Below are 100533 nucleotides of genomic sequence, written 5' to 3' on the forward strand. Positions count from 1 at the left end.
CGCCACATGAGAGCACATAAGGGCTGCAATATAAACCAGTACCGCAGCCACTGCCAAAATAACTGCCATCCATCCATAATGTGTCAGTCCTTCTGCCTGCCCAAAATCAGGTGCTGCCCAAAGTACCTCTCTTATAATTTTCCAGATATACCAAAAGGGTATAAGGGCCAGTATTGCACTGGCCGCTGATAATATCCATGACAAATATGCCAGATATTTATGATGCCCTGCATACCCAAGCAGACGCGATAAATTTGATTGTTTCTTCACCTAGATACCTCCTTTTCATTTTAGATTCGCTTTTTTCTTTATAATATCCTCCTTATTGTTAGTCATAACTAACCTTCATATAAAAACAGATCGTACAATCAGGCGGCGGGCGCAGATACCTCCGGGCTAATCATTAGTATCCCAGCACCGCCTGCCATCCTGCCGTATAAAATTGTCTGAGCTCTTTGACATATTCTACCGCCTGGGCTTTTGGCATATCGTGCACAACCATTTCAAAAAAACCATTAAACATACCCGTAATCAGAATGTGCTCCAGCTGAGGATCTATTTCCTTTAAATTCTGCCCAAGGCTGTGCATAGACTGGATAAACTTATGTGTCCCCTTTACTTCGCTTTCCACCATTTTATGAACAAAATGCTCGTACTTTGTACCCTCCGAGCACAAAATCAGCAGTTTAAAAACTTCCAGATGCTGGTATACATAATCCAGCATCCAGTCCATGCACGCTCCGGAAATCTTTCCCATTTCCTCTTTCTGCAGTCTGGGAGGAAGCATAGCAAATTCTCTCTGGGCTCCCTCAAATCTCTCCAGCATAACCTCAGCCTGCTCTCCCACCAGTGCTTCAAACAGTTTTTCTTTGCTTCTGTAATATCCGTAAAAGGCTCCGGTAGTTACCCCGGCATCCTTTACAATGCTCCTTAAAGAAGCCGACTTAAATCCCTTCTTTAAAAATTCCTTTTTTCCTGCACGATGTATACTCTGTAATGTAGTTAATTCATCCACCAGTAGTTTTCTCCCCTTTTCCTGTTATAACAGTGTTATATAACAATGTTATGTTATCACCACTTTTATAATTCTGTCAACAAAGCGGCCCCCTGAATCAGCGAGTTTTTTTCTCAATACTGCGTTTTTTCAGATAGAAAAAACGCCAGCCCCAAAACCACTGTTTTTCAATTCCTGTTACATTGTGTGGTTTCCGTCAGCTGACGTTTTTTGATCTGCCCTGTTATGGGCCGCCGGCAATTTATCTGCCTGTTTGGCGTTTTACTTATTGCTTATTTATTATTTATGTATGGCAAATGCCTCAAACAGCTCCTGAAAAATTATGAAATCTCTGCATTTGCAGAGCTTCCTTTTTCACGCTCTTCTTTCTCAAGCTCTTCCCGTACACGTCTTTCTATTTCTCTTATTTTTGCTTCTGTCCGGGCGCGTACTTCCTGTTCCTTTTTGAAATCCTGATTATATTTATGTTCATTAATCAGCGCCACAAGAATGATATTTACTCCTGCAACACAGGCAAATACAACATAAGCATACCGCAGACTTCCTGTAATATTTAATACAATACCGTTCACAGCAAAACACAGAGAGGTAAACAATCCCTGAATGGGGAATAAAACGCTGTTTACCTTGCTGAATCCCTGCCGGCCAAATACGGATGTCGGCAGTGAAGTTGTAAAGTTTGCAGAGCCTCCGATGGCCATACCAATCATGAAAATAGAAATATATACACCGAATGTAGTTTCAGATACATTGCAAAGCAGCGCCACAATATACCATACACCAAAGAAAATCATTGTTCTCTTTGTACCAAATTTATCATCGAACATACCGATAATAAAAGAACCAAACACACCGATGCAGGCAAGTACTGTCATAATTGCAACTGCGTGAGCCTGGGAAAAGCCAAGCTGCTGATTTCTAACTACCAGCTGGCTCATAACTCCAACAGAACAGATCTGGAAAAATCCTGTAGTAATCGCAGTCAGCCACAAAGAACCATTGGTCAGCAATTTTTTTGTGGTCCAGCCGCCGTCATCATTTTCATCTGTCTGAGCGTCCGCATAATCCGCAGCGTATTCATCATCCGAAACATTATCCGGATTCATTCCGCGCTCTCTAGGTGTGTTACGAATAAATAATGCACCTAATACTGCCAGCACAATTACTGCAACTGCCGGGATTACTACTGCCATTCTGACCCCAAGCTGATTTACCAGAGCTGTAATCATCGGCACATAAAAGGCAGAAGCCAGATTGTGTCCCATTGTGGTATATCCCATGATAATTCCCTTTTTCTTGGGGAACCACTGCGCCACCAGGGCTCCTCCGGCAATATATCCCGCCGACATAATGCCTCCGGCAACAAAGCACATGGCAATTGTATAAACTGCTAAATTCGGAGCATTACCGATTACAATATAGCAGGCCGCAGCTACAACCATGCAGACTGCAGAAGTCTTTCTGGCTCCCCATTTCCGGTTCAGCTGTCCTACCAGCACAAACAAAAGCACACCAACAACTCCGGCAATAGAGTTACAATTTAAAACAGTTCCCGACAAAACGCCAAGACGTTCGGCAATGGCCGGAGCAGTAATATTGGATCCGTCATTTACAAAGCCAACGTAAAACCAGAACATCGCCATACAATAAAAAATAATTCCCCATCCGGCTTTTCCGAAATTTACCACCGAATGATTTTCCTTATTTTCCGGTTCAAGATCAATTACTATTTTACCTTTCATTCCAAAACCTCCATTTTTTATGATAATTTTATTTTATCAAAGAGGTTTTTTAAGAAATATATAAGAAAATTACGATTTTATTTATTTTTTTACGGATTTTATGAAAAATTTAAATATTTTTTCGATTCCTTCATAAATGTGTCGATATCTATGTCTCTGCCAAGAAGTTTCTTAGTGAGATTGCGCCAGTTATCACCGTCTTCTTTTTCCAGCACCGCATACCACAGCGGGGTGAAATGTTCTGCATTGTCAATCATCTGGTGAAACTGCTGCACAGGTCCCGGGAGCTGTTCCGGCATCTTAAGATAATCCTGATTCAAAATATTCAGATAACCGTATTCCGTAACATTTCTTTCATTTACCTGTCTGGAAAACGTAAGACAGAGCTTGGCTGCAAGCTTGGGATCCTCCGTATCCGAACTGATACATAGTCCTGGAGTCAATGTATGATTGATATCCACCATGTAGTTCCCGGCGTCCGCATTCTTTTCGTCTCCACAATAGGGAAATGCCTCCATGGAAACAGCATCTTCTCCCATGGTGTCCATAAGATAATACATAATCGTTGACTGGTGAGGGAAAAATACAGCCTCTCCGTTTATGAAATTCTCAATGGCCTCCACTTCCCCGGTCTCCAGAAAGTCATCAGGAAACGCTCCTGCTTCTGTGAGTTTTACAAGCTTTCGGGCAGCCTCTGTAAATACCCCATCAGAAAATTCCATGGTGCCGGCCGAAAGTTTCTCCTGGGCATATGGATCCAGCTGATTTACCATAACCGTATACAAAAGCTCCCCCAGCCAGCTGTCCTTATCCCCAAGCTCAAAAGCTGAATATGCTGTTCCGTTCTCCTGATTATATTCACGGACTTTTTCCACGGTCTGCAGCAGTTCCTTCCAGTTCTCAGGCATTGTGATTCCAATTTCATCCATTAATTGCCGGTTACAGTATGTGACTGCATAGGCTTCCACAAGACAGGGGATAATGTAGTTATTTCCGTCCTCATAGGGAACCGTATAAGATTCCTTAAAATCCATTCCGGAATCATTCAGATATTCCTGTACCGGAAGACATGCCCCCGCATCAAAGAGAAAATCGGGGTAGGTTCCGCCCCATACGGCAAAAATATCCGGCAGTTCCCTGCAGGCCAGGGCAATTTTTAGCTTGTCCTTAATCTGCTCCGTAGAATAGGTTTTCAAATTGATGCTGCAGTTCATCTGCTCTCCCAGCTCTTCCCATAAATCTACATAATAGGTCCCCGGTGTATTTTCATCAAAAAAAATCCAAACATCCAAAGACGCTTTCGCTTCCGTCTCCTTACTGCTATCTGCAATAGAACCCGAATCATCCGCTTTTCCTGAACAGCCCTCTGTCCACAGACACATCAGCAATAGCACTGCCGCCAGTATATATGCAGCAGCCTTTCTAACGCCAGATACACAACCATCACATTTTCTTTTACTCGTTCTGCATATCATCATATTCTCCCTTAGTCTTAACACGTTTCTTTTCCAGTCTGCTGTTAACCAATTTATCAACACTGTCCTCATTTTACAAATAATCAAATGTATTGTAAGATACAAACGGAGGATTTGCAACAACATGAAATGGACAACAAACAGGAAACAATTCCCCGGACATCTGTCCGCTCCTCATACTTTTAAAGCTCAGCTTCTGATATCTATTTTAAAAATTGCTGTGCCGGTGATCATTATTATCTGCACCGGTTCTTTTCTTGTGCTCTCAAAAAGTTCTGAGCAGACAATCCTTAAGGCCCAGACTACAGCCATGGGAAAAATTGAAAATGATCTGATATTTATTACTGAAAATACAGAAAACCTTTCTCGGGATATGATCTTTAACAATGAAATCCAGCAGCTCCTTTTAGATTTTGCCCGGGGTGAACAGTATCCGGAGAGCAGTGCCGCCGCTTATTATATCAATAATTTTATCGCCAACCGTGATTTCATAGATTGTGTTGTTTTAACCGGAAATGACAAAACTTTATATTCCACTGAACGGGCTTTTACCAATTTTTCTGATTTTCAATCTATTCGTCAAAAATGGTGGTTCTCTGAAATGACTGCGGAAAAACAGCCCTATCAATGGTATTCCGCTTCTGATGAAATTAAAAAACCATCCATGTCAGAATCCGGTGATGCAGCCGCCCCGCACCTGATGCTTGCCCGTTCCATTTACAGTCTGAAAGACTACACAACCCGGCTTGGATATCTGATGATTTATCTGGATGATGCATATTTGAAAAACATCTGGGACAGCTGCCAGTTCGGGGATACTACCAACCTCTGGATTCTGAACGCTTCCGGCGAAGTACTGTTAACAAATGTTCCACAAAATGACTACTCCGCACTGCTGTCCGATATCCCCTCAGACAGTCAGCAGGTGGTCCGCTATCAGGGCAGAAAATTTGTAACAGGCTCCCAGACGCTTTCCGAAAACGGCTGGACTTTGTGCATGGCAACCCCTCACCAAGAAGTAAATACCAGCGCCGCCATCTTTACGATTCAGCTTTTGCTGCTGATTACCGCCATTTTACTGATCCTTATTTTTCTTTCTATCCACACAGCATCCGCCATCTCAAAGCCCATTATCTATCTATCTGAAATTATGGATTCCTTTCATGGAAAAGAAAAAAAGGAAATCACTGAAATATCAGCGGATATGTACAACGCAAGACAGGATGAAATCGGACAGATCTATCAGTCCTACCAGCAGATGGTGAAACGTATGGATACTCTGATTCAGGAGATTTACATTAAAAATCTGGAAAAAAAGGATGCAGAACTGGCGCTTTTGCAAAGCCAGATCAATCCGCATTTTCTGTACAATACGCTGGATTCCATCAACTGGATGGCCCTTGCCGAAGGACAGGATGAAATCAGCGAAATGGTAACCGCATTGTCTGATACCTTCCGCTTAAGCCTTACAAAAAGCGGCAGCTCCTATGTTCAAATTTCACAGGAAGCTGCCTACGTAAAAAGTTATCTTGTTCTGCAGAAATTCCGATATGCAGAACGGCTTACTTATTCATTTTATATTGAACCCAATACCCAGGATCTGTATATTCCAAAATTCATCCTGCAGCCCATTGTAGAAAATGCCTTAAAACATGGCATCAATCTGCTGGAAGCAGGCGGGACTCTTCACATTTCCATCACCCGCACTGCTTCCGGCCTGAGCATTTGCGTGCGAAATGACGGCTCAAACATCGACCTTGATCAGATGAACGAACTGCTGGAATTTGATCCGGAACACATGGAGCTTCTGGCTTTCAACCCAAAAGGATATGGCGTACAGAATATCCACCGCAGAATCCGGATTCTATGCGGCATTCAATATGGTTTAAGCTACCGCATCCATAGGAACACCACAATCTGTGAAATACTTCTGCCCCAAAAACACACCGACAGCTGATGAAAGATAACACAAAAACCATGATGCGGCAAAGGCTACTGCTGCCTGTAAGTCTGAAGAAAACCCGAAAGCTTTTCCATTGCCTCTGAAAGGACTTCTATTCTGGGCAGATAGACGATTCTGAAATGATCCGGCTCTTTCCAGTTAAAGCCGCCGCCGTGTACAATTAAAACTTTTTTCTCTTTCAGAAAATCCAGGGCAAACTTTTCATCATTGATTATATTGAACTTTTTAGTATCAATTTTCGGGAAGGCGTAAAAAGCGGCTTTAGGCTTCACCACGCTGATTCCCGGAATATCATTCAGGGCATTGTAAACAAATTCCCGCTGTTCATAAACTCTTCCCCCTGGCACCACATAACTGTTGACACTCTGGTGTCCCCCAAGAGCAGTCTGCACAATTGACTGAGCCGGCACATTGGAACAAAGCCGCATATTAGACAGCATATTCAAGCCTTCTATATAATCTCCGGCATGTTCCTTAGGACCGCTGAGGGCCATCCAGCCAATCCGGTAACCGGCAATCATATGAGACTTTGACAGCCCGCTGAAAGTAACACAAAACAGATCCGGTGCTAAGGATGCAATAGAAATATGCTCTTCGCCGTCCATAACCAGTCTGTCATAAATTTCATCTGAAAAAATAATCAGCTGGTGTTCTCTTGCCACAGTAACAATCTCTTCCAGGATTTCTCTGGGATATAGAGCTCCTGTTGGATTGTTGGGATTAATAATTACAATGGCTTTGGTTCTGTCCGTAATTTTCTTTCGAATATCATCAAGGTCCGGATACCAGTCTGCTTTTTCATCACAAATATAATGAACTGCCTTCCCCCCTGCCAGTGTAGCGGTAGCCGTCCACAGCGGATAATCCGGGGATGGAATTAAAATCTCATCTCCATCATTCAACAACGCCTGCATACATAAGTTTATCAGTTCACTGACTCCGTTTCCTGTATAAACATCTTCAATATTTACATTGGGAAGATGCTTCTGCTGATAGTACTGCATAATTGCTTTTCTTGCAGAAAAAAGTCCTTTAGAATCTGAATACCCCTCGCAGTCAGCCAGCTGCCGGCGCATATCATAAATCACTTCCTCCGGTGTCCGAAAACCAAAGGGAGCCGGGTTGCCGATATTCAGCTTTAAAATCTGCATCCCCTGCTCTTCCATTCTCCTGGCCTCATCTACAACCGGTCCCCGCACATCGTATAACACATCATTAAGCTTTGATGACTTTTTATAAACTCTCATTCCCATCTCTCCTGTTTCCTGCTTTCCGGATACTTTTTTCCTGTTTTCTTCCTGCTCCAAAACATCTTCGCCCTGGAGCCACAGCTGACTGACACCTAGTGTCTCTGCCAGCACTTTTAATACATCTGTTCTTGGTATTGTTTTTCCGCTTAAATATTGACTGATATGGCTCTTTCCAATTCGTATTCCATATATTTCTCCAATGGGTTCAGCCATTCTGATAACATCTACCTGTTTTAAGCCCCGCTTTTGCATTATTTCCTTTAAACGCTCAGCCACTGACGCCATAACACTCATCTTCTTTCTTCATTTTTTCCAATTATAGCAGAAGTTCAATTTTAGTTCAACGCTTTTGTTCAAAAAATTCAATATATTGAACTTTTTTTCGCTGGCATTACTAAAAAAATTCTGCCGGTTTTTAAACTACTTCCGGCAGAATTTCATATTTAATGTTTAATATTTAATTATTTAATGTTTTCTTCTATATGCTGACAGCGTGGTTCCCGTATGTCGCTTAAATATCTGGGAAAAATACGCATAATCGTTATAACCCACTGTAGCGGAAATCTCATACATTTTCATATCTGTAGATGTCAAAAGCTCTTTGGCCTTTTCAATCCTCAGATTCATAACATAATTAATAAATGTAACATTCAGCTCCTTTTTAAAAATATCGCAGAGATAATTCTTGCTGATACTGATATGCTCTGCCACATCCGTCAGCGTAATATTTTCATTGTAATGCTCCCGGATAAAATTTAACGCATCCCGCACAATCTTTTTTGGAGATGCAACCTCTTTCTTTGCAATCAAATCTGCCAGTACAAATGCTGTATTTGCCACAAGCTCTTTTTGCTGTACAATTCCGGGATACTCCCGTCTCAGAACTTTCATATCAAGCAGTTCTCTGGGAATCAAATCCTGATTCTGGTCATAACAGTTCAGCAGATGACTTAAGCGCAGTACAATCATAAACGTCAGACTGCAGGAAAAATCCTTATACAGTATATGTGCCGGCTGCTGATAAATCCGCTCAATGCTGTCACGCATCTGTTCCGCACTGTTGACAGAAATCCCGGTAAACAATGCTTCGATATCCTGATATGGTATGGTTATATCCCCATCAGACAATAAAATACTGCCCGGTTCATGCTTCTGATCACCGGACTGTGTTACCAGGATCTGATCATCACATTCATTTCTTGCCACCAGCAGATGACTCAGCCCATGAGCTGCCCTGCTGATACCTGCCGCCAGATACAGCTTCTTCTGAACAAGCCCCTCTGTAAATGCTTCTGTGGTCTGAACAATCTCATCCCGCAGAATCCCGCATTCCGCCCCATAGATCAGGAAATAAATTTCCTCATCGGACACAAACATTTCTGTCTCTCCAAAGTCTTCCACCAAAACTTCAAACTCTTCTACCAGCCGCCCAACCGCCGACATATAATCCCAGTCACGCTGCATATCCTGAATCACAAATTTTACCAGGACAAAGTTTTGGTCCGGCAGGTTCAAATCCATTTTCTCACAAAACGTTCGGATATAGCGATCATCAAAACTGTTTCGTTCAGCCAGTTCCAGAAAGAAATGATTTTTTAACTCCCTTACATTGCTGCTGGCATACTCCTGCAGGGACTCAAAATAAGCAGCCTGTCCCAGTTTTTCTTCAATTCTGTCATGCATCCGCTCCAGCATTGCCACAAAATCAGCCTTTTTTATAGGCTTCAGCAGATAATCACTAACCCCTAGCTTTAAAGCATGCTGCGCATTGGAAAACTCATCATATCCCGACAATATAACAATTTCCGTTTCCGGAAGAATCTCTTTTACTTTCGCTGAAAATTCAAGACCATCCATCTGCGGCATCTTCACATCTGTAATTATCAGATTCGGTTTCAGATCCGGCAGTTCCTCTAAAGCTTTCATTGGACTGCTGAAAACTCCGGTGATCTCAAAACCATAATCCTCCATATGGAACACTTTCTGGATTCCCTGCAGAACAATTTTTTCATCATCCAGCAAAATCATTGAATACATACTACTTACACGCTTTCTCTATATGCTTCAAAAAGGCTTCACACCCCTCTTTAATATCATCATAAGTAATATCAAAATCACCTGTATACCAGGGATCTGCAATATCTCTGGGCCGGTCTGAAAAATCCAAAAGCCGTACCATCTTTCCCGCAGGATCATCCCCTGCAATTCGTTTCATATTCCGGATGTTCTGCTGTTCCATGCCCACCAGATAGTCATAATACCTGTAATCCCCGGCAGTCATCTGTCTGGCATACTTTCCCTCTGTAGAAATGCCAAACTCCTTCAGTTTGTTCCTTGTCCCATAATGAACAGGGTTTCCGATCTCTTCCCGGCTGGTAGCCGCAGAAGCAATCTCAAAACAGTGGGAAAGACCGGATTTTTCCACCAGGTCTTTCATAACGAATTCTGCCATGGGGGAACGGCAGATGTTGCCGTGGCAGATGAATAAGATTTTTATCATCTTGAATCTATCCTTTCCTTATATTTGCGCTACTTTTAAGCGCATCAGGGATACCCGAAGGGTATTTCATAAGCCTTCAAATGCCTGTAATTACTGGCTTTCTGGCGTTTTCTTAATTTTTTGTTTTTGCTCCTCTCTACGCATATCTACATAAATCTGCGTAAATTACCGGGCAAATGGTGTAGTAAGTGATGCAGTAAACTGGTGTACAATCAACCTGATTTTCTCCTCTGCTCCGGCTTGTCAACCTGCTTGAAGTCTATGATTTTCGCCATCTGCTCGGCGGCTCGGTCATAGCTTGCATGGGTATAAATGTTCAGTGTAACTCCCACATCTAAATGTCCCATCAGATATTGCAGTGTTTTCACATCCATACCGGCATTCGCCATATTCGTGCAGAACGTATGTCGGAAAACGTGAGGATTGGTGTTCAGTAAAGGCTGGTCTATATGCAGCGCAACCCTTGGATGCTCGTCTTTATCAATCAGAATGAAATTGCTATACCCATCCACAATCATTTCCGTTTTCACTTTTCTGCAGTTTGCAAGAATGTTTAACAAGCTCTGGTACACTTTAGGCATAAGAAAGTTCAATTGCTTATTACTTGTAGGAAATGTAAAGTCATCACTAGTAGCATGCTCGCCTCCTTTTTTGTACCAAAAGATGGATTAGTCAATACTACATCCTAACCTTTCATTAACATACCTACACTGGACAAAGTATCCCCAAAAGTAATTTTACTATCAATATCATGACGCATTGTGTTCATCAATGCCAAACGATGCGTATCATGTACCAGCTCGCATCCAGTAAAGGTTTCTTCTCTCTCAAATTTTTCCAAATCTGCATCTAAAACGAACAATTGGTCTGTCTACGAGCGAATACTGGCCTGCAGAAATCATAAAGCCAAATGTACCACAAGTAGGGGCATTACAGCGTTCGCCCGGCTGAGGTTTTATAAGCTTGGTCATAACAACCATCAATACACGAGGTGTAAAATGCTGACCCGCACCGTTTTTTCTCACTCACATTCTTTTCCAGCAATCCTTCGTAAAGATTTCCTAAACCTTCTTCACGAGCGTAGAACCAGTCCAGCCCGTCAATCGTTATGATTATTTTTTCTAAGTTTTTCGTCTCATCTATATTTGTAGCCGCCCCCTGATAAACTTCACGTACACGTCCAGTACAATTTTTGCAAGGTGAGCGAGTAATTCCTTATAGATTTTTCAATTCCACTTCTTGCCATAAGCTGATCCCAACGGTATGTTTCCAGAATCTGGTTTTCTGCACCAGTTTCCTTTGCCATTTTCAAAATAAAATATAAGTTAATTCGGTTACATATTGGCGATATATAATACCATCGTCTCTTAACACATTACAGAGATTCTAAAGTTTAGAAACAATTTCTTGTGTTGTCATTGTTATTCCTTTCTATCGTACTACAGAATCCATTATTACAATTAATTCTAATGCATCTGTATAATATTGTTGAATATCCTTAAATGTAGCGGTTGGCGTTTTCCCATGAGCAAATTGATGCCTATTATTTACTAATGAATTAGCTGAACTTCTTATTCTTTTACTATTTGGGTGCTGCGCTACAGCATTTTTAAAATCTCTTTTCCAATTATCATCAAATTTGCCTAATAATCCACTCATATTATCATAAGTAGCACTCATTGAGCCATTTCTAACTGTCTTCTCGATATATGTAGGAACTTGTGTTAAATCACTTTGATCAAAAAAGTCTGCCACAAGAGATCTATATACAAATTCTATTGTTCCACATGATTTTATTAAGGCATATTTTGTTAAATATGCCCTTAATTTATCTAAAGGAGGCAATGTATTTATTTTGGCGGAAATGTCTGTCAATTCTGTAGTACATTCATTTATCAAATCCTTTAATTCAACTTTCATTTCCATCACCATCGATCAAAATTTCTTTTGCCAAATTCACACGCCTTTTAATATTTTCAATATCTGTTGTTCGAATACTACAGACTATTTTAAACTCTTCATTTTCAAGCAATTTGATATGGTTTTCTGATTTCATTTCCAAAGAAAAGTTACCACTTTTGATTTCAGAATAAACAGCAACGGAAATAGCATCGAAAATTGCTGGATGAAACTTCTTTGTATATTTATCTTTAGAGTAATTTCGGAAAGCATTCTTTCCTAAACAATCGTATATGCGATGCATTGTATTTATAAATTCACTACGAAATTCATCAATTATTTTCTCCGGTGCATTTACAAACTCACCCATAAATTCATTCAAAACCTTTTTCAAAGATATCTGTTTAGAAACATTGTCTTTAACAATTTTAGATTTCATTACAAAAAATCTTAAAATACATTCGATATCCCTCATCCTTATGTCAGACTTTACACTTCCAAACAATTCTCTCCATTTTTGGTCTTCATTTAGTTCAAATAATAACGAATTAAACGTTCCTTGATATACACAATTTCTTATCTCTTGTGGTGTCAGTGTTCTTCCGCTTGTATTTATTCTTTCAAAGATTTGATATAAACTTGTATCATCATTTTCCGGTCTTTTCTGTTCAAATATAATAGCATGTATAGTAGTACTTCTAATTTTTCTTTGTTCTTCTACCGACAACTCTGAAAAAGCCTTATTTCTCCATCTTAAATTAATTCTCTCCGAATTGGAAAGACGAAAAATCTTTCCATCCGTTGAAAAAATACCTCTTACATAATCGTATACGGTCATTATTCTTTGATATCCATCAACAATAAGTTTTTGGCTTCCTGATTGTGCAAAGAAAACGCTTGGAACAGGTAAACCCATTAAAATAGACTCAATAAATCGACTAGCCTCAACTTTATCCCAAACATACTTTCTCTGTAATTCTGGTTTTACAAGTTCATCTTCTTCGTACATCGAAACAATCTCTCTAAACGACAAATCTGCTCCCCAAGAAGAAATATTGAATAATGAATCATCAGAATAGTCATCATTTTGTTCATTTTTGATCTGTTCAATTATATTATTATCTTTCATACTTTTGTATCTCTCCTTTAAAATCTTGATATTTTCATAATGGTCATCTCCAAATATAACTCTTGTATATTGAGTTTTTAGGAAATCATTGATAATTCTACCATAGACACATTCGTATCCTTCAATTCCTTTGACCAAGAATACCTCATAATAAACAGTAATATCTGTAGGACCAAAACGCTTCACATCAACAAACGAATACATATTTAACCTCCCAATGTGTTATTACTAAATAATATACTCATCTGTTGAACTTATATTCAATTACGCTCCCCTACCTCTATCATCATACAGATACTCATTTAATTCTAAAACAATACTTTCCCATTTGCTCAGGAACACTTTATTGATTTAGGCGAAGCCTCCGTTACTCTTAAAGCGACCATCTCCATCAAAAACCTGAACATTCAGCACAGATTCTTCCATAAGATATTTTTCCATACGTCCAATCCAGCTTAGTTCCTGTTTTGAGAAATTATATGCTTTTTTCAGTTTATCAACAGCTCTGCAGATGCGTGCTTCATGACTAAGCAAAGCAGAACCAATAGCGTATCTACAAATCAAACTGATAATATCAGCAACTATTTCCTCATTTGTCAATTCTGTAATAGCCGTATTCAATTGTTGTGTTGTAAGATATTCACGATCAAGAGTCAATCGCAATGTTTTCAATGCATCTCTTGTCAAATCTTTAGGTCTTGTATAAGCAATATTTAACGCTACAATTTCATTCATATGAGTTCTGATGTATTCAGAAAAAGCATCCAGATAATCTTCCGGTTTTTCGGCTTCTCCATACCCTCTACTACATTCTATAAGTGTATCTTCTTTATCAGAAATCACAACTACATTATTTCCATTCGATTTTGTTTCCTATTATATATTCGAACATGTCTCCATAAGCTAACAGCTTTTTTTTTCGCATCTTCCGGATTATATTTTTCAATTTCAATAATAAACCGCGTTGGATCGGATCCATTCCATAAGTCATACTAATGAATATCTTTATGTTCAGCTTTGGATTCAATAATACTAACCATCTTATTTCCAACAAACAAAGCATAGTACACATAACCTTTTTTGCTTACCGTAGAAGTAGCAGACCACTCTGCAATCGCAAGATTACGTCCTTTATCAGGCCTAACACCTTCGAAATATCTGATTTCTTGAGTATTGGCTTCCCATCCCACCTGATATAATTGCTCATCAATCATGCAACGAGTTTCAGCCTCTGATTTCTGACGCTGTCTTGCCATCTTAGTTACTTGTTTAATACGTACTTTCTTATCTATAACTCCAGCTTTTCCACCTGTTCAATTACCGTCTTTATTAAAACTTCTTCTTTTTCTGTATCAAGAACTATATATACCGAAGCAGAAGATTCTTTTACAGGCATAACAAAATTTTGATGCTGATAATTCCAGTCACCCTATGTCTGCATAAACCATTCTAACAAACTATATGCCATCACTAAGAATGTAGGACATTCTGATTCCTTTAAATAATTTTCATGAACCGCTTTATTTCTCACTTTACGGAGAACATGCAAAATATCTATTAAATCTCTCATAAGCAATATGTGTCCAGTTAAGATTGTAAACGCATGCGTTCATAATTTACTCATCAGGAAAACACCGATAAAATTTGATATAACATTGCAGATTTCTACCATACACTGCACGTTCACTACCGTCCAATTCCTGCTCTACAATTCGTTTTCCGATATTCCAATAGGTAAGCAGCATTGCTTTACCAGCAGCGCTATAGGCTGCTTCTTGTCCAGAAGAAATAATACTTTTAATTTCTGTAATAACTGATTGATATGGCATCAAATGATTTTACGTCGTGTCACCTCAATTTCCCATAATAATTATATTTTAACTTACTTTTCCTGTCATATCAAAGCTCTTTCAAAAATGGTGTAGTAAAACCTTTATCTGCCATGAAACCATTGATTTTACTGGGTTTTCTTGTTGTTTATATATAAAGTTTCTCTCTACTCATGGTAAAATATAAGTAACCATACAAACATTCCACACACGAGAGGAGAAGAAATTTATGTCTAATAATTATCATCAGCTTTCACTTAAAAATACTTTTTCAGACTACCAGGACATGTTTATGGATGATGTCCCTTCCTTTTTTCAACTTCTGGAGCAGCATTTTGATATTTCCTTTTTTATTCCGCAAACCTTTTATCAGCACCTCGGCCTCAAAAGAGATTATTCCCTTACCGTTTTCCTTTCAGCCCTGCAAAAAATCTTTTCCATTCCTATAGATTCTCTGCTTATCCTGATTTTGTACCTTTGCAGAGAACTTAGGGATTTCTGTGGTTTTTCTAAAGTCCCGGATGCAAATCCTGTAACCACACAACCACAAAAGTGGATGTTTTTATTGCCGGTATTGCAGGCCAGTATACTGTCATTGTCGCCAACAGCATGAAGTGTCCACCATACATCTGAAGTCTAAAACCTTTAATTGCCTGAAAAAATATTCCATTGTTATAGTTTCTTTAAGGACTTATTAAAGTACACCAAAAATATGATGATTTATGTCAAATCAGAAACTATTCTGAATAATGACCTGTTTTTCTCTCCTTAATCTAGTGTAAGTTATCTATATCCTTTTCCAAATACCTCCGCCTATAGTATTCCATTGTCCGATATTCTAAAATATCTTTCATATGGTTTCGAAAAGCCACATTGTCAATAACATCTTTCAATTCTTCTCTAATAGCCAATGCACAGCCCTCTTTTTCAATGAAGAATCCTTTTCCAGAGGCTTTTAAAAATTTTATCGGCATAGTTTTAGCCTTACTTAAATGCTGTTTATCCGTCATATGCTGATAATCCTTATATGAGATATCCGCCGAAAAGTCTTTCCAATTTACGCCTGTATTAAAAAATTCTTTCCAACTCTCCAACACCTCATGATCTGTTACTTCTAATCTGATTCTTCCGTGATTATAAAAGCTGTACAAAATTGGCATTTTATATACTTTCTGCATATCAGTTGTTTCTATCACACCAAGAAATTCTCTTCCTGTTCCAGAATATAGCAGCTGTTCATCATCAGATAATTCTCCCAGTTCATATAAATATTCCAAATACCTGCGGAATGGATTCTCTTTAGAATGCTTTAAACAATACTGGTAAATATCATCTTCCATTAATGTAAATAATTCCATTCTTGTAGGAACTTTGCCATCCATAACTTCTTTAACCCGATAATATTCCCGATTAATGTATTCCTTCACAGATAATGATTTTTGTTCTAGTTTCTTAAACAAATCAATCAAACGCATATCAAAATCCACAATACAATCATCTGGATAATCTATTTCACTATATTCATAAATTTTCTGTCCTTCTGCTTTTCCGCCATTTAACAAGAATGATGTTTTTCCAGCCTTCTCATAATTTCCAATAAAATCAAGTACATTCAAATATTCTTTATCTTTATACGTGCGCAGACCTCTGCCTAACTGCTGCAAAAATACAATCGGTGATTCCGTGGGACGCAAAAACATTACCATATCTAAGGAAGCAATATCCAATCCTTCATTAAACATATCCACTGAGAAAATGACCTTAATTTCTTTTGCAATCAGCTTCTTAATTGCAGCATCTCTATTCCCGGAGTATTCTCCGTCCGCGTTACTGTAAACTGCCACTGCAGGTATGCCCCTTTTGCAAAAATCTTTAGCCATTTCTTCTGCATGCCGCCTGGAACAGCAAAACCCCAATGCCCTTTGGGAACGATATTTCCGATAATATTTATAAACCAGTTCGTAACGATTCGTACTATATTTTCCTTTGGTATAAATATCTGTCAGTTCATTCTTATCATAACTGCCTTTTACTAAATGCAAGCCTGAATAATCCGTTTCATCATATATTCCGTAATAATGAAATGGTACCAGCATGCCTTTATTTATGGCTTCCCGCAGCGAAATTTCATAGGGTACATTGTAATCACAAAGCTCATAAATATTTTTTCCATCCATTCGCTCCGGTGTCGCAGTAAGTCCAAGCATAAACTTTGGTTTAAAATAACTGGCAATACGTTTATACTGTTCATTTACCGCATGGTGAAACTCATCAATTACAACATAATCAAAATAATCTGCAGAAAAATATTTATCTGTCAGATATTCACTTCTACCCAATGTTGCCACCGATGCAAATATAACGGATTTATCTATATCCTTTTGCTTTCCGTCAAAAAAGCCATAATCATCAGAATGACGTACATTTTTAAAAGATACTGCTGCCTGTTTTAATATTTCCTCCCGATGTGCAACAAAAAGCACTTTTTCATAATCTGCAGAATCAAAAGCAGCCAAATAGGTTTTACCTACCCCCGTTGCCGCTTGCACTAATCCTTTTACTGCTCCTTCATTCCGACTGTCCTGTAAAGCATATAAAGCTTCAATTTGTGCTCCACGTGGCTGAAACAGAACTTCAACTTTAGTATCCAGACTTTCTTCTGTATCATCATACCTTGTCAAGTCTTTAGATACTGCCGGTTTATGCCAATTCTTTGAATATCTGCTCAATTCTTCATCGTCAATTACAATCGAATGATGATAAAATAAATCTTCAAACGTATCATAGAACAAATCAAAATTCTTTTTATCTATCACACTGCTAAATCGATAATTCCACTCAATTCCCGATGTCAACGCACTTCTTGATACATTAGAGGAACCAATATAAATTTCATTCATATTTTCATAATGAAATATGTATGACTTTGGATGAAACGATCTTGACTTATCGCTGTAAAATCGTAAATCAACTCCATTTCCCAATTCCTTTTTTATCAGATATAATGCAGACGGCTGCGTAATTCCCAAATAGTTCCCGGTAAGAATTCTGATTCCAACTCCTCTATCTAATGCAGATTTTAAATCTTTTAAAATCATGCGAACACCAGATTCCATCAAGAATGAAACAATAATATCTATTTGCTTCGCCTGCATCATACTCTTTTTTAATTGATAATATAAAAATCGGCTTTGATTTCTATCCCCGGTCATTACATCAGTTGTTTCTATTGTAATAGGATTCAAAGAAACTTCCTCATTACATTCGTCATCACTTATATTTTCCTCAAAATCAAGTTGAGCCATCGTTCTTCACCTCGTCCCGGACGTACATCTGTTGTAATCCATTTTTCTTCAACTGCTAAACCATCAACACCCTTTAACATATTTTCAAAAGCTTCTTCCGTCATATCAGTAAAATGACGTCCGTTTCTTTCACCTTCAAAAGTTCCATACTTAAATGATGTGTAAATGATTCCATTATTTTTTAGTGCTTGTTTCATCTTATTCAAAACTTGCTCTAATTCCGTTTTTTTCAAGTGCAGGATAGAGGAACATGCCCAGATACCATCATAAAAATTTACGTCATTCAGTTCTTGAAACAACATCTGCTTTACTTCAATACCTGTATATTCGCTGGCCAGCCGGCACAATTCTTCAGAGCCATCTATTGCCGTCACCTTATATCCATGTTCCAGGAAATATTTCGTGTCACGGCCAGAACCGCAGCCGAAATCCAGTATTAAAGCATTATTCTGCAGCTGATCTGTGAAATGCCTCTGCATATCTTCAAATTCAACTTCTGCAGTTCCCCTTACAAAAGCTTTTGCATTTTCGTTGTAATATCTTATTGTTTTATCTAGTTCAGTCATTTTCCGCACCTAAGCCATTTTATTTTTTGTCATTTCATCTGTAATTTAAAGTAATTTTTTGTTTTAATTCCACCACCGATTATGCAATGTGATTTCCCCTCGCACAGTTGATATTTTATGTTACAGCATTCTCCCCTTCTGACCTTAAATGCCCAGTCTTTATATTGAAAAGAGATTCAACTTTCCCTGCCTATTTTTCAACCACTAACCAATTGTAAATACTGCTTATTAACTCAAACGTTGTTTTTGGAACACTGTATGTTGTTTTCGATATTTTATTTATTTCCTTGCTCATCGTATACATCCATTCCGTTTTTTGTTCCTTATTAGACAATCCAACATCTTCTGGCCTTGTTATCAACCCTTCAAAAATTTCGCTCCAATTATGAGAATACCTTACTATTTCTCTGCAATCAGCTAATGTTATACAATCCCATGTATCAATTTCTGCATCTTCGTCATTTGAAAGCAACTCATAGTTTTTATCATCAGCCATTTTTTTAGCTGTTTTATATGTATTCTTCGGCAAGCCTTTAATTATCCAATTATCTCCATAATACGATTCAAGAGCATTTGCAATGATATCCTTTACACGTTCTTCAATAATAGTTAAATATTCTCGAGATTCTGTGTTATATTGTTTTGTTTCATTTTCAATGTATTCATTTAATCCTTCTGGATTAAAATCATCCCTTGCTTCTGATATAACCTTTTGAAAACTTCTCCAGAATTTATTATCTGCACCACCGCCCAAAAATCCTTTTAATTCTTTTCTTTCTGTATCATCCACAGTATTTATGTAATTTATAAGCGGTTCAATATAATACTCCCACTCATCTATAATTATCTCCAAATCTTGCTTTTTAGGATCTATCTTATTTTGGTCTAACAAATGAACAACTATATCATCTATAACTCGGATTACACCTTGGATCCCTCGATTAATGGTTAATATTCCTCGTTCGCCAGCTACCCATTCATTTTCACAATTTGTTTTTACATATTTCAAACACCTTTCTAAAAATGGATAAAATAAATTCAGTGTAGATTGATTATCCCCTAGATCAAAACTGCCATCTGAAACAATTACATTATTTTTTCCATAAGTTGTAAAAAAGTGACTTCTTTTCAATGCCTGTTGTATTGCTTCAATTGTAATACACTTTGTTGGATTTTTTTCATCCTCTCCTATTACAACCCTGCCCAATAATGGAGAAGTCTGCTCTTCTCCACACATCTGTGCAATTTTTGAACGAAGAGCTTCTCTCTTATCATTATAATTTGGAGCATCCCACAACATGTCACTATTCAACGTTACTCTCAGTGTCTTTGATACCGCTTTTTGGTTTTCATTAATATCCATAAATAACTTCAACTGTTCAGAACGATCTAAATCAATAAATGCTACCACTGGTACAGTATTAGTCCGAGCATAATTGGTATCTGAATATCCATATAAACGATGTTGTCCATCTATAATATACGCCGAATGATATCTCTTTGGTAAGTGAAGTACTCCAATTTTTGAAAGAGAACCCTCTACTTTTGTAGAGGATTGATCAAACCTCACTCCTTTTCCTTTTGTATCAATACTAATAATCAATGAATTAGGAAAATAACCACCTTCATTTATAAAAGATTGTACCTCTTTTAGTCTTTTCTTTTTTATTATTCTTTGATACGTTGACATCATATTTTTATTCGCTTCACTTCGATGTAGAACATAACCAATCTTCAACAATTTCTCAGGTTCTATTGAAAACTCGTAATAATCATAACCCCCCATCTTGCCTTTGATTGCAGGAATTTTATTTTGCATATTCTTTATTTCTGTATTTGCCAATAAATTTCCAAGTAATTGATACCTTGCACATGTTCCTAAGTGCCTAACTAGCTCACTATAATATTGTATTATTGAGTCACTGAAAAAAATAATATCCCATTCTTGCATCCTTTGAATATCCTTAGGACTCATTATATAATTATGCGTTGCCCATATAAACTTAACTTTTCTTCCCGGAAATTGCTTAAGTGCAGTTTTTCGAAGCCCATCCATTTGTCCATGCAGTGCCTCTATATCCTTTTTGAATACTCCATCTTTCATACTTTCAGCCGATTTGCATTCAACAATTAATATAGTTTCCTCATCTGCTGCAAAAACATCTATTTGTTGTGTAAAATTGGGATTTTGAAAATCGTACGTCATTTTAAAACTTCTATCTTTATTAAGGAAAGTGAAACCCATTTGAAAAAACAATAACCATACTTTGTCCTCAAATTGCTCATCATATGGTTTTTCTTTTCGTACTTTGACGAATTTGGGATCTGCATAATCTTTTACATATTCCCAACCTTCTTCTTCCAATTCCTGCAATGCAACTTTACGTTGCTTATCTTCGATATATATATTTTTACGCTTGTTCTTTGCAGAAACCAAATCCCTGCCCGATACAACATTTTCCCAATTTGTCATAATAAACACCTTCCTTCAGCATTAGTATTTATAGGCTTATCTATATATTTGCACTCACTATTAATTCTTGATAAGCTCTTCTTCCATCTGCAGTACCAGAAATAAAACACCGGCGCTGCACTGTATCTAATGTGAATCCTCCTATATTTTCATATAATTTTCTTACATCCTTATGCCCTACATTTGTCATTATAATTTTCACATTTCTATTTTTTGCACGTTCTAAAGCATTTGCTAAACGAATTTGATCTTTCCATGAAAAAACATCGGCATTATAACCAACAAAGCGATTTTCTTCATCTATTACTGCATATGGCGGATCGCAAAAAATAAAATCACCTTCTTGAGCCATATCAATTGTTGATTCAAAATCTTGGCACATTATTTGTGCATTTTGAAGAACATTTGATGATTCAATTAAACTCTCATACTCAAAATTAATCTCTTCTCTTGTTCCGTACGGCACATTAAACTTACCTTGCCTATTTACCCTATATATCCCATTAAAACATGACTTATTCAAATAAATCATTCTTGCAGCCGCCGTTGCCAAGGTTCTTGTTCTCCTATCTCTAACTTGATAAAAGTACTCTCTGCAATGACTTCTTGCATGTTTTCTCAAATTTCGATATACGGATTCAACATCATCTCTGACAGCAATATACGCATTGATTAATTCGTTATTTATATCACTTAAAATTGCCTCTTGTGGTTCAAGATAAAAAAATACAGCCCCACTACCAAGAAAAGGTTCTACATATCTGTTATATTCATCTGGAAAACGTTGATTTTCGCGATTAACAAACCACCTCTTTCCACCAGCCCATTTCAAAAAAGTATTACTCATTATTTTTTCCCATTTCTAATATTCTTTGTATAAAATACAATCACTCTTTTTTAATCTAAACTATCTTAATTTATACTGCTGCATTTGCATTTATCTGATCAATAACCGTTCTGATTCCCATCCATACATTAAAATCTGTAAATATCTCTACTATGCTTCCCTTATCAGTAAATGGTGATTCCTGAAGTACGGAAAGGTCTTTCATCATGCCGTTGTGCACTATATACTCAACAATCTGATTCACAAAATAGATTTGTCTGCTGTCAAGATTTATATCATTCAAAAATACAGAGAACGCCTCCTTTGCAGTATTCATATCAAGACCAACAATTTCACGCACGAACTCACCTAATGGCTTGGGGCCATATTCTTTTTCATATTCATCTTTGGAACCGACTTCCTCCCAAAGGATCTGTTCCAAACTTTCTACATCCATCTCAGTCAACGGCTTATTCGTTTTAAGCTTTGCAATTGCAATGGTATCCTGATGCTGACGTACATAGAACTCTGCCTTTGCCTTGTAATTTTTAAGCTCATCATTCTCAAGTTCAGATTCCTTCCATTCTGTAGAAAGTATCTCATCCGTAAAATTTGTATCATACTTGATCACGTCTTTAGACAGATACTTCATCAAATTACGAAGATTTAATCTGATAGATTCAAGCTCATCAATTCCGGCATTTTCTACATAGTCTGTATGCAGAATCTTCTTGATTAATTCTGCCTGCTCCTGTATTTCCGGAATATTACCCACACTGGCAATTGCATTTACTTTTTTAAATAAATCGCCCTTATGCCTTCCATAGCCCTTTCCGGCCAAATAGGCCAATTCCATGCCATACACCAACGCATCAAATCGAACCGCACTTGCCTCATCTTGATCCGGCAAAATAAGTGGTGCTAATTCCTCTCTTATCATCAATGTATCTTCAAATGTAATACCATTATAATTAGCATCCACAGAATATATATCAACATATTTCAGATGTTGCCTTACCGCGAAATTCTCACGATTAAGCTCCTGCACCTTATCAACCATCATCCTTACAAGTTTTTCTCTATATGTAATTAATCTTTCCACTTGATATTCCAAATCCTGGAGCTTATAAGCAATCTCAAATTTTAATGTAAAGATTGCTCCCTGCAAAGCAATTATATTAGCAGTTGCTCTGCCTTGATTCATACGGAAAAATTCAAAATTCCCACAAAAATCAAAAATATAGAACTTGCTCTTATCTTCTTCGTCCATAAGTCCTGGACAAAGTCTCGTTCCACGTCCAATCATCTGCCAGAACTTTGCTTTACTCATAACCTTCTTGAAAAACACCAGATTTAATACCTCCGGCACATCAATTCCGGTATCAAGCATATCTACTGAGATTGCTAATTGCGGCATCTTTTGGGGATCTGAAAACTCATCAATTGCACTCTGAGCATAGGTCATGTAATTATCAATAACCTTGGCAAATGGTTGACCGCATTTGCTTAATTCAGGATATTGCTTATTAAAAACCTCCAGTATCTTCTCGGCATGGTTATGATTCTTTGCAAAAATTATAGTTTTGCCAATTTTTTCACCATAATCAACCTTTAGGCCATCTTTCATTAATATATTTAGAACCTGTTTTATTGTATCTTCGTTAAAAATCCATGTATTTAATGCTGATGAGCTAATTTTTTCCGGAAGCTTACCATCTTCAAATTCGAAGGTTGCTTCGTATGCCTCTTTATCTTCTTCAGATAATTCATCATACGCTATTCCATCTTCAATGAATTTCAGCTTTGTTTCTACCGTTATAAAATCTACAAGATATCCATCCTTTACAGCTTGTGCTAATTCATAACCATAAGTAGGCACGCCATTTTCCAAATCAAAAACACCATACGTATTTTTATCAATCTCATCCTTCGGCGTAGCTGTCAGCCCCACTAATGGAGCATCAAAATAATTGAAGATATCTCTGTACTTATTATAAATTGACCTATGTGCCTCGTCGCATATCACAAGATCAAAATGACCACAAGTATAAATTTTACCTTGATCATCCTGTACAGAATCAATAACATTCATCATTGTCTGATAAGTAGAAAAAATGCAGTGTGCTGTATAATTATTCTTTTCTTCCACTATATTTGAACAGGACAAATCCGGCAAAAGATTTACAAAATTTCTTTTTGCCTGAGTAACCAACGAATTACGATCTGCAAGAAACAGTATATTTTTTACCCAGCCTGCATCTAAAAGCACCTTGCACAACGCAATTACCGTTCTTGTCTTTCCGGATCCGGTTGCCATAACAAGAAGTGCCTTTCTTCGATTTCGCTTATCAAAGCTGTCACACACTGCCTTAATGGCACCTTCCTGATAATAGCGCCCTGCAATCTTTTTATCTATTGAAATATGATTTAAACTTATCTTCATAGTTCGAAGATTAAACAGCTTTTCTAAATCTCTCTTCGAATAAATAACAGATATCTTTCTTTCAGGATACTGATTATCTATAATTCTTGTCTCAAAACCATTTGTAAGAAATACTACCGGTCTTCTGTTGTACTGCGCTTCCATCAAATCTGCATAGAGTTTTGCCTGCTGTCTCCCCTTGGCAACATCCGCACAGGTTCTCTTTGCCTCTACAATAGCCAACGGTCTGTGACTGTCATCATATAAAACATAGTCCGCAAATCCCACTTCTGACTTATTAGGCATTCCAGGCAGCTCTACTTCGTTAAGCCAATCTTTTCCCTCTGTCCATCCTGCATCCAAAAGCATAGAATCAATGTAAATTTTTCTTGTTTTATATTCCGATAAATCTAGTGGTTTCGGCACATAAGTCTGCTGCTGCTCTGCACGCTTTGCCGTCAATTCTTCTTTAAGCGCTTTATTTTCAGCTATGAGAGCTTTCAAATCCACATCGTCATCAGATGACTTTATAATAACCGGCTCCATTTGTGGATCTGTTAATAAGCTCAAATCATATTGTCTTTCCTCATAGATATCAGAATAGCAATATGAAACATAATCCATAAATATAAAAAGATTCTTCAAACATAAAATTGCTTCATCCTCTGTAATTTTTCTGCCATTATGAGCCGCTCTATTTCCTATTTTTCGAATCAAATTCAAGCGTTTCCAAAGTGAATCATCTACTAAATCATGAAAATTTTCTGTACTCATTAAACTGATTAGATTGTCCTGATATGGCATTTCCAAAAAATCATCCACAGAATACATCCACTTAATAGCGAACTCCATAGCACGACGACAGTTGATTACACTGGCTTCCTTGTCAATTTTAAGAATCTTTTCAGCAGCAATAGCCACATCTGAAAAACTATTAAATTTTGGTTCCTGTCTTAAATAATCAAAGTTGGTCATCGCAAACCTCCTCTTACGGTATAATACTTCCTTTGTATAAAAACTTTCCACATCTAAATCTCTTAATATGTAATGTATTTGACTATTGTTAAGTACAATTCTAAATAAATTTTTCTTCCCTTTAAAAAATAAGCAATCATAAGCATCCTGCCATTCACTAATAAAAGTGTCGAAATTCGTGAAATTTTGATTTGTCGACTTGATTGACGAAATCAGAAAAATTATTTTGGAGTTCCAATGGTGGAAGCGCAATCTCAAGCTTACGAATATCACCTAAAGATATAAATTTCTGTGTTCCACCTTTTACTTTACTAAGAACCGCGCTGTCAAAATAATCTGACTGAAGTAATGCTTTTACAAAAATATTGTTTACCAAAGAGTCTTCTACAAATTTGATTAATGCAACATTCTTTATAGCAAATTCTTTATCAACATCAACTATTACTGGATTACCAACTGTTCCTATCATCGGCATAAGGATATCGCCTAAGTCAACCTTTGAACGTGAATTTATCTTATTTAAATCTTCTCTACAGATTAAGCTACAATCGGTAAAGTCAATTTTTCCAGTAGATACATTCTTAGACGTTACTAATGGGTAACCGTCATCCATAACATATTTGGGCGAGTCATGTGTTCCATCTCGAACATCGCAAACTTCTCCTAAGAGTTTCTTTTCCCATCCATTAGTATTACCAGTCATATCCCCAAACATCTCGACAAATCGGCTTTTGATTAATAGGTCTAGTTGTTCTAATTGCACTTTTCTTTTCTTAATGATTTCTTTCAATTTATCAAGCTTTTCACATATCTGAACCTGTTCTATAATATCAATATCTGCCACCTCATAACAAGACACATAATCATCCGTTTTGAGATTATGAAGTCCTGTAGTTTTGTTTTCAAATGGTCTAGTTCCTCCTCTTCGATAATTTCCGTAAAGAGAATAAAACACATATTTGGGAAACCATTGCTTTATATCCTTTACCCTTAATAGTCCTGTAAAATTATTAAATAAATAGGTTTTTTCAGGTCCTTCAAAATAAATCACTCTTCCTACTGGTTGTTTATCAGAACCTCCCGATTTTTCAATTATAATATCTCCCTGACAAAGATACTTTTCATCTATGTTTTTCTTTGTGATACAACGGGTGACTACATTATTATAATCAACACTCCCCTTATTAGTGAAATTAGTTGTCCTAAGTACGGGGGTTCCATCTCCGGTTTCATCATCAGCCCCCCACTCTCCAGAAAGAGCCCTTCCTGTAATATCTATTAACTTAGCCATATCATCCCTACAAACCTCAATTTAGGTCATGTATTTCTGATGAGATGCCTTTACGTTTGTCTGATTTACCATCGCATATTGCATGGTTGTGTCAATTTGAGAATGCCCAAGTATCTTCTGCACTTGCTCGATAGGCATTCCCTTATCAATTGCTCTTGTTGCCATTGTCCTTCTAAATTTGTGTGGATGAACTCTCTCCAAATTTAATAACCTTCCAAGTTGTCTTAATCTAATTTCTACGCCACTTATTTTCAAACGCGAATGTGGCGCATCTAATGTGACAAATAATGCCGTATTTTTATCTTTTCTACTATCTATATAGTTCTTTAGATGTACTTTCGCTTTTGCATCAAAATATACTCGGCGTTCTTTATCCCCTTTCCCATAAACAACACACTCTCGCCCTTCAAGATCAATATCGTCAATATTCAAATTCACTAATTCTCCAACCCTTATTCCTGTAGAATAAAGTAAATCAATTATTGCCAAGTCTCGTATATCTTTACAATTATCACGTAATTTCTCTATACCTTCATCAGAGATGACACTTTTTACAACTGTTTTAGTTTTTATTTTATGGATCCTTTTCATTGGGCTTTTTAAAATGTAATCCTCTTCCTCAAGCCAGGAAAAGAAACTCGAAATATTACGCCGTATATTATCTACTGTAACATTCGTACAATTATTTCTCTTTTGATATGCAGCCAAATACTCCCTGATTTCTTCTGTTGAGACTTTTCTAATTTGCTTGTCCATTTCTGAAATAAAATGTTCTATCGTAGTTCTATAATACTTAATAGTCCTTTCAGAACAACCTTCAATCTTCTTTGCATCCAAAAAAATCTGTAAGAATGCTTCATTGGAAATCTCCGTTTTATCCACGGTATTTTCGGCAAACGCCTCAACTATCACTTCCTGAAGTTTCTTCATTTGGGCAATCGACAAATATTCTGCCATCTCATTTAGTACTTTTACAATCTTTTCTTCCATGTTGGTATACCTCATCTATTGTTTGTGTACCAACATCCTTCATCCACTCTGTCATTCGCAATATTCAATACAACTTATAATCCATTAAATGAATTAGCATAATACGCTCTTTTTAATATATAAGACGGTTCGTAATACACCCCCGTATTATAATCATCTATTTCTTCCGCAATCCATGAATTGTAAACCCGCAGCATTCCCTGAATGTAATCTTCATCGTCATCTAAAGTTTGTAGTATTAATCTACAATAAACCTTTCCCATTTGTGTTTCTGTTGGTATTATGTCAACTAATTCCTTATTAACATCACCAACATCAAAGCTTCCCTTTTCCAACCTATATTCATTAATAAAATCATTCACCACTTGTAACGGATTTTCACAATGTAACACAGATGCCACACTAATTTTTTCTACCAGTGCATCGTACCCAATTGTATTCACCACATAACAATTATGCTGATGCAATGTTCGCGCAATACGTTCCGTAATATAGCACATAAAATACAAGTCATTTTCTGTAACATTTTCATCTGGGAAAAAAATATTTTTCATAACTCTACACTCCCTATAAAACGAATGGTCTTTAATGCCCGCTCCGTGCAAAATACAATTTGATGAGTTGGATATTTAAATTTTGCCAGAGCCCAAAATGCTTCTCTACTTATTTTTGCTTCCATATAGTCTTCCACATAATCCCAAATTGTATCATCTGCCATAGGCCCTTCTACAATATCATATTCATGACCTGCACCATTTCTACATGCAGCAATAAAATCAAGCCATTCATCAGACATGCTGGTAAAATTTAAAATATTTAATTCAGAACTTCCCTGATATTCATATATGTTAACTATATGTTTTGGTTTCTTACTGTTTGCCCATTTAATCGCCTGTTTTTTTAGACTTGTACAATAAAATCCAAAACCAAAATCTTTGTAAAATCCACATTCTATTATTTGAGGGTGTTTTACTGTCACATTACTCCCATGATATATTTCCATATTCTCAACCTTCTTATCCAAAATATTTTTGCATTAATGAATCGAATAGTAACTGTACTTCGTCTAATGATTTTTGCACTGCAATTTTTGATTTGTCGACTTGATTGACGAAATCAGAAAAATTATTTTGTAGCTCTATTGGTGGTAAACAAATAATAAGCTTTCCCAATCTTCCCTTTGAAATGTTTGACATTGATTTTGCTGAACCACTCGCAATACTTTGAATTTCCCCTCTAAACAAATCATGGTTAATTAGGTTGCATAAGTAAACTTTATTACAGTTTTCATTTGTATTTAATCTAAAAATCAAATCGGGCATCATCAGTTTCCCTGGTGTTGAAGAAACATAGGCAGCCATACCTACCAATTCAGGAGTATTTTTCCTTGTAAACAATAAATCTCCTTCTTGCACTTCTGCACTTTCTAAAAAGTCATTCTCATCTATCATAGCTTTATTTTCTTCAGGCTTATATACACCATATGTAACTGCACTTAATTTCAATATAGCTGGATCCGTTCCAACTCTTGCAATACCAGCACAAACAAAACTTTTTCCGTTTTCAATACATTCAAGACAATCATTTATTTCTACTTTATTCCATCCCTTAGGATTAGTAATCGGATCCCCAAACATCTCAACAAATCGGCTTTTGATTAAGAGGTCTAACTGTTCTAATTCCCGCCTTCTAACGGCAATTACATACCATACCTTCTTCAACATATCTACCGACATTTGCTGCTCTTTTTTATCTGGAAGATTGATTTCTATATCTGCCACAATTCCCTTAGAAATCTCCTTGAATGTTGCTCCTCTTCCCAACGAATTAAGATAAACCGTATTTCCACGCAAAAACCAATATAGATACTCTGATAGGACTTCATCTGAACAAATCAAATTCTTAAATCCCTGATTGCAGTACATTTCCTTACCTGCTATTGCAACCTTTCCGATAGGAGCTCTAGAAGACAAAATAACAGTCCCTTTAGGAAATGGTTTCAATCCTGTTTTCTCTACTCCAAGCTGTGTAATCTTCCTTACACTTTCTTCAACAATATACGTATCTTCATTTATTTCAGCCGGAGTGATCCAGTCAATATCACCATCCCAATATTCATTAATACTGGTTTTAGGTGTACTTCCTGATACAATTTCACATATATCTCCAAGTTTTACCTTAGCCATATCATCCCTACAAACCTCAATTTAAGAGGCCCTTTCTTTTTATTTCCCAAGCAATTCTCTAAGCAACGCGGTTTCTTTGTTTATTTCTGCATTCAACCTTTCGATTTCATCAAGAATTTCTTCCGTAGGCGGGTACTCTACAGGAATATACTCCACTTTCTTATATTTATTGATAGATAAGTCGTATCCATTATCAATAATTTCCTGCTTGGGAACCATAAATGACTTTTCTGTTCGTTCTCTATCTGCTTCTTCTTCGATATTTTTAAATCTGGCAATAATGTCCGGAATATCATTTTCTGCTATTTCACTTCTCTTATCATCCAAACTAAAGCCATCCGCCTGCATATCATAAAACCAAACTTCATCTGTTCCGCCATGATTTGTCTTTGTGAAAATAAGTATTGCTGTAGACACTCCTGCATATGGTTTAAAGACACCGGAAGGCATTGAAATAACCGCCTCTAGTCTCTGATTTTCTATAATTTCTTTTCTAATTGCCTTATGTGCTGTAGAAGCCCCAAACAAAACACCATCCGGAACTATACACGCACATCTTCCTCCAATTTTAAGCATCCGGACAAACAAAGCCAGAAATAGTAATTCTGTTTTCTTTGTCTTGCATACTTTGAGCAAGTCTGCAGATACAATATCATAATCGAGACTTCCCTTAAATGGCGGATTTGCAAGTATCAGAGAATACTGCTCATGATCCGGGTTCTGATCAGATAAGCTGTCTCTATATTCGATAACTGGACTTTCTACACCATGTGTCATCATGTTCATCGCACCGATGCGAAGCATTGTTCTATCCATATCAAATCCGTGGAACATATGATTCATAAAATGATTTTTCTTTTCTTTGTTATAAAAGATTTCTTCTTTCTTATAAGTTCTTAAATATTCCCCGGATTCTACAAGAAAGCCTGCTGTTCCACAACTTGGATCACAGATTACATCATCTGCTTTAGGAGCCATAAGTTCTACCATCATCTTAATAATATGACGTGGTGTTCTAAATTGGCCATTAACACCAGCAGTTGCCAATTTGGACAATAAGTACTCGTATACATCGCCTCTGGCATCGGAATCCTTTAATTTTTCCATCTGTGCATACAATTCATCCATTGCATCTACAATTTTAGAAAGCATTAAAGGTGTCGGTAATTTAAAGATCGCATCATCCATGTATTTTGAATATGCACTATCCTTATTAGCATGTAGATTTTTTATAAATGGAAATACCATTTCCTGCATCACAGAATACATTCTGTCAGCTGGATAATCCCTAAACACAGACCATTTAAGCTGACTTCCTTCAATCGTTCTTTCTCCAATTTTCACCTCTTTGGAAAATATGCTTTCATATGGCAGCCCCAGCATAGCGCTTTCTTTTGCATGGGTATTATCAGATTCATCCAAATCATGAATAAACATCAGGTATGTCATTTGCTCAATAACATCCAATGGATTTGTTAAACCGCCTGTCCAAAAAATTTCCCATAAACTATCAATTCTATTTTTTAATTCTCCTGCAATCATTGTTTCATTTTCTCCTTATTCCGGCTCCATTTATATTTTGTATAATGGCCACTGCCTATTTTAATTCTTTTTCTTCTTTTCTTAATCCCTGTACTCTGAAAACTTCATCTCATACAATTCATAACAACACTTACCATCATTTCTTTTTCATTGGGATTAGATTCCGCAATCATAATCGTCAAAGCTACAAGTGTACGGTCATCAATGGTTTTTTTGCCATCTTTAAATAAAGCTCCATTTTTATCCAGAAAGTACAAAAACATGGCTGCCGCTATTCTTTTGTTTCCATCGGAAAAACTGTGGTTCTTTGTTACAAAATATAATAAATTTGCAGCTTTTTCCTCCAGTGCAGGATATAAATCTTCCCCGGCGAAACTCTGATAAATGGCTCCAATGCTTCCTTTAAAGGAGTCATCTTTTTCATTGCCAAACAGGGAACTGTCATCTCCAAATTTCATACTGTCAATTACTTTTCTGCATTCTTCGTAAGTCAGAATATAAGCTGCCCGGCTTCCTTTTGGGCGCATCATATTCTGATGGTCGTATGCGTCCAGCAAATCTAACGCACAGCTGTACTGCTCAATTACATTTAAAACCTGTTTTTCATCAAAACTGTTTTCTGCTTTTTTCATAAACTTAATTTTCCTCATAAAACTCCAATATGTTTTGGAGCTTTGTTTTTATATTTATCAGTTATGTAAACTGCGGTATCCAAGCTCCGTCAGAATATCCTGGATTTCATTTTGTTTCTGAGAGGAATATGCATAAATAACGATATTATCTTTATACATAACAACGCTGTATTTTCCGTCTTCATTGAAGCTGAATATTTTCCCGCCATTTTGAAGATCATTTTCATATGCTTCCCGTTCATCCGGTTCCAGTTCCTTGGAAATGTCATACGAAATACGGTTATAAACACCGTCCGTTGTTTCTCCATTTGAGTATTCATAAAATTCAAAGGCTGTATTTTCCCTGATTCCGGATACCACATACATCAGTTTGCTTTCATCAATGAACCAATATGTTGTGGGCATATCTGCTGTTTCAAATCCTCTTTCAGACAATATCGCATTTACCACCGTGGCATCAACCTTTTCTGATATCATCTTTTCTGTCTGATTTGAAGAGCTGTTTTGCAGGTTAAATCCAATGATGATTACCAAAACAGAAAGCCCCGCCACCATACAGATACGGGCAATTACTTTATGATTAAGAAAGATGCTTTTAATCAATAAAAATCCTCCGCCTATAAAAAGAATTAGCGGAATAATCATAGGGAAAATAAAGGATGTTTTATAAAAATTTACAATTCCCCGGATTGAAAATGCACTGGTTATAAAAAACAAACATCCATATGAGAAAAACATAAACGTCAGCCCCAGAATAACCCCCAGCATATTAAACGACACTTTTTTTGGTCTTCTGCCTTCTTTTTTTCTTTCCGGAAGCAATATCCATATAAAAAACAAAGGTATTGCAATAAAAAATAATCCAAAAAAGATTTTAAATGTATTGCTGCCGGGACCTGATAAAATAGCTTCTCCCGGATTATCCGGATCGTAGTAAATATCTCTGGCAGTACCCCTTTCAGGTACAGCACCTACTCCCATATCTGTTGAAATCTGATATTGTTGTCCGTCCACATAATAATGATAAATCAGCCGATAGGTATCATTCGTACTTCTTCTTTTTGCTGCGCTGTACTCTCCTTTTGAATATATCTCATAATCGTACAAATAACCTTCCGTTATTTCATAATCTCTGGATACAGCGCCGGTTTCCACTGCTCCTTTTATTCCCCAAAATAGGAAAAAAACACCAATTACTAAAGCCGTTATAATCAAACATAATGTTCCGGCAATCTTAACCTTCATTTCTTCATTCCTCGTCAAATTTTAACTCTGCCACTTATAAAGAAATAAAAATAGGCAAATCCTTTTTTCTCTCATATCATCAATACATAATAGATATTTGTAATGTATTCCATCTGATCTTCATATGTAGCTGTACGCTTTACTGTTTTGTTAAAAACAGTCCAGTCTAACAATGAACTTTTGTCATACACAGAGCTTACTGATTAGTTTCACATATTTTAATTCCAAACTACATGTTTTCTTTTATCTTTTCTACCAGCTCTAAATCTGCGGGCAGCCAATCTACACTATCCAATTCTTCTTTAGAAAGCCATTTGGCATCTTCGTGTTCCTTCAAAACCAAATCCCCGGAAATAATTTCGGCCCAGAAGCATTCCATGGATAAATGAAACGTGGGATAATCATATTCAACACAATGCAGTTTTTCTCCTACAGAAATCGTTGTGTCAAGTTCTTCCTGGATTTCTCTGATCAATGCTCTCTTTGGTGTTTCACCAGGCTCTACCTTGCCTCCTGGGAATTCCCAGCCATCTTTAAACTCACCATAACCTCGCTGAGTTGCAAATATTTTGTTATCATTATGTATAATCGCTGCAACCACTTTTACTGTTTTCATTCTTTCTTTTTCCTAACTACTTTTTAACCGATAATGTATTGATAAATATCCTCTCTCACCGGAGTATCTAACATCCACTCAATTTCTACCGCTGTTTTTGTTGTATTTGCCATACAAATTTCTTCTGCTTTTCCGGATGCAGTCATTCTCCCAAGATAATAAAATTCCTTTGAGATCTTGTCATCTTTATTCTTTCGAACAAATAACTGAACATCAATCCCTCTTTCCCTGGCACACAAAAAATTCTGAACATCCTCTGATTCCAATGACCTTCCCGATTTAGAAATAGCAATTAATGTATTCGCATTTACAAAATGGTCCTCATACTTTGTCGTATCGCTAATATCATCAGATTTATCATAATTAATAAATACTGGGAATGTTTTTGTTTTTTTATCATATTTATACCCGCCGATATTTAAAGGCACTTCATTATTTTCCCAGTTGAGAAGACGGCATACATCCTCATACGTATACTTTTGATACAAAACAAAATTTGTATCCTGGTATCTCTTACTATAATTTGCCTTATATCTGGAAATCCCAAATTCGATCAACTCTTTTACTATTGTATAAAATTCCTGATTTTTTAACATCTCTGCAAAACTCTCAGCTATTCCATACTCTTCTCCCTCTTGCTCAATGAAAATACAAGAATCATATGTCTTCTTTCCTGAGCCCGACGGAAATTCATTGGTCATAACATTCACAATATTTTTCTGAGCATTTTCCTCCAGAGCAATATTATAATTTTCCTGCAAAATTTTCTTCAGTATACGAAAAATCCCATGCTGATACGACAATAGACGATTCAACATCTCAAGCTCATGGATTCGTTTTCCAGAAGCCAGTTTCTTAGAAATGAATTCAATCATTTTTTCTTCTTTTGCAGACAATCGAACTGTATATTCCTTCTCATATTTCACAAGAAATTTATAATACGAGCCCAAACTGCTATTATCAAAAATGCGGCATACATCCATCTCTCCATATGTATCAAAATCTTTAAGTTCAGGGATTCTTCCTAATTTATACTTTAAATTACAATAATTCTCTTTCATCAGTTTTATATCATTAAAGTTTGCCGCATCAATTGCCGCAAAAATTCGCTTACGGCTGATCTCATCAAAATGTATTGTTGATACACCTGGAATCACACGATCCCCTTCCATAACATATCTTCGAATATTATCTTTATTGTAGCTTCGATCACCAGAAAGAGCCATTGGTATCAAGAAATTCTTTTTGTAATTCCCGATAAAATCCAGTATTACAACAAACTCTTTATTTTGGGCTTTTCTAAGCCCCCGTCCTAATTGCTGTACAAAAACAATTGCTGATTCTGTGGGGCGCAGCAAAATAACCTGATTCACTTCCGGAATGTCTACACCTTCAGAAAAAATATCAACTGTAAAAATATAATCCAGATAATCTGTCTTTGACATCTTTTCTTCTGGAACCTCCATCACCAATCGTTCAATAACCGCTTCTCTTCTGGCGTCATTATCCTCTCCGGTCAGTGCCGCTGTTCTAAGCCCTCTTTCATTAAATTTTTGAGATAGCTTCTTCGCCTCTTCTTTTCTGCTGCAAAATATTAAACCTTTTACACGTTCCCCACTATAACCATAATATTTTGCCTGTTCAATCACATAATCTACCCGATTATCACTTGTTAGGCGATTGAATTTACATAGTCCCTCAGCCTGGTCATCATCTCCGATCATTTCTCCATTTACACTTAAATCTGTAATACCAAAGTAATGAAATGGACAAAGTAAATTTTCCTCCAAAGCCTGTTGCAGTCGTATCTCATATGCTATATTATGGTCAAATATTTCATAAACATCAAAACGATTCGTTTCAGGACTTGCCGTCATCCCCAGCCAAAAACCTGGTTGAAAATAATTCATAATCTTTTGATAACTATCCGCACCAGAATGATGTGCCTCATCCAGGCAGATTACAGAAAATATCCCTGGGTCAAATTCTTTTAAAATATTATCTTTGCTCATCATCTGCATAGTTGCAAATATCAGATCAGCATCCTTTATTTTTTCTATATCTTTAGAAGTATTTCCGGAAAGAAGAGCATATTTATAGAATGAACCATCTACACGTCGATTTCCAAATACTCTTTTATAACTAACCAGAGCCTGTTTTGCAATCTGCTCTCTATGTACAAGGAACAATACCTTTTCCGGATTCATTTCCCGTAATGCGAAAGCAGAAGCGTAAGTCTTTCCTGTTCCCGTAGCTGATATCAAAAGTGCTTTTTTCTCTTTATTTTTAATTAATTCCTTTATATTTTTCACAAATTCAACCTGCATCGTATTCGGCTGCAATTTATATTGATTCAGGGATACTGGCATTGCTTTTCTTGCTATTTTTTTCTGCTTCTTTATCAGCTCATATCTTATACGATAACTTTCAATAAAATCCTCATAAGCCAGGCTGTGTTCATCATTCCATAAAGCTTGAAATTCTCTCAAAATATCTCCCACAAGCTCTCCTGACTCATAACCCACAAGCTTTGTATTCCACTCACGATTTACCTTCAAAGCGCCTGCCGTCATATTTGCGCTTCCTACAATAATTCGATACACTTCTTCATTTTTGAAAATATATCCTTTTGTATGGAATCCATCTTTATCTTCATTGGTACAATACATTTTCAGTTCTATATTTGTCAAAGAATTTAATTTATCTAATGCTGCCGGATCATTAAATGCTAAATAATCTGTTGTAAGAATTTTTCCTTTAATACCTTTTCGTTCTAGCTCCTGAAATGTCTGTAATAAAGGCGTAATTCCACCCAGCGTAATAAAGGCAACACTAATATAAAATTTTTCACAATTCAATAGTTCCTGCTCAATTGCTGAAATCACACGTTTTCCGCGACTATCATCATTCGATACAAACTCTGGACGATATGCCAGATTAGAATTAATATCATTTTTTATAAATGCTGTTTTTAATCCATATAGCAATTCGTTACGATCTTTCATTTGTATATCCCTCACGTCTTTGTCTACATAAAATTCAAGTCTTGCTCTTGCGAAACTTAGTGCGGGATTCGGGTCAGCTTTGCTGACAACATTCTATTCCAAATCGCTGCACCTTAGCTCGGAGCGTATATCAGATGAGGGATTAACATCCGCCACTGATACCAATTTGTTACTCACTGCCTACAGAGGCGAAAGCCATCCCACTTCTGATATGATTTTATTATACACTACAATTCCAGTGCTAGCCACAAATTCCCCTGTTACAAATGTAAAAGCTCCTGTTACTCTGCAGCCTCCGCATATTTTTCTCATTAATTTTTATCATCCCCCATGATTCCATTCATAGAAAGATGTACTTTTAATCATTATCCTTATACATATCCTTCTCCCCTGCCGCTTATTTTATCATTTTTCAAATATGCAAAAAGAAAGTGCCCTGCGACACTTTCTCATAAACTACCTGCATTCTATTAAATTCAAACCCTTTAGCTTTCTGTTTCAGTCAGTATTTTTCTTACAAATCATACTCTTTGGGTTTCTTACCGGAAAAATCTGCGATTACCGCATGGGCCTCGTCCAGATAAAAAACCTCAAAAATAGGATTATCCGCCGTCTGATACTGTCCTTTTACAATGGGATTCTGAATACACATTTCTTTGACAGCCATATTATTCTCAAAAACTGCCTTGCCATGCAGACGGATCCATGCATAAGAAGAACTAGAAACTGTAATCTCAACATAAGGATTCGTCTGCATATCTTTAAATACATCCTTCTGATTATTTGTACAGAACCATAACTTTTTGTCCCTCTCCCCCATAAACATAAAGGGCCGGCATTTTGCCTTTCCGTCACGCCCTACTGTTGACAAATACTGTACCGGATTCTCGTTTAAAAATTCAACAACTTCTACCATCATAATTACCTCCATATTTTTAGTTTATTTCGTTTCGGGAAGTATCCCCTGTTCGTTTATCATTGTACCAACCCGCTGTTTTTCTGTGAAGTAAGCACTATATTGTGGCATAGTTACCTGGATGTAACAATTGGGATAAGCTGGCTTTTTTCGCACTTGACTCCCAATCTGCCCTTACTATAATATAAAAATATAAAACAAATCTACAGGAGTAATTGGAGGAAAGAATATGCAGACTGTCAAAAAGACTCTCCCCGCCTGCCCGGTAGAAACTACCCTGACTTTAATTAGTGATAAGTGGAAAGTTTTAATCCTCCGGGATCTTTTGACTGGCACCAAACGCTTTGGAGAATTAAAAAAATCCATTGGAAATGTCAGCCAGAAAGTACTCACTTCCCAGCTCCGTCAGATGGAGGACAACGGACTTCTGGTGCGTACTGTTTACCCGGAAGTTCCTCCCCGTGTAGAATATACGTTAACAGATGTTGGATATAGTCTGAAACCCATACTTGATGCCATGTGGGACTGGGGAACAGAATATAAAAAAAATATGTCAGAAATATAGAAAACTCCCGCCGCCGGTTAAGCCCCCTCATCTGCGTGATACTGTTACTAAGTGATACTATTGCTAAGTGATGCTATTGCTAAGTGATACTGTCACTAAGAAAATACACAAAGGATCCCTGCCATGAAACTTACACTTGAAATGCTTTTATATTTTACTTCTGATATTGAGTCTGTCATTCTAAAAACCTCAAAGTTTTCCGATGGTTTCACCAACGCAAAGCTCCTCTCAGTAAATCAGCCCATCCGGGAAGAATATTTATATATCGGATATCTCTCGGATATTTTAAACAAAAAGACTCTTCTTCATAACCGTATTACCGTATTTGCGGTTAATGATACCCCAGAGGACTGTCAGGAACCTGATTTTTCTTCTCTTGACTGTGGACTCATATTGGCTAAAAATACAACGGATATCTTTTACATTATGAACCGCATGGTAGAGTCTTTCAGCTTTGCAGCCGGGTGGGACAAGGATATGCACATTGCAGCCTTAGAAGGCCGCCCGCTCCAGAACTTAATTGATATCAGCGAAGATATTTTAAAAAATCCTTTGATTATTTTCGATCCCAGCTTTACCGTTATTGCACATACCAAACACATTCCATGCGAATATGAAGGGTTCAAAAGGACACTGGAAAAGGGATACACCGATGCCGAAACTATGGATCATGTCCGCCACAGAAATATATTTAAAAAACTGAAAAAGAACCGGCCCCTTATCGCCCCTTCAGCTTCATCAGATGAACTTGTTAATATCTACTACGCTTTTTACTCTGGGAAAACACTCCTTGGATACGCCTGTCTCTTTTTTAATAAGCTGCAGCCGCCCCGGGGATACCTGGATCTGCTGGGTCTGTTTAACGAAAATATAAACCTCTGTATGAAACGGGATTTCGCCAATCAAAGATACGGCCGGATGATGTATGAAACCTTTCTTGTAAATCTTCTGGATGCAAGGGGGCTCTCCAGAGAGCAGCTGGCGGAGCAAAGTAAAAATATTGACTGCCTGCCGGTAAACACCCGGTATGTACTTGGAGTCATTCAGTTTGAACGCAGTCAAAAGCCTCCTCTAACCTATCTGGCCCGCATTCTGGGGGCGGAAATGTGGGATGGCAGACCATTTATTTATCATCAGAGCATCTGTATCGTAAAGTCTCTTGAAAAATCCCATTCAAAAGATATTCTTTCAATGCTTCAGTTTCAAAGGATAGAAAAACTGATTGGAAATTTCAGCTTTCATATGGGCATCAGCAACGTTTTTGATGATCTTATGGATTTAAAATATGCCTATCGCCAGGCCTCATCCGCAATTGTCTATGGAAAAAGATCCGGAAAAATATGCAGTCTTTTTAAAGACCATTCTTATGAGTACCTGCTGGCCAATGCAGAAGACCAGATGCCTCTGACCTTTCTCCAGCCGGATTTTTATAAAGATCTGAAAATATATGATCAGAAAAACGGTTCCCGCTGCCTGCAAACCATTCTCACCTACTACGAATGCAGCTGTAACGCCACTCATGCCGGTCAGAAATTATTTGTTCACAGGAACACCGTGCGCAATATTGTGCAGTTTGTTTCTGAAAAATGGGAACTAGATCTTGAAAATACCGAAATCAAAAAGCTCTTTCTTTTATCCGGACTGATAGATCAATATAATAAGAGCTCTGAGAAGAAATAAGGCTTTCACCAGAATAAGGCTTTTTCTGCGATATCAAACACGCAGCAGAGCATCAAACATTCGCTGTGCACTCTGCACAATTCATACCTTTCAAAACAAAAAATCATGACGCCGCCGTCATAAACAACGTCTCTTTTCAATGCTATACTGATCCCAGCATTACACGAAAGGAGATCGTATATGAACAAAATAATTGAGGCAGATGTTGTAGTAATGGGCAGCGGCGTTGCCGGAATGGGGGCAGCTTACAAACTGGCAAATGCCGGCGGATTAAAGATCGCCGTATTTGAAAAATATCCTGCACAGGGAGGGGCCGTTTCTAACTGTCCTATGTGCTTTTGCTCCACACCGGATACTCCGGAAGCACAGAAAAGCGCTTATGAGGTACTGGCCCGTTTCTCAAACTACAGTGCCAATATGGGACTTATCAGCAAAGTGGTAAAATATTCTTCCGAATTTCCAGATCTGTTTTTAAACAAACTGAAAATCGAAGCACCTATGGTAGTAAACAGGGATCCTGCTGACTACGGCAATCAGCGGGGCTATACAATGGGGCACGCAAATGGTCTGGACGTGGGAGATATCTATTTTATCAACGGCCGCGGAAAAGGCCACGGCATGGCTCTGGCTCTCTTAAGACTCCGCTTTATGCTGGAAAAACAAGGGGTTGATTTTTATTTTTCAACACCAATTAAAAAAATTATAAGAGATGAGAAAACCGGAAAAATCACCGGTGCAGTTGCCTATGAAAAAGACGGCAGCCCCATTGATATCAAATGCAAAGCTCTGGTTGTTGCATCCGGCGGCATCAGCGGCAATATAGAAATGATGAAAGAAGAAGGCGTTCTCAACACAAAATTTGAAGACGCCTACAAAGATGGCGGTCAGGTATTAATTACATTTCCTGACAGCTGCCAGGACGGCGACGGTCAGAAGGCTGTCTGGGAAATCGGCGGCAAAAAAACCGGTATGGTTATCAGCGCAGATCCCCAGGTTCCAAATCCCGGCGTCCGCATTGGACCAAATACCCCGTGGCTGAACGCAAACCAGGTGAAAATTATTACAGAACAGCCATATCTGCGTGTCAATGAGCTTGGTAAACGTTTCATAAATGAAGAAATGGCCAGCAATCACACTGCCATTTCAACGGCCATTATTGAAAACAACACAAACATGGCCTGTTACATGATATTTGACGAAGACACTGCAAACTCCTTAAGCAAAGGTGTAGAAGACGGATACGTCTACTTTATTTTTAAAGGGGTAGCCATTCAGAACATTCGTGGACAGATGGATGAAGCCATTGCAAAAGGCAACCGGCATATGTGCCACTTCGACACTATCCATGAAGTCTGCGAATATATGGGCATCCATGAAGAAGGGCTTAGAAAAACCCTTGAGCGCTACAACAAAGCCGCTGAAACAGGCTTAGATGAAGATTTTAAAACCAATCCGAAATATATCAAACCGGTACGGGAAGAAAGCGGCCATATCTACTGCTTCCGGATCCTTTCAGGTGGATACGACACTCTGGGCGGTCTGGCTATTGATGAAAATGCCAATGTCATTGACAAAAACAATCTTCCAATTGAAGGATTATTTGCCGGCGGCGATATGGCAGCCGCAAGCCTTTACGGAAACCCGCCTTCCAATGCCGGAGGCGCTGTATTTGGATCTATGCCTATAGGAATGCTGGCAGGTGACTCCGCCGCAGCATATGTGAAAGGAGCGTTATAATTATGAAAATTGAACTTGCGGATTACTGTATCAGATGTGGTCTCTGCGAAGATCTCTATCCTGATCTCTATAAAAGAAACTATGAAGAGCACTGTATGGATGTATTGTACGAGGAAATCCCTCCGGAATTAGAAGAACGGGCTGCACAGTCAGCAGCTGACTGCGCCGTTGCGGCTATTCGCTTAAAATAAATATTTTTTCAGATACAGAAAACAAAAATCAAGCAGGGAGATTTCCACCATCAAGGAAATCTCCCTTTGCCTTTCTCAATATTTTATATCCCTTTGAAGTCTTAGGATAAGTATTTTTTTACAGCATTGCTCACTGCCTCCGGCACCCGCTCATCAAATGCCTCCGTAAGAATATAATCTTCCCTCAGCTCCTCCTCTGACACAAGGTCCGCCACTGCCTGGGCTGCCGCCAGCTTCATCTCATCTGTAATCTGTCTGGCCCGCCCTTCCAAAGCCCCTTTAAAAATTCCGGGAAATACCAGGACATTATTAACCTGGTTTGGAAAATCACTGCGGCCGGTGCCAACCACCCTGGCTCCTGCTTCTTTTGCCTCATGAGGCATAATCTCAGGCGTTGGATTTGCCATGGCAAACAAAATCGCATCTTTCTTCATGGCTGCTGCCATCTCTTTATTTACAATCCCGGGAGCAGATACCCCCACGAAAATATCAGCGCCTTTTAACGCGTCGGCCAGCGTTCCTTCCCTATCAGACCTGTTGGTGCTCTTTAGCATTTCTTTCTGCATCCAGTTTAATCCTGTTGACTTGCTGCACAAAATTCCATGGATATCACACATCAATACATCCAAAAATCCATATTTCAGGAGCAATTTGGCAATGGCGATTCCTGCGGATCCGGCTCCATTGATTACCACTGTGCAGGCTTCCTTTTCTTTTCCCACCACTTTCAGGGCATTGATGATTCCGGCAAGTACTATGATAGCCGTTCCATGCTGATCGTCATGAAATACCGGAATGTCCAGTTCCCGTTTCAGCCGCTCCTCGATTTCAAAACATCTGGGTGCAGAAATGTCTTCCAGATTAATACCGCCGAAAGCAGGCGCCACCGCCTTTACCACCCGGATAATCTCCTCAGTATCCTGGGTATCCAGACAGAGCGGAACCGCATTGACGCCGCCAAATTCCTTAAACAGCACTGCTTTCCCTTCCATAACCGGCAGGGCAGCTTTAGCGCCTATGTTGCCCAATCCCAGTACCGCGCTTCCGTCCGATACAACGGCAATGGTATTTCCCTTCATGGTATATCGGCAGACCTGCTTCTCATCTTCCGCTATTTTTCTGCAGGGCTCGGCCACCCCCGGCGTATAAGCAAGAGCCAGGTCTTCCCTTGTCCTGACGGACGCTTTTGCTTTGATTTCCAGCTTTCCTTTCCATTGTTCATGAAGCATCAGGGCTTTTTCATTGACTGTCATCTTCACACATCCTTTACATTACATTCTGAGGCGTCCCGTTCAGATATTTAGCTGCATTTTCAAATGCGATAACTGCTCTTTTGATCATAGCTTCCCTGCTGGCAAACGCCACATGAGGAGCAAGAACCGTATTTTTAGCAGTTACCAGGGGATGGCTCTTTGAAATAGGCGGTTCTGTTTCAAACACATCAATACAAGCACCTGCAATTTTTTCGCTGTTTAACGCATCCACCAGGGCCTGGCTGTCTATAACAGGTCCCCGCGCCGTATTAATCAATACGGCATTGGATTTCATCTTTGCAATCTTTTCCGCTCCAATCAGCCCCCGGGTCTCTGAATTGGAAGGTACATGAATAGATATGATATCGCTCTCTGCCATCAATTCATCCAGAGAAACATACTGTACCGGCACCGTCTCCTTTCTGCTCCGGCTGTATGCCAGTACCTGGCATCCAAATGCCGCCGCAATTTCTGCAACCCGGCTGCCGATGGCTCCTGTTCCAATGACGCCAAACTTCTTTCCCTCCAGCTCGCATCCGATGAGTCCATCCTTGGTTCCTTCATTTCTTGCCTCACGATCACAGGCCGCCAGATTCCGGTACAGCATAATAAGCATACCGAATACCAGATCCGAAACCGCCGCTGTAGAATAACCCGCACAGTTGCATACCATTACGCCATTTTGATCACATGCATCCCTGGCAATATGATCAATTCCTGTAAAAGCTACAGAAAGTAATTTTAATCTGCGCCATCCATGGATAACCTGCTCATTGATGGGATTATTGGCGGTAACAATAATCTCGGCATCTTTTCCCCGCTCAATAAGTTCTTCTGTGTCCGTGGTCTTGGTATCGTAATATACAATTTCCACAGAATCCTTCAGCGCACTGTGAGCCATATGTAAAAGTCTGTCCCGCTCAACTCCCAGCGGCTCGATGATTACTAATTTCATAAAAACATCCTTTCTTCTTCACTTTCTTCAATACCGTTTTTTCATATTGATCTCATTAATCAAAGGCTTTCCTCTTTCATACAGCCTGAGATTTTCGCAGAACATATGGACCGCCCGGTCTATATACGCTCTGCTGTCCGCCGCACAGTGAGGGGTGATAATCACATTTTCCATATCCCAAAGCACGCTGTCTTTCGCCAGAGGTTCCTCTTCAACGGTATCTAAAGCCGCTCCTCCGATCTGGCCGCACTCCAGCGCCTGGATCAGGTCCTCTTCCTTTACCACCGGCCCTCTGGCAATATTGATTAAAACCGCTGTGGGCTTCATAATCCTAAATTTTTCTCGCCCAAATAAATGTCTGGTCTCATCCGTGAGAGGCAGGACCACAATTACAAAGTCTGACTGCGCCAGCACAGTGTCCAGCTCCTCATTGGAAAATACCTCATCAAAATATGTCAGGGGCGTGACGGTCCGCTTTACCCCCAATACACGCATCCCCAGGGACTTTGATAATTTTGCAATCTCACATCCAATGGCTCCCGCCCCTATGATTCCAACGGTCATGCCTTCTGCCTCCAGGGGCTGGATGTCAAACTTCTTATCCCAGATATGTTTCATCTGCCGCCTGTAAAGCTCCTGGGAATTGCGCATAAAACTGATCATATATCCAATGGTAGTGAGTGCCATGGTTTTTCCATGGATGCCTTTCGCATTGGTCAATCTCACAGGAAGATGGCTGATGGGACCGTCCATAATAGGATTTACTCCTGCGGAAAAAGACTGGATCCATCTTAAATTCGCAGACCGGGCACAGTATTGTTCCGGCATAGGGCCGCTTCCTCCCCAGAGAAACAGTACCTCCGCATCGTATCCCCGCTCTATTGCCTCATCCTCACTGCCGCACCAGTATACCCTGCCTGTTATGCACGCCTGGATCTTTCTGATATGCTCCTTTGTTATCACCATGGGCGTCAGATCACTTTCTTTGTACATTACTAGAACATCTGCCATAACTTTCTCCTTCTAACCTGTGATCCACAGTGTCAGCTGCGGTATAAACGTGATCAGGAGCAATACTGCAATCATGGATATAATAAACGGGAAAATCGCCTTCACCAGCTTCTGCATGGATACTCCTGATACTGACATCCCCGTAAACAGACACGTCCCAAAGGGCGGCGTTACAAATCCTATGCAGACTGCTGTACACATTACGATACCAAACTGCAGTGAACTGATTCCCAGCTGCTGGATTACAGGCAGGAACATCGGAATCGTAATCAGCAGAATAGGAGTGGCATCCATAATGCATCCCATAATCAGCAGAATAACCAGAATAATAATCAGTATCACATATTTATTATCTGAAACTCCAAGCAGCGTATTTACCAGCATCTGAGGCAGCTGGGCATAGGATATAACAAAGGCAAACAACGCTGCTCCTGCTACAATAAACATAATATTGGCGGTTCCTCTGGCTGACTGAAACAGGATTTCCGGAATATCCCTGATTCGGATTTCCTTATATACAAAAATTCCGATAACCAGAGAATACAATACCGCAAGCACCGCAGACTCTGTGGGGGTACAAATCCCGGAATAAATGGAGCCCAGAATAATCACTGGGGAACCGATAGCCGGAACTGCTTTCAGCAATGCCTTTAAAAAGGTCCCCAAATGAAATTTTTCACGTACTCCGTCTTTCCCGGCAGGGATTCCCTTCCATCCCCTTCTGCGGCAGATAAACCAGGCAACGATCCCCAGGCCCACAGCCATATAAATACCTGCAGGCACCCCCATCAAATATAAATCTGTCAGGGATACATTGGTATTTACCGCATATATAATCATCGCAGTAGACGGAGGGATGATGGGTCCTAATACCGCCCCCGCCGAAAATACTGCAGTGGAAAATTCCCTGCTGTAGCCGGCCTCCAGCATATAGGGAAGCATAATGGCTCCTATGGTGATACAGCATGCCATGGCAGATCCTGTCATAGCTGCAAAGATAGCGCAGACAACGATAGTAACCAGCGCCAGTCCTCCCGTTGCATTTCCAATAGCTAAATTGCAGACATTTACCAGCCTTTTTGCGATTCCGCCTTTAGCCATCAAATCTCCTGCCAGAATAAAAAACGGAATGCACATCAGCGCTGTCACGTCGCACCCGGAAAACAGCCGCTGTACCACGGTCATAGCCGGAATGCCCTCCAGCACAAAGAACAGGATTGCGGAAAGCCCCAGTGTTGCCGCCACGGGTACACCGATCAGCAGAAGCACCAGTGCCACCACCAGGAAAATAATAATGCTGGCTGTCATTTTACTTCCCCTCCTTTCCCTTTGGTAAGTTTCACAATATCATCCACGATACGGTAAAAATATGCATAGGTCAGCAGGGCAAAGGCCACCGGGAACACAAGGTAGGGGAATACCATGCTGAGTCCTGTATTTGCAGACTTAGACAGGCTTGCAATACTCATCTGCATAATGCCATACTTGAGCACAATAACAACAAATACAAGACCTGCCCCGTGCTGAATCAGCTCCAGGATCTGTTTGTGCCTCTGCCTTTTCAGCAGATCTTCCAGTACCGACACCTTCACATGCTCTAGATTCAATGCGATATAAGCGGCTCCCAGAAACACCGCCCAGATCATAATGTAACGTGCCGTTTCTTCTGTCCAGGAAAAACCCATCTTAAAAAGATAGCGCCCGAATATCTGCATAGATAGTGTAATCGTCATATATGCGAAGCAAACAACCAGGGCTGTCTTTAATGCCGCTGATACTATCTTATTCGTCTTTTGAAGTAACTTCATAACCTACACCTCATTCATAATCCCAAAATCTTATTTTCCCAGCAGCTCTATAATGGATTCATAATACTGTGCTCCCTTTTCATTCTCTTTCAGAAAGTCTTCATATACGCTCTGGGAAGCTTTTTTAAAGGCCTCTTTATCTACATTTTCGCTTTTTTGCGCGCCGCCGGCCACCATCTCCTCTAACTGCTCTTCATTTTTACTCTCCAGATTTTTTGTACATTCCAGATTGGCTTTCTTTGCAGCGCTTGTGATTACTTCCTGAAGGTCCGGGGTAAGAGAATCAAATTTTGCCGCATTCATTGTAATCCCATTAAAATGAGCCGCATATTCCATCACAGAAATATATTCCGCATACTGCTGATAACCGTCCGCTATGCAGACGTTGTTTACATTATCACAGCCGTCAATGGTTCCCTGCTGTAAGGCAGTCAAAACCTCATTTCCAGGCATGGTCTGTGCGCTTGCGCCCCATGTGTTCCATGTATTGATATAGACATCAGAACCGGTAACCCGGATCTTTAATCCTTTCAAATCTTCCGGCGTTTCTGCAAAGCCTTTTGAAGATTCCAGATTTCTAAATCCCACACATTGAAGCCCTAATATCTTTGCTCCTGTAGAAGAAAAATCCTCCAGCATACCCGCACATATTTCTGAATCCAGGAAGCTGTAGATATCGTCATAATCCTCAAACAGATACGGCAGATCCAATACGGACAGGCCTTGAGCATATCCGCTCATGATAGGAGTATTATTCACTGCACAGTCCAATGTTCCCGCAATAACAGAATCTAAGGATTCCTGGTCATTTCCTAAGGTACCGCCTCCGTAAACAGTAACTTTTACACTGCCGCCGGATTCTTCTTCCACATATTCCGCAAAGGTGTTGGCAAGAATCGCCAGCTGGTTCTCCTCACTGGCCGCAAAATGGCTTAATTTTAATTCCAAAGGCTTTTCTGGGGAATATTCTCCGAAATCTTTTCCGGAGACGTCCTTTCTGTTTTCATTTTCAGAGCTCGTGTTCTGTGAATCGCTGCTTCCGCACCCTGCCAGCAGGCCCCCGCACAGACACCCAGCCGCCAATATACTAATTATTCGTTTTCTCATACTTTTCTTCTCCTTTTCTTTTTCAGATGCAATGATGCGTTTTGTGTAAATACACCTAAAAATCTTATCTTTTTTTGCCTCTCTTTTCTTTGTCCCTGGATGACTGCTCCTTAAGTGCAGAGCCCATTCATAATTCTTTAAACTACAAAGATCTCTCGCGGCGTCGTCTCCATCCGGACCGCCCCATTGGAAGTCACCAGGTATTGATCGCAATAGTTTCCAAAAGCCTTTCCGGTATTCACCTCCGGATGAATAGAAAAAAACATATTTTCTTTTACCTTCATAGTCTCCCCCTTGAAAAACGCCGGCCGCTCCACCAGATCGTACCCCTGCCCATGGGCGAACAGCCGTGTCTCCGGACGCAGTCCGTAAGAGACCAGTTTTTTATTATAGAGCTCCAGTATTTCCCCGCAGTCAGCTCCCGGCTTTACCAACTGGGCTGTAAAATCCTGCATTTCTTTGGAAAGCTCCCATGCCCGGCACAACTCTTTAGACGGCTGGTGCCCGATACAGAACCCCCGCACAATCTCCGCATAATAGCCGCCTGGTCCGTTTGCTTCTATCATAAATACCAGATCATCCCCATCCTCGATGCGCCGGTTCTGATAAAAGCTGTGAAGCTTAGGTGTAGGTGTTCCCGAAGGTGCAGAGCCCATCATCACCAGATTTTCTTCACTGCCCTTGCTGATCAGAAATTTATTTACCTCTGCCCGCAGCTCATACTCATACATTCCCGGCCGCAGCATTCCGGGAACCATCTGCAGTATCTGGTCATGCAGTTTCACAGTCCGCCGGATGGCCTGTATCTCATCCTCACTCTTTACTGCCTTGATCTCATCCACCATCTCTGTAACATCCACAAAAGATACCTTAGGCAGTGATGTCTTCAGATAATTTACCAGCTGATAATTTAATAAGGATGGTGCAATGAGACCAACGGTTCTGCAATTATGATCACAGATATATGCTTCCATCAGTTTCGCATCGTACAGATCTGTATATCGGAATGTCCGAAAATACGGCGCCCCCAGACGCGTCTTTATCCCCCGCCCAAACCAGGCAGGCGGCAGCGGATCATAGGGTGATGAACTGGTGATGGTAGTCATCTCTCCCTTTGCCGGAAACAGTACGCTCATGGGATAGGCCTGCTCTGTGGGCAGATCTGTGATATACCGGAAGTACCCTCCCAGATACTGATCCGCGTTCTGTGCGATGAGCACATCTATCCCCTGATGCTCCATGGCTGTCTGCAGCTGCATCCACCGGCGTTTCATCTCCCTATCGCTCATGGGAAACCGTATTCTTGTTTTAAATTCCTCTGAAACTCCTGATACCCATTCCATAATCCCTCTCCATTCTCTTTATTTTAAAGCTGCCTTTAAAGCGTCTTTTGCAAGAACCTCTTCGGCCCGCTCAAGGACGTTTTTGGCATTGATATATACCGGAGTATCTACCATTTGTCCATCTACCGGCACAGAAGCCGAACCTTTTGCGATCCCCTCTTCTTCAAAAGCCTTTGTCACCTTTTTTGCCCACGCCACACGCTCCGGATCCGGAGAATAGATGCGCTCCGCGATTGGTATCTGGCTGGGATGAATGATCTGACGGCCTTCAAAACCAAGCTGTGCTCCTGTCTTTGTGTTATATGCAAAGGCTTCATCATCCTTATAAGACGGGAACGGCGCATCCTCCGCCACAAGCCCGGCCGCCCGTGCCGCCACGGCTATTTTTGCTCTGGCATAGATCTGCTCCTCGGCAGTATCTGTTCTGGTAACACGCATGTCCCTGGTGTAGTCTACCGCGCCAAAGATCACTGCCACAAGCCGGTCACTGGCAAATACAGCCCGGTCTACATTCATGACTCCAGCCGCAGTCTCAATCAGAATAGCCAGCTTAATTTCTCCTGCCGGAAGCCCTCGTTTTTCTTCCAGATCTGTTACAATAAAATCCAATCTCTTAACGTCGTCTGGTCCGGAACACTTAGGCAGCGTGATGCCGTCAAGCCCTTTCATCACCACTGCATTCAGATCATCCATAGTAAGTCCCGTGTCCCAGGCATTGATTCTCACCCATGCTTCTGAGCCGTGAGTGCTCATATCCTTAATATGCCTGCGGACCATTTCCCTTGCCGCTTCTTTTTCTGCCGGCGGCACCGCATCTTCCATATCCAATGTAATTACATCTGCCCCCAGCCCCGGCGCTTTCAGGATAAATTTTTCTGAATTTGCCGGCAAATACAAATCTGTTCTTCTAACTGCCATCGTTTTTCCTCCTCAAATTCTTTTTCTATTTACAATGCATCTGTGCATCATAATTCTGTCTCAAAATTCCTGCACGGGTTTTCGCACCACGTCGATGATGGTTCCGTCCCGATATTCTACAATTCCTACAATTTTTTCTGTAAATTCAGGTTCCATCACCTCAGGGGCCTCCTGGTCCCCGATTTGTTTTAATTCCTGTATTTCCATAATGGGAAGTCCGGAATCTTTCAGTGCTTCTCTTAAATCTTTCCTGTTTGGATGAATAGCAATACCGTATTCTGTCACAAGTACATCTATGGTCTCTCCTGGAGTTACAACGGTTGTGACCTTCTCCCGCAGCACACAGATGCCTCTCTTTATGAGATTTGTCACTACTACAGCAATCTTGGCTCCAGCAGCGCAGTCATTATTTCCCCCTGAGGCGCTTAAGATCACTCCGTTTGTTCCTGTCACTACATTAACATTAAAATCCATATCTATTTCCGTTGCTCCTAAGATCATAATATCCAGCTGTTCTGTCAGGCAGCCTTTGGTATTCGGATTAGCATACTGGGAGGCGCTCATTGCCATATGCCGCGGCTGAGTGCGATAAGACTCCACTGCCGCAGAATCAAAGCACTGTACATCCAGCAGCGCCTGAAACAATCCCTCTTTTAACATCTGTACAAAGTAAGAGGTGATCCCCCCTGAGGCAAAGGAGCCTTTTACCTGCTTTTTACGCATAAGAGCCCCTGTTTTTTCTGCCACGGCAATGGAAATCCCCCCAGCACCGGTCTGCATGGACATCCCATCCCTGATATATCCGGCCCTCTCCAGCAGCTGAGCCGTCATTTCTGCAATCTTTAAGTGTTCCGGATCCGTTGTGGGCTTGGTGGGTCCAAAGGAAATTCCTTCCGGATCCCCAATACTCTCTATCTTTACCACATGATCTACTTTTTCCTGGGAAATCTCCATGGGGCAGGCCGGAAAATCTACCAGGTTGTCGGTAACGGCAATCACATGATCCGCGTACTCAGCATCCGCATAGGCATAAGACAGGACTCCGCAGGCAGACTTGCCCCAGGCTCCATTCATATTTCCATATGCATCACAGCAGGGAGCGGATATGAAGGCGGCGTCTATATGCAGCTCCCCTGCTTCAATGGCTCTTGCCCTTCCCCCATGGCTCATAAATACTGCCGGGTGTTTTAATTTCCCATTTGTAATGGCTTTTGCTAATGGCCCCGGAGAAATGGTGCTGACAGTGATCCTGGTGATTACGTCTTTTTCTATCAGTTTTACTAATGGTTCATGACATTTAAAAAGCCCGGACGCCGCCACATGAATATCTTTCATCCCCCTTTGCGCAATCGTTTCCATAACCAGATTCACTACCCGGTCTCCGTTTCGCATATGATGGTGAAACGATACCGTCATCCCATCTTTCAGCCCAATCCTATCGAGGACCTCTGAAATAGAATCTGCAAGCTTTGACGTTGGTGCGCTTCCTTTTACAGCATGGAGACTTTCTATCCCGTCTCTCTCTTTTTTCAGACTTTTCCCCATGTCATCATAGGCTCCGGAAAAAACCTGTTTTCCCGTCTCCTGCAGCAGCCAATCCGGTATTTCCCTTCCTACTGTATTTTTCATACCGCTCTCCCTCCTCACTTGTTAGTAAAATGATAACATCCCTTATTTTTGGAATCTGTATCATAAGTTACAGATTCCAAAAGCTGTAACTTGTGATACAAATTTAACCTTTTCACGGCATATAAAAACGGTCTTTGCCACAAATAAAATACCCCAGAAACAGTCTCCTGTTCTGAGGTAAAGATAAAGATTTCCATTCATACAATGTTATTTTATTTCTTACTTTCCTGTGTTATAATTTTATAATAATATTGTTCTACAAACTGAAACAGATTTTTATGGATACTTAAAGCTAAAAGACCGCAGCACCAAGGGGACAGCAGCCATGGGAAAAGAATCAGCATTCAATGTCACAAATATGAGAAACTTTTTTTCTAAAGAAAATATGGAAAAGCTTTTCTATAAATGTCCTTCTATTACCCTCAAAAAAAATGAAGCGCTCTATACAACAGATCAAATCCTGACCGATGTCTTCTGGGTATCAGAAGGCATGGTGGAAGTATTTATCACCAACGAGCAGGGGCATAAACAGGTGGTGGCCTTCCACTACCCCGACAGCATTGTAGGAGAGATCGAGGCGCTATACGGAGATCCCTGCGGACTGACCTGTATCGCCCTCAAACATAGAACTGTCGTACATAAGTGTAATATTGAAGTATTCTATCACCGGGTGCTAGAGCAGGGCCTCATGCGCCAGTACGTAAGTATGCTGGCAGGAAAGACCCATGCCAATGTGCTGCAGCTTGCAAGCGTTTCTTTAGACGACTGCGAAGGACGGGTACACACTTACTATAATAGTGAACTTACCCATCAACAGCTTGCGGATTTGATCGGCTGCTCCCGCGTTCAGGTCACACGCGTACTGAACAGTCCAAGGTTTTATGACAGGAAAAAAACTGATAAAGATTCGTAAACAAGAGAAAAAAAACGTCCGCCCAAATTTACCAGGCAGACGTTTACGATTATTGTATGTTATTTTTTAGGTTTACAATTGTCCTTTTTCCCAATCCGTCAGCTGATCTGCCATCTCACATGGCTTCCGTTGTCATCTTTACTTACAATTAACTGATTATCAATTTCCTGTTTTAATTCCGATACATGGGAAATAATCCCGGTCATTTTCGATCCTTCCGCCATTTGAAGCAGTACTTTTACCGCCTGATTTCTGGAGTGCTCGTCCAATGAGCCAAATCCCTCATCAATAAACATCATGTCAAGATGAATGGCTGCGGACTCCGCCTGAATCTGATCTGCCATGCCAAGCGCCAGGGCAAGAGCCGCCATAAAAGATTCGCCGCCGGAAAGAGTGCGCACCTCCCGTTCCTTCCCTGTAACGTTTGAATAAACCATCAGGTCCAGCCCTTTGTTTCTTCCTTCTCCAGCCTTTTTAAGATCATACATACGCAGCTCAAACTGTCCTGCAGACATTTCCTGAAACCGGATGTTAGCGGCATATAAAATCTTTTCCAGATAACAGCGCTGCACATAAGTCTCCAGATCCATTCTGGAACCGGACACATTTCCTGCAGTCAAATTGTATAAATTGGAAATTCTTGCATGTTCTTCCACCAGTTTTCTGCGTCCGCTGATCTCTAAAGCCAGCTGATCATAAACGTCTTTATTTGTCCGGTATTCCCGGCTTTTCTGATCCAGAACTTCTTTCGCCTGCTCCCACCGGCGGTCTGCCTGGAGAAATTCTTCCTGTATCATATCAAGTTTCGGGCGATCTCTGTCTCTGATCAATTCTTCTGCCGATTTTTTTTGCTGTAAAGCCGCTGTCTGCTTTTCCTGAAATTTCTCCAGCTTCCGCTGAAATTTCTCCGAATCTGACTTTTGATACAGGGCTGTGAGCTCCTGCCATTCCTTCTCTTTAAACTGTTTCTCTGTTAAATCCGCCTCATACGCATCCTGTTTCTGTCTGCAGTTCTCCTGCAGCTTTGGCAGTTCTTCACAGAGCCTTTGAATCAGCGCTTCTGCCCGGTCTTTCTTCTCTTTTGCCTGTCCTGCTGCTGCCTGCGCCTTCTGATAAGCCTCCTTACGCATCTCCGTTTGTTGAGATGCTGTATCCTCCGCCTGACGGGCAGCTTCCCGGCTCTCATATTCCGGGGACCTGGATATATTTTCAAGAACAGCCCCGGCTCCTTTTAACTCTCCTGCTGCTCTTGAAACCGCCTGCTCTGCCTTTTTTACTTCCTGTTCCAGAACCTCTGTCTGTTCTCTGGCCGTCTCCAGATCTTTTTGAAGCCTCTCCAGTGTTTCGCAATCTTTCTGAAGCCTCAATACCTCTTCTTCAGCTTTCTGCTTTAAATCTGCAGCCTGCTTTTGGGCTTCTGTTAATGTCCAGCCATCCGGCAGAACTACATTTTGATTCTCCAGACTTTCCGTTAGCTTATGTATCACCTCTGCCAGACTTTTCTCCTTTTCCTTAAGGAGATCTTCACCGGATCTGGCAGCTGCTGCAAGTGTTTCCTGACGGGTTCTTAAATTTTGTACTTCTTTTTCCAGCTTCTCAAGGGACTCTCTGGAGATATCCTTTGTATCCTCATCCCACCGGCAGGGAGCCGGATGGCAGACAGAACCGCACACCGGACAGGGCACACCGGCCCTTAGATCTTTTGCCAAAAGCCCTGCCTGCATATCCAAAAACAGCTTTCGGGTCTGTTCATATTCCCGGTTTTTCTGCTCATAAATGCCTGCGGCTGCCTGATAATCCTTCCTTGCCTGCTGTACCTTATTTTGCTGGCTGGCCACATCCTTCTGGCGTGCCAGTGCGTCATTGACATCACAAACAAGATCTTTTGCAGCATCCGCTGCCGCTCTTTGCCGTTCCAGTCCGGCAGGCGCTCCCTTAAGGTCTTCCTCCCAGGCTCTCCAGATCTTTTCCTGCCGCTTTTTCTCTTCTAACTGTTTTTGCTTTATGTTAGCTGTTTTTTCTGCTACAGAAAGTTTCCCTTCCTTTTTACATACATCAGCCTGTGCCGCTTCCATCTCTTCAAAAACTTTCAGGGCCGTCTTAACCTTTTCACAGACTTTATGATATTCTCCCAGATCTTTTTGAAACTGATTTCCGGCCTCTGTTTCTGATACCTCCGCCTGTTTCAGTTCCTGTTTCAGCTTCGGTAACTGATCTTTCTGCTCTGAAAGCTCCCGGTCAGTTTCTTTCACTTTCTTTAGAGCTTCGGAAAAATTGTAATATCGTTCCTTTATTTCATAAGCATCCTGCAGTTTTTTAATTAATTGTTTTGTCTCCTCCATGTCCCCGGCCAGACTTTGACACTCTTCAAGAAGTTTTCTGGCCAGATCAAGCTGTGCAAATGCCTCTTCCAGGTTTTTGGCCTGAACCTGGGCTTCCTTTTTACTGTCCCGAAGAATCTGGGCCTGATTATATTCCTCCGTAAGGTTTTCACACTCTGCAGACATTTCCTGGCATAAAAGGTTTAGTTCTTCCAGAAACGGCTCTATAACAACCAGATCTCCGTCCTTTTCTATCCGGCGCTTTAAACCGGCAAGCGTATCTCCCCCTGCATAGGCATCCGGAATCAAAACAGATGCGGCTTTCGTCTGACATCTGGTTTTCACCACCGCCAGCTCTTTCTCCTTCTTTCTTCTGCGGCCTCCCAGCTCTTCCACAATGTCCGCAAATAATTCTGTTCCAAACAGCTTTCGGAAAATCTCTTTTTTCTTATCTGTCTTTTCTCTGAGAAGCTCCATGAACTCTCCCTGGGCAATCATGGCCACCTGCATAAACTGCCCCTTGGTAAGCCCCACCAGCTCTTCAATCTTTTTTCCCGCTTCTTTCTGAGGATACTCAGAGCCATCCGGCAAAAACAACGTCACAGAACCGGAAACCTCTCTTGTTCCGGTTCCTTTGCCGCTCCCCCTTTTCAACAGCTTTTCATGACGAGGCACCCGGCGGACCGTATATTCCCTCTGGCCGCTTCCGTCTCCTTCTGAAAAGGTAAGTTCCACAAAAGGCTCAAGATCCAGATCTGAAAACTGGCTCTGCAGAACAATTCCCTCTTTTTTATTGGCATTAGAACTTGCTTCCCCGTACAATGCAAATACAATAGCATCGAAAATGGTAGATTTTCCGGCTCCGGTATCCCCGGTAATCAAAAACAGATTCTGATTAGGTTTCTCAAAATCCACAACTGTCTTTGTCCCGTAAGAGCCAAAGGCCTGCATCGTTAACTTCAGCGGTTTCATTCTATTTCACCTCCCCAACGGTGTGAATCACATCAAGAAGCAGTTTTTTCTCTTCTTCATCCAGATCTGGCAAAAAGGAACAGCACAGCTCATACGGATCCAAAATCCGCTCTTTTGTCAGCGGCTGGCTGATATCCGCCTTTCTCTGATGTTCCCTGCGGATTTCCAGAAGATAAGGGAATGCCTCCCGGAGCCGTTCCCGCAGATCAATAACATCCCGGTCCACTTTATCTGTAAGAATGACTGTGACATAATCCCCGCAGGCCTGCATTTCCACCTCTTCTAAGGTACCCTTTATCACCCGCACCTGCCGCAGGGGTATCAGTGGCAGAATCCGTGTCTGAATCACGCCCTTTTCCTGCATTTCCACAACAATAATTCCCTTTTCCTGGCCAGCCTCACTGACAGAACAGGCCAGAGGCGTCCCGCAGTAGCGCACATATTCACTGCCTGCCTTCATAGGTTTATGAATATGTCCCAGAGCGGCATAATCAAAAGGAGCCAGAACTTTAGCAGAGATCTCATCAATATTTCCCACCGTCCGGATTTCAGAATCCATCCGTTCCACATCCCGGGCATCCGTTCCGGCAGGCAGATAAAACTGATGGCTGACAATCACATTTCTCTCATCCTCTGCAATGGCCTCCCGGTCAATCAGACGGCGCAGGGTTTCTTCATAGGAAAAATTATTTCCGTTTTCATCCACTCCTACAACGTTTTTCACCATGGATGGTTTTACAAAAGGAAGCAGATAAAAATGAACTGCACCGAAACGGTCCCTTAACGTAATCTTTTCTATATGTTCCTCCCTGGTCCGGGGCGGGGTTCCAATCATATAAAGCTTCTGTCTTAAGAGCACTTTCCGAAAACAGTTTACCCTGGGAGCGCTGTCATGATTGCCGCTGATCATCATTATCACAGCCTCTGGAACTGCCTCTGCCAGATCTGAAACAAACCGGTCAAATACTTCTACAGCCTCCGCGGACGGAACAGCCTTATCATATATGTCTCCGGCAATCACCACTGCTTCCGGCTTTTCCAAAGCCGCCGCTTTCACAATCTGTTCTAAAATATACTGCTGATCTTCTTTCAAATCCCGGTTAATCAGCTTTAATCCAATATGTAAATCTGATAAATGAAAAAACTTCACGCTTTTTACTCCTTTGCTACCATTCTGTATCTGCAGTCATACTCCTTATATGTCCTGTTCTTTTTTAAGACTCACGGTTTCCCTGTTCCGCAACTTTTGGAAATGTAAGAGTCAGTTCAAAACCACAGCCCCATTCAGAGCCCGCTTCTACTGTCAGTTTCAGATCATCCGCCATTTTCTTTGCAAGATAAAGCCCCATGCCGGTGGCCTTTTTTCGTCCGCCTTTTGTATCACCGGTAAATCCTTTTTCAAAAATATAGGGCAGATCGCAGGCTTTCACACCGATACCGTTATCCCTGATGGAAAGCAAACTGTTTTCTTTTCCTTCTGCCCAGGAAATAGAAAGCCTTGGATTTTTGCCACTATATTTTACTGCATTACTTATCGCTTGAGCCAGAATAAAACGCAGCCCTCTTTTGTCTGTATATACCCGGCAGGCCGGCACCTGCTGATCTATCCGAAACTTCTTTTCTTTTAGCAGCGGGCGGTAATCCCCCAATACCTCTTCTATACATGACAAAAGGGAAACCCATTCAAACAAATAGTCTTTCTGGGTTCCCTTAAGCCGCGCGTAATAAAGCATCTGATTCACAAATTCCTGTATCCGGCTGCGGACATAATCAATTTTAAAAGAAACCGGCCCGGAAATTTCATCCCGCCGGTTATCCAACAGCAGCGTTAATAAAAACAAAGGCGCTTTAATTTCATGGGCCCATGATTCCACATACTCCTCATAGTCTTTCAGCGCTTCTTCCGCTTTGCTGCAGGCACTCTGACGTTCTTTAAGCGCCGTTCCCAGCATAAGAACGCCATCTGCTCTTGAAACGCCCAATGTTTTTATCAGCTTCTCCTGATGATACTCATCCGGCGCCAGTAAAAAAGCCTCAAAAGCCTGCATCTGTTTTCGCTCTCTCACTATAAGAATCCAGACAACAGCGCCAAATAAAAACAGACTGGCCAGAAGAACAACCGCAGATAAAGCCCGAAAGGCTTTTGCATCCGCCAGCCACAATAACAGAACCGACAGCCCGTCCACGGCCAGCAAAGCCGACAGCCATGGAAGATATCGGTATAAAATCTGCATCTTATGTCTCATATGGTTTCACCTCCGTCTCCAAACGGTAACCAAGCCCGCGGACTGGACTGATCCGCAGCTCCATCTGCAGTCCCGCCATGGTTTTCTTTAACCGGGTCAGATTTACCTGCAGTGCATTTTCATCAATAAATTCTGACGTTCCCCACAGGCATACACACAGCTCTTCTTTGGAAACAATTTCATCTGCGTGGGAAATCAAAGTTTCCAGCAGCTTCCCCTGGTTTTTTGGCAGAATAGCAGAACTGCCGTTTACATACAGCGTATAGGTCTGCCGGTCCAGCAAAAAACCCGGTCCTTCTAAAAGATTTCTGCGTCCTTCATATCTTTTTAACACATTAGAAACTCTGGCCAGCAGCCGCTCCTTTCTGCATGGCTTTGTAAGATATTCATCGGCGCCCAGCTTAAGCGCTGAAAGCTCATCCCTCATCTGATCTCTGGATGTCAGCACAAGCACCGGCACAGAACTTTTCTGCTTTAATTCCCGGCAGATAAAAAATCCGTTTGTTCCCGGCAGATTCAAATCCAGAATAACAAGATCCAGAGGAAGCTGCAAAAGCACGCCGGCAGCATCATCAAAACTGCTGATTTCTTCTACCTCATAACCTGCCCGTTTTAACAAATCTGCAAGTTCTTCCCGCATCAGTGGTTCATCTTCTACAACTGCAATCCGTTTCATATTCTGCACTTCCTCTTTTACTTCCTCTGCTTCTATCTCTCGGTCCCGCTATTCTTCCCTCTGAGGTTCCATCAATGTCAGAAGGTATCTGCAGGCGGAACGCTTCACCGCTGCCATGTAAATACATTCTACTACACACAATACAAGAATCATAACAAGGGACACCAGCATAAATTCCTGGATACTGCCCTTTACACTGCCTGAGAGCAGCCCCGAAAACAATGCTCTTACTCCAAACAGGCTGCTGACTGCAGCAACAATTGTGGGGAGACCAAAATACCAGTTAATCTGCCGTTTCGCAGACCCGCACAAAGTATCATAAGCAGCGCCCAGACGTATCAGCGTCTTATAACGGCCGGCAGTCTTTTGCTGTCCCATTAAAAACTGAACACCTATCACGGTATTGGCTACAATCAGAAATATAATTGCCAGATAAATGGTAATATAACCGGATGCCACAACATAAAACAGCTGCCGTCCCATATTCTGCAGGTAGCTTTCATAAGCCAGACCTGTCTGGCTCAGTTTTTGATTCATATCATAAATAGCATTCATCAGACTGGTTTCTTCCCTGCCTTCCCGGTCCAAAATCCCGTTTAGATAAATATTATACTGATTCTTTGTATAATAAGAAAACACATCATCCGGCAGAATTAATGCAAATGACAGTGTAATAGAACGATCAGTAACCAGCGCTGTTGTCTGCACCTTCCCGGTAAGATAAAGATCAGCTCCGTCCAGAGAAGTCCTGGGCTGTTCTTTTAGTATCTTATTTAATATACCGGCCGCTTCCTCAGGAAGAAACCGACTGTCCATATAAACCGCTGCTTCATTTTTCTGCAGCTTTAACTCCGGTTCTCCCGCCGCTCTCAACAGCTGATTATAACCGCTTAAAGAAATCAGATATGGATAGCCTGTGTAGCTTAAGTTGTTCAACAGCCTGTCTTTGCTCTCCGACTGAGGCAGTTTTCTGATTGCGTCTAAGCAGGAATCCATAGCAAACGCATGTTCAAAATCTTCTGTGGTACGGATATAACCCACTTTCATTTCAATCAAATCCGAAAACTTTGTATCTAAATGATATGCTTTCAGTGTTTTCCGTATTGCCTCTGCTCCCTTCCCGGCATCTTCCTCTTCATAGTTCTGAAATGTATAATCCAGCACATGAGGTTCTGAATTTCTGTAATACCCGGCAGCAGCCGTGCCGGCCCCAAAAAAACACAGTGCGGCCAGAATCAGAAGAGAACTTACCGCAAGGCTTGCTGATTTATGAATCACCGTTTCCTGCAGCTGGCGGAAATTAAACATTTTAAGTTTATGGCCGGCATTCTTAGTCTTAATAAACAATACGATAACAGAACGAAGACCGTAAAACAAAAGAAGTGTACCGGCAAATCCAAGAAGCAGTGTCAATCCCATATTTCCGGCCTGCTGCCAGGACGTTCCCCGGATAGCCATAGTATATGCAGCCCCCAGGCAGATAACCCCGCCGGTAAAAGCTAAAATATAAACAACCGGGGCCCGCTGCTTTTTCGTTCCCTCCGGCATCTCACGAAGCAGCGTATCAATTTCCTGCCGGCTGATTCTTCCGCTGAGAATTAAAAATGCTGCTGTCTTTACAGCCAGAAATCCTGCCACAGTCCATACCAGCGCATACAAAGAAAAGGAAAACTGATGCCCGATAATGCCAAGGCCGACGCATCTGGCCGTTACAAGGCTGACAACCTCAGAAAGCAGCACCGAAGCCGGCAGGCCGATTAACAGCGCTGTCAGACTGTTTCGGATATCCTCTGCCAAAAGCATGGCAAACAGCCTTCCCCGCCGCATTCCAAGCATCAGGTACATGCCAAACTCATGTCTGCGCCGCTCCAGCTGAAATTTACTGGCATAATAAATCAGAAAAAACAATATCACCAGTGTCATCCCGTAAAACACCGGAATCAAAGACAGCAGCCGGTTGACTGCATCGCTTTCCATATCTTTTAAAAACAGCATCACATCCTGTCCGGACATAGACAATATCATATAAAAGGCAATAACTGAAATCAGAAGAGAAGCAAAAAACAAGCCGTTTTCCTTTCGGCTTCTTCTGCTGTTTTTGGAGACGATCTTAAAGAACATGTTCACTGCCTCCTCCCAGCTGAGCCATCACTTTTAAAATCCTCTGGTAAAATTCCTGCCTGGTTTCCCTGGGAATATCTCTGCGGAGTTCATGAAAGATCAGACCGTCCTGAATAAACAAAATCCGTCTGCAGTAACTTGCCGCATTGGTATCATGAGTTACCATTAAAATGGTAGCCCCGGCATCCTGATTGAGACCTTCCATTTTTTCCATCAGAGTTCTGGCATTTTTAGAATCCAGCGCCCCGGTAGGTTCGTCGGCCAGTATCATTTCGGGATTTAAAATCAAGGCCCTTGCCGCTGCTACACGCTGTTTTTGTCCGCCGGACATCTGGGAAGGAAATTTATCCAGCACATCCGTAATTTCCAGGTAGCCGGCCAGCTGCTTTAGGCGGCTTCGGCTCTCCGTCTCATCTACATTGTGCAGTGACAGGGGAATTAGAATATTTTCCCTGCCTGTCATATGATCCAGCAGTTCAAAGTTCTGAAACAGATAACCGATCTTTTTCCCTCTGTATTGGGCAAGCTCTCTTCCCTTTAACTCCTGTACCTGCCGGTTCCGCAGCAGAATTTCTCCTCCGTCAGGCCGTGTAACGGTAGCAATACAATTTAAAAGCGTCGATTTTCCGGAGCCGCTGCTGCCCATAATCCCCAGAAACTCTCCCTTCATTACCCGAAAAGAAATCCCGTCTAGAGCTTTTGTCTGGTTTTTGGATTTCCCGTAATATTTTTTCAGAGCTTCTATTTCAAGAATCGTGTCCATATGAATTACCTCCCAGCTTTACTAATGTTACTTTCTGTAAAGATTCTATCACGGACCAAAACGAAATAATACTTACAGCTTTTGAAAGGTTTTCTGACAGTGGTCACGGCAGTCTTGATTCTTCTCTAAATTATCTGTCTGACATTTTCCGGTGTTATTTCCAATACACGTGTAAACTTTATATCAAAACCCCGGCTCCGGCTCCAATATCTACCACATAAAAATCTGCCTTATAACCAATCTGTTCCAGATATCTGCCGCCTGTTTTTTCTATAAAAGTATCTATGGCGTCTTCCTTTACTATGCTGACTGTGCATCCCCCAAAACCGGCGCCCGTCATCCGGGAACCAATCACACCTTCACACTCCCAGGCAGCTTCCACCAGAGTATCAAGCTCCTTTCCCGTCACCTCATAGTCATCTCTGAGAGAAATATGGGACTCATTCATCAGTTTCCCAAAAGCCTCTATATCATCTGCCTTTAATGCATCAACCGCCTGAATCGTGCGCTGATTTTCAAACACTGCATGTTTTGCCCGTCTGCGGCAGACCGGATCTGTAATCACATCCTGAATCTTTTCAAACTCATCTGCCGACAGCTCCCCAAGACTTTTGATATCCTGCACTGTCTGAATCTGCTGCAAGGCCCTTTCACATTCCTTCCGGCGTTCATTATATTTGGATTCTCCAAGCCCTCTCTTTTTATTGCTGCAGGCAATTACAATTCTGGCATCCTTTAATTTTACCGGAACATATTGATAATCCAGTGAAGCGGTATCCAAAAAAATAGCGTGTTTTGCTTTCCCCATGGCAATGGCAAACTGATCCATAATTCCGCAGTTTACCCCATTATACTGATTCTCTGCAAACTGCCCCAGCAATGCCAGATCTGTCATGGTCAGCTGAGCAAACCCAAACATATCGCAGAGCATAACCGCTGTCACCAGTTCCACCGATGCAGAAGAAGAAAGACCTGATCCATTGGGAATATTGCCATACAGCAAAATATCAAATCCCCGTTCCAATACATATCCCTTCTGCATAAGTGCCCACATAACCCCTTTTGGATAATTGGTCCAGCAGCCTTCTTCCTTTTTTTCCAGCTTCCGGATATCTGCCTCAATTACACCCTGTTCTTTAAAGTTTTCAGAATAAAATCTGATTTTATGGTCTGTACGCAATCTTGCAATCATATAAGTACCAATCGTCAGCGCACAGGGAAAAACATGACCTCCGTTATAATCTGTATGTTCACCAATGAGATTTACTCTGCCCGGTGCAAAATATGCCTTAATTTCCCCCTCTGGTCCAAATAATTGCTGGAACCGGCTTGTCAGCTTTTCTCTCAACTGCTTCTCCTCCATTCTCTTTCTTTTCCTATATGGCCTGCCATTCAGGCGGACTTCAGCCTGATATATTTCTAACAGACATTATACCTGACATCCTGTTTTTTGTCCTGTATTTACCCAAAATAATGCATTCGATTCTCTGTTTTATCCGTCCGTAAGATTCTTTGCCCCGAAAAACCTTCCCGAAAGTTTTCAAAAATGATGCAAAGTTTATACTTCCTTTAGTAAGTTCATATTTTTCTAACAGTTCTTCAAAATTTCTTCAGAATCTATACAAACTTTGCTCACATCTCTGCCATATAATAACAATATAAACAAAAGCGGTTAGTAATCTTCCTTCACCGGAAACGAATTTCAAAACGTAATTCGTTTTCGACTGAGAGAAAACATTGATTATTAACTGCGTCCAGCAATAACTTACTGCATCAGTAAGATTATTATAAATTTTTCATAACTCAATCTCCCTAAAATGGCGCCGGATATCAAAAATACCCGGCGCCCCTTCTTTTTCATTTCTATTTACATTTTCCTCTGTTTACAGCTGCTGTTTTATGCTTCTTTTATAAATACCTTTTCCACAGAGGCAATATACATTGTATGGTAATCTTTATCCCCATACCACTTTTCATCATTTTCCTGCTGTGTAAACCCTTCCGGCCCCATAAACTGACAGTACTGCTTTTTACACAGCATTACAATCCTGGCTTCTGAAATTCCCACACTCTTTTCCATTTCAAACGCAGAAATTCCGACTTCTTTCATTTTATCACACTCCCGCCCGGATACCGTTCCGCACAATTTCAAAGCCTCTCTGTAAGACTCTTCCATTACAGAAATCGTAAAATATTCCTCTTTATCCACAAACTCCTTTGTATAGCGGCTCTGACGGATATATACTGTAGCAGACGGCTTTCCCCACATAACACCAAGCCCGCCCCAGCTTGCAGTCATGGTATTGCAGCACTCCTTCGTACCGGCTGTAATCAACAGCCAGTCTTTCCCGATCATAGTAAATGGATTTTCTTTCAGTTCTTCCGGTTTTATTTCTTTAAAGCTCATTCTATTTCCTCCAGTCTTTTTCAAAGTTCCATAGCGCCGTTTTTGTTCCCGCATTTTTCATAACTTAACTGACACTGCTTTTTCTCAACTTATAAATCGCAGCATTAAAACATTCATATCAAAACCATCCACATATGCAATTTGTTTCTCATCACAATATCTAGACCAGTTATTTTCCTCAATCAGATAATTAAATGCCTGATCATACAGATCTTCATTTGCAAATTTCAACGAAATGGATGTCTGCCCCTTCTCATAGGCCAGTCTGATGGCAGAGCCTGCCTGATCCTGGTCCCACTGGTCAAAATACAATCCCTCATGAACAAAGTAATTATTTTCCATGGCTGTACATTCAGGCATGGGAATATCATCAAAAGGTTCATGCTGGCTGATAAAGTTTTTATCTGCATCAGAGACACCAAAATAACTGTAGTTTACTACATCCTTGGTCCCTTCCGCCTGATCGTCCCCGTCCACAGACGCCCAGTACTCAGCCTCTCCCCAGGTTACATCCATATAATAATATTCCCCGTCCATAACAATTAAATTCCAGGAATGGTTGGTTCCCTCTGCGGTGCCGCAGACGGTAGTGCAGGCAACCCCAAGCCGGTTTAACAGATACTGGGCTCCATAGGAATACCCCTGACATACCGTCTCGTGGTTTACAAATGTACTGATTATATTCTGGTTGTTTTCTGAAGTCTCCACATACTCTGTCTGCTCAATCAATGTGCGGTAAACATACAAGGCCTTCTCATAATCTGATGCTTCCTTTGAGATGCCTTTAAGCATCTGATCTGCCGATGCATCTATCTGCTTTTGGTACTCCGCCTGCTGCTTTTCATCCATCGTATATTCCGGCCTGAAATACAGCGCTGTAGTCTCTCCTTTGCGATTGGTAAATACCTCATACCGATAAGAGTCCGTCCAGAAATATTCACAGTGGTCATACCTGACTGCCCAGTATACTTTTTTCATTTCCTCCTGATCAGTTGTGGCAAGAGAAACATATTCTTTCCGCTCTTCAATGGCATAAACCATCTGGTCATAGACTTCTTGCTGAGTTTCGTTCAGCGTGCTGTATGCATAAGCCGCTTCCTGCTGCTGTGCATGGGACTGATGCTCCACCGGGCTGGGCGCCTGGGGCTGTCTTCCCCAATAGATTCCTATGCCAAACCCGATTACCAGTACCGCAGCGGCCAGGGGCCACATGAAACCTCTTTTTCTTCTTCTCTGTCTTCTCATTCTGATGCCGTTCCCTTTATTCTATATGATTGATACACTTCCTTATCCCCCTCACCGTCCTTACAGATTAAAAAACAGTCTGACACAGTCCGATAACGCTTTCATATCCTTCCTGCCCATAAGCTCTCTGGCGGAATGCATGGCCAGCAGCGGAATGCCGATATCCACAACTGGAATTGGAAGAAACGATGATGCCGCAGAACCAAGGGTTCCACCTCCCGGTTGATCTGAGCGGTTAACAAAGGTCTGATATGGTATACCCCCCGCTTCACAAATCTGCTTTAAAACTGCAATGGCCCCGCAGTCTGTAGCATAGGACTGAGAACTTGCTTCCTTAATGCAGAAACCACCTCCAAGCACCGGATGATTGGTCAAATCCATTTTCCCGCTGTAATTGGGATGAACGCCGTGTGCAACATCTACAGAAAGCATCATGGCATCCTCCAGCAGCGTTTCCTCACTGACGGAAAAGCTCTGCTGCAAATGCAGCGCACCGGCAGCAATTTTTTTAATCACCAGGGGCATCAGCATAGAAGCCGCTCCCTGCTTGGTCCTGCTGCCGATTTCCTCATGATCAAACAGTGCTATCAGCCGGATTCCGTCAGGCTGTCTGTCCTGCCCGGCCGCTGTCACAGCCTCTAAAAGAGCCTCCACACTGGTAGTATTATCCAGATGCGGGGATGAAATCAGCTCCTTATGGCTGCCAAGCATCACCGGGGGTTCCGCACAGTACAGCCGCAGATCATATTCCAGAATTTCTTCTTTCTCTACATTCAAATGTTCTGCAAGAACATGTAGAAAGCATTCTTTATCTGAATACTCGCCGGCAAGCCCCATTACCGGCAGCAGATCTGTCTGACGGTTTAATTCGATTCCTTTGTTAACCTCCCGGTTCATATGAATAGCAAGATTGGGAATTGTCAGAAAAGGTTCTTCAAAATTCACATACCGGACCTCAGGCTCCCAGATATTTTCAGACCGAAGCATAACCTTTCCCGCAGCACTTAAAGGCCGGTCCAGCCAGGTATTTAAAATTGCTCCCCCATAAACTTCCACATTTAACTGACGGTATCCTTCCCTTTCCAGATCCGGACGGCTTTTGATTACAAGTCCCGGAAAGTCTGTATGAGCCGCGGCAATACGCAGCATACGCGGACCGTTATAAGCTTCTCCAATGGTAAATGCAAACATGGTAGAACCATGATACTCCACAAAATACTTTCCGTTGGGCTGCAGCTCCCACCTGCCGGATGCCGGCAGCTGTTTAAATCCTGATTCTTTTAGTCTCTTTTGGGCTTCAATTACAGTGTGATAGGGGGATACTGACTTCTTAAGCAGCCCCATCAGACTTTTATATGTAAGATCTTCCATGATAATGCTCCTTTATGATAAGTTCTTTTACCAAAAACCTGATTTTTATTTTACTACATCCCTGGCGGTTTTTCCACCCTTTGAAGTGCACCGGCCACTCCTTCGAATCAGAATATGCCCCGGCCGGGCACGGCGGCTTTTAGCACTTACCTTCCCGGGCCGGACCGCATTTTGGGCATGGCTTTACTCACATTTAATAGACAGTTCTCTTTTTTTAGTTTTTATGATAAACTTTTACCATGAGCCGCAGCAGAGGCAATGCCTCCCGCACTCAGTACAGACAAAAAGGAGAGCTTATGACTGCATTTGAAATCAGCGATATTAAACATTTTATGAATCAGCTTCTTTTAACTTCCCTCTTTGACCATTTTCTTTTCACAGAAGGGACCATATCAACAGGAGTTACCTATACCATTGACGGTCATATCAATGATTCGTTTTACAGTGAAGCCGACCTCAAGGAGCTTAAACTTCAGGATCTTGACTACCTTCCCTTCGGTCAGCTGCGCAGTACCTGTTTTTCTATCATCAAAGGAAAAAATACACCTGTATCTTTCCGTTTTGTACTGATGCTTTCCCCGGAAAATATGCGGCATACCATAGAGCGAAGCGGCAGTGGATTTACAGCAGCCGATGTATCCGGAATGTTTATAAATCTTACTTATAAAAACCAGAAGCTGATCTGCACTACAGGAATTTCCTATAAATTATTTTCTACAGATAAAACACTGGATTACGAATGGGATCTTATGGTAGAGAAATTTTTTCATCAGCACCAGATCCCCATTGAGAAGCAGATATAAAGGATATCTGCCGGCAGACGCAGTTTCATTATCTGCTCAGCCACTATTTGTTGCTATTGCAACATCTTTTTCCAGTATGTTCCTTTATACTTATTTACATGGAGGCACCGCCAATGAACTTAACAGACTTGACCCTGTTTACAGGTATTGATGAACGCAGTATTAAAGATATGGCTGCCTGTTTTGGTACAATTACTAAAACATTTCAGCCCAAAGAAACAATTATGGCCTATTCAGATCATCTAGAGAAAATCGGAATCCTTCTGGATGGTTCCGCCTATCTTTATACACTGGATTTTGAAGGCCGGTGTAATATTCTGGAATATTTCCAGCCGGATGATGTATTTGGGGAGATCTTTACACTTCCCATCCGGGAACAGGGCTATTTTATCGAAGCAGAAAGCACATGCACCGTTTTATTTATCCAATACGAACATCTTGTAAAACGCTGTGAAAATGCCTGTCTTCATCATAGTCAGCTGGTAAGTAATCTGTTTTGCCTGACCGCAAAAAAGTCTCAACAGCAGACGCTGCACTTAAACATCCTCAGTCAGCGTAATATGAGAAGCAAGCTTATGATGTACTTTTCTTACCTGCAGAAGCTGCAGGGAAAAAATCCTATTCAACTTCCCATGTCATATACAAGCCTTGCAAACTATCTTTGCGTGGACAGAAGCGCCATGATGCGCGAACTAAAACAGATGAAATTGGCGGAGCTTATTTCCACAGAAGGAACTAAAGTAACCATACTGAATACCAACTAAAAAGGGAGGCTGCAAAATCATCGCTCCAGATGATTTTACAGCCTTCCTTTTTTTAAGAACTCGCCAGAAACTGCCGGTCTGTTACAACATCTTTGTATCGGTAGGTACTCAGCAGAACACCGGATAATACATACATCAAAATTGTGGTGTGATTGCCGTAAGACAAAAACGGCAGCGTCCCAAACATACCCGGAATCAGTCCCAGATTCATCAGCAGATACTCCGCCGTCTGAACAACAAAAAACAGACTGCAGCCTGCCGCCATCAGATACCCCAGCTGATTTTTCTGCTCCTTTATAATCCCTGCTGTCTTGATAAAAAATACTGTCAGTACTCCCAGAACCAGCAGCGCTGCCAGATACCCCTTCTGATGAATCAGGGAAGTAATCACATAATCTGCCTGGGGATTACTCAGTGGAACCTCTGCTCCTGCGCTTCCTTTTGCCATCAGGGAATTGTTTAAGATATTCAAAATCTGTCCCCGTGATGACTGCCCTTCCATATTATGATACTGAAAAAACGTCACAAATCGTGCAATGCGATAAGATTTGGATACCAGCGCCAAAAATCCCACCGCAAAAACCGTCATCCAGGCCCCAAAAATCAGCCGTTTTCTTCTGTGCCGTTTTAATGCCATCTGCTTCCAGATAAATACAGAAAACAAAACCAGTTCAATAAATAAAAGATTGATAAATACTACAGTCCCGCCAATATATACTGCGCCTGCCACAGGAATGATTCCATAGATTACCCCGGCAACGATTCCTTTTACGCCCTTTCTGCACTGAAACAGCACCGCGGCATACAGTGGAATATATAAATACATCCACAGCTGCTCTGGACCTAACGTGCCATTTACGGATCTGCCAAACAAATACAGATACACTACAATTCCCGTACAGCACCAGAATAATTTCCTGGCGTGCCGCCCGATAAAACTGTAATCTGCCACACAGATGAGAATCATCAGTACAATACCAAGGCCCACCACCGGCAGACGTTCTGAAAAAAGAGCAGCCATACCGCCTCCTTTGGTGGTAAACATACTCTGAATCAGCATTCCAATAAGGCTTAAACTGCCGATAATCCCAAGCATCCGCCAGTCCATTTTAGGCCTGTGAATCCGGTCAAGCATAACCCCGACACTGACAGGATCCCCCATTTCTATCACAGCCATCCTCAGAGCAGCCTCCTTGTCAATCCCCCGCTTCCTGAAAGCTTCCTTTTGATCCTGTATATGTTTTCCAATCTCATCCCGGACATCTTCCCGAACCTTTCTGCACCTAATCTGCTCTGTCACCTGATCAAGATATTCATCCAGCTGCATAACTCGTTCCTCCAAGCACCTGCTCCACGGCCTGTGCATAATCTTTCCAGGCGTCTTCCTTCCCCTTCAGAAACTTTCTTCCTGTTTTGGTAATTCGATAATATTTTCTCGTTTTTCCTAAAACTTCTTTTTCATAAGAAGCCAGACAGCGCTTCTCCTCTAAAGAATGCAGCAGAGGATACAAAGTTCCGGCCTTCAGTTCAAAAATGTCATTGGAACGCAGTTTTAAAGTATCAATCATTTCATATCCGTACATATCTTTTTCCGACAATAATTTCAGCAAAAGCATTGCTGTACTTCCGGAAATCAACGCCTTATCAACAGCCATAATTACTCCTTATTCTTTCCTGGATCCGCTCCCTTACTATCTGCAGAGAGACGGAAGTCATCCCATATCTGATATAGATTGTCTATATATTAATACCATTTATTTTCACTGTCAAGAACAGAAGTATTACCTCTTAGTATATTACACAAAAAAAACAGACCGTACACCTTTTTTATCCTGTACGATCTGTTTCTTATTTTTCATCTGAAGCGGTTACCTGTTCCACCAGATATCATGGTTCTGAATCAATCCTGCTATTTCCGCAATTTTCTGATTTCCAGTTGCATTCTGCGCAGTGATAGACACTCCGCTGCAAGCACACCACCCAATATAAATGGGAGTACCATCAATATAATATACACGTATGTTACCATCATATTCTTCCACCTGATTTCTATTCTCTGATTCATTTTTTTGTTTCTCCTGTTGAAGAGCATTTACCAGAAAGTAAAGAAAAGATTTACGGCCCGCTTTTTTCTCAGAAATCCGTCCCCTGAAACTATTCTGCAAGAAAACAAGTATCCGGTAAAAATCCCGCTGCTCCAGCATTTCATTCTGATAGGAATTTAATCCTGTATCTGTAACAAACATTTTCCATGTTTTTTTCATCCGTCATCCTTCCTTCCCTCTGCTCTCTTTTTTTTATTCTATCCCTTCAAAGTAAAAAAATCGGCATCAATAATCTTAAAACTTTCTTAAATCACCACATTTCTCAGTCGATTCAGCGCCTCATAAACATCTAAAATGCCATATCCCCATTCACGGTTAGGATAACTCCGGTCCGGATTCCTTCTGGCCCCCCGGATTAAAATATTATTGATTTCGGTGGAATTTAAGGTAACATAGTTTCCGTCTACAATCCCCCACTGCAGCAGCTGTGCACATGCCCCGGCAGTAATGGCCGCCGCTGCACTGGTTCCGGTCATCCGTATCAAACGATTTCGAAGCCCGGGCCCCTGTATATCAACCCCCGGCGCCACTAGCTCCGGTTTGATAATTCCCGTCATGCTAAATCCCCTTCCGGAATCCGGATACAAACTCTCCCCCGCCGTCTGATATGCACCGACGGAAATAGCAGAAGGCGCAAAGGACGGAGAGGTAGCGGTTACATCCGGATTTGACCGAAGAAAAAACACATCTCCGGTAAGAAAGTCTGTCATGGGAAGCCACATATGAAATTCCCCGGTGATCGTCTGCTTAGGTACCACCCGGATGGTCCAGATACCCTGCAGAGGATTCTCCATCCGGACAAAGATCAGCTGATTTGCCCACCGCACCCCTACAATTCCATAGTCTACAGAAACTGTTGTATTTTCAAAAAGAAAGGTATATTCTTCTCTTCCTCCGATCTGCCCTGCACTTGCCGGCAGCAGTTCTCCTGTAGGAGACAGAATCATAATCTGGTACAGCTCCGGGGCTATGGCCCAAAATTCCATGGTAAAACCTTTCACTCCCCCTGCCACAGAAATTTCCACATCAATGCTGCTGCCCTGCCGGGCATCCTGTCCCCAGTAGTGACGCCTGGCGTTGGCCTCGTTTCCAACGGAAACCGTAATAACCCGCCGTCTTCTCAGGCCCACATCATTGATAAAGGAAGACAGCGGCCCGTTTCCATCGTGAGCCCCCATGGTAGTCCCCATTCCCACACAGATTACCAAAGGCATATCCAGCTCATCCGCCAGCTGATTCAGCCACGCCACCGCTGCCATCAGATCATTCTCCTGATAACAGGGCACGCCATCTTTAATAAAATAAAAATCCCGCAGATGCTGCTTTGCTTCCTTACATTTCACCACCGCCAGCACCGACTCGGGTGCTGCACCAATAAAATTTTCAGCAGTATTTTCTCCACCTGCCGCTGCTCCCGCCAGAAAAGTCCCGTGTCCGTTGGTATCAGTAGAAGGTACTACTTCCAGAGGTTCCGGCGAGGCTAAGGCTTCATTAATTTCCTCTTCTGTGTACAGACTTCCATAGATAAATCCCTCCGGAGCAGTTCCTTCCGGCAGAGACTGATCCCAGATCGCTTTAATCCTTGTGGTCCCGTCACTGTACTGAAACAGCGGATTCTGGTAATCAATGCCTGTATCCAGAAATCCCATCAAAACGCCTCTTCCTTTTAAGTTCAGTGTAGGCTGATTCTGCAGTGTCAGAATCCGGCTGGCTTCTAATGCCGATGTATCTGTCAGGGTATAGCAGTTGGGAATTGCAGTATACGTATAATCCTGTATATTTAGAGGCGCATAACTGGCATTGGGATAATATCCCACCTCATAATTGGCGCTGATTTTCTGTATACAGTCCGGAACTACATATTGAACCACGCCATTGTAATCAATAATCAGATCATAATAATCTTCTGAATATACGGGAATCTGACAATCTGTTACCTGGCAGGCGGCCAATTTATCTGTCTCCCCATCTGTTCTGTCTAATTTTTTTTGTTGTTTTTCCAAATGAAAAGCCCTGCATAAAATGATTTGCATCATTTTATGCAGGGCTTTTGCTTCCTATTCCTGTTTCCGGCAAATTTAAAGCTTAAGATTCAGCCGGATTCTCTTTCATTTCCAGTTCCGGACAGCCGCGCATAGTTATCACAGGACCTCCGGTATTTTCAATATAATTTTTTGTGATTAAAACTTTTCCGATATTATCATCCTTTGGAATTTCATACATAATATCCAGCATAAATTCCTCAATAATAGAACGGAGCGCTCTGGCACCTACATTTTTTTCTTTTGCTTTTTTTGCAATGGCGCAAAGAGCATCGTCATCAAACTCAAGCTGTACCTCATCTAATTCCAGCAGTTTTTTATACTGTTTGATAATGGCATTTTTCGGTTCTTTTAAAATCTGAACCAGCATTTCCTCAGACAGCGCTTCCAGGGAAAATAGTATGGGCAGACGGCCGATAAATTCCGGAATCATGCCAAATTTTCTGATATCCTCTGTAGTCACTTTCATAAGAATATTTTCGTCATCATCATATTTATCTTTCAGATCAGCCATAAATCCCATGGAAGAATGTTTGTTCAAACGTTCTTTAATAATCTCTTCAAGACCAGGAAATGCGCCGCCGCAGATAAATAAAATATTTGTGGTATCAATGGTTGTCATAGGAACCATTGCATTTTTACTGCTTGCTCCTACAGGCACTTCCACTTCTGCACCTTCTAACAGCTTTAACATTCCCTGCTGTACAGACTCTCCGCTGACGTCTCTTTGATTGGCATTTTTCTTTTTAGCCAGTTTATCAATTTCATCAATATAGACAATCCCGCGCTCTGCCTTTTCCACATCATTATCTGCAGCTGCTAAAAGCTTTGACAGCACACTTTCTATATCATCACCGATATAACCTGCTTCTGTCAGTGAAGTAGCATCTGCAATTGCCAGCGGCACATCCAGAAGTCTTGCCAGTGTCTTTACCAGATATGTTTTTCCGGAACCGGTGGGCCCCACCATCAGCATATTGGACTTCTCAATTTCTATCCCGTCCTGATAACCGGAAGCCACACGTTTATAATGATTATACACCGCAACAGACATCACCTTTTTGGCATACTGCTGTCCCACAACATAATCATCCAGGCTGGCCTTTATCTTATGCGGTGCCGGAATCTTTTTAATATCCAAAACAGGCTCTTCATTTTTCTGGTCTTTCGGCTTTTTCTTTTTCACTCTCTGCTGATTTCCCATCATTCCCTGCAGATCAGCCATATTCACAAGACTGATATTCGGTATCTTTCCGGAGGATAACAGCTCACCCAGATTCAGACCGCTGCCTGCCTGCTCTTTGGCAGTTTCCTGTTTCTCATCATCTGAAGACTGGCTTTTGCTCTCTTTAGAAACCGGAGCCATTCCCGGAAACATCGGAAAGCCTTCCATTCCCGGAAATCCGCCCATCTGATTCATACTGTCAAAAGTCCTCTGCATACAATCCGGGCAGATACAAATGTTATTGGGAATATGAATCATTTTCCCTGCTTTGCTCTCCGGTCTGTGGCAGATATAGCAGACTTCTTCATATTCATCTTGTTTATCATCCGCCGGTTTTACAGCCTCTTTTTCAGTCCTGTCATCTATCCTATCTTTTTCCGACATACTTTTCTCCATATAAATTCCACTAGTTTATGTTATTTTGTTTCACTTAAAAACGCAGAGGCTCCCGAATATCCAGAGCAAATTTTTCTTTCAGCAGCGCAGGAATCTCTTCCGGGGCCAGTTTACGTTCTGTGCGTTTTCCATCTATAACTTCCCGGTAAACCTCATCGGTCAAAGCCCGGTACCCATTTTTTGTTCTCAGATTCACCACCCGCCGCTGACGAAACATGGAATCCGGCGACTGTGACAGTGCAAAATTCAGATTTGCATAGTCAACCTCATGGACCGGAGTCATAGAAAACATAATTTCCAAGCGTTCCCTTAAATGACGCCAGTCATCATAGATATCATGTTCCGGTTTTAGCCTTCGAATAGTTCCATACCATCCGGGCTCAATGGTTCTGGTACAAAATTCCTCCCCGTGCATCAGCTGCCAGTGATCCTCTCCGATCTCTAGGGCACCCGGAGGCATGGCGCCTCCGATACCTGCCTCACAGAAACATTTCTTACCGTCAACGGTAACAATAGACGCCCTGTGATCTATTTCATGATCTTTCGGTTCTTCTACTCCAAACATCACCCGGCAGAGACACGGATATGCATCAAATCCCATAGAATTTATCATTCCAAAAAACAGACCATTAGTCTCAAAGCAATACCCGCCCCTGTGGTTCAAAACCAGTTTTTCAAACAAATGCTCCGCATCCAGGTAAATCGTCTTATGAAAATCGTATACGTCCAGATTTTCAAAGGGGACGGTACATTGATGTGCATAAATAATTTGATCCAGCGTCTCTTTTGTCAGCGTCACCGTACCCTGATATCCAATACGCTCCAGATATTTTTCAATCTGCTTATCCGTAAATGTCAGATATCCCATTTTTATCCTTAGCAAAATCCGGTTACTGCAGCAGTTCCTGAAGAATCTGATTTACCATGCCTGGATTTGCTTTTCCTTTCATTGCTTTCATTGTCTGGCCAACTAAAAATCCAATGGCTTTTTTCTTTCCGTTGCGGTAATCTTCTACTGACTGCGGATTATCCTTGATAATCTGTTCAATGGTACTCCTTAAAGCGCCCTCATCATTGACTGTTTTCAGTCCTTTTTCTTCCACATACTGATTCGGATCAATATTATTTTTAAATACTTCTTCAAATACTTCTTTAGCAACTGTACTGTTTACAGTGCCTGCTTCCGTCAGCTCAATGAGTTTTGCCAGATTTTCCGGTGAAAATGCAATCTGTTCCGGCTCCATATCATTTTCCTTTAACAAACGCATAGTTTCTACCATCAGCCAGTTAGATACTTTCTTTGGTTTGCCGCAGATTGCAGTGGTGGCTTCAAAGATATCCGCCATTTTCTTAGAACCTGTAATAATCTCGGCATCATAATCCGGAATATCGTATTCTTTTTTATAACGCTCCAGCTTTTCTGTCCGAAGCTCCGGCTGATTTGCCCGGATACGCTCCAGCCATTCATCACTGATTACAACAGGCACCAGATCTGGTTCCGGGAAGTACCGGTAATCCTGGGCATCTTCTTTGGAACGCATTGCATAAGAATATTCTTTATTGTCATCCCATCTTCTGGTTTCCTGAACCACCTGTTTTCCTTCTTCGATCAGTTCAATCTGACGGGCACGCTCTCCCTCAATGGCTCTGGCTATGGCTTTAAAGGAGTTTAGGTTCTTCATTTCGGTACGGGTTCCGAACTCTGCGGCTCCCACTTCTCTCACTGACAGGTTCACATCCGCACGCATGGAGCCCTCCTGCAGTTTACAGTCAGAGGCTCCCAGATACTGGATAATAAGTCTTAGCTTATCCAGATAGGCAATAACTTCCTCTGCTGAACGCATATCCGGCTCAGATACAATCTCAATAAGAGGCACTCCTGAACGGTTATAGTCAACCAAAGAGCAGTTCTCCCACTCATCATGAATCAGCTTTCCGGCGTCTTCTTCCATATGAATTTCATGGATTCCAATGGTCTTTTTACCTGCCGCCGTCTCAATTTCCACACCGCCATTTCTGCAGATAGGCAGATACAGCTGTGAAATCTGATAGTTCTGCGGATTATCCGGGTAAAAATAATTTTTACGGTCAAATTTACAATACTGTGTAATCTGGCAGTTGGTTGCCAGCCCCACGGCAATGGCATATTCTACTACCTGCTTATTTAACACAGGAAGAGAGCCCGGCATACCGGTGCAGACCGGGCAGGTATGTGTATTTGGCGCGCCGCCAAACTCGGTGGAACAGCCGCAGAAAATTTTTGTTTTTGTTGCCAGCTCTACATGGACCTCCAGTCCAATGACTGTTTCATATTGTTTACTCATGCTGCGCACCTCCTACATCTCTGCCAGCGGACATCTCTGATAAGAACGGCTCTGTTCAAAGCTGTACGCTGCGCGGATTATCTTTTTCTCCTGGAAACAGTCTCCTATAAGCTGCAGTCCAATAGGCAGTCCCTTTTTATCTGTTCCGCAGGGAACAGAAATACCCGGAAGTCCTGCAAGATTCACAGAAATTGTATAAATATCTCCCAGATACATCTTGATGGGATCAGCCAGGGATTCCCCAAGCTTAGGCGCTGTAGTAGGCGCCGCCGGTCCAAGAATCACATCATATGTTTCAAATGCTCGGTCAAAGGCCTGTTTAATCAGCGCTTTTGTGCGCAGTGCTTTCAGGTAATATGCATCATAATAACCGGAGCTTAAAACAAAAGACCCCAGCATAATCCTCCGTTTTACTTCTGGACCAAACCCTTCCGAACGTGTCTTTTTGTACATGTTATGGAGTCCTTCGTACTCTTCTGTCCGATATCCGTATTTGATTCCGTCAAACCGGGCCAGGTTTGAGCTTGCTTCTGCGGAAGCGATAACATAATAGGCAGGAATGGCATATTCTGCCAGACTTAAGTCAAACTCCTCCACAACAGCTCCCTTTTCTTCTAATACTTTCGCTGCTTTTAATACTGCGTCCTTCACTTCCGGATCCAGACCCTCTCCCAGATAGTCTCTTGGAATCCCGATTTTCATGCCTTTTACATCATCCAAAAGAGCAGACGTAAAATCCAGGTCCTCTCTTTTTACTGAGGTAGAATCTTTTGTATCGTGAGAAGAAATCACCTCCAGGATTGTGGCGCAGTCTGTGACATCTTTTGCCACCGGGCCGATCTGATCTAAAGAAGAACCGTAAGCAATAAGTCCGTAACGGGATACTGTACCATAGGTAGGCTTAATACCGGTAACTCCACAGAAGGAGCTTGGCTGGCGGATAGAGCCTCCAGTATCGGAGCCCAGCGCAAAAATACACTCTTCAGCTGCCACTGCCGCGCAGGAACCGCCGGATGAGCCTCCCGGCACATGTTCTGTGTTCCATGGATTCTTTGTTTCCCCATATGCAGAAGTCTCTGTTGTACTTCCCATGGCAAATTCATCCATATTCGCTTTTCCGATAATTACCGCACCTGCCGCTTCCAGATTTTTCACAGCCTCTGATGTATAGGTGGGAACAAAATTCCCCAGAATTTTAGAACTGCAGGTAGTCAAAAGCCCCTCTGTACACATATTATCTTTAATGGCTGCAGGAACACCTGCCAGAGGTCCCTTTAATTCTCCCGCGTCTATTTTTTTCTGAACTTCTTCTGCTCTTTTTAATGCTCCCGCTTCGTCAACGGTTACATATGCATTCACTTTTTCTTCTGATTTTTTAATCTGATCCAGGACAGCCCTGACCGCATCAAGGACTGTCACTTCTTTTGCCTGTATTTTTCTGCCTAATTCAACAGCAGTTAAACCTGTTAAGTCCATTCTCAAGTCTCTCCTTTTCTTTATTCAACCGTACGGGGCACTTTAAAGCTCTGTGCTTTCTTGGCTGGAGCATTTGCAAGTGTTTTTTCGTGCTCATCGCCGTTTACAACCACATCTTCACGGAATACATTGTTCACAGGAAATACGTGAGACATGGGCTCCACACCGGATGTATCCAGCTCATTTAATTTATCAATGTAATCCAGCATGCTTCCCATATCTTTTTTCGCCTGCTCTTTCTCTTCTTTAGAAAGCTCCAGCTTCGCCAGAATCCCTACATATTCAATTGTTTCATCACTGATAATGTTCGCCATAATAGTTTCCTCCTATGGTTCAAGTCTGCTTAAATCACGTGGGAACAGTGTTGTCTCTCTCACATTTTCTTCACCGATCAGCTGCATGGTGAGACGCTCAAGTCCGATTCCAAGGCCGCCGTGAGGAGGCATCCCGAATTTAAATGCGCTTAAATAATGATCCATTCCCTCCGTTGTCATACCCCGTTTTTCAATTTTATCAAGAAGCATCTGATAATCATGAATACGCTGACCGCCGGTTGTAATCTCCATGCCCTTAAACAAAAGATCAAAGCTTAACGTATAAGTTTCATCTGCCGGATCATCCATGGCATAGAAAGGACGCTTTTTAGAAGGATAGTGGGTTACAAACACAAAATCCGCACCGCATTCCTCTTTAAAATACTGTCCAATCAGATGCTCCTCTTCCGGCTCCAGATCGTATGGATTTCTGATCTGTCTGTTATATTTTTCGGATACCTTCTGTTTTGCCTCATCAAAACGCACACAGGGAATCTGATCTACATTGGGAAGCTCAATCTTTAAAATATTCAGCTCCTTTGCATACTCTGTTTTCAGCAGATTGACTGTATACTGTAAAAATCCCGTCTCCATGGCCATAATATCTTCAAAGCTGTCAATATATCCCATCTCAAAATCCAGACTGGTATATTCATTTAAATGGCGTTTTGTATTGTGTTTTTCTGCACGGAATACCGGAGCAGTTTCAAATACACGGTCAAATACACCAACCATCATCTGCTTATAAAACTGAGGACTCTGCTCTAAAATTGCCGGGCGGTGGAAATATTCCAGTTTGAAAATATTAGCTCCGCCTTCTGCACCCTTCGCACCGATTTTCGGCGTATGAATTTCTGTAAATCCTTCTTTATATAAGAAATCACGGAATCCTTTTACAACGGCCTCCTGTATTTTAAATTTGGCCCGCTCCCGCACATTTCGCAGAGAAACTGCCCGGTTGTTTAATTTAGCTTCCAGAGACGTATTTAATTTCCACTTGGAAATCTGCAGGGGCATTGCCTCAGCCGGCTCAGACAGAATGCTGATGGTCTGAATCCGCACTTCAAAACCATTTGGCGCCCGGTCCTCTTTGCCCACTACACCCTTAACTTCTACAGTTGCGGCTTCTTTTACATCCTTTAAATCAAAAGCAGATACTCCCGCCTCATATACGCACTGCATAAGACCTTCTCGTTTTCTGAGAACAATAAAAGCCACGTCACCCATATCACGAATGGTATGCACTGCACCTCTTACTTTTACTGTTTTTCCTTCCAAATCTCCGGCAAGAATTTCACTGATTTCCAACGTGTCTTTTTGATTTACACCTGTCATAAATTCCATGTTTGTATTCTCCTTTTCCTGAATAATAGAAAAACGGCTAAGCCCCTTAGGACTCCCGCAGAGTGTTTTTATTTTTACAGGAAGCATGTTCCTGTAAAACAAAACGCCCTGAAATACAAAAGCTGTATTTCAGGGCGAGATCTTTGATGCTAATCCCGCGGTACCACCCGCATTGGAAAATAAATGTTTTATTTTCCCACTCAAATGCTTAACGCGCATCCCACGTACAGACCTACTGAAATTTACCACTTTCAGTCTGTCGGCTCCAGAGTGTTCCCTTTATCTCCTCTTTCAAACAGCGCTCTCAGTCGGTGACGCTGTATTCCTGTCGATGTCTGAAGATTAGAGTCTCTTTCTATGCCTTTTTAATATAAAAATTACTTATTCCTGTAGATTTTTTCATCTTATCATATGGTTTCAAAGTTTTCAAGTTCTTTTACAACTTCTCCCATTCATTTTTCCGGAATATTACAATTTTATACACAAAATAACTTGGATTTTATTAACTTTTTCTTCACAATATCTTCATAATCATCCCCTATCATTAGTAGAAGTTGAATATTGACATTTTCTTTTTTTGGAGTTACGATCTCATAAGTTTCAACATACCAAAAACAGAATACATTGATCTGCATATCATCAATATTATAATATATCAGATGTGCAGCGCTTGGGAATAGAATATTGTCAGCAAAGCTGACCCCAATCGCGCACACAGTCTTGCGAGAGCGAGATTTGAACGTACCGTACGAAAACGATTTCTGAATTTTACATTTAAAAAGGGAGATTATGAATCATGCAATTTCGGAAAAAAGATAAACCAATCATTATTTCTGATAACAGACGCAGGAAACATTCATTTCGGGAACGTATTCGTTCTATCTGGAATCTTATCCAGTTTCCTGATCTTTCAGAAAATAAGTATGCTCAGTTTCTTGAAAAATACTCTCTGATTGTACACGGAATACTTTCCTGCATTCTGATCTTTGTTATCGAATGGATATCCAGACGGTCTCTTCACTCGGCATTGTCTTTTGTTTACCACAGCCCGCTGGTATTCCTGTACAATGCCCTTTTGATTTTTGTGACGCTGCTGATTCCTTACCTGTTCCGTCACCGGGGTCTGTTCCGTATTATTATCTCTATTTTCTGGCTTCTGCTGGGAATTGTTAACGGATGTGTTCTGGCTTCTAGAGTTACCCCCTTTAACTTTACAGACTTAAAGCTGGTGGGTGATCTGCTGTCTATGAAAGACAGCCAGTACTTTTCTGTGGGCCAGGGCGTTGCTGTTGTTGTGGCTTTGGCACTGGTTGTTATTTTTCTTATTTTGTTTGCTATCAAAGGTCCTTTTTATAAGGAAAAGATTCATCGTATCAGAAATTTGATTTTTCTGGGTATTGCAATAGCCGCAGTTCCTTTTATTACAAAAGCCGCTATTCACAACGGCATTCTTGCCGGGTATTTTGGTAATCTGGCTCAGGGATATTCTGATTACGGTTTTGTCTACAGCTTCACAGCCAGCACAGTAGATACCGGTATGCGGGAGCCCTCCAACTACTCACAAGATACCATTGACAATATTTTAGACTCCGTTAAAACAAAAGATACTTCTGTCTCCAAGGAAGATATGCCTAACATTATTTTTGTCCAGCTGGAATCCTTGGTGGACCCTGAGGAAATAAAGTTCCTGAAAATGTCCAAAGATCCCATTCCGACACTGCGCAGTCTTCAAAAGAACTATACTACCGGATACCTGACGGTTCCCATCGTCGGCGCAGGTACTGTTAATACAGAGTTCGAAGTTCTCACCGGACTTGGCATCCAGTACTTTGGACTTGGCGAATATCCTTACAAAACCGTACTGAAAGAGACTTCCTGCGAAAGCGCTGCCAGCGATCTGTCTGATCTTGGATACAGCACCCACGCCCTTCACAATAACGGCGGGAACTTTTACAGCCGGGCAAAAGTCTTTGCAAATATGGGATTTGATACTTATACCTGTAAAGAAATGATGAATATTCTTGAATACAACGAAATTCATTCCTGGCCGGCGGACCACATTCTGCTGGAAGAAACCCAAAAAGCAATGGATTACAGTGAAAATCAGCCTGATTTCCTGTATACCATTACTGTACAGAGCCATGGCAATTATCCCGGCTATAAAGTATTTGACGATCCGGAAGTAAAAGTAACCGGCGGCGAGACAGAAGAAAAAAATTACCAGTGGGAATATTATGTAAATGAGGTATACCAGGTAGACCAGTTTGTCAGCGATTTAATTGACCAGCTTTCCAAACGTGATGAAAAAACAATTCTTGTGCTTTACGGAGACCATCTGCCCACCATGGGACTGACAGATGACGATATGAAAAGCGGAGATCTTTACAAAACACGCTATTACACCTGGAATAACTTTGGACTGGAAAAGAAAGACAAAGATCTTACCTCTTATCAGCTGATGGCTTACATTACAGACCAGCTTGGCATCCATGAAGGCACCATTTTCCGGTATCATCAAAATGCCCTTGCTAAAAAGTCCCTAAACGAAAGAAAATATCTTAAAAATTTACAGCTTTTACAATATGACCTTTTATATGGCAAACGCTATGCATACAACGAAGAAGACCTATATCCTGCCACAGATATGGAAATGGGTGTAGAGGATACCCGCCTGACAGACTATTATGTCAACTTTAATCAAACAAAGCTGATTATCCGGGGTGAAAATTTTACCCCCTGGAGCAAGGTTTTTGTAAATGGAAAAAAAGTTTCAACCAGCTATATTTCCGACAAAGCGGTACAGATTTATCTTGATGACGTTGCAGACGGTGATACTCTTGTGGTAAATCAGATGGGATCTAGCGATACCGTTTTCCGTTCATCCAACGAAGTAACCTATGTGCTTCCGGATATTCTTAAAAACAAAGATTCCGAAGAAAGCACAGAGACGGATACAAACAATCAGGCAGATAACGGCAGTCAAAAGAACAGCAAAACTAAAAATTCGAAAACAAAAAAATCTATTACAGATGCCATTCACTCTACCATCAAGCAGGTAGATGAGGATTTGTTAAATGATTAGCTCCCGGCTTTTTATAAGTCAAAAAAATACCTTCCATCCTGCTTTTCAGGACAGAAGGTATTTTTTATTTAAAAATTTTCCTAACAATATTATTCTGCTTTTATTTCTTTCCACAGTTCATTATATAATTCGGTAATATCCGCATCAGACTGAACACACACTTCGCTGTTTGTCAGTTTTGAGGTATCCGGCACAATATTCTCATCACTGCGAAGTTCCTCATCCATCTGATCAATAACCGCCTGATTAGGTGTTGAATAATAAATATAATCAAAATTCATCTCTGCAATATCCTCTCTGCAGAGAAAATCCAAAAACTTTGCCGCAGCCTGCGGGTTGTCACACTCCTTTGTCATAACCCAGCTGTCCATCCAGATATTAGTCCCTTCCTTTGGAACTACATATTGAAGATCCGGATTATATTCCCGGCCCAGGTATGCTTCCCCGGAATATACAATGGCCATGTCTGCATTTCCAGCCACCACCTCATCTCTGGCCGCATCAACAAGATATGCCTGAACATCCGGTTTTTGTTTTAACAGCAGCTCCTGGGCTTTTCTGAGTTCTCCCTCATCACTTGTATTGATAGAATACCCAAGGGCTTTTAGGGCCACCATAAAACTGTCACGCATACTGTCCTGCATAATAATTTCCCCGGCGTTGCTGCCATTAAAAAGCGCGTCCCAGCTGTGGGGTACCTCTACTTTTGTACTGTCATATAAAATACCTATGGTTCCCCAGAAATAAGGAAGCGCATATTCATTATCCGGGTCAAAAGCAGTGGAAAATCCCCAGAACTCTTCCCCGATATTCTGACTGTACTCAAAACTGTCAAAATCAACCTTCTGAACCTCTCCGTCTCTGATCAGCTTGTCAATCATATAATCTGTAGAACACAGCAGATCATACTGTATCACACCGGAACTGTATTTGGAATACATCTCCTCCGGCGTCAGCGCCTCTTCATATTCAATGGCAATTCCAGTCTCCTCCTCAAACAGGTCCAGTACTTCAGGATCCATATATTCTCCATAATTAAATACCGTCAATGTCTCTTTTGCAGAACCTGTCACATCTGTGTCTCCTGCACAGCCCGAAGCTCCTGCTGTCAAAAACGCCGCCGCACCCAAAAGTACAGGTACTGATGCTAACCTCCTGCGCATATACGTTTCCTCCTTCTCTCTGCAATCTGCGGCACATAATTTACCAGAAGAAGTACAATCAGCACTGCAGCAAAAATCACAGTAGACAGCGCATACATTTCAGGCTTTATTCCTTTCCGTACCTGACTGTAAATCATTGTGGATAATGTATTGATTCCTGCTCCTTTTGTAAAGTAGGTCACAACAAAATCATCCATGGACATAGTAAGCGCCATAAAAAATCCAGAAACTACCGCCGGTAAAATCTGCGGAATAATCACCTTTACAAATGCGGTCAATGTGTTAGCCCCAAGATCTCTGGCTGCTTCATAAATACTGATATCCATCTGCCGCAGTCTTGGAAGAATGCTGAGAAGTACATAAGGCACACAAAAAGTAATATGTGCAAAGAGCACACTGCTGTAACCCAGTTTCATAAACCTGGCAAACCAGAGCATCAGAGCAATTCCGGTTACAATATCTGCATTCAGCAGTGTAATATTTCCAAGCCCCAGTGTAAGAGAATAACCCCTTTTTCTCATGGCATCTATTCCTAAAGCTCCGGCCAGTCCAATGAGAGTGGCCAGCGCTGCAGAGCTCAATCCCAGTACCACGGTTGTTCCCAGAGCTTCCATAATCTGACTGTTTGCAAACATTTCTCCATACCATTCCAGAGTAAATCCCCCCCACATTACTCTAGATCTTGAGGCATTAAAGGATAACAGCACAAGCACCAGAATCGGTACATATAGAAAAGCCAAAATTAATATTAAATAAAATCTGTTAAAAAATCTCTTTACCATACAAGTGACCCGCCATCTTCTGAATCATTTTTCAAAGTAAACAACATACTGATAATAATAAATACCATCAGGGCAACTGAAAGTCCAGAACCTAAATTCCAGTTCATACTCTGGGTAAACTCCTGTTCAATCACATTGCCGATCAGCAGCACCTTTCCTCCTCCTAGAATATTGGGCACAACAAATTCTGTCAAAGAGGGAACAAATACCATTGTGATGCCGCTGATAATTCCTGGCAGCGAAAGGGGAAAAATAATTTTTCTGCGTACAACTGAATTATCAGCTCCCAGATCTCTGGCCGCTTCCACCACATCTTCTCTGATATTAGACACTGCATTATAAATAGGCAGTATCATAAACGGCAGATAGTCATAAATCATTCCGATCATAACTGCCACAGGTGTATACATAATATGGAGAGGCTCTATTCCCAGCCATCCAAGGGCCATATTTAATATTCCGTTTTCAGCCAGTATTACCTGCCAGGCCAGTACTCGCAGCATAAAATTCATCCACATGGGAAGAATCACAATTAATGTAATAAACCCCTTTTTATTGAAGTTTAAATTTCTCAGTACCAGCGCCAGCGGAAAAGCGATGGCCAGGCATATTCCCGTTGAACAGGCGGCCAGCGCCAATGACAGCAGCAGCGCCTTGCGGTGGATAGGGTTGAAAATCGCAAGTATGTTAGATAAGGTAACCGTTCCGCTCCCGTCCGTGACGCCATACCCGATAATCATAATCAGGGGCAGAATGGTAAACCCGATCATCCATATAATATAAGGTGACGCAAGAAATTTTCTTTTACTCATCTTTTTTTACTACCTCTTCTGCTTCAGATGCCGGTTTATGCATAATCTGAATATTTTCCGGCTCCACATAAAGTCCCACACAGGCCCCCGGCTGAGCCGGAAGTGTCGAATGTACCATCCAGTCAAATCCGCCGGCACGTATCTTCATTTCATAATGCACGCCTTTAAAGAGAACAGACAGAACCTGGCCATCCAAAATTCCCTTTCCCTGCTCCCGGATCACCACATCCTCAGGCCTGATTACCACATCCACATTCTCATTAGTCCCAAATCCGGTATCCACACAGATAAAGGGGCGCTCTAGAATCTCTACCAGACAATCCTTTGGCATCACACCGTCAATGATATTGCTGTCCCCGATAAAATCCGCCACAAATGCATTCTGGGGTTCATTGTATATATCAACCGGCGTACCCATCTGCTGTATCAGCCCCTGATTCATCACGACAATCCGGTCCGACATCGTCAGCGCCTCTTCCTGGTCATGGGTAACATAGACAAAAGTAATTCCCAGCTCATTTTTAATTTTAATGAGCTCCCGCTGCATATCCTGCCGCAGCTTTAAATCCAGCGCGCCTAAAGGTTCATCTAAAAGAAGAATCTCCGGTTCGTTGACAATAGCTCTGGCAATGGCAACCCGCTGCTGCTGGCCCCCGCTTAAAGATACTGGTCTCCTGCCTTCATACCCTTCTAGGTCAACCAGTTTTAGCGCATACCTGATTTTCTCTTCAATATAATGCCTGTCCTTCTTTTTCAATTTCAGACCAAAGGCAATATTATCTGCAACAGTCATATGGGAAAAAAGAGAATATTTCTGAAATACCGTATTAATATGCCGTTTATCCGGACTGACTTTTGTAATATCTTTTCCTTCAAATATAACACTTCCCTGATCTGGAACCTCAAATCCGCCGATGATGCGCAGTGTTGTTGTCTTTCCGCATCCTGACGGCCCCAGAAGTGTTATAAACTCATTTCTTCCAATCTCCAGATTCAAATCCTTTAAAATCATTTTATCATCAAACGATTTTGAAATATGCTCTAGTTTTAAAATAGTATGTTCCATTTTTATCCTCCGGTTAAAAGCTTGGGGGCGTGCTCACCCATACCAGTTTCGCTTCCTGCGTTCCTGGATTTTCTATATAATGTTCCCTTCCCGCCGCAAAATAAAAGGATTCCCCTTTCTGTACCGTATAAATCTGATCTCCAAGATGCAGCTGTATCTTTCCTTCTATCACAAAACCATATTCTTCACCGTCATGAGGTTTATCCTCCGGCAGAGCCATCCCGGGACAAAGCTTCACAAGAAGCGGCTCCATCTGATTTTTCTGAGCGGCCGGAACCGTCCATTGAATACTGTTTCCATCATCATCTATTTTCTCAAAATAATCCTGTTCTCTAAATACTATCTGTTCATTTCCAGTTTCCTTAAAAAACTCGGACGCTGTACTGCCAAGACACTCAATCAAATCCAACAGTGTAGCAACAGAAGGTGCAACCTGTCCCCGCTCAAGCTGAGAAATATATCCTTTCGTCAGCTCTGTCCTGTCTGCCAGCTCCTGCTGGGTCAGACCATTCTGGTTTCTTAAATCTCTGATTTTCTGTCCGATTTGTGTATTGACATCCATTTTTATCTCCTCTATCTTTAATAAGCCTCCCTAAATTATACATATAATAAACTTAAAGTCAAGTATTATTATTAGTACAGCCATATAAACGATTCCTGCTGTACAACAAAAGGACTGCCGCAAAATCAATGTCTGTAAGCTTAACTTATTGACATTGATTTTGCGGCAGTCCCTTTTTGTTATACACTTTATATCAAATTACAGGGAATAAAACAATTCAGCTTATCAATGGGTATCACTTCCTGGCACATGCAAACAATACCCCCGCAGCCGCGCTTCAGTTTTGTCTTGTCGATCAGTTCGTACTTTTTGACCTCCCTGCGGTCTGGATTCGCGGATTTTTTAATCTCTAACGGGTGAATCAGCCCATTTTCTTCCACAATCACATCAATCTCCTTAGCGTTGGAATCACGGTAGTAGGTCAGATTCGCTTTATCTGCCGAATAAGAAAAATTTTTCAACAGTTCAACGACAACATAGTTTTCAAAATAATGTCCGTTTGCGGCCCCGTTCATCAGAGTATCTCTGGTAAGCCACATGGACAGGTACGCGCACAGGCCGGTATCACAGAAATAAAGCTTCGGTGTCTTAGACAGACGTTTCAGTTCATTATTCGCAAACGGGGGAAGAAGATATACAATCCCCAACCCTTGAAGAATACGCAGCCATTCTTTTGCTGTCGGCTGTGAAACCTCTGCCGCGTCAGCTAAGTTTTTATAATTCACCTGTTCTGCGGTCAGCGCTGCACAGGCATTAAGAAACTTCCGAAAGCGTACTGAATCCGTAATGCCTCCTTCTTCCGCTACATCGCGCATAAGATAGGTTTCAATATAAGAATTAAAATATTCCTGCCGCTGCTCGGCGTCAGCTTTCAAAGCGTCTGGCATACCTCCACACCATATATGTTCAAATACGTCTACAATATCATTCTTTTTGGCCGCTGTCTGCCGCTTAAGCAGGCAAGGCAGAGAGAAATCCAGCTTGTTTGAAAAGAGTTCTCCATCTACTTCATTTTTAGAAAGACTGTATAATTCTAAAATCCCAATTCTTCCCGCCAGAGTTTCACGAATATTTTTCATCATTTTATATTGCTGGGAACCGGTCAGCCAGAATAAGCCGCGTTCTTCGGTTTCATCGCACATAATTTTAATTTGTTCAAATAATTCCGGCGCTTTCTGTATTTCGTCAATGATAATCGGCGGCTTATAAGTTTGAAAGAACAGAACGGGATCCGTCTGTGCAAGCGTCCTCGCCATCGTATTGTCCATAGTAACATAGGTTCTGTTCTGTCCTTCAGCAAGGTGCTTTAACATCGTTGTTTTTCCTACCTGCCGCGCACCCGTTACAAGAATTGCTTTAAAGAAAGAGCTCATACGCAGAAATTTTCTTTCTAATGTACGCTTAATATACGCCATAATATAGCCTCCTCATTTTTAGGATAATATAAAGTGCACTTTATATTATCCTAAAAAATCAATTCTGTCAACTACAGCGGGGGAATCACATACTTATTTTATACTTTGTCGTAAAAAGCACACCCATGCAGTGCATCTAAGTTATGGCATGCCCGGATGGGTATAGTTTATCCTGCCCGCTGTTTTTTTATGCTATGTTTGAACCTTTTACTCCTTTTTGATGCTTAAGTACGAAAAAATCCGGTAAGAAGCCCACAGAATGGGATTTCTTACCGGATTTTCGTTTTTTTAGGACAAAGTTTCCACTCGTTCATCTAAAATGATGATTTTGCGACATCCCCTCTTTGTTCGTATCCTTTTATTTTAAGATAACCCCAGAGGGATAATTGCACAGTAGTCTTCAATGCTTCCATTATTCTTAAAGCATTGAAGAATCTGTTTGCCCACCGGATGCAGTTCTTCTACATCATAACATTCCAGTTCTTTCGCAAAAAAGTTATACAGAATTTCAGCTCCTTTATCGTACCCTTCTGTTCCAAGCGTTTCCTGACTTTCCGGATGCAGGAACTTTGAACGGATATGCTGTCCGTCCACCTTCATTTCTTTTAATGTATATCCAAATAAAGGGCACCTTGCCGGTACCAGGCGGTCCATTTTCATATTTACGCCGCCCCGCCTTGCAAGATATTCTCTGGAAATCCATTCTGCCGCAAAACCGATCCGGTATATTCCAATATGCTGATTGGGTATCAGCACATATCTTGTATTTGGACTGTTAATAATCTGCTCCAGCAAAAGATTTGCCTGTTTTACTTTCAGTCCGGTTGCAAAAGGCCAGTAGGACCCCACACCTTCACTGGCAAGAGGCGCATTTCCGCTGATACTTGGATTTTTAAACCCTCTTGGAGCAACCAGACGCCACAGCCATGCCAAAGCCGGCGGGATAATCTGCATCAGCCCCATAATTCCGTAATCGGGATTTTCTGCCGTTGTGGGCGGCATACGAACGCCAAAGCTCCGTACATCTACCTCTACAGGATCTGAAACAATATTATCAACCATTTTTCTTGGGACAATCACCCTTGGATTGGGGCATGGTTTTCCGTCAGAGTCCAGCGTATGTTCCCATACAAGACAGGTTGCCTTTGGTACGCCTTCCACATTGAAAAATACCAGCGGCTCTTTGGAATGAATGGTAATCCGCTCATACATAGGATCACATCCATACTCGTCAATCCCGTCTACTCTAAGGAACCATCCGTCTTCTCCATCATACAGGCAGAGTTTCCTGCTGTCCTTCTGAAAAGATGGATGACAAATGGCCATATCATCTGTTACCGGGTGTATTGTACAGGTATCACTCATATTAATATAATTTTTCTCACCAGTTTCAATATTTGTGCCAATGAGAACACGCCCGTCCGCCGCACGCTGCACATCCTGCAGCAATTCACTCTTTCCGCCGCCGGAAGCGCCTTCATGCATCATAACCATTTCATTTTCATAAGGTGTAATAATTTTGGCTGCAGATGCGTGGGCTGTAATCCAGCCTTCTCTCTCACCGATATCCAGCAGCACACTGTAAATTCCCTTCTTAGCGGAAGGACCCGGATACAAATTATAAGAAAAAATTTCGTGACGGTCTTTCATCCTGTTATGTACACAAACCTGTTTTCCTTCAAAATGTGTATGTCGAAACGGCGGCGCCACATAAATAATTGCTTTCGGCTTAAACTTATCAACACTTTTTGCATTCACAAAAGCCTGCAGCTGAGAAAGGGCAAATGCAAAAAACGCCGCATTTCTGGGGCATACTAAAATCGCCTCATATCCATATCTGGCACCGCCTGCCATAAACGGAACAAGAATCAGCTCCTGCTGGGCAAGCCACTGAAAAGTCTCCTTTTTTACAGACTTAAAATCATAACCATATACGTCTTTAAACCGCGGTTTATCTGTAGGCATGTCATCCGATATCCGCATACAGTCCGGGTCTCTCCTTCGCATATAATCTTCTGTATAATTAACCACTGCTCCGTTTTTGCAGCGCACTACATCTGCTTCTTTTATAAGATCCCCATCAATTTCATAAGACACCTCAATCCGGTTGGTGCTTTTATTTCCGAAGATAAGTTCATACAGCATTTCCTTTGTTTCAGGCACAATTACGCTGGGACTGTTGTTCAGAGCGGCTTCAAGCTCTTTTGGAAAGAGAAATTTCTCTAATAAAACGTTCATATGATCCCTCCTGCTTTTGTTCTTTTCTATTTTCTTATCTCGTTGATGTTACAGTGATTTTATATATTTGTCAAGCAGACCACAAAATATTCACACCATTCCTTTTGGCAGGACAGAAGGCATTTCCATGGCTATTTCTTCTCATCTGCGATTTGTTTTCCGGTGGTATCCACATGATAATTATCACGGATAATCAACTCAGATATAGGCACAATGGTATATCCTTTGTCTTCCAGTCCGGTAAGAAGCCGGTCTAGTGCATCCGCCGTATATTTCGCCCCGTTGTGGCACAAAATAATGGCTCCATTTCCCAAATGTTTACTGTCACATACCTGACGTATAATATCCTCCGCCCCATAATCTTTCCAGTCAAGACTGTCCACCGACCACTGAATGGGATAATAGCCACAGGATTTTGATACTGTAATTACTTCATTATCATAATCCCCGTAAGGCGGCCGGAATAAAAACATTTCATACCCGGTGAGTTCTTTTACTTTATCATGTACGGTCATCAGCTCTGATTTGATTTCTTCATCTGACAGCTGACTCATATTTTTATGATTTTCACTATGATTTCCCAGATCATGCCCCGCCTCTAGAATTGCTTTTACATCATCGGGATAGTCAGAAACCCATCCGCCAGTCATAAAAAACGTCACATGCACGTTATGCTTTTTTAAAATATCTAAAATTTCCTGTGTATCTTCATTTCCCCAGGCCGCATCAAAGCTTAACGCTACCTTTTTTTCTGTTGTATCCACACAGTATATAGGCAGTTCTCTTCCGTTAACTGTATTACTTACAGACACATGTTTTTTGGCATAACCGGCAATGGAAACTGCCGCCAGCGCCATACAGCATCCTATCATAATGTTACTTCGTATTCTTTTCCCTGCCCGTTTCATTGGTTTTGTTGATTCCGATTCTGATTTCCTTTTTCGCATATCAACCTCCAAAAGATTCTGTTTCAAATATATGCTGTAACATCTTTCGGTATACATGCAGAAACTATATTTTCAAGCATTTTTACTGTAATTTCTAACTGAAAATAAAGACACATAGTCTCTTAACTTGACAGGTGAAAAATCCAGATTATAATACAAACTATAGAATAAATATATAGTACATATGAAGAATTTATGGTTATTCTGACCACTTGCAGCTTACTTGTAGCAATTCTGAATTATACGCATAAAAAATAGACGTCCTGACTTCGGTAGAATAGACGCCTATTTTTAGAAACTTATTTTACTGAAGCAGATGGGGTACGACCATCTTCTCAGTTGTCTTGTAAGTATATTATAACAAATATGCTTAAAAAGTCAAATTAACTATATTCCCATTACTCCATACCACCGCAGAGAAATAGGTAGGATATTAAAATGCCATCATATTATGATGAGAAAACAAAATCCTGGTACGTAAAACTATTCTATCAGAAGTAGCAGAACTCCTAGAGAAGCTCTATAAAAATTACTATCAAAGAAAGCCGTAAACGCTGTACTTTCAACGTTTACGGCTTATTTTAAGCAGATAACGGGAGTCGAACCCGCCTTTCCAGCTTGGGAAGCTAGCGTTCTACCGATGAACCATATCTGCATGTATTTAATTCTACCACTAACTGAAAAAGATGAAAAGCCCTTTTTTTATATTTTGGAACAGTATATGAAACCGGTCTGATAGTCTTTTCATATTATTTCATTCAAAAAAGGGCTTTTCCTGTCTGAAGACGGCATTTTAACAACAATGATTGCCATCCTTTTCTATTTCTCTTCCTTACTATATATCTTTCCTATTAACAAAACAAAGCTTATACGTCTGCCTTTGAATTGCAGCTTACCGTACCTCTCCGTCCGTCCAGCGTAACATAGGCACCCGTTTTTAAAATCTGAACAGCATTTTTAGCTCCAAGAATTACCGGCATATCCAGGCTCAGTCCAACAATAGCCGCATGTGAATTGGTCCCCTCTGCTTCCACAATCAAGCCGGAGGCTTTACGGATCTGCTGCATCATTTCATTACTGGTATCTTTTGCCACAATAATATCACCAGGCTTAAATATTTCGCCAAGCATTTCTGCAGATTCTGCCACACAAAGATTTGCAGATACTGTTTTTTCACTAATCCCTTTACCTGAAGCCAGAATATGTCCTGCTACATGTACCTTAATAAGATTTGTTGTACCTGATACCCCAAGGGGAACGCCTGCAGTTAAAACAACCAGTTCACCTTGTTTTACCAGCCCTTTACGTTCAGCAGTATCCACAGCATGATCAAACAATTCATCGGATGTCTCTTTTTTATCCACAAGCAACGGTGTAACCCCCCAGGAAAGATTCAGCTGGCGGCAGACATTTTTATGAACAGAACATCCAAGAATAGGACATCCCGGACGATATTTTGATACCATTCTAGCTGTACGGCCAGAATTGGATACTGTAATAATAGCTGCCGCATTCAAATCCATAGCAGTGGTGCAGGTGGCATGAGCAATGGCATTGGTAATATCCGGATTTGTCAGCATACTGCGTTTTTTCATTCTTGACAAATAATTAATATCTTTTTCTGTGCGGATTGCAATTTTTACCATCGTCTGAAGTGCCTCTACCGGATACAAACCGGCAGCCGTTTCACCCGACAGCATAATCGCACTGGTTCCGTCATATACTGCATTGGCCACATCTGCAGCTTCTGCTCTAGTGGGACGGGGATTTTTCATCATAGAGTCCAGCATCTGCGTTGCTGTAATTACCTGCTTTCCGGCCATATAAACTTTTTCTATGATCATCTTTTGAATTACCGGAACTTCTTCAAATGGAATTTCGACTCCCATATCTCCCCGGGCCACCATAATGCCGTCTGACACTTTAATGATATCGTCTATATTATCCACACCCTGCTTATTTTCAATTTTAGCAATAATGTTAATGCTGGAACAATTATGTTCCTCTAGGATTTTACGGATAGCAAGAACATCATCAGCGGTCCGCACAAATGACGCAGCAATAAAGTCAAAACCGGATTCAATACCAAACACAATATCGCTGTAATCTGTCTCACTGATATAAGGCATGGAAAGCTCTGCGTTGGGCACATTGACCCCTTTTTTATCTGAGATCATTCCTCCATTTTTTACAACACAGGCAATATCAGAACCTTTGATCTCAGTAACTTCCATCTCAATCAAACCATCATCAATCAGAATCCTTGAGCCCACATGGACATCCTTGTACAGATCTTTATATGAAATGGCCACTTTTTCCGCACTTCCCAAAATCTCTTCTGTTGTCAGGACCAGCTTCTGTCCGGCCTTTAATTCGGCTTTTCCACCTTCAAGATTTCTTAAACGGATCTCAGGTCCTTTTGTATCCAGCAGTGCCGCCACCGGAAGATTCAGCTCTTCTCTTAATTGAATCAGTTTATCCAGACGTTTTTTCTGCTCCTGATGTGTTCCATGAGAAAAATTAAATCTGGCAACATTCATTCCCTCCAGAATCAATTCTTTTAACACCTCTCCTTTGTCTGTAGATGGACCAAGGGTACAAATGATTTTGGTTTTTCTGATATCTTTCATAGATGCTCCTTTCAAAAAAAGGGGGCAATATACCTGTTGTACATGCCCCTCTTTCACGCTGTTCTTAAATGTCCTTCTCCCCAAAACATTTTCCCTTTCGGGTTATGCTATTTTTTTATAACTGTCCCAGTCTCGCCGCCAAGAGCCTTCTTCCCGGCATCCAGCCTGGTAATCAGCACTGTACGTATTGCAGAATCTCCAATGAACTTCAGGGCGGTTTCAATTTTAGGCCCCATAGTTCCCTGGCCAAACTGTCCCTCTTTCATGTATTCCTCCGCCTGCTGGCAATTTAGTTCTGACAGCTCTTCTTCATTATCTTTACCATAATTCAGACATACATGCTCCACACCAGTTAATATTACCAGCTGCTCTGCATTTACTCCATCTGCAAGAGCTCCCGCAATTAAATCCTTTTCAATTACGGCACTGGCTCCCTTTAAAACATGTCCCTGTTCCAGAACCGGAATACCTCCGCCTCCGGCAGCTATCACAATCTGATCCGCATCCAGCAGTGCATTCACAGCATCCAGCTCAACAATCTCCATTGGCTTTGGCGCGGCAACAATTCTCCGGTAACCGCCATCAACTTTGACAACATGATTTCCTTTTTTCTCTTCCGCCTCTGCTTCTTCTTTTGTCATAACACGGCCAATAATCTTGGTGGGCGCATAAAATGCATCATCATAAGGATCTACTGTCACCTGTGTTAAAATAGTAGAAACCGTCTTATAGATTCCTCTGCCCATCAGTTCTTCTCTGATAGCATTCTGCAAATCGTAACCAATATATCCCTGACTCATTGCAGAGCACACAGACATAGGTGTTGCTGTATATTCCGGATATAAACGATGGAACTCCGTCATAGCAGTATGAATCATCCCAACCTGAGGACCATTGCTGTGTGTAATTACTACCTGCCAGTCATCCTGAATCAAATCGGCAATGGCTCTGGCCGCCTTTTTGGTTGCTCTCTTCTGTTCTGGAAGCGTTGTCCCAAGCGCATCATGTCCCAATGCAATTACAATCCTCTTTTTCTTCATCGTCCATATGCCTCCAACTTCTATTATAAACCTCGTACTAATTAAAAAAAGATATGAATATTTTATCATATCTTACCAGTCAGTACAATAAAACGGAGACAGAAAATTTGATTTTCCATCTCCGTCAATATCAGACATGTTCCGCGCAGATCAGCTGTTTTTGCTTCCCAGTGTCACATTAATTTCTTTCTCTACATAGCTGCCGTTATCTGCCCTTTTTACTTTTATTTTAACTTTTGTACCGGCCTCATAATACTGCATCTGGCTTTTCAGTGTTTCCATAGAATCAATTTTATGGCCGTCAAACTCCGTAATAATATCACCCACTTTAATACCCGCAGTTTCCGCTGCACTTCCACTGGTAATCTGAGCCACATAAACACCTTCTGGCATTCTGTAATTCTGGGCAACATCACTGGTCACATCCACACCGGAAATACCAAGATGTGAGCCTTTGGATTCGTCTACTTTTTCCCGTGTAATAAGCTCCTCAATAATAGGCTGTGCCGTATTAATGGGAATTGCATATCCCATGCCTTCTACTTGTGTGTCTGTATATTTTACAGAATTAATGCCGATCACTTCACCGTTCATATTCAGCAGAGCGCCGCCGCTGTTACCAGGATTTATTGCAGCATCTGTCTGAACCAGCTCATTTGTAATAGATTCACCGGTCTGAGAATCTGTAGTTGTCACTTCACGATTTAAAGCACTGATAACTCCAGTTGTAACAGACTGACCATACCCAAGAGCATTTCCGATTGCCACAGCAGATTCGCCCACCTGCAGCTCATCTGAATTACCCAGCGCAGCTACTTTAATGGCAGATAATGTTTCTGATTTTAATCCCTTTTTGGGTACCTGCACGACTGCCAGGTCAGAGCTGGGATCAGTTCCCTTAATCGTTCCGGAGGCAGTGTTGTTATCAGAAAAACAGATTGTAAGAGAGGTCGCTCCGCTTACTACATGATTATTAGTTGCAATATACAGATTATCATCATCTTCATCTACAATAATACCTGAGCCAAGACTTTCACTGTTATACTGCTGTGACTGGCCAAACATATTATAATATTCAGACTGACTCATACTCGTAATGGATACAATGGATGGCATAACATTTTGCACAATGTTTGAAACATCCTTAACAGTAGTAGCTGTACTCACCGGTGTTTTCCCAATACTGTCTTTTGTGGCATTACTGCTGTCTCCACTAATACTGTCCTGCTGAGTTCTGCCGCTGCTTGTAATATAATTAACTCCCTGGAAAACACCGCCTGACACAAGTCCGAAAACCACTGCAAGTACAGCACATTTGGCAACTACAGGACCAAATTTTTTGCTTTTCCAAAACCCACTGCTTTTCACAATTTTAGCCTTTGTTTTCTTTTTCTTTGAATGCTCCCCACCGTCAGAAGGATTTTTTAGAGCATCTGCTTTCGAATTTGACTGTTCAAAATTTTCCGTTTTATATGACATATCCAGATGCGGTGGCTGCTCTTTTGCGCATATATCCGCATCTGCCGAGGATGTCTCCTGCTCTTTTGCAGCGCAGTTATCTGTCTCCTCCAATTTTGCATCCTTTATAGTAAAATCAGATTCCTGCTCTAAATTCTGCCGGGCTGCTTCCTGCTGATTCCGCTCTTCATAATAGTCCCCCTGGTGGGTAGTTTCAGACTGTTCTTTGTCCCTGTAACTATATGAATATAAAGAATCAGAAGACGCTGAATCATTATTGGTATTATTCTCATTTGATGTATATTTTTCATCCATGATTATTTTCTCCTTTCATTCTTTTATTATCTTATTTACAGGTTTAGTTTATCTCTCAAATGTGTATGATTTGTGTCTATTGTTTAAAAAAACTTTGTTCTGCCGCCTTATCTTTGTCCATGTATATAAAGCCAGCTGTTTTTATAGTCTTCCCGCTCTTTCTGTGTCATGGATATGTATCGTTCATATGAGAGCTTTACGGGCTGCATCTGCTGATTTCCACATTTAAAACATTCTACATCTAATCTTCTAGATACCGTCCGAATCCATCCGCATTCTGGACATATGTATAATTTCATCATTGTTTCTTCTTCCTTAAACGTATCTGTAAAATGCGGGACATAAATCTATGCCCCGCATTTTTTATTCTCCTGAATCTGTACTGTCAGCATTTCCCGTATCTGATCCGTCAAAATTGTCAACTTCAGAAAAGTTGTCCGTAATACTATTTTCACTTGTGATACCTGTCTCATAAATAATACTATTACTATACTCTTCTACAGTTGAAGATGGTGTATAGTTTTCATTATCGAACAGAAACTTATGGAGCTCTGTTACGTTTGATACCAGGTCACAGGGAACTACAATTGAACCTTTTTTAGTCCCCATCTCTTTTGTGGCGCGGTCAAAAGGAAATCCCTGACTGTCCCCAAGATCATACCCAATCATAATTTTAATCATACTGAGCATCTCTCCCTGTGACAGACTGGTTGAAATATGTGGAAATACCGCATCCATTAATTTTGTAAGTGTCGGAACATCCGCCTTCTTAGCCTTTGCCATCATCTGAGAAAATACTTCCCGCTGACGCTCTGCCCTTTTAAAATCATTTCCCTTGGTGTATCTGATTCTGGAATAAGCTACCGCCTGTACACCGTCCAGATTATAGGTTCCCGGCTGGCTGATAACCTGTGAGTCTGTTCCTAAGATCTTATTGGTATGAGGCACATACACCTGCATCTGCTCTGCTTCCACCTCATCAATGTCGATCTCAACGCCTCCTAGTATGTCAACTGCTTTGGCAACTGCCGAAAAGTCAAAGGCAACATAGTCTTCTATCTCAAGATCCAGATTTGTATTCAGCATATTAATTGCCCTCTCCGGGCCGCCTCTGGCATATGCAGAATTTGCTTTAAAAAAGTACGGGGTATCACCGGTTTCTGATACATTTAAAAATGTATCTCTGTAAACAGATACCATACGAATTTCTTTTGTATCATTATTAATACTGAAAATCATAATAACATCTGTATTTCCTCTGCCGTAATTATCCATATCTCTGTTGTCTAAACCAAACATCGCGATGTTGGTATAGCCCTTTAGAGATTCCTGCACCTCTTTATCCATTTCATTGACTCCAATTTTGTCTTTATCCAAAACATTCTTCTGAATAAGATTCATCTTGGAAGCAAAAAACAATCCGCCCAGTAATACTACCAGGATTACGATTTCTATTACAAATAGTATCAGTTTTCTTTTTTTTCTCTGCCTCTTTGTGGGCTTTTTCTTATGTCCTGCCATATTCATCTCCATAATTATTTCTGAAAGAGCTTTACTATAATTATATTATTTCTCTTTTTATAGCCAATATCCCTTATCAGTTTAAAATCATATAAAAATATATTACTGCAAGATAAAGAAAAGGACAACTATATTTTGATAAATTTTTTGTAAATTGGTCGGACCGCTAAGCTGAAAACAAATGACACCCAATAGATGCCGCGTCTCTTTGATAAAGAGATTGTCCTCCACACATTTTATCGAAAATTTCCTGACACAGTTTTTCTGTATGCTCAAATATGAGACAATCAAACCGCTGGTCATTTCTAAGATCGTCTTCTGCCCCCATTTGCATTGCATAACTATACTGCGTACTGCATCTCATAAATGGCTGAGAACCGGCAGGAAACATAACACCGCAATTGATACTTTTTTCCTCCGGATGATAAAATCTCTCATCTTCCATGGAACCACAGTAAATTACACCCTGCTTGTGATTCAACTGTATTTCTTCCCGATTTAATGGCCTCCATTTTTCATTTTCATAAACACAGCAGGCATAAAACAATGCTTCATCAAAATTGCTTGTAAATGCCTGCCAGTCACTTATATTACCATAATGCTGATATAAAAGTCCGGGATACACTTTAGTTTCATAATCGTTCCCGCCCTCATTCTTTCTTTGTAACCGCTCTGAAAAAATATTTAGATGCGCCTTTTCTTCACTGAGAAACTGCTCACGTTCTATATTGTCATCAGGTAAATTCCTGAATAAAGACACTTTTCCATTGGGATACCATGCATTTTCCCCTCTAAAATAATTCGATAATCGAAATTGTTTTGGAAAGGATTCCTGGCCAATCTGAATATTCCCATCCATGCCATACTTTTCTTCCAGCAGCTTTCTTTGCTTTTCATTTTTCTCACTTACATATTTGCCTTCAGCTATTAGCTGCAGGTTGACCAATATTGCTGTCTTTCGCTCAATCATGTGCAAAATATGCAGCATATCAATCTCTTCTTTGGAAATCTCTTTAATCATTGTTCCTCTCAACTCTCCCATGTCTATAAAATATATACACTATTCTTCAAAAGCGTAACAGGAATCTGTCACTTTTTCAACTAATCAAACATTACTGCTAATCAGATTCATCTTGTTATTTTCAATTTTCGACGGCATTCGACATTATTTCTTCCGTTTCTATCATTTGAAAACAGTATCTTAACATTTAAAAGCTTGAATTTTATTACAAATATACTTTTTATATTTTTTCTGCCAGAATATTTATAGAAAAAACTTACTTCATCTATTGTACTTAAAAAGTACTTAAGAATAGGAAAACTCTCTTTTCCTGCAACAAGTAATATTCTGCAGCTGCCATATAAAGTACTCATTTTGTTATGTAATTGTCAATGTTCCATCAATAAATATTTGGCATAATTAACCTATCAAAATAAGGAAAAACATGCTCTGGCACATTTTGCAGCCAGCTCAGTGGTTTGCAGTACTCTTTTTTTCCGCGCCAGTACACAGCGTCACACAAAATGTGTATTTGCTATAGAAAGGTTCTCTGAAGCTCCCTTAAGCATAAAAAAGCCACAGACAATTAGTCTATGACTCTTTTGTTACGTGCGTGAGAAGATTCGAACTCCCGACACCTTGGTCCGTAGCCAAGTGCTCTATCCAGCTGAGCTACACACACATA

At 41.1% G+C, this 100533-nt stretch carries 84 protein-coding genes and 2 tRNA genes (1 of these 86 running past the window's edge); 10 read left to right on the forward strand and 76 right to left on the reverse strand.

All coding sequences use genetic code 11. The features are described 5' to 3' along the window. From OCV88_RS12610 to OCV88_RS12625, 4 genes are all read right to left on the reverse strand, one after another. A protein-coding gene (locus OCV88_RS12610) for an ABC transporter ATP-binding protein (RefSeq protein ID WP_158425797.1) crosses the window boundary here: on the reverse strand, positions 1–270 show its start. 1509 nt of this gene lie to the left of the window's left edge; the window shows 270 of its 1779 coding nt (coding positions 1–270); its start codon is at positions 268–270; its stop codon lies off the left edge, out of view. A gap of 133 nt (positions 271–403) precedes the next feature. Beyond that, positions 404–1015: a TetR/AcrR family transcriptional regulator gene (locus OCV88_RS12615; protein ID WP_262591265.1), complete on the reverse strand. Its 612-nt coding sequence runs from the start codon at positions 1013–1015 to the stop codon at positions 404–406. Between the two features lie 320 nt (positions 1016–1335). Next, positions 1336–2757 (reverse strand): MFS transporter, encoded by a 1422-nt coding sequence (locus OCV88_RS12620; protein WP_158425799.1) that lies wholly within the window; start codon positions 2755–2757, stop codon positions 1336–1338. A 98-nt stretch (positions 2758–2855) separates the two neighbouring features. Continuing rightward, positions 2856–4292 (reverse strand): ABC transporter substrate-binding protein, encoded by a 1437-nt coding sequence (locus OCV88_RS12625; RefSeq protein ID WP_262591267.1) that lies wholly within the window; start codon positions 4290–4292, stop codon positions 2856–2858. A 64-nt stretch (positions 4293–4356) separates the two neighbouring features. On the opposite strand from OCV88_RS12625, the gene OCV88_RS12630 reads away from it, so the two are divergent. Then, positions 4357–6189 (forward strand): cache domain-containing sensor histidine kinase, encoded by a 1833-nt coding sequence (locus tag OCV88_RS12630; RefSeq protein WP_158425801.1) that lies wholly within the window; start codon positions 4357–4359, stop codon positions 6187–6189. 35 nt (positions 6190–6224) lie between these two features. Here the strand turns inward: OCV88_RS12630 and OCV88_RS12635 are convergent, their stop codons facing one another. The 11 genes from OCV88_RS12635 to OCV88_RS16170 form a co-directional block, all read right to left on the reverse strand. Continuing rightward, the gene (locus OCV88_RS12635; protein ID WP_158425802.1) at positions 6225–7730 is read right to left on the reverse strand and encodes an aminotransferase class I/II-fold pyridoxal phosphate-dependent enzyme; all 1506 of its coding nucleotides are present in this window, start codon (positions 7728–7730) and stop codon (positions 6225–6227) included. A gap of 180 nt (positions 7731–7910) precedes the next feature. After that, positions 7911–9482: a response regulator transcription factor gene (locus tag OCV88_RS12640; protein WP_158425803.1), complete on the reverse strand. Its 1572-nt coding sequence runs from the start codon at positions 9480–9482 to the stop codon at positions 7911–7913. Between the two features lies 1 nt (position 9483). After that, on the reverse strand, positions 9484–9945 hold the full coding sequence (locus OCV88_RS12645) for a low molecular weight protein-tyrosine-phosphatase (protein ID WP_158425804.1): 462 nt from the start codon (positions 9943–9945) through the stop codon (positions 9484–9486). 212 nt (positions 9946–10157) lie between these two features. Next, complete coding sequence (locus OCV88_RS16035) at positions 10158–10505, reverse strand: tyrosine-type recombinase/integrase (protein WP_330671962.1); 348 nt, start codon at positions 10503–10505, stop codon at positions 10158–10160. A 125-nt stretch (positions 10506–10630) separates the two neighbouring features. Continuing rightward, positions 10631–10807: an N-6 DNA methylase gene (locus OCV88_RS16160; RefSeq protein WP_416795189.1), complete on the reverse strand. Its 177-nt coding sequence runs from the start codon at positions 10805–10807 to the stop codon at positions 10631–10633. Further along, entirely contained in the window at positions 10773–10925 is a 153-nt protein-coding gene (locus OCV88_RS16165; RefSeq protein WP_416795191.1) for a hypothetical protein, read from the reverse strand. The genes OCV88_RS16160 and OCV88_RS16165 overlap by 35 nt, the downstream gene beginning before the upstream one ends. A 451-nt stretch (positions 10926–11376) precedes the next feature. Further along, positions 11377–11865, reverse strand: coding sequence for a HEPN domain-containing protein (locus OCV88_RS12655; RefSeq protein WP_158425805.1), 489 nt, complete (start codon positions 11863–11865; stop codon positions 11377–11379). Continuing rightward, entirely contained in the window at positions 11855–13177 is a 1323-nt protein-coding gene (locus OCV88_RS12660) for a DUF262 domain-containing protein (RefSeq protein WP_262591268.1), read from the reverse strand. Before OCV88_RS12660 ends, OCV88_RS12655 begins: the two co-directional genes overlap by 11 nt. 147 nt (positions 13178–13324) lie before the next feature. Beyond that, the gene (locus OCV88_RS12665) at positions 13325–13816 is read right to left on the reverse strand and encodes a type I restriction-modification enzyme R subunit C-terminal domain-containing protein (RefSeq protein ID WP_262591269.1); all 492 of its coding nucleotides are present in this window, start codon (positions 13814–13816) and stop codon (positions 13325–13327) included. Positions 13817–13965: 149 nt separating this feature from the next. Then, positions 13966–14229: a hypothetical protein gene (locus tag OCV88_RS12670; RefSeq protein WP_262591270.1), complete on the reverse strand. Its 264-nt coding sequence runs from the start codon at positions 14227–14229 to the stop codon at positions 13966–13968. A gap of 360 nt (positions 14230–14589) precedes the next feature. Further along, positions 14590–14802: a DUF1016 N-terminal domain-containing protein gene (locus tag OCV88_RS16170; RefSeq protein ID WP_416795190.1), complete on the reverse strand. Its 213-nt coding sequence runs from the start codon at positions 14800–14802 to the stop codon at positions 14590–14592. Between the two features lie 229 nt (positions 14803–15031). Between OCV88_RS16170 and OCV88_RS12675 the strand changes: the two genes are divergently transcribed. Then, entirely contained in the window at positions 15032–15415 is a 384-nt protein-coding gene (locus tag OCV88_RS12675) for a hypothetical protein (protein ID WP_158425806.1), read from the forward strand. A gap of 160 nt (positions 15416–15575) precedes the next feature. On the opposite strand, the gene OCV88_RS12680 is transcribed toward OCV88_RS12675, so the two are convergent. The 16 genes from OCV88_RS12680 to OCV88_RS12755 all read right to left on the reverse strand — a co-directional run bounded on the left by OCV88_RS12680 (position 15576) and on the right by OCV88_RS12755 (position 37792). After that, a complete protein-coding gene (locus tag OCV88_RS12680) occupies positions 15576–18107 on the reverse strand; it encodes a DEAD/DEAH box helicase family protein (protein WP_158425807.1) in 2532 nt (843 codons plus the stop codon). Continuing rightward, positions 18077–18673: a class I SAM-dependent methyltransferase gene (locus tag OCV88_RS12685; RefSeq protein WP_158425808.1), complete on the reverse strand. Its 597-nt coding sequence runs from the start codon at positions 18671–18673 to the stop codon at positions 18077–18079. Before OCV88_RS12685 ends, OCV88_RS12680 begins: the two co-directional genes overlap by 31 nt. A 190-nt stretch (positions 18674–18863) precedes the next feature. After that, positions 18864–21146: a DGQHR domain-containing protein gene (locus OCV88_RS12690; RefSeq protein WP_158425809.1), complete on the reverse strand. Its 2283-nt coding sequence runs from the start codon at positions 21144–21146 to the stop codon at positions 18864–18866. A 40-nt stretch (positions 21147–21186) separates the two neighbouring features. Beyond that, the gene (locus OCV88_RS12695) at positions 21187–21993 is read right to left on the reverse strand and encodes a DNA adenine methylase (protein ID WP_158425810.1); all 807 of its coding nucleotides are present in this window, start codon (positions 21991–21993) and stop codon (positions 21187–21189) included. A 70-nt stretch (positions 21994–22063) separates the two neighbouring features. Continuing rightward, positions 22064–25369 carry a DEAD/DEAH box helicase family protein gene (locus OCV88_RS12700; RefSeq protein ID WP_158425811.1) on the reverse strand — a complete coding sequence of 1102 codons (3306 nt, stop codon included), beginning with the start codon at positions 25367–25369 and terminating at the stop codon, positions 22064–22066. A gap of 157 nt (positions 25370–25526) precedes the next feature. Beyond that, the gene (locus OCV88_RS12705; protein ID WP_158425812.1) at positions 25527–26660 is read right to left on the reverse strand and encodes a restriction endonuclease subunit S; all 1134 of its coding nucleotides are present in this window, start codon (positions 26658–26660) and stop codon (positions 25527–25529) included. Positions 26661–26681: 21 nt separating this feature from the next. Beyond that, positions 26682–27650 (reverse strand): site-specific tyrosine recombinase/integron integrase, encoded by a 969-nt coding sequence (gene xerA / locus OCV88_RS12710; RefSeq protein ID WP_158425813.1) that lies wholly within the window; start codon positions 27648–27650, stop codon positions 26682–26684. A gap of 74 nt (positions 27651–27724) precedes the next feature. Then, positions 27725–28204 carry a hypothetical protein gene (locus OCV88_RS12715; RefSeq protein ID WP_158425814.1) on the reverse strand — a complete coding sequence of 160 codons (480 nt, stop codon included), beginning with the start codon at positions 28202–28204 and terminating at the stop codon, positions 27725–27727. Beyond that, positions 28201–28653 (reverse strand): DUF3990 domain-containing protein, encoded by a 453-nt coding sequence (locus tag OCV88_RS12720; RefSeq protein ID WP_158425815.1) that lies wholly within the window; start codon positions 28651–28653, stop codon positions 28201–28203. The genes OCV88_RS12715 and OCV88_RS12720 overlap by 4 nt, the downstream gene beginning before the upstream one ends. Positions 28654–28666: 13 nt before the next feature. Then, the gene (locus OCV88_RS12725; RefSeq protein ID WP_158425816.1) at positions 28667–29836 is read right to left on the reverse strand and encodes a restriction endonuclease subunit S; all 1170 of its coding nucleotides are present in this window, start codon (positions 29834–29836) and stop codon (positions 28667–28669) included. 39 nt (positions 29837–29875) lie between these two features. After that, positions 29876–31378 (reverse strand): class I SAM-dependent DNA methyltransferase, encoded by a 1503-nt coding sequence (locus OCV88_RS12730; protein ID WP_158425817.1) that lies wholly within the window; start codon positions 31376–31378, stop codon positions 29876–29878. Positions 31379–31482: 104 nt separating this feature from the next. Further along, the gene (locus tag OCV88_RS12735) at positions 31483–32010 is read right to left on the reverse strand and encodes a type II toxin-antitoxin system death-on-curing family toxin (RefSeq protein WP_158425818.1); all 528 of its coding nucleotides are present in this window, start codon (positions 32008–32010) and stop codon (positions 31483–31485) included. A 57-nt stretch (positions 32011–32067) separates the two neighbouring features. Then, positions 32068–33255 carry a DUF3592 domain-containing protein gene (locus OCV88_RS12740; RefSeq protein ID WP_158425819.1) on the reverse strand — a complete coding sequence of 396 codons (1188 nt, stop codon included), beginning with the start codon at positions 33253–33255 and terminating at the stop codon, positions 32068–32070. 229 nt (positions 33256–33484) lie between these two features. Continuing rightward, a complete protein-coding gene (gene mutT, locus OCV88_RS12745) occupies positions 33485–33871 on the reverse strand; it encodes an 8-oxo-dGTP diphosphatase MutT (RefSeq protein ID WP_158425820.1) in 387 nt (128 codons plus the stop codon). A gap of 23 nt (positions 33872–33894) precedes the next feature. Continuing rightward, positions 33895–36876, reverse strand: a complete 2982-nt coding sequence (locus OCV88_RS12750) for a DEAD/DEAH box helicase (protein WP_158425821.1) — start codon at positions 36874–36876, stop codon at positions 33895–33897. Between the two features lie 514 nt (positions 36877–37390). Next, positions 37391–37792 (reverse strand): pyridoxamine 5'-phosphate oxidase family protein, encoded by a 402-nt coding sequence (locus tag OCV88_RS12755; protein ID WP_158425883.1) that lies wholly within the window; start codon positions 37790–37792, stop codon positions 37391–37393. 229 nt (positions 37793–38021) lie between these two features. Here OCV88_RS12755 and OCV88_RS12760 point away from each other — a divergent pair, with 229 nt between their 5' ends. The 4 genes from OCV88_RS12760 to OCV88_RS12775 all read left to right on the forward strand — a co-directional run bounded on the left by OCV88_RS12760 (position 38022) and on the right by OCV88_RS12775 (position 41965). Next, positions 38022–38357, forward strand: coding sequence for a winged helix-turn-helix transcriptional regulator (locus OCV88_RS12760; protein WP_158425822.1), 336 nt, complete (start codon positions 38022–38024; stop codon positions 38355–38357). Between the two features lie 123 nt (positions 38358–38480). Next, positions 38481–40037, forward strand: coding sequence for a PucR family transcriptional regulator (locus OCV88_RS12765; protein WP_158425823.1), 1557 nt, complete (start codon positions 38481–38483; stop codon positions 40035–40037). Between the two features lie 180 nt (positions 40038–40217). Continuing rightward, a complete protein-coding gene (locus tag OCV88_RS12770) occupies positions 40218–41774 on the forward strand; it encodes an FAD-dependent oxidoreductase (RefSeq protein WP_158425824.1) in 1557 nt (518 codons plus the stop codon). Positions 41775–41776: 2 nt separating this feature from the next. Continuing rightward, the gene (locus OCV88_RS12775; RefSeq protein WP_158425825.1) at positions 41777–41965 is read left to right on the forward strand and encodes a ferredoxin; all 189 of its coding nucleotides are present in this window, start codon (positions 41777–41779) and stop codon (positions 41963–41965) included. Positions 41966–42066: 101 nt separating this feature from the next. On the opposite strand, the gene OCV88_RS12780 is transcribed toward OCV88_RS12775, so the two are convergent. From OCV88_RS12780 to citF, 9 genes are all read right to left on the reverse strand, one after another. Next, on the reverse strand, positions 42067–43218 hold the full coding sequence (locus tag OCV88_RS12780; RefSeq protein ID WP_158425826.1) for an NAD(P)-dependent malic enzyme: 1152 nt from the start codon (positions 43216–43218) through the stop codon (positions 42067–42069). Between the two features lie 13 nt (positions 43219–43231). Beyond that, positions 43232–44173: an NAD(P)-dependent oxidoreductase gene (locus OCV88_RS12785; RefSeq protein ID WP_158425827.1), complete on the reverse strand. Its 942-nt coding sequence runs from the start codon at positions 44171–44173 to the stop codon at positions 43232–43234. Positions 44174–44200: 27 nt separating this feature from the next. Further along, complete coding sequence (locus tag OCV88_RS12790; protein ID WP_158425828.1) at positions 44201–45184, reverse strand: D-2-hydroxyacid dehydrogenase; 984 nt, start codon at positions 45182–45184, stop codon at positions 44201–44203. Between the two features lie 12 nt (positions 45185–45196). After that, complete coding sequence (locus OCV88_RS12795; protein ID WP_158425829.1) at positions 45197–46492, reverse strand: TRAP transporter large permease; 1296 nt, start codon at positions 46490–46492, stop codon at positions 45197–45199. Beyond that, positions 46489–46992 carry a TRAP transporter small permease gene (locus tag OCV88_RS12800; RefSeq protein WP_158425830.1) on the reverse strand — a complete coding sequence of 168 codons (504 nt, stop codon included), beginning with the start codon at positions 46990–46992 and terminating at the stop codon, positions 46489–46491. The genes OCV88_RS12795 and OCV88_RS12800 overlap by 4 nt, the downstream gene beginning before the upstream one ends. 30 nt (positions 46993–47022) lie before the next feature. Continuing rightward, positions 47023–48099, reverse strand: a complete 1077-nt coding sequence (locus tag OCV88_RS12805) for a TRAP transporter substrate-binding protein (protein ID WP_158425831.1) — start codon at positions 48097–48099, stop codon at positions 47023–47025. 137 nt (positions 48100–48236) lie between these two features. Then, positions 48237–49442: a M24 family metallopeptidase gene (locus OCV88_RS12810; RefSeq protein ID WP_158425832.1), complete on the reverse strand. Its 1206-nt coding sequence runs from the start codon at positions 49440–49442 to the stop codon at positions 48237–48239. An 18-nt stretch (positions 49443–49460) separates the two neighbouring features. Further along, positions 49461–50360, reverse strand: a complete 900-nt coding sequence (locus OCV88_RS12815; RefSeq protein ID WP_158425833.1) for an HpcH/HpaI aldolase/citrate lyase family protein — start codon at positions 50358–50360, stop codon at positions 49461–49463. A 60-nt stretch (positions 50361–50420) separates the two neighbouring features. Further along, positions 50421–51989, reverse strand: coding sequence for a citrate lyase subunit alpha (gene citF / locus OCV88_RS12820; protein WP_158425834.1), 1569 nt, complete (start codon positions 51987–51989; stop codon positions 50421–50423). 325 nt (positions 51990–52314) lie between these two features. Between citF and OCV88_RS12825 the strand changes: the two genes are divergently transcribed. After that, positions 52315–52902, forward strand: a complete 588-nt coding sequence (locus OCV88_RS12825) for a Crp/Fnr family transcriptional regulator (RefSeq protein ID WP_158425835.1) — start codon at positions 52315–52317, stop codon at positions 52900–52902. 98 nt (positions 52903–53000) lie between these two features. Here the strand turns inward: OCV88_RS12825 and OCV88_RS12830 are convergent, their stop codons facing one another. The 10 genes from OCV88_RS12830 to OCV88_RS12875 form a co-directional block, all read right to left on the reverse strand. Then, entirely contained in the window at positions 53001–56195 is a 3195-nt protein-coding gene (locus OCV88_RS12830) for an AAA family ATPase (RefSeq protein ID WP_158425836.1), read from the reverse strand. Between the two features lies 1 nt (position 56196). After that, entirely contained in the window at positions 56197–57345 is a 1149-nt protein-coding gene (locus tag OCV88_RS12835; protein WP_158425837.1) for an exonuclease SbcCD subunit D, read from the reverse strand. A gap of 64 nt (positions 57346–57409) precedes the next feature. Next, on the reverse strand, positions 57410–58441 hold the full coding sequence (locus OCV88_RS12840; protein WP_158425838.1) for a sensor histidine kinase: 1032 nt from the start codon (positions 58439–58441) through the stop codon (positions 57410–57412). Further along, positions 58431–59117 (reverse strand): response regulator transcription factor, encoded by a 687-nt coding sequence (locus tag OCV88_RS12845; protein ID WP_158425839.1) that lies wholly within the window; start codon positions 59115–59117, stop codon positions 58431–58433. Before OCV88_RS12845 ends, OCV88_RS12840 begins: the two co-directional genes overlap by 11 nt. Positions 59118–59165: 48 nt before the next feature. Further along, on the reverse strand, positions 59166–61238 hold the full coding sequence (locus OCV88_RS12850; RefSeq protein ID WP_158425840.1) for an ABC transporter permease: 2073 nt from the start codon (positions 61236–61238) through the stop codon (positions 59166–59168). Next, positions 61228–62001, reverse strand: a complete 774-nt coding sequence (locus OCV88_RS12855) for an ABC transporter ATP-binding protein (protein WP_158425841.1) — start codon at positions 61999–62001, stop codon at positions 61228–61230. Before OCV88_RS12855 ends, OCV88_RS12850 begins: the two co-directional genes overlap by 11 nt. A gap of 178 nt (positions 62002–62179) precedes the next feature. Further along, positions 62180–63349 (reverse strand): galactokinase, encoded by a 1170-nt coding sequence (locus OCV88_RS12860; protein WP_470253769.1) that lies wholly within the window; start codon positions 63347–63349, stop codon positions 62180–62182. 549 nt (positions 63350–63898) lie between these two features. After that, positions 63899–64408 carry a flavin reductase gene (locus OCV88_RS12865; protein ID WP_158425843.1) on the reverse strand — a complete coding sequence of 170 codons (510 nt, stop codon included), beginning with the start codon at positions 64406–64408 and terminating at the stop codon, positions 63899–63901. Positions 64409–64492: 84 nt separating this feature from the next. Next, positions 64493–65653 (reverse strand): transglutaminase domain-containing protein, encoded by a 1161-nt coding sequence (locus OCV88_RS12870; protein WP_158425844.1) that lies wholly within the window; start codon positions 65651–65653, stop codon positions 64493–64495. A 60-nt stretch (positions 65654–65713) separates the two neighbouring features. Next, a complete protein-coding gene (locus OCV88_RS12875) occupies positions 65714–67024 on the reverse strand; it encodes a M18 family aminopeptidase (RefSeq protein ID WP_158425845.1) in 1311 nt (436 codons plus the stop codon). A 296-nt stretch (positions 67025–67320) separates the two neighbouring features. Between OCV88_RS12875 and OCV88_RS12880 the strand changes: the two genes are divergently transcribed. Then, positions 67321–67827, forward strand: coding sequence for a DUF5721 family protein (locus OCV88_RS12880; protein ID WP_158425846.1), 507 nt, complete (start codon positions 67321–67323; stop codon positions 67825–67827). 113 nt (positions 67828–67940) lie between these two features. Further along, a complete protein-coding gene (locus tag OCV88_RS12885) occupies positions 67941–68591 on the forward strand; it encodes a Crp/Fnr family transcriptional regulator (RefSeq protein WP_262591279.1) in 651 nt (216 codons plus the stop codon). A gap of 52 nt (positions 68592–68643) precedes the next feature. Here the strand turns inward: OCV88_RS12885 and OCV88_RS12890 are convergent, their stop codons facing one another. The 10 genes from OCV88_RS12890 to aspS all read right to left on the reverse strand — a co-directional run bounded on the left by OCV88_RS12890 (position 68644) and on the right by aspS (position 79817). Beyond that, positions 68644–69918, reverse strand: coding sequence for an FtsW/RodA/SpoVE family cell cycle protein (locus OCV88_RS12890; protein WP_262591280.1), 1275 nt, complete (start codon positions 69916–69918; stop codon positions 68644–68646). Further along, positions 69905–70246 carry a PadR family transcriptional regulator gene (locus OCV88_RS12895; RefSeq protein ID WP_158425849.1) on the reverse strand — a complete coding sequence of 114 codons (342 nt, stop codon included), beginning with the start codon at positions 70244–70246 and terminating at the stop codon, positions 69905–69907. Before OCV88_RS12895 ends, OCV88_RS12890 begins: the two co-directional genes overlap by 14 nt. A 213-nt stretch (positions 70247–70459) precedes the next feature. Beyond that, positions 70460–70855 (reverse strand): hypothetical protein, encoded by a 396-nt coding sequence (locus OCV88_RS12900; protein WP_158425850.1) that lies wholly within the window; start codon positions 70853–70855, stop codon positions 70460–70462. A gap of 86 nt (positions 70856–70941) precedes the next feature. Continuing rightward, entirely contained in the window at positions 70942–72699 is a 1758-nt protein-coding gene (locus tag OCV88_RS12905) for a S8 family peptidase (RefSeq protein ID WP_262591281.1), read from the reverse strand. A gap of 82 nt (positions 72700–72781) precedes the next feature. Next, positions 72782–74347, reverse strand: a complete 1566-nt coding sequence (clpX, locus tag OCV88_RS12910) for an ATP-dependent Clp protease ATP-binding subunit ClpX (protein ID WP_158425851.1) — start codon at positions 74345–74347, stop codon at positions 72782–72784. A gap of 46 nt (positions 74348–74393) precedes the next feature. Continuing rightward, a complete protein-coding gene (locus tag OCV88_RS12915) occupies positions 74394–75227 on the reverse strand; it encodes an arylamine N-acetyltransferase family protein (RefSeq protein ID WP_158425852.1) in 834 nt (277 codons plus the stop codon). A gap of 22 nt (positions 75228–75249) precedes the next feature. Further along, on the reverse strand, positions 75250–76683 hold the full coding sequence (gene gatB / locus OCV88_RS12920) for an Asp-tRNA(Asn)/Glu-tRNA(Gln) amidotransferase subunit GatB (protein ID WP_158425853.1): 1434 nt from the start codon (positions 76681–76683) through the stop codon (positions 75250–75252). Positions 76684–76695: 12 nt separating this feature from the next. Continuing rightward, on the reverse strand, positions 76696–78159 hold the full coding sequence (gatA, locus tag OCV88_RS12925) for an Asp-tRNA(Asn)/Glu-tRNA(Gln) amidotransferase subunit GatA (RefSeq protein ID WP_158425854.1): 1464 nt from the start codon (positions 78157–78159) through the stop codon (positions 76696–76698). A gap of 20 nt (positions 78160–78179) precedes the next feature. Beyond that, entirely contained in the window at positions 78180–78473 is a 294-nt protein-coding gene (gatC, locus tag OCV88_RS12930; protein ID WP_158425855.1) for an Asp-tRNA(Asn)/Glu-tRNA(Gln) amidotransferase subunit GatC, read from the reverse strand. A gap of 12 nt (positions 78474–78485) precedes the next feature. Continuing rightward, complete coding sequence (aspS, locus tag OCV88_RS12935) at positions 78486–79817, reverse strand: aspartate--tRNA(Asn) ligase (protein WP_158425856.1); 1332 nt, start codon at positions 79815–79817, stop codon at positions 78486–78488. Between the two features lie 796 nt (positions 79818–80613). Between aspS and OCV88_RS12940 the strand changes: the two genes are divergently transcribed. After that, positions 80614–82899: an LTA synthase family protein gene (locus tag OCV88_RS12940; protein ID WP_158425857.1), complete on the forward strand. Its 2286-nt coding sequence runs from the start codon at positions 80614–80616 to the stop codon at positions 82897–82899. Between the two features lie 89 nt (positions 82900–82988). Here the strand turns inward: OCV88_RS12940 and OCV88_RS12945 are convergent, their stop codons facing one another. From OCV88_RS12945 to OCV88_RS13020, 16 genes are all read right to left on the reverse strand, one after another. Continuing rightward, entirely contained in the window at positions 82989–84062 is a 1074-nt protein-coding gene (locus OCV88_RS12945; protein ID WP_158425858.1) for an ABC transporter substrate-binding protein, read from the reverse strand. Then, entirely contained in the window at positions 84047–84844 is a 798-nt protein-coding gene (locus OCV88_RS12950; RefSeq protein WP_158425859.1) for an ABC transporter permease, read from the reverse strand. The genes OCV88_RS12945 and OCV88_RS12950 overlap by 16 nt, the downstream gene beginning before the upstream one ends. Beyond that, a complete protein-coding gene (locus OCV88_RS12955) occupies positions 84838–85656 on the reverse strand; it encodes an ABC transporter permease (protein WP_158425860.1) in 819 nt (272 codons plus the stop codon). Before OCV88_RS12955 ends, OCV88_RS12950 begins: the two co-directional genes overlap by 7 nt. Then, complete coding sequence (locus OCV88_RS12960) at positions 85649–86722, reverse strand: ABC transporter ATP-binding protein (protein WP_158425861.1); 1074 nt, start codon at positions 86720–86722, stop codon at positions 85649–85651. Before OCV88_RS12960 ends, OCV88_RS12955 begins: the two co-directional genes overlap by 8 nt. Before the next feature lie 13 nt (positions 86723–86735). Next, positions 86736–87284, reverse strand: a complete 549-nt coding sequence (locus OCV88_RS12965; RefSeq protein WP_158425862.1) for a cupin domain-containing protein — start codon at positions 87282–87284, stop codon at positions 86736–86738. Between the two features lie 188 nt (positions 87285–87472). Beyond that, positions 87473–88699, reverse strand: coding sequence for an ATP-binding protein (locus OCV88_RS12970; RefSeq protein WP_158425863.1), 1227 nt, complete (start codon positions 88697–88699; stop codon positions 87473–87475). Between the two features lie 363 nt (positions 88700–89062). After that, on the reverse strand, positions 89063–90937 hold the full coding sequence (locus tag OCV88_RS12975; RefSeq protein WP_158425864.1) for a DUF4914 family protein: 1875 nt from the start codon (positions 90935–90937) through the stop codon (positions 89063–89065). 131 nt (positions 90938–91068) lie between these two features. Further along, positions 91069–91809 (reverse strand): polysaccharide deacetylase family protein, encoded by a 741-nt coding sequence (locus tag OCV88_RS12980; RefSeq protein WP_262591294.1) that lies wholly within the window; start codon positions 91807–91809, stop codon positions 91069–91071. Positions 91810–92468: 659 nt separating this feature from the next. Beyond that, positions 92469–92539, reverse strand: a tRNA-Gly gene (locus tag OCV88_RS12985). Between the two features lie 211 nt (positions 92540–92750). Continuing rightward, positions 92751–94514, reverse strand: coding sequence for a pyruvate kinase (gene pyk, locus OCV88_RS12990; RefSeq protein ID WP_158425865.1), 1764 nt, complete (start codon positions 94512–94514; stop codon positions 92751–92753). A 107-nt stretch (positions 94515–94621) separates the two neighbouring features. Then, positions 94622–95554, reverse strand: a complete 933-nt coding sequence (gene arcC / locus OCV88_RS12995) for a carbamate kinase (protein WP_158425866.1) — start codon at positions 95552–95554, stop codon at positions 94622–94624. A gap of 150 nt (positions 95555–95704) precedes the next feature. Next, positions 95705–97327 (reverse strand): S1C family serine protease, encoded by a 1623-nt coding sequence (locus OCV88_RS13000; RefSeq protein ID WP_158425867.1) that lies wholly within the window; start codon positions 97325–97327, stop codon positions 95705–95707. A 107-nt stretch (positions 97328–97434) separates the two neighbouring features. Continuing rightward, on the reverse strand, positions 97435–97629 hold the full coding sequence (locus OCV88_RS13005; RefSeq protein ID WP_158425868.1) for a DNA-directed RNA polymerase subunit M: 195 nt from the start codon (positions 97627–97629) through the stop codon (positions 97435–97437). 61 nt (positions 97630–97690) lie between these two features. Continuing rightward, positions 97691–98848: an LCP family protein gene (locus tag OCV88_RS13010; protein ID WP_262591288.1), complete on the reverse strand. Its 1158-nt coding sequence runs from the start codon at positions 98846–98848 to the stop codon at positions 97691–97693. 166 nt (positions 98849–99014) lie between these two features. Further along, positions 99015–99869: a hypothetical protein gene (locus OCV88_RS13015; protein ID WP_158425870.1), complete on the reverse strand. Its 855-nt coding sequence runs from the start codon at positions 99867–99869 to the stop codon at positions 99015–99017. Positions 99870–100456: 587 nt separating this feature from the next. Further along, positions 100457–100530 (reverse strand) — tRNA-Arg (locus OCV88_RS13020). Positions 100531–100533 lie beyond the last annotated feature (3 nt).

Source organism: Brotonthovivens ammoniilytica, from assembly GCF_025566885.1.
In the GTDB taxonomy this organism is placed as follows: domain Bacteria; phylum Bacillota; class Clostridia; order Lachnospirales; family Lachnospiraceae; genus Brotonthovivens; species Brotonthovivens ammoniilytica.

Bases quoted from the DNA above. Each gene is read 5' to 3' on its own strand.
- OCV88_RS12805 (WP_158425831.1), bottom strand. From the start codon at position 48,099: ATGAGAAAACGAATAATTAGTATATTGGCGGCTGGGTGTCTGTGCGGG.
- aspS (WP_158425856.1), bottom strand. From the start codon at position 79,817: ATGGAATTTATGACAGGTGTAAATCAAAAAGACACGTTGGAAATCAGT.
- OCV88_RS12940 (WP_158425857.1), top strand. From the start codon at position 80,614: ATGCAATTTCGGAAAAAAGATAAACCAATCATTATTTCTGATAACAGA.
- citF (WP_158425834.1), bottom strand. From the start codon at position 51,989: ATGAAAAATACAGTAGGAAGGGAAATACCGGATTGGCTGCTGCAGGAG.
- OCV88_RS12770 (WP_158425824.1), top strand. From the start codon at position 40,218: ATGAACAAAATAATTGAGGCAGATGTTGTAGTAATGGGCAGCGGCGTT.
- gatC (WP_158425855.1), bottom strand. From the start codon at position 78,473: ATGGCGAACATTATCAGTGATGAAACAATTGAATATGTAGGGATTCTG.
- OCV88_RS12965 (WP_158425862.1), bottom strand. From the start codon at position 87,284: ATGGATGTCAATACACAAATCGGACAGAAAATCAGAGATTTAAGAAAC.
- OCV88_RS12725 (WP_158425816.1), bottom strand. From the start codon at position 29,836: ATGGCTAAGGTAAAACTTGGAGATATATGTGAAATTGTATCAGGAAGT.
- OCV88_RS12740 (WP_158425819.1), bottom strand. From the start codon at position 33,255: ATGAAGGTTAAGATTGCCGGAACATTATGTTTGATTATAACGGCTTTA.
- OCV88_RS12980 (WP_262591294.1), bottom strand. From the start codon at position 91,809: ATGATAGGATGCTGTATGGCGCTGGCGGCAGTTTCCATTGCCGGTTAT.
- mutT (WP_158425820.1), bottom strand. From the start codon at position 33,871: ATGAAAACAGTAAAAGTGGTTGCAGCGATTATACATAATGATAACAAA.
- OCV88_RS12735 (WP_158425818.1), bottom strand. From the start codon at position 32,010: ATGAAAAAAGCAGAAAACAGTTTTGATGAAAAACAGGTTTTAAATGTA.
- OCV88_RS12880 (WP_158425846.1), top strand. From the start codon at position 67,321: ATGACTGCATTTGAAATCAGCGATATTAAACATTTTATGAATCAGCTT.
- OCV88_RS12960 (WP_158425861.1), bottom strand. From the start codon at position 86,722: ATGGAACATACTATTTTAAAACTAGAGCATATTTCAAAATCGTTTGAT.
- OCV88_RS12865 (WP_158425843.1), bottom strand. From the start codon at position 64,408: ATGAGCTTTAAAGAAATAAAACCGGAAGAACTGAAAGAAAATCCATTT.
- OCV88_RS12760 (WP_158425822.1), top strand. From the start codon at position 38,022: ATGCAGACTGTCAAAAAGACTCTCCCCGCCTGCCCGGTAGAAACTACC.
- OCV88_RS12830 (WP_158425836.1), bottom strand. From the start codon at position 56,195: ATGAAACCGCTGAAGTTAACGATGCAGGCCTTTGGCTCTTACGGGACA.
- OCV88_RS12795 (WP_158425829.1), bottom strand. From the start codon at position 46,492: ATGACAGCCAGCATTATTATTTTCCTGGTGGTGGCACTGGTGCTTCTG.
- OCV88_RS12720 (WP_158425815.1), bottom strand. From the start codon at position 28,653: ATGGAAATATATCATGGGAGTAATGTGACAGTAAAACACCCTCAAATA.
- OCV88_RS12815 (WP_158425833.1), bottom strand. From the start codon at position 50,360: ATGGCAGTTAGAAGAACAGATTTGTATTTGCCGGCAAATTCAGAAAAA.
- OCV88_RS12630 (WP_158425801.1), top strand. From the start codon at position 4,357: ATGAAATGGACAACAAACAGGAAACAATTCCCCGGACATCTGTCCGCT.
- OCV88_RS12840 (WP_158425838.1), bottom strand. From the start codon at position 58,441: ATGAGACATAAGATGCAGATTTTATACCGATATCTTCCATGGCTGTCG.
- OCV88_RS12825 (WP_158425835.1), top strand. From the start codon at position 52,315: ATGGGAAAAGAATCAGCATTCAATGTCACAAATATGAGAAACTTTTTT.
- OCV88_RS12950 (WP_158425859.1), bottom strand. From the start codon at position 84,844: ATGGTAAAGAGATTTTTTAACAGATTTTATTTAATATTAATTTTGGCT.
- OCV88_RS16170 (WP_416795190.1), bottom strand. From the start codon at position 14,802: ATGCCATATCAATCAGTTATTACAGAAATTAAAAGTATTATTTCTTCT.
- OCV88_RS12890 (WP_262591280.1), bottom strand. From the start codon at position 69,918: ATGCAGCTGGATGAATATCTTGATCAGGTGACAGAGCAGATTAGGTGC.
- OCV88_RS12775 (WP_158425825.1), top strand. From the start codon at position 41,777: ATGAAAATTGAACTTGCGGATTACTGTATCAGATGTGGTCTCTGCGAA.
- OCV88_RS12780 (WP_158425826.1), bottom strand. From the start codon at position 43,218: ATGACAGTCAATGAAAAAGCCCTGATGCTTCATGAACAATGGAAAGGA.
- OCV88_RS12790 (WP_158425828.1), bottom strand. From the start codon at position 45,184: ATGGCAGATGTTCTAGTAATGTACAAAGAAAGTGATCTGACGCCCATG.
- OCV88_RS12670 (WP_262591270.1), bottom strand. From the start codon at position 14,229: ATGGCAAGACAGCGTCAGAAATCAGAGGCTGAAACTCGTTGCATGATT.
- gatA (WP_158425854.1), bottom strand. From the start codon at position 78,159: ATGGACTTAACAGGTTTAACTGCTGTTGAATTAGGCAGAAAAATACAG.
- OCV88_RS12675 (WP_158425806.1), top strand. From the start codon at position 15,032: ATGTCTAATAATTATCATCAGCTTTCACTTAAAAATACTTTTTCAGAC.
- clpX (WP_158425851.1), bottom strand. From the start codon at position 74,347: ATGTCGGAAAAAGATAGGATAGATGACAGGACTGAAAAAGAGGCTGTA.
- OCV88_RS12635 (WP_158425802.1), bottom strand. From the start codon at position 7,730: ATGGCGTCAGTGGCTGAGCGTTTAAAGGAAATAATGCAAAAGCGGGGC.
- OCV88_RS12955 (WP_158425860.1), bottom strand. From the start codon at position 85,656: ATGAGTAAAAGAAAATTTCTTGCGTCACCTTATATTATATGGATGATC.
- gatB (WP_158425853.1), bottom strand. From the start codon at position 76,683: ATGAGTAAACAATATGAAACAGTCATTGGACTGGAGGTCCATGTAGAG.
- pyk (WP_158425865.1), bottom strand. From the start codon at position 94,514: ATGAAAGATATCAGAAAAACCAAAATCATTTGTACCCTTGGTCCATCT.
- OCV88_RS12945 (WP_158425858.1), bottom strand. From the start codon at position 84,062: ATGCGCAGGAGGTTAGCATCAGTACCTGTACTTTTGGGTGCGGCGGCG.
- OCV88_RS12855 (WP_158425841.1), bottom strand. From the start codon at position 62,001: ATGGACACGATTCTTGAAATAGAAGCTCTGAAAAAATATTACGGGAAA.
- OCV88_RS13015 (WP_158425870.1), bottom strand. From the start codon at position 99,869: ATGATTAAAGAGATTTCCAAAGAAGAGATTGATATGCTGCATATTTTG.
- OCV88_RS16165 (WP_416795191.1), bottom strand. From the start codon at position 10,925: ATGGTTGTTATGACCAAGCTTATAAAACCTCAGCCGGGCGAACGCTGT.
- OCV88_RS12680 (WP_158425807.1), bottom strand. From the start codon at position 18,107: ATGGCTCAACTTGATTTTGAGGAAAATATAAGTGATGACGAATGTAAT.
- OCV88_RS12970 (WP_158425863.1), bottom strand. From the start codon at position 88,699: ATGGCGTATATTAAGCGTACATTAGAAAGAAAATTTCTGCGTATGAGC.
- OCV88_RS12915 (WP_158425852.1), bottom strand. From the start codon at position 75,227: ATGGGATATCTGACATTTACGGATAAGCAGATTGAAAAATATCTGGAG.
- OCV88_RS12800 (WP_158425830.1), bottom strand. From the start codon at position 46,992: ATGAAGTTACTTCAAAAGACGAATAAGATAGTATCAGCGGCATTAAAG.
- OCV88_RS12895 (WP_158425849.1), bottom strand. From the start codon at position 70,246: ATGGCTGTTGATAAGGCGTTGATTTCCGGAAGTACAGCAATGCTTTTG.
- OCV88_RS13010 (WP_262591288.1), bottom strand. From the start codon at position 98,848: ATGGCAGGACATAAGAAAAAGCCCACAAAGAGGCAGAGAAAAAAAAGA.
- OCV88_RS12750 (WP_158425821.1), bottom strand. From the start codon at position 36,876: ATGAAAGATCGTAACGAATTGCTATATGGATTAAAAACAGCATTTATA.
- OCV88_RS13000 (WP_158425867.1), bottom strand. From the start codon at position 97,327: ATGGATGAAAAATATACATCAAATGAGAATAATACCAATAATGATTCA.
- OCV88_RS12765 (WP_158425823.1), top strand. From the start codon at position 38,481: ATGAAACTTACACTTGAAATGCTTTTATATTTTACTTCTGATATTGAG.
- OCV88_RS12850 (WP_158425840.1), bottom strand. From the start codon at position 61,238: ATGTTCTTTAAGATCGTCTCCAAAAACAGCAGAAGAAGCCGAAAGGAA.
- arcC (WP_158425866.1), bottom strand. From the start codon at position 95,554: ATGAAGAAAAAGAGGATTGTAATTGCATTGGGACATGATGCGCTTGGG.
- OCV88_RS12900 (WP_158425850.1), bottom strand. From the start codon at position 70,855: ATGAAAAAAACATGGAAAATGTTTGTTACAGATACAGGATTAAATTCC.
- OCV88_RS12645 (WP_158425804.1), bottom strand. From the start codon at position 9,945: ATGATAAAAATCTTATTCATCTGCCACGGCAACATCTGCCGTTCCCCC.
- OCV88_RS12655 (WP_158425805.1), bottom strand. From the start codon at position 11,865: ATGAAAGTTGAATTAAAGGATTTGATAAATGAATGTACTACAGAATTG.
- OCV88_RS12715 (WP_158425814.1), bottom strand. From the start codon at position 28,204: ATGAAAAATATTTTTTTCCCAGATGAAAATGTTACAGAAAATGACTTG.
- xerA (WP_158425813.1), bottom strand. From the start codon at position 27,650: ATGGAAGAAAAGATTGTAAAAGTACTAAATGAGATGGCAGAATATTTG.
- OCV88_RS12640 (WP_158425803.1), bottom strand. From the start codon at position 9,482: ATGTATTCAATGATTTTGCTGGATGATGAAAAAATTGTTCTGCAGGGA.
- OCV88_RS12845 (WP_158425839.1), bottom strand. From the start codon at position 59,117: ATGAAACGGATTGCAGTTGTAGAAGATGAACCACTGATGCGGGAAGAA.
- OCV88_RS12660 (WP_262591268.1), bottom strand. From the start codon at position 13,177: ATGTATTCGTTTGTTGATGTGAAGCGTTTTGGTCCTACAGATATTACT.
- OCV88_RS12810 (WP_158425832.1), bottom strand. From the start codon at position 49,442: ATGGAATGGGTATCAGGAGTTTCAGAGGAATTTAAAACAAGAATACGG.
- OCV88_RS12620 (WP_158425799.1), bottom strand. From the start codon at position 2,757: ATGAAAGGTAAAATAGTAATTGATCTTGAACCGGAAAATAAGGAAAAT.
- OCV88_RS12885 (WP_262591279.1), top strand. From the start codon at position 67,941: ATGAACTTAACAGACTTGACCCTGTTTACAGGTATTGATGAACGCAGT.
- OCV88_RS12685 (WP_158425808.1), bottom strand. From the start codon at position 18,673: ATGACTGAACTAGATAAAACAATAAGATATTACAACGAAAATGCAAAA.
- OCV88_RS12690 (WP_158425809.1), bottom strand. From the start codon at position 21,146: ATGACAAATTGGGAAAATGTTGTATCGGGCAGGGATTTGGTTTCTGCA.
- OCV88_RS13005 (WP_158425868.1), bottom strand. From the start codon at position 97,629: ATGATGAAATTATACATATGTCCAGAATGCGGATGGATTCGGACGGTA.
- OCV88_RS12785 (WP_158425827.1), bottom strand. From the start codon at position 44,173: ATGAAATTAGTAATCATCGAGCCGCTGGGAGTTGAGCGGGACAGACTT.
- OCV88_RS12870 (WP_158425844.1), bottom strand. From the start codon at position 65,653: ATGAGAAGACAGAGAAGAAGAAAAAGAGGTTTCATGTGGCCCCTGGCC.
- OCV88_RS12875 (WP_158425845.1), bottom strand. From the start codon at position 67,024: ATGGAAGATCTTACATATAAAAGTCTGATGGGGCTGCTTAAGAAGTCA.
- OCV88_RS12705 (WP_158425812.1), bottom strand. From the start codon at position 26,660: ATGGCTAAGTTAATAGATATTACAGGAAGGGCTCTTTCTGGAGAGTGG.
- OCV88_RS12730 (WP_158425817.1), bottom strand. From the start codon at position 31,378: ATGATTGCAGGAGAATTAAAAAATAGAATTGATAGTTTATGGGAAATT.
- OCV88_RS12755 (WP_158425883.1), bottom strand. From the start codon at position 37,792: ATGGTAGAAGTTGTTGAATTTTTAAACGAGAATCCGGTACAGTATTTG.
- OCV88_RS12695 (WP_158425810.1), bottom strand. From the start codon at position 21,993: ATGAGTAATACTTTTTTGAAATGGGCTGGTGGAAAGAGGTGGTTTGTT.
- OCV88_RS12975 (WP_158425864.1), bottom strand. From the start codon at position 90,937: ATGAACGTTTTATTAGAGAAATTTCTCTTTCCAAAAGAGCTTGAAGCC.
- OCV88_RS12700 (WP_158425811.1), bottom strand. From the start codon at position 25,369: ATGACCAACTTTGATTATTTAAGACAGGAACCAAAATTTAATAGTTTT.